This window comes from Aequorivita aurantiaca (genome assembly GCF_030410135.1).
Taxonomy (GTDB): domain Bacteria; phylum Bacteroidota; class Bacteroidia; order Flavobacteriales; family Flavobacteriaceae; genus Aequorivita; species Aequorivita aurantiaca.
This window is the reverse complement of sequence record NZ_JAUGQQ010000002.1, coordinates 173,015-288,357: the sequence shown is the minus strand read 5'-3', so window position 1 is coordinate 288,357 and position 115,343 is coordinate 173,015. Positions and strand designations below refer to the sequence as shown.

Here is a 115,343-nt window from a genome sequence, read left to right as displayed (position 1 = left end):
GAAGAAAAAAACGAAGCTGAAAATTTTTGTTAAAGTTGTTTAAGTAGCACTTCTCTTTATTGAGTTTTTTTTATCTTTATATCACTATCATATCGGGGTGCTTAAGTTTAAACAGCTGAGAATATACCCGCAAAACTTCGAAACGGATAATGCCAGCAGAAGGAATATGATTTGCAAAGGGAACTAAGATTTTTTCAAATCTTGTTCCCTTTGTTTTTTTATTCATATTACCGCTTTACAGCTCGTTCTTTTTTTCTTTCTGCCCAGTCATCATCAAATAAGCTTTTAAGAAGCCATCAATTTCACCGTCCAGCATAGCATCAGTGTTTCCTGTTTCGTGACCGGTGCGTACGTCTTTAACCAATTTATACGGGTGCAGAACATAGTTGCGAATTTGCGAACCCCATTCAATGGCAAGTTTACTATCCTCAATTTCTGCCCGTTGTGCCAATTGCTTTCGCAATTCAATTTCATAAAGCTGTGATTTCAACATCTGCATCGCCTTCTCACGGTTGTCCAGTTGGCTTCGTGTTTCACTGTTGTGTATCACGATACCGGTAGGGTGGTGGGTAAGGATGGCCTTGGTTTCAACTTTGTTTACGTTTTGGCCGCCAGCACCGCTACTTCTTGCGAAATCCCAGGAAATATCAGCAGGGTTTATTTCAATTTCAATGGTATCATCCACTAACGGATAAACATACACACTGGCAAAGCTGGTGTGGCGTTTTGCGTTGCTATCAAATGGAGAAATACGTACCAATCGGTGCACGCCATTTTCACTTTTTAGCCATCCAAAGGCAAATTCACCTTCAATTTCAAGGGTTACCGTTTTCACGCCAGCCACATCGCCGGCTTGAAAGTTTAGTTCCTTTACTTTATAATCATTTTTTTGTGCCCACATTAAATACATCCGCATCAACATTTGCGCCCAATCACAGCTTTCAGTGCCTCCGGCGCCAGCTGTTATTTGCAGTACGGCACTCATATCATCGCCTTCTTCGCCCAACATATTTCGGAATTCAAGAGCTTCAATAGCGTTTGTTGCTTTCTTAAATTCGGCGTCTACATTTTCTGCTGTGCCTTCGCCTTCTTTATAAAATTCAAGTAGGATTTCAACTTCCTCCGTAAGATTTTTAGCAGTTTCAAAATCTGATACCCATTTCTTTTTGGTTCGAAGTTCCTTCATAAAAGCTTCTGCCTCACGCGGATTGTTCCAAAAATTGGGATCGAATGTTTTTTCTTCGTCGTTTGTGATTTCTATATTTTTGCCGGCAATGTCAAAGATAGCGCCTCAAGGCATCTAGCCGCACCTTAAGGTCTTTGATTTGGTCTGTTGTGGTCATAACTGGGTAAGAATTTGCGCAAAAATACTATTAACTTCGTGAGACGGAATAAATTTTCGGCTAATTTTATGCTTTTTTAAGAATTGGTCCATAAAAAGAATTGGCCGCAAAACCTTTATATGAAAAAATATATCCTTGTATCCTTCATTTTTATTTCCTTCATGGGATTCGCCCAAAATGATGAAACTTTTGTTGATGCACTGGTGAACCAAAAATTGGCGGAACTAGAAATGCAGCAACATCCAGAATATTTTCTAAGAAAAAATTATTGCGAAGGAAACGTTCAAATGTTTGTAATGCCTAACGGAAAACACTGTGCTTCAAAAGGCACCTATTATTCGGTATTTGTTTTTTGGAAGGAAGGGGAAGATGTTATGAAAGTACAGAAATTTGACAATTGTGGAAAATTCGCTCCAATTCCAATTGCGATGGGCAAGAACATAAAAAAAATTCTAAAGGATAAGGAAACCTTAAAAACAGAAGAAGTAAAGCCATTCAAAAGTGAAAAAGTTGATGAAAATGCCTTTGATAATATGTCCGTTACTTCTTGCCATACAGCGTATAAATTTGTCTTGGCGCAGGAGGTGATCGAAAAGTGGTTTTCGGAATTTGACCTCACCAACAGCTCTAAAAACAAAAACGTAAATGCGGACCACAACAAATCCTTGTTGATAATAAAACTTGACAAAGATCTTTCCGAAATGATAAAGCATTTTGAAGAAACCGGCACCTTTGTGCGCCAAAATTAAGTATATGATTATAGATTTAAGAAGTGATACCGTAACCCGTCCAACTCCGGGAATGATGGAGGCAATAATGCAGGCAAAGGTTGGCGATGATGTTTACAAAGAAGACCCAACTGCCAACGAACTTGAACATAAATTGGCGCAAATGTTCGGAATGGAAGAGGCACTTTTCTTCCCAACCGGAAGTATGGCAAATCAGGCAGCCATAAAAATGCATACCCAACCCGGCGAGCAGTTGATTGCGGACAAATGGGCCCACGTGTTTAATTACGAAGGTGGTGGCGTTTCCTTTAATAGTGGGGTTTCCTGCAAATTGGTTAACGGGCATCGAGGTATGATAACCGCTACCCAAGTTGAAGAGCATATCAACCCGCCGGATTTTTACCACAGTCCACTAACCAGTCTGGTATGCTTGGAGAACACTACCAATAAAGGAGGTGGCGCCTGTTATGATTTTTCTGAAATTGAAAAAATCCGTGCTGTGTGTAATAAACATGCGCTCGGATTACATCTGGATGGAGCAAGAATTTGGAATGCACTTGTGGCAAAAAATCAGGATCCAAAGCAATACGGAGAAGTTTTTGATACTATTTCCGTTTGTCTAAGCAAGGGTTTGGGAACTCCTTTGGGCAGTGTGTTGATAGGAAAAGCGCAAATAATGAAAAAAGCCATGCGCGTTCGTAAAGTGTTGGGGGGCGGTATGCGACAGATTGGTTTTATGGCTGCTGCGGGAATTTACGCTTTGGAAAATCATTTGGACCGCTTGGCCGTAGACCATAAAAAGGCATTGGAGATTGCGGCAGACCTACAAAAACTCGAATACATAAAAAGCGTCGAGCCCACAGAAACCAACATTGTTATTTTCTATTTATCCGACGATATTTCAGAGGAAAAATTTGTGAATGCCTTATCTCAGAAAAATATTAAAATTAGCACCATGGGTCAAGGCAAAATGCGAATTGTAACGCATTTGGATTATACGGATATTATGCACGAGAATTTTCTCGAAACTTTAAATGCTTTTTCCATTTCCGATTTTTGACGTTGTTTTTCGAAATTGGATTGTTTAATTTTAAAGTTTATAGTTTAAAAAATTCAAAATTATGTCTAGTCCTGTTCAATTAATTCCGAATAATTCGCTTATAACCAATTCCCCGGAAGAAGGTCGGCAACTTGCCGTAAAAATGGCGCGTTTAATAATTAAAGCTACACAACCCGATGCATCGGTCAGGGAAAAGCTCCGTACCATTTATGCCGAAGATGCGGCAATGCTTATTGCCATAGGGCAAGTAGTTGCAACTGAATTTGCAACAATTGCTGCCGCCAATAATTATTGGAAATAGAATGAGAAAATTTTATTTACGAAATTTTCGGAACTTTTCAATACCATCTTCTCGTAAAAAGGCCCAAAAGCGTTTTGGGGCTTAAGGTAACGATAAACCGTACTTTCTCGTCATAATGCGGCAAATTGGGCTCGAAGCCTAAACTGGAATAAATAGGAAAATAGAGCTCAAAATAATCGGCTACCAGACTTAGCCGTATGCCACTATCAAAAACTGCATTGGTGCCGCGACCTTTATTGTGGACCAAACCTACATCGCCATAGGCATAGATCCATTTCCAAATATTCGTACTGGCATTTACAGTGGCTATCCAACTATTGGCATAGGCTGGTTCCAATTGCGATTTGAACCCTCCTTCGGCTATAATCAATTGTTGGCTAAAAAGACCAGAATCCTCGCTCCGACCGTAATAATTATAGTCAAAAAGATAATCATTTGGCCTATCCAGTGCAAAACTGAAAAAATCCTCATCTTCACGGGTATCATTAAAAAGAAAAGTACCGGCAAAAAAACGGAGATTCAATTGTCTGTTGCTCAAAAACAATTTGCGATACTCAAGATTAACGGAAAGCTTACTGAATTTTGAGGATATTTCATAATCCACCACTCCCTTAAAATAGTTTATAAGATTTGGATTGGAATAAACATACTGCAAATTAAAGACACTGTAGTTCGGTTCCTGCTCAGGGTTGTTCGGGTCTTCATCCTGATACACGTTCACATTTCTAATGTTTATGAATTGCTTTTCATTGTTTCGCAAATCGTCATTTCTGAAGGCAAAAGTAATGTATGGCGTATAGCGTTTGTAAAAAAGTCCACGATCATACGAATAATAATTTCCTGAAAATCCATAACGCATAGAATATAATTTTCCTTCTTCAATACTTTGGGTGTAGCTTATAGAGGCGCGGCCCACAAGGGTTTCTGATCTAAATCCAAATTGTGGTTCCAAGCTATAATGTACAGCCTTTGGCAACACTGTTTTATTGTATAGTCGAATACCTGCAGATATGCCATCATATAGATTATATTCAAAAATCGGCATAAAGAAAAATTGGGTATAATTTGGATCCTCCACATCCTGGAAAAGTCTGAATTGTATTGGTTTATTTAAAAGGCCATGAATGGACTTAAAGTTATTTCTGCGGTTGTATTCAGGGATTTCGCCCTCATAATTCAACGCCAATTTCCGAATGTTTTCTGAAGGAATGGTGATAGAGGATACGCTATCAATGGGCGCTGTCCAGGTTTTATACACAATGCCGTTTTTATCAAGGCCATATAAAGAAATAGGGAGCTGCGTATTCCTATTATTTTTAATGAATACCTCCAAAGAATCACCTTTTTGTTCCACCTTTTTTATTTTGAAATCAATGGTCTCGCGAGTGTCAATAAAATCTTCGAAAAACCAATTGATGGGACGGGTGGTCCTTGTCTCTAAAAATTCCTGAAAATCTGAGGAATTTATAGGTTTCAATCTATTTTCAGCGTAAAATTCCTTAATGCTGGTGTCCATCACATCGCCCCCTAAAAAATCATCCAAGTATTTTAAACCGCTCGCCCCGTAATATCCAGTGGCAATATTCATGTTGAATTTCAATAAGCTATCCTTTGGAGTGGTAAGGGATTGATGAATGTTCGCCCGCGCCATATTCATATAAAGCATTGGATATTGATCATTAAATTCAAGGTCGGCCAAATGAGCCCATCTAATGATCCACCAATTGCTCAAATTACCAATCATCTTCATTTTTGGGTAATAGGTATCCACGTAATCCATCATTAAATAAATCTGCAGCGCATCCTGCAGCCAAAAATCATTTCTGGAATTGAGAATTAGGGTGTTGTCTATATAATGCCGGGCAATGGTTTTTAGCTGTTCCATGTCATATTCAAAACCATCGGGAAAAGGACTGATAAAACTTGGCAATTGGTTAAGTCCGTACACGGGATTGGTTTTGTAATCCGTTTCGCTAATAACCATTTTTTGGAACGGATAAGGCCCAAGCTTCGAATCCAGAAACCGGACCACCCGATCTACCATCAATGCCTGTACTGGCGGATTTACCTTACTGTTTTCGAGATTGGTCACTACGGTCAGTTTGTCGGTTTCAATGTTTTCGAAGGACGGATTTTGTTCAATATATAAAACTGCCCTTGTTCGCTCCATTCCTTCAAGAAGAATATCTTTCGTCTTCTCTGAAATATTTTCGGAAACCACATCAAAATCTGAAGTAACAGAATATTCCCTGGGCACATGCAACGAAATGAAAAACGATGAGGGTGCCATATATAAATCATCGAGGTTCTTGTTGCTATAAACTTGCCATTCGCCATTAAACACAGCGGGTGCCATATACCAATAGCGCAATTTATAGTCACTGAGGTTGTTCACGCCGAAACGCGTAAAACGGTCATTCGGCACCTTGATTATATATTCTAAATTAAAGGTATAACTTTCACCCGGATTCAAGGGAATTTCCGGAATAATGCGAAGTATATCCACCGCGTTGCCCCGTTGCCATTGCAAAGGAACAATGGCAGTGTCATAAATTTTTACGATGGTTGTTCCGCCGCGATCTTCATCTTTTTCAAAATGGAAGGAGCTATCGTAATTTTCAGAAAATCGCTTAGCCAGCGGCGTTGTTTTGGATGAAAAACTGTTTGCCCAATCAAAAAGGAAAATTTCATTAAGCGTTTCCTCAGAGGTATTTTTATAGGTAATCTGCTGTTTTATCGCAATAGTTTTTTCCGATGGATTCAACGTAGCATCTATTTTTAAGATATGCTGCGCCATTGCATGATGCGACAAACAAAGGAAAATGCTATATAAAATAATTCGGGCTATCAAAAAGTTTTAAGAAATTTAAAAGTCTGTGAAGCTGGAAGGTTTGTCTTCAAATAATAAATACCATTTGAAAGTTGGCTGACATTGATGGATTTAAATTCAGAAATGTCTAAAGTGGATTCCAAAAGTTTTTGTCCGAGAACATTGTAAATTTCAAACGAAACTTTCCCCGAAAAATTTGAATTGGTACGAAAATTCAGTTTGTCCGTGACTACGGTATTTTCAAGTTCAATGGGTAAAGTTGCAATAAAATCATCAATATTTAAAACAATTTGTTTGTTGGTTTGAAGGTTCATTACAATAGGAAGATGGTCACTCATATTGTAAAGATTGTTGCGCAGGGTTTGCCCGAAATCTCCAAAACAGTCCGGGCTATTTATGCTATTGTCATAACAATTGCCGTTGTTGCCGAAGGATTTGTAACTATCTGCGATGTAGTTTAATTTCGGGTCATTCTGCATATTTTCGGAAATTACAATGAAATCAAAACGATCATCCAGTCCGCCACCGGCTCCCGCTCCAAAGGGACCGGAGCTAATCCGCGTACTTTGGGTATGGATATCCTGAAAATTTATGTTGTTGTTCCAAGAGCCCGGACTATTGATAGGATCCACCATTACAATTGCATTTGTAGGGTCCAAAAGCTCTATATATGCAGGTTCGCTTGCTGTGTATAAATTAAAATCACCAGCGAATATTACGAATGCATTGGGATCCAAGCTTTCTAATCTATTGGTGAACTCTTGCACCATTTCAAGCCGCAACTGTTTGTTAGCGGTTCCTGTACTGGATTTTAAATGGGTAACAAAAATCTCAAAAAGAACTGGATCTGCCTGTTGATCTGCAGTACTCAGTTTCAGCGTATAATGGTTAATATCGCGGACCGGAGTGGGCAAAACTTCGGTGGCTGCCAAAGAAAACATTCCTTTTCTATAGAAAATAAGTTGTTGGTGGTCGGGATCTCCGGACTGACTTGGTTCAAAGGGTGCCATAACATAATTGTTTCCCTCATCATTCAAGGCGGTATTCAGAATAAGATTTGCACCAGCTTCGGTTTCCAATTCACAAATCATAAAAATATCGGGCTCGTATTCATCAAGTATGTCCTTAAGAATTTCTGCACGGTTTGGTGGAAATGCCGATGGAAATTCCAACAAATTATATACCATTGTTTTTATGGTTTCCTGCGCGCTTAGCGATAAGGAAATAAAAACTATAGCAAGGGTTAGTATTTTTTTAAACATTCTTTAAATATAAATATTAGAAGTTTGGGCTTAGGTTGTATTCGTTATAGAAATCATTTAAAATTTGAAGTACTTCATCTGCCGAGTCCACTAGATGGACTAATTCCAAGTCTTCTGCGCTCACGTTATTGTTGGCTTCCAAAAGAGTGGTTTTTATCCACTCAAAAAGACCTCCCCAAAATTCGCTGCCAACAAGTATTAATGGGAATTTATCAATTTTGTGTGTTTGTATTAGCGTCAAGGCTTCGAAAAATTCGTCGAGGGTTCCAAACCCGCCGGGCATAACCACGAACCCCTGCGAATATTTTACGAACATTACCTTGCGCACAAAAAAGTAATCAAAATCAATGCTCTTATCACTGTCTATATACGGATTGTCGTGCTGTTCAAAAGGAAGCGTAATGTTTAAACCCACGGAAGTTCCCCCTGCTAAATGGGCTCCCTTATTGCCCGCCTCCATTATTCCGGGGCCGCCACCGGTAATCACACCATAACCATTTTCAGTAATTTTTTTGGCAATGTTTTCGGCCAACTTATAATATTTGTGATCCGGTTTTGTGCGCGCGGACCCAAAAATGGAAACACACGGGCCAATTCGGCTCATTTTTTCATATCCTCCCACAAATTCGCCCATTATTTTGAAAATGGCCCACGAGTCGTTGGTTTTAACTTGGTTCCAGTTTTTTGGTGATTGTTCGTCTCTCATTTAATTTTTTTGTTCAATAAATATTTTCTCGGTATTCGAATGCTTTTAAGGCGGGAGGATTCCACAATTTTTTCAAATAATTTCGTTTTCCCTCGGGCCTAATGTAATTCTTTTTTAAGGAACCGCGCGGTATAGCTCTTTTTGTTGTCTGCAACTTCCTCCGGTGTTCCCAAAGCCAAAACTTTTCCACCTTGCTTTCCCCCTTCAGGGCCAATGTCTATAACATAATCCACGGTTTTAATCACGTCCAGATTATGTTCAATAATAAGAACTGTATTTCCCTTTTCAACCAATTTGTTCAACACTATCATCAGCACGCGAATATCTTCAAAATGGAGGCCGGTGGTGGGTTCATCCAAAATGTAGAATGTATTTCCGGTATCGCGTTTGGAAAGTTCGGTTGCTAGTTTTATTCGTTGGGCTTCCCCGCCCGAAAGAGTTGTGGATTGTTGGCCCAAGGTGATGTAGCCCAGTCCCACATCTTTTATGGTTTTTACTTTTCTGTAAATTTTCGGTATATTTTCAAAGAAATTTGAAGCCTCATTGATAGTCATTTCCAAAACGTCGTAAATGGATTTTCCCTTGTAGCGTATTTCCAAAGTTTCCCTATTAAAACGTTTGCCTTGGCAGGTTTCGCATTCCACGTAAACGTCTGGCAGAAAATTCATTTCAATAACTCTTAAACCAGCTCCCTTACAGGTTTCACAGCGTCCACCGGCAACATTGAAGCTGAAACGGCCCGGCTTGTAGCCGCGAATCATGGCTTCCGGAGTTTTGGCGAAAAGATTTCGAATTTCAGAAAAAACGCCGGTGTAAGTTGCGGGGTTGCTCCGCGGGGTTCTTCCTATTGGGGACTGGTTTATATCAATAACCTTATCAATATTTTCGAGGCCATCAATTTTTTTATAGGGCATCGGTTTTTTAACGCCATTGAAAAAATGCGCATTTAAAATAGGATAAAGGGTTTCGTTGATAAGTGTACTTTTTCCGCTGCCAGAAACGCCCGTAACCCCAATCATTTTTCCCAAAGGAAATGAAACTGTAACGTTTTTGAGATTGTTTCCCGTGGCGCCTTTTAAGGTGAGTGTTTTGCCATTTCCGGGACGACGTTTTTTTGGTATTTCAATTTCTTTTTTTCCGTTTAAGTATTCCGCCGTCAGTGTATCGTGTGTTTTTATTTCCTGTGGCGTTCCTTGAGAAACAATCTCGCCGCCGTGCCTTCCCGCGGCGGGCCCGATGTCTATAACATGGTCTGCGCTTTCAATCATATCTTTATCATGCTCTACGACAATTACGGAATTCCCGATTTCCTTTAGTTGTTTCAAGGAATAAATTAGTCGTTCGTTGTCGCGCTGATGCAGCCCAATGCTCGGCTCATCCAATATATAGAGCACTCCCACGAGTTGCGAACCTATTTGCGTTGCTAGCCGGATCCGCTGCGCCTCGCCGCCGGAAAGGGATTTAGAACTTCGGTCCAATGCTAAATAGGTTAGGCCAACGTCCACCAAAAACTGCAACCGCGAACGGACCTCCTTTATTATTTCGGAGGCAATTTTCAATTGCGTATCGGAAAGATTGTTCTCTAGTTCTTTAAACCATTCCGATAGTTCAACAACATCCATATTGGACAGTTCAGCAATGTTTTTACCATTTACCTTAAAATAAAGTGATTCTTGCCGAAGCCTTGTGCCGTTGCAGTCCGGACAGGGAATTTTGTCCATATACTCTTTGGCCCAGCGTTTTAGGGATGTCGACTCATTGGCCTCAAAAGTGTTTTGAATGAACGTGGCAACACCTTCAAAATCTATTTTGTAGCTCCTGGTAATGCCCAAGCTTTTTGATTCAATATCAAACTTTTCATTTCCCCCGTAGAAGATAACTTCCTTTGCTTGCTGCGGAATACTTTCAAACGGATCGGTCATTTTAAAATTGAAGCGTTCCGCAATTAGTTCCAATTGTTTAAAAACCCAATTGCTTTTTTGCGTTCCGTGCGGCACCAACGCACCTTGTTTTATGGAAAGTTTCGGGTTGGGAACGAGTTTGTTCAAATTAACTTCATACAGTTTGCCGAGCCCTTTGCAGTTGGGGCACATCCCTTTTGGGGAATTAAAGGAAAAATTGTTCGGCTCTGGGTTGGGATAGGAAATGCCCGAAGATGGACACATCAATAACCGGCTAAAATACCGTGCCGTATCGGTGTCGTTATCCAGCACCATAAGCACATCATCCCCATGGTACATAGCGGTATTTATAGTTTCCGATAGTCGCTTGTTGCTTTCATTTTCTTCGGAAACTTTCAATCTGTCTATTACAATTTCTATGTCGTGTGTTTTATAGCGGTCTACTTTCATTCCCTTCACAATGTCCCGCACTTCGCCATCCACGCGAACTTTCAAAAACCCTTGTTTGGCAATTTGTTCGAACAGTTCACGGTAATGGCCTTTTCGGGAGCGAACAATAGGGGCGAGGATGCTAACTTTTTTATCGGGAAAATCTTCTATAATTAGCTGCCTAATTTGCTCGTCGCTGTAACTAACCATTTTTTCGCCAGTGTTGAAGCTATACGCATCACTTGCGCGGGCATAAAAAAGGCGCAAAAAATCATATATTTCCGTAATGGTGCCTACAGTAGATCTCGGACTTTTGCTTGTAGTTTTCTGCTCAATAGCAATAACGGGTGAAAGGCCTTCAATCTTGTCAACATCGGGCCGTTCCAGACTTCCCAAAAATTGGCGGGCATAGGCTGAAAATGTTTCAATGTAGCGGCGCTGTCCCTCGGCATAAATGGTATCAAACGCCAAAGAGGATTTTCCGCTGCCCGAAAGCCCTGTTATTACAACCAATTTTTCCCTAGGGATACGAACGTCAATGTTCTTTAAATTGTGGACGCGCGCGCCCAAAACTTCAATAAAATCCTCATTTTTTGACATAGCTCGCAAAGGTACTCAATAGAAAGGAAAATAAAGAATGCATGGCTTCCCGTTGATGTTAATTTTTGATTGAAAATTAGCTTCGGCTATTATCGGTTTACTTCCTTGGAAAGAAAAATATGAAAGGTAACCGCCACGTAGAAAATTGTACTTATGACGATGGAATAACTAATTATTACCGCGAAAATTGAGAAACCGAGCATCAAATAGGTGAGGGGGACCAAAACACCAAAAACCATCAAAAGCAAAAAAACGATGTAGAGATAGTAAATCAATCGCGGGGTTTTCCGGTCAATATGGCTTTGGAACTGTGAGAGTTTTGGAATTACGTCTTTGGTCAGGTATTCCCATAGCCGTGAAAAAAAAATGTCATTGAAGGAGGAGCTGTCGAAAACTTCATTGTCAATGGTGTTTGCGAGGGTTAAAATCTTTTCGCGGTGACGCTCAAAAACGGCCTCAAAATTCAATGAATCCTTATAATGGCCAAATTTATATCCGAAAACATACCACAAACCGGACCCGCTTTTGTGCTCCACCCATTTGGCTATGATGTCGCTATCATAAAAAATGGGATAGTCTATGGTTTCGGGAATTTGTTTTTCATTGGGATCTGTCATCAATAATGATTTCAATTCCAGATATAGGTTTTCGGTTTCGCCAAAATGATGGGTTTCCTGCAGAAATTCAATTGCCAATTTTGACTTGCCTTTGTAGAATTCCTTAACATCAAAATAGCTGAGACTGCCGTATTCCTTTTCCATATATTCCCGGAGCCCTGGTAGCCAAATATCTGATTTAAACAATAGCTCCGCAATGGTTCGGAAATTGTGCATTTTCTGGGTTGTCTTGCTTATTTTGTGAATAATCTTCGCCTTATATGTTTTTTGGTTCATTGCCGAAGCAGCCAAGAATACCATCAAAATTGCAGACAAAAAACCACTGATGCCTATATAGATTGAGGTAAGTTTTTTTAAGTTTTCCTCAAATCCCAATGTGTTTAAATATTTATTATAAAGAAGAAACACAAGTCCTGCACACAATGCCCCGCTTACCACTAATGTGATAAGAGCGTAAACATCCCGGTACAACGGTTTATTCTTCATAAACTCAAAAGCTCATGCGGTGCATGGAAATAATAGTGAGATTCTTTGAAAATAGATTTTGGGTTACAGTTAGTGGAAGAAACTAATTGCTGCAATTTGAGAGAAGAAAAGCTTATATGTTTTTCTGCAAAAGAAGAAATAAATAGTGTTTTCAAAAGGTCTCGAATCCAAATTTTCTAAAAATCCTTAGTTAATTTGCTCAAATCTAACCTTTTTAATTTCCCGAATTTTCACGTTTCGATATAATGCAAAACATTTCGATTAAACGTGTCCGTGGGATTTAATTTAATAGCCAATTGCGGTGTCATCGCCACGGCTATCGGCACCGCCTTCAAGCTTTCCGTTGGGAAGCAAAAGGATTGCGTCAACCTTTCCGATGATGGGATCGGTTTCAGTGTTTTCGGGATATCCCTTTTGTTTTAGGTTTTCAATCAAATCCGAGGGAAATCGGCCAAATTCATATCGAACTGCATCCGGCAGCCATTGATGGTGAAAGCGAGGCGCATCCACAGCTTGTTGCATATCCATTTTAAATTCGTAAACGTTCAAAATTGTTTGCGCAACCGAGGTGATAATTGTCGAACCGCCGGGAGTTCCCACCACCATCCACAGTTTTCCGTCCTTTTCCACAATGGTTGGCGTCATGGAACTCAACATTCTTTTGTGGGGAGCAATAGCGTTTGCTTGGCCGCCTACCAATCCATATACGTTGGGAGCGCCAGGTTTGGAACTGAAATCGTCCATTTCATTGTTTAAAAAGAAGCCCAATTCATCCACAAACAATAAAGAGCCGAACGATGAATTTAAGGTAGTGGTTACCGACACCGCATTTCCAAATGCATCAACGATGGAAAAATGGGTTGTTTCGGGACTTTCATATCCCGTTACCACTCCCGGTTTAATTTGAATAGATGGCGTTGCGGTCTCAAATGAAAAATTTTTCATTCTTTGTGAAAGGTAGGGTTGAGAGAGTAATGAATCTACCGGAATCTCAATAAAGTCAGGGTCGCCCAAGAAATAACTGCGGTCTGCGTAGGAACGGCGCGATGCCTCTGCAAGTAATTGAATGTATTTTTCGCCGTTATGTGTATATTCTGAAATGGGAAAGGGTTCGACCATTTTTAAAATTTGTGCCAGGCAAATTCCACCGCTGGATGGTGGCCCCATTGAAATTATTCTTAAATTCTTATAATTGAAAACAATCGGTTCGCGCCACTGTGCGTCGTAGGCTTCCAAATCCTGCAAGGTAATAATGCCTCCCCTTTCTTTTAAAAATGATATAAGTTTTTGGCCAGTTTCACCACTATAAAATTCGGCTCTTCCGTTTTTGGAAATACGTTCCAAGGTTTTGGCTAAGGCCAGATTGATTAAAGTATCCCGCATATTAAGCGATTTGGAATATAAAATTTCCCCATCGTTTACCTCATCAAAATAGGGTTTGTATATCAGCAATTGTTCTGCCTCTTTCTCTGTTATGCTGTAGCCTTTTGTGGCCAGCTCAATTACTGGCCTTAATAATACTTCCATCGGCAAACTACCGAACTTTTCATGGATCGCGAACATTCCTGCCACGGTTCCCGGCACGCCCACAGACATTGCGCCGATAGCACTTTTATTGGGAATAATGTTTCCTGTCTCATCCAAATACATATTTTTGGTGGCCGCCATTGGGGCTTTTTCGCGATAGTCCAAAGTGCCAATTTCCCCGTGCTGGGTTCTATAAACCATAAAACCACCACCTGCCAAGTTGCCCGCATTTGGATACGTAACTGCAAGGGCCATATTGGTGGCAATGAGCGCATCAAAGGCATTACCGCCCATTTTGAGAATTTGCACACCTATTTTTGATGCCTCAGCCCGGGCGGAAACCACCATGGCACTGTCAGCCATTACCGCCTTTTTCGCCTCAATATTTGGACTTTCAGTTAATGACTGTGCTTTTGGATTTTCTTTGCAGGAAAAAAGTACAAACACAATAAGAAATAGGGACGAAATTTTCATAGTTCAATTAGTTTTTGTTTGGAAAAGACAATCAATTCGTTGAAAAAGGATTTGAACTCTGCTTCAAAATCGTCGTAATAAATTTCGAGTTCCGCAACGGCTAAATCCATTCTGGAAATTCCTTTTGTTCTTACGTTCATCTGTGCCAAAATTTTACCTATTCCTTCAACAGATTCATAACTCAGCAACCAGTTGTCGGCAATCATATAGGGCATCATTTTTTGAATTCGCGCGGGAAGAATGGTGAAATTTTTCCGAAGCAATGCATAAAAATCCTGTACAAATTCATCCAAAGGCTGGTCAGAATAATTGCGCCAGTTTTTTGCCAAAAAGTGATCGTATAAAATATCCACGATCACTCCGCTGTAATGGCTATAATTTTTGTGAAGCCTCGCCGTACTTTGCTGCACTATGGGATGGGCATCCGTAAAACTGTCTATTCTGCGGTGCAGCAATATTCCCTTTGCAATTGCCGGCGGAAATTTTTCATAGCGTTTTCCCTTAATTCCATCGGCAATAAAATTACCTATGATAATGCCTTCTTCGTTTCCGGAAAGATAAATATGGGCCAAAAAATTCATTCAATAAATATATGTATTTTTGGCCTGTAAAAACTGAAATTTGAACAGGTTACCAAATTTGGACCCACTGCGGTTTTTTCTTGCTTCCCTCGTGTTGCTTTTTCACTTGCCACAACTTTCGCGCAATCAGGGTTTACCATATTTTGATGGCTTTCCCTTATACCATCGCGGTTTAGAGGCAGTATATATGTTTTTTGTGTTGAGTGGTTTTTTGATAATACGCATTATTTACCGAGCAAAACTTCGCGATGCATTTTCAATAAAGGATTTTTACGTGCGGAGGGTGCTTCGGATTTTCCCGCTTTACTATTTAGTTTTGGGCTTCGGACTATTGTTTTACAACGTAATATTACCTTCTCTGAATATTCCATTTGAAATAAATTATACTTGGAAAGAAGCGTTTTTTTACAACGTTTTTTTTCTTCCAAATGTTTTCGCAAAGCAATTCGAGCCCGGCGGTATTCTTGAAATTCTTTGGTCCATTGGCATTGAGGAACAATTTTATCTTATAATCGCACCCATGTTGTTTTTTATAAAAGTGAAATGGGTACTAAGAGCTTTGGGCATTCTATTCCTTTTGTATTTTTTCATTTTTTGGAGCGACGTTTTTGAGGTGCTGCGAAAATATTCTTTCGTGTTTTTCTATTTATTTTCTGGAGGAATTATAGCTATTTTGGAAGAAAGGAAAAATCTTGATTTCTTAAAACGTTGGGCAATTGTACCGGCCTTAATTTGTATTGCAACCATTCTTTATTTCACAACGGATTTCTTTTTGATGGAACCTTTGTGGCTTCGGTCACTGATCACTTGTTTATTGTTTTCGTTGTTTATCCACACCATAGCCTTTAACAATCGGGGGTTGGAATTGAATAACAAACTTTTGAACCATTTCGGAAGTATATCATACGGAATTTATATGTATCACGCCATTGTTTTAAATGCAGTTGTATTTTTGTTTCTGAAAATGGAAATGCTACAGAATATTAATAAAATCTTGGCCATAGTATTATTGCATCTGCTCACCTTCGCTGGAACGCTTTTGGTGGCGCATTTTTCCTATGTTTATTTTGAGCTATATTTTTTAAAATTGAAGAATAAGTTCAGGAGTTAATATTTTCATTGAAATAATCAAAATTCTAATCCTTAAAAACATTAAAAAATGACCCTTATAAAATCAATTTCTGGAATTCGAGGAACCATTGGCGGAAGCCAAGGCAATAACTTAACACCTATTGACGCGGTAAAATATGCAGCGGCCTATGGAAGTTGGATAAAGAAGCAACGAAATAAGGAAAATTATAAAGTGATTGTGGGCCGCGATGCACGTATTTCTGGTGAAATGATGCAACAATTAGTAATGAACACCCTAGTTGGCATGGGCATCACGGTCATTGACCTAAACCTGTCAACCACCCCCACGGTTGAAATGGCAGTAGCCATGGAACATGCGGATGGGGGCATCATTTTAACGGCGAGTCATAACCCAAAACAGTGGAATGCCTTGAAACTGCTGAACAATAAAGGGGAATTTTTAAATGCGGAAGCCGGACAGCAAATATTGGATATTGCCGAAAATGGAACTATTGAATTTGCTGAAGTGGACAATTTGGGTGAAATCCATAAAAATGATGCTTACATTGACTTGCATATTGATGAAATTTTAAACTTGCCATTAGTAAAGGCAGATGCTATTAAGGATGCCAATTTTAAGGTAGTGGTTGATGCTGTAAATTCCACCGGAGGTATTGCCGTACCGATGCTTCTGGAAGCACTGGGTGTCCAACCTATAAAGCTGCATTGCACTCCAAATGGAGAATTTCCGCACAATCCGGAACCATTAAAGGAACATTTGGGTGATTTGATGAAAAGTGTCGTAGAAAATAATGCCGATTTCGGAATTGTGGTAGATCCCGATGTTGACCGACTTGCCTTTGTTGACGAAAAAGGAGAAATGTTTGGTGAGGAATATACCTTAGTTGCCGTTGCCGATTATGTTTTGCAAAACACTCCCGGAAACACAGTTTCAAATATGTCATCTTCCCGTGCCTTGCGCGATGTTACCGAAAAACACGGCGCAATTTATACCGCAAGCGCCGTTGGCGAAGTGAATGTTGTTGAAATAATGAAAGAAACCAATGCCGTGATAGGAGGTGAGGGGAATGGAGGAATTATTTATCCAGAACTGCATTACGGTCGCGATAGTTTAGTTGGGATTGCTTTGTTTTTAACCTTTTTGGCCGAAGAAAAAATTGCCGTGAGTGAACTTCGGAAAAAATACACCGCTTATTTTATGAGCAAAAAGAAGATTGAATTAACGCCACAATTGGACGTTGATGCAATTTTAAAAGCGATGGAAGCAAAATATGGATCGGAAGAAATAAATACGATTGACGGTGTAAAAATTGACTTTGCTGAAAATTGGGTTCACCTTAGAAAGTCAAACACAGAACCAATCATCAGAATTTATACCGAGGCCAAAAGCCAAGAGGAAGCAGATAGTTTAGCCGATAAAATAATTTTGGAAATAAAAGCAGTTGCGGGCCAATAATCAATTCCTTTTGCGAAGCTTCCACCGTTTGTGGGACCATAAATAATATTCTGGCTTCTCCCGGATTTGGATTTCCAAAGCATCAAAAAACATTCGTGTGATTTGAAAGTCATCATATTCCTTGGGGTTATCCGCCAAAGGAACGAAGGTAGCGGTGTAATATCCTCGTTTTTCCTTTTCAACTTTTAGATAGAGCACTGAAAAATCTAACTTTTTGGCCAATTCCTCAGTACCGGTAAATACTGGAACATCTATTCCCATAAAAGTATCACGATGTTTATATGCACCTGCTTTTGGGGTTTGGTCTGATAGAATATAGGTTAGGGTCTTAACTCCCTTTTTCCATTTTCGGAAAAGCACGCCAACAATTTTTTTGTTGCTTACAATTATACCGCCAAAATGCTCCCGTGTTTTTTTTACCAACGCATCAAATTGCTGGCTGTCTAAGGGTTTATAAACAGCGTGTGCCTGATGTTGCATCAATTTATTCAGAATCCCGCTCCATTCCCAGTTGCCGTAATGGCCGGCCATAAGCAAAATGCTTCGGTCATTTTCATAATAATTGTCGAGTATTTCGGCATTGGTAACCACAAATCGTTTGCGGATTTCCTTTTCGGAAATAGTAAAGGCTTTTATGGTTTCAAAAATTATATCGCACAAGTGTTTGTAGAATTTTTGAGCGATTTGGTTTCTTTCACGCTGTGTTTTTTGCGGAAAAACAAGCGCCAGGTTTTCCATTACTACTTTTTTACGGTAGCCGACAACGTAGTAAACAAGAATATAGAGCGCGCTGGATTTAAAGTATAAAATGCCCATAGGCATTTTTGAAAGTAGCCAAAGAATTGGATAAACCAGGATATAAAGCAATCTTTGCATAAAAATTATTCCGCAAAACTAATTAATTTTATCGCAAGAAACATATGGAAACCATAAGGTTTAAAATTTCAAGGTTTGCGCCAAACATTTAAAAATACCTTATCAATTCAATAATCACTTAAACAAATGCAAAACTTAGATATAGCAACCATCATAATTATTGCCGCCAACGTTATTATTTCAATGAAGGGTTTCAATGATTTTTCATTTTTTGAAAAATATAAATTCAACATTGCGGGAATTCGCCGTGGGGAACAGATCCGTATGTTCAGTTCAGCATTTCTACATGCAGATTTTTCACATCTTTTGTTCAATATGCTAACGCTTTATTTTTTCGCTCCAGTGGTAATTATGAGCGTTGGTGTTACATATTTTGTCATCATTTACGTTGCGAGTTTACTTATTGGAAATCTGCTTTCTTTCTATTTCCATAAAGATGAATATCATTACAGCGCTATTGGGGCTAGTGGAGCGGTCATGGGCATATTGTATTCCGCAATATTATTTTTTCCGGATATGGGGCTTTATCTTTTCTTTATTCCAATACCCATTCCTGCGTGGCTTTTTGGAATGGCATATTTGTTGTATTCCATCTACGGAATGAAAAAAAGATTAGGAAATATTGGTCACGATGCCCACATTGGTGGGGCAATTGGCGGTTATGTGCTAACGTTGATTTTCGCACCATATTTATTCCAAACCAGCCTTTGGATTGTCGTGCTTTTGGCTGTGCCGCTTATACTTTTGTTCGTGCTGCATAAATTGGGAAAATTATAATTTATAAAAAGAGAAAAAACATACAATAACAAATAGAAGAAAAAATATGAAAACTTTACAAACACTTTTAATTTTAGCAATAACTACAACCGCTATGATGGCACAGAATACATTACCACCAAATACAATAGACGTTGCCGGGGAAGGCATTGTTCGCGTTGTGCCCGATGAGGTAACAATTAACATCCGTGTAGAGAATACCGGCGAGAACACAAAAACGTTGAAAGAGCAGAACGATGCGACAATTAATGAGGTAATAAAATTTCTAAAGAAAATGAATATTGCCGATAAAGACGTAAAAACCGAATATATGAACCTTAGCAAAAATTATGATTACAACAGTAAAACCTACACTTTTGCAGCAAATCAGGCGCTTTCGGTGAAACTTCGCGATCTTTCCCAATATGAAACTGTAATGAAGGGTTTAATGGATACCGGAATTAACCGCATTGATGGCGTTAACTTTTCTTCTTCAAAAGAGGAGTCTTTGAAAAGTGAAGCCCGTAAAAAAGCTGTTCAGAATGCACAAATGAAAGCCAAGGAATATGCAACTGCTTTGAACCAAACTATTGGAAAAGCCGTATCGGTAAGCGAATTTGACAATACATCCCAACCAAGACCTATGTATAAAATGGCGATGATGGATTCCGCAGCGGGAGGTGGTGAGCAGACCATAGCTCTTGGGGAAATGGAAATAAAATTAACCGTTAACGTTAGTTTTCTTTTAAATTAAATTCCTGTTAGTAAAATGAAAAAGCCTCGGTTCCAATAGGGTGCCGAGGCTTTTTGTATTTGATTTTATTTTTATCCTAAAAACGGATATCTATAATCCGTAGGCGATACGAAGGTTTCCTTTACCATCCTTGGGGAAATCCATCGATAGAGATTCTGCTTACTTCCAGCTTTATCGTTGGTTCCGCTGGCGCGCGCACCTCCAAAAGGTTGTTGGCCAACAACGGCACCCGTAGGTTTATCATTGATGTAGAAATTACCCGCAGCGTTCTCAAGAATTTTAACAGCAACTTCCAAAGCATATCTGTCTTCGCTGAAAACTGCGCCTGTTAAGGCATACTCACTGGTTTCGTCAACCAAATGCAGAGTTTCTTCCCATTTATTGTCATCGTAAACATATACGGTAAGTACAGGTCCAAAAAGTTCGGTACACATAGTGGTGTATTTTGGATCTTTAACCACAATTACGGTTGGCTCAATAAAGTAACCCTTGCTCTTATCATAATTTCCGCCAGCAATAATTTCCACATTTTTGTCATTTTTCGCAGAGTCAATATAACTGGCCAGTTTGTCAAAGGAACTTTCACTTATTACGGCATTTATAAAATTGCCCATATCCTCAGGCGTCCCCATTTTAAAGGATCGCAGGTCATCCAGTAAATAATTTTTTACATCATCCCAAATATTTTTTGAAATATAGCATCGGCTTGCGGCACTACATTTTTGGCCTTGATATTCAAAGGCACCTCGAGCCATCGCGGTGGCAACTTGCTTTGGGTTTGAACTTTGGTGAGCCACGATAAAATCTTTCCCGCCGGTTTCTCCAACTATTCGTGGATAGGTTTTGTAAGTTTTAATGTTATCGCCAATTTTTTTCCAAATGCCTTGAAAAACATTTGTGGATCCCGTAAAATGGACTCCACTGAAATCTGGGCTTGCCATTAAAGTATCTGAAATCATTGCAGCATCGCCCATCACCATGTTTATTACACCTGCGGGAACGCCAGCCTCGCGGAAAACGTCCATAATAATTTTGGCGGAATAAACTTGTGAGTTACTAGGTTTCCACACCACAACGTTGCCCATCAATGCAGCACTTGCCGGAAGATTACCAGCTATAGCCGTAAAGTTAAAAGGAGTAATTGCATAAATAAATCCTTCCAAAGGTCTATATTCTATGCGGTTCCAAGCTGCCGAAGTAGACTCGGGCTGCTCGGCATAAATTTCAGTCATATACTGCACATTGAACCTCAAAAAATCAATAAGTTCGCAGGCAGAGTCAATTTCGGCTTGGTAAATATTTTTTGATTGGGCCAGCATAGTGGCAGCGTTAATTTTTGCACGGTACGGCCCGGCAATCAATTCTGCGGCGCGAAGGAAGATTCCAGCGCGTTGTTCCCAAGGCATTACTGCCCATTTTTTTCTAGCTTCCAATGCGGTTTCAATGGCCTCTTCTACATTTCTTTTGGTTGCTTTATAATAGATGCCCAATGCATGTTTATGATCATGCGGGGGCGACATTGTTGCGGTTTCTTTAGTTTTAACCTCTTTTCCATTAATATATAAAGGCACTTCAATGTTGGCTTTATACATTTTTCTATAAGTTTCAAGCACTTCCTCGCGTTCCGGTGAACCTGGAGCATAGCTCTTAACGGGTTCGTTTATTGCAATCGGTACTTCAAAAAATCCATTTCCCATAACTTTTTTATTTTAATATTTATGAAGATGGCAAAGGTACAATTTTTTTAATGTTCAGAGGGCAGTCGCAAGTCGCAGTTTTGGGATATTAGGCGTAAAAATGTTTACTTTATTTCCACCTAAAATGACGCTATTCATTAGTTTTACGAATGGAAAATTAAAATGAATTATAATAATTACTTAAGAACTTACTGAACCTTGAACATCCCATTTTAAATGTGCACAATAACCTTCGTTCCAAAATCCAAAAACAATTTTATTTTGACATCCAACCGTGATGAAGCACCCGGACGTGAAACGATTCCACCTAAAATTTATGAAGAGGAAGGAGTACGTTTATTATATCCGAAAGATGTGGTTGCAGGTGGAACCTGGATTGGCCTTAGCGAAAGAAACCGAGTGGTGTGTTTAATGAACGGGGCATTTGTGGCTCACGAGCGCAGGCCATATTACGGAAAGAGTAGGGGGCTGGTGGTGAAGGATCTTTTGAAAACGAATAATGTATATTTACAAATAGAAGATTATGATTTCGATGACATTGAGCCATTCACAGCAATAATTGTGGATTGGAATAGTATAATTCAATTATTAAAATTGGTTTGGGATGGCCAAAAATATCATTTTTCCAAAGAACGTATGGAACCTCAAATATGGTCATCCTCTCCCTTATATCCCGAAATGCTTAAAAAGAAACGCGAGCAGTGGTTTTCTTCCTTTTTATTTGATAAAGTAGATGCTTCTAAGGAAGAAATGCTGCATTTTCATAAAAATGCCGGCGATGGGGACGTTAGCAGTAATCTAATTATGGATAGAGGTTTCATAAAAACCAAAAGCATTACCCAGATTGTCAAAAAAGAAAGAAATCTTGAAATGCGATATGAAGATCTTCAGACGCAGAAAATTGAAACTTCTTCTTTCGTAATGACATAACAACTATTATTGAATAATTATGGAAATTGCAGATGCTCTATGGATGAAGTTGGTCAATTCGTTGAGAATGGAGCGCTTAAATTAAAAAGCGGAATGGAAACTCTAAAGTCGCTAGTAGTAGTAAAATTAACCATATTGAAATAACCTTTCATCGCTCCAAATGGGGAGAAAAGCAAAGCGCTGCTGGTATAGGCATATTTTTTACCTGGTGCTAGAACTGGTTTTTGCCCTATGACACCTTCGCCCTCTATACTTTCTATACCATTGAGGGAGTCCTTAATTATCCAACTCCGGGAAGTTAATTGCACGGTGTCCTTACTTTGATTTTCAATTGTTACCATGTAACTAAACGCATACAACATAACACGATCTTTGTAGTACGTGCCGTCAAATTTAGTTTTAACCGAAATCTTAATACCTTGAGTTACTTGTTGTACCATTTCAATAGATTGCTGCACTTGCGGCTATAAAAATTGTAGCGGCAAAAGTTAATCCTATAATGAACACTGTGTTTAAAAATACAAATTTTATTAAAGTTACCATTCTTCCTTGGCCATAAAAATTTCGCAATGCCTTATAAAAGTAAATTGGACCAATGACAAGAAAGAGGACAGTGAGGAGAATTTCCGTGCCAAAAAGCATATCGGGCAATTTAAAGAGCAGCATGGCCAAAAATATGAAACTGAAAATGTGAAATATAAAAATCATATGTTCCATATAAGTGTATTTCCGCTTTGAATAAATTAGCCAGAAAAATAAGGCAAAGAATGGCGTGAAAAAAAAGAGAAAAAAAGGAACTTTGGATATAATGAAATTGAAAAATGCCGATGGGTTAGCCCTAATTTTTTCAACAGTTGTATTTTTTGAATACATCCACCTATTAAAAGAAGTATTTGGGTGATGCAAACTATCTAAGGCCACAGTTGCATTTTTGATTTTGTATTTTGTGTAGAAATCACTGTAAAGTGTAAACCTTTCTTTGTAACCCTTCGCGAAAGACATAGCTTCTAATTCATCATCTGAAATATATTGGATTTCTTTCTGCGAATTTAGTTTCTTTATTGAATCTGCAAAAGTAATGGCCCCAGAGGTAGTGGTCGCTATATTCCGGCCCAACGAATCCAAGAACGAACTCCGGGCTAAAGTTGTATTGGAATTTAAATTTACTTCGTTATCTTATCCTTTACTTTCACCTTGGTTGTTACGGTTTCCGTTTTTTCGCTTTTATTATCTTGTGCAAAAGAAGTTGTAAAAGCTGCTAATGCAAAAATCATCAATACTTTTTTCATAATGGTTGTTTTTAATTATTTGTTCAATTCCAAAACTAATGAATGACTGTGTTAAAAAAATCCAAAGTGCTGATAATCATTTCCTAAACTTTATATGTTTTCAACTTCTTTTGTTAAATCGAATTTTACCAGATTCTCTTTGTCTTTAATATGAAGTTCATTTATTCTCAAAAAAAATATCCATCGAAGTTATTTCCGACGGATATTTTTTTATACATAATAAAACCGACTATTCCGTTTTTAATTTCGCCATTCCCTTTGGTCTTTTTTCCAAAGCAGCCTTTCTTTCTTCTAACTCTTTCTGCATCTGCGCTTGTTTTGCTTCATATTCCATTTTTTTCTGTGCGGCCAATTCGGCTTGTTTCTTCTTTGAGGCATCAAGTTCCGCTTGCTGAGCCAATCTTCTTTTTTCAATCAATGTCTCATTTTCTGCATCCTTAAATTCATCATTGACAATAATTTTTTGATCAGTATCCTGCCGGGTTACTTCACTAAAATTCCTATCAATTTTATTATTGTTTTCTATGATAAGCCCTCCGGATTCTGTTTCCGTTTTCTTTGTTTCGGTAATTTTGATATCACTGCCTTCCTTAATTACCACGCGTTGGGTTGTGGATTCTTCCTTCACTGATTTGTTTACCTGGGCTTCCATGGTAAAATAACTAAAGCCTATTAATACGAGGCTCATCAATAACTTTCTCATAAGTTGTATATTTAGTATTATGGGTAAACTTAAGGCTATTATCGTTAAACTCTTGTGAATTCATTCCAAAATGTAACCCAATCTTTTTCCCAAAAGCAATTTGAAAGGATATATGAAAATTCTACTTCGAAGATGTATATTTGCACCTTCTTAAACCGAAGCCTACACAGGCGAATGGTTGCTCTTAAAAAATGTAATTAAATGAAAGCAGGAATCGTAGGATTACCAAACGTGGGAAAATCCACTCTTTTTAATTGTTTGTCGAACGCCAAGGCCCAAAGCGCCAATTTTCCATTTTGTACCATCGAACCCAATGTGGGGGTTGTGAATGTTCCCGACAAACGCTTGTTGAAACTGGAAGAATTGGTAAATCCGGAAAGAGTGCTTCCCGCAACTGTTGAAATTGTTGATATCGCAGGTTTAGTGAAAGGTGCCAGCAAAGGCGAAGGATTAGGCAATCAGTTTTTGAGCAACATCCGTGAAACCGACGCCATACTCCACGTTCTTCGATGTTTTGATAATGATAATATTGTTCATGTGGATGGAAGCGTAAATCCAATTCGGGATAAGGAAACTATAGATATTGAGCTTCAATTGAAGGATTTGGAAACGGTGGATAAAAAGCTTGAAAAGGTGAAGCGCGCTGCAAGAACCGGAAATAAAGATGCTCAAAAGGAAGAAGCTGCATTATTAAAAGTGAAATCTGGTCTTGAGGCAGGAATTTCTGTTCGTGCCATTGATTTAACCGATAGTGAGCGTGAAGATTTTATAGTAAACGCCCAATTCATAACCGATAAGCCTGTAATGTACATCTGCAATGTCGATGAGGAATCTGCAGCAACCGGCAACGAGTATGTTGAAAAAGTAAAGGCAGCGGTAGCAAATGAAAACGCGGAGGTATTGGTACTAGCAGTGGGTACAGAAGCTGATATAACCGAACTTGAAACCTATGAAGAGCGCCAAATGTTTTTGGAGGATTTAGGGCTAGATGAGGCGGGGTCGGCAAAATTGATCCGTAGTGCTTATAAATTATTGAATCTTCAAACCTATTTTACGGCAGGGGTAAAGGAAGTTCGTGCTTGGACAATTCCCGTTGGCGCCACTGCACCACAAGCTGCAGGGGTAATCCATACAGATTTTGAAAAAGGCTTTATACGTGCGGAGGTAATAAAATATGAAGATTATGTTACGTACGGCAGTGAAGCGAAAGTAAAGGAAGCTGGTAAAATGGGCGTGGAGGGAAAGGAATATATTGTAAAGGATGGCGATGTGATGCACTTCCGTTTTAATGTTTAAACACTACTTCATACAACCCGAATGGGATTTTCACTTAAATAAAAAAAGCTCCTTTCGGAGTTTTTTTAATTAAGATTCTGCCTTAATGATGTTTGGGGCTTATTCGTATAAACGCAATTTCTTCTGAAGGAGAGTCAGTTCGTTTTCTAGTTTCTGCATGCGCTTCAACATTTGTTTTATGGCATCAAGCCCTTCAAAATTAATTCCCAAATCATGGTGAAGCCGAAACAATCTTTCAATTTCCGAAATATCTTTCTCGTCAATAAAAATATTATTTTGCTTTTCTTCAAAACTAATTAGTCCATATTCCTGAAGTTGCATAATAAAAGTATCTTCAATATGCGAATTTTGGCAATAGTGATTAACCAATATATATTTTTCTCGTGCCATCATTGAAGTTTTGAGAGTTCATTAAATAGTTGTTTCTCCTTTTCCGAAAGGTTTGTGGGTAAACTAATTTTATAGGTAATATACAAATCGCCGTACTGCCCATCCTTTTTATACTTCGGAAGTCCTTTTCCTTTCAATTTTACTTTGGTGTCATTTTGGGTTTCAGCTTTTACGTTCAGTTTTACTTTTCCCGTTAAGGTTTCAACGGTTAATTCACCACCCAAAAGTGCTGTATAAAGTGAAATTTCCTCGGTGGAATAAAGATCGCTTTCCAGTCTCTTAAAACGTGTATTATTGAAAATTTCAAACGTAATTAGTAAATCTCCCTTTGGCCCACCATTCATCCCATCCGCGCCGTAACCTTTTATTTTTATTGTTTGGCCATCCTCAACTCCCGCAGGTATTGTTAGCCTAATTTTCTTTTCGCCAAGGCTAATTGTTTGTTTTTGACTCTCCAACACATCAGTCAAATTCAACCGAAGGGTGGCATTTAAATCTTGCCCTTTAAACTGCGATGTTTGTCGTCCACCACCACCGCGACTGAAACCGCCACCGCCGAACATACTTTCAAAAAAATCTGAAAACTGGCTGTCATCAAAACCCTGTCCGCCGCCGGAATAAGTGCGCTGCCCCCCAAAACCACTATTAAAACCTTGCGAGCCTTGGTTTCGTTTTGCTTCTTCAAAGGCATCTGCGTGTTGCCAATCCTTTCCGTATTGGTCGTATTTTTTGCGCTTTTCTGGGTCGCTTAAAACTTCATTCGCTTCATTGAGTTGCTGAAATTTCTTTTGCGCTTCCTTGTCATTCGGATTTAAATCGGGGTGAAGTTTTCGTGCAAGTTTGCGATATGCCTTTTTAATATCGGCCGCGGTGGCACTTTTTTCCAAACCTAATACTTTGTAGTAATCTATAAAATCCATGAGTCGATCTATTCCTGCTATGAAATTATAAAAAGTATTTTAAACCTTTTTTCATATTAATAATTCTTCACAAAACTTTAGCAGCCTTATAAATTAGGGAGTAAAGATTTCTTTTGCCAGTGCATCATAGTTAGGAGTTTACTCGAGAGGTGAAATGCCTCGTGCGGGAGATGAAATGCCTCGTGCGGGAGTTGCAATGCCCCGTGCGGGAAGTGAAATGCTTCGTGCTGGAAATGAAATGCTTCGTTCGCGAAGTGAAATGCTTCGTGCGGGAAGTGAAATGCTTCGTACGGGAAGTGAAATGCTTCGTGCGGGAAGTGAAATGTTTCGTGCGGGAAGTGAAATGCTTCGTGCGGGAAATGAAATGCTTTGTGCGGGAAGTGAAATGCTTCGTGCGGAAGTTGCAATGGGTAATGATGAAATATAAATTTTGACTGATACAGATGATTTTTCGTAAAAAGCTTGCTAAATGTCCTTTGCAATTCATCAATTGAATAATTACTAACAATCCCCATCATTTTATTGTTAATTACTTTCCGAGGCATTGGTTTCACAAGTGCTCGCGTATTTTTATATTAGCAACCCTACACCAAATCTTATGTCCGAAACCCAATATACCGAAGATAACATTCGCTCCCTCGATTGGAAGGAGCATATCCGTATGCGTCCGGGAATGTACATTGGGAAACTTGGCGACGGATCTTCGCCCGATGATGGTATTTACATTCTTTTGAAGGAAGTAATCGACAACTGTATTGATGAATTTGTTATGGGAACCGGCAAAACTATTGAGGTTCGCATAAAAGACAAAGAAGTGAAAGTGCGCGATTACGGCCGCGGAATTCCGTTGGGAAAAGTTATTGATGTGGTTTCCAAAATGAATACCGGCGGAAAGTATGACAGCCGCGCCTTCAAGAAATCGGTTGGTTTGAATGGCGTGGGAACGAAAGCTGTGAATGCACTTTCGTCATTTTTTAAAGTGGAATCGGTTCGCGATAACCAATTAAAAGCTGCGGAATTTTCGCAAGGCGAACTTACGAATGATGTTGCAATTGAAGAGACCACAAAACGAAAGGGAACCAAAGTAATTTTCATTCCGGACGAAGTTATTTTCAAGAATTTCAAATTCAGAAATGAATATGTAGAGAAAATGCTGAAAAACTACGTCTATCTCAATCCGGGACTGACGATAGATTTCAACGGCGAAAAATTCTATTCTGAAAACGGATTGAAAGATCTTTTGATGGAAACAATTTCCGAAGAAGACAGCGCGTACCCGATAATTCACCTAAAAGGCGATGATATTGAGGTGGCAATGACGCATAGCAAAACGCAGTACAGCGAGGAATATCACAGTTTTGTAAATGGGCAAAACACCACGCAGGGTGGAACGCATTTGGCGGCTTTTCGGGAAGCTTTGGTGAAAACTATTCGTGAATTCTACAATAAAAATTACGAAGCCAGCGATGTGCGGAAGTCCATTGTTTCGGCGATCAGCATAAAAGTGATGGAACCGGTTTTTGAAAGCCAGACAAAAACCAAACTCGGTTCAACCGATATGGGTGGCAATTTGCCGACGGTGCGAACGTTTATAAATGATTTCGTAAAAACACAACTCGATAATTATCTTCATAAAAACCCCGAAGCGGCTGACGGAATTCAGCGTAAAATCGTTCAAGCCGAGCGCGAACGAAAAGAACTCAGCGGAATTCGAAAACTCGCAAAGGACCGAGCAAAAAAGGCAAATCTTCACAATAAAAAATTGCGCGATTGCCGTGTGCATTTGCAGGATATTAAAAACGAACGAAACCTAGAATCTACTTTGTTTATTACCGAGGGAGATTCCGCGAGCGGAAGTATTACCAAAAGTCGCGATGTAAATACGCAAGCCGTTTTTTCACTCCGTGGAAAGCCGTTGAATACCTACGGAATGACCAAAAAAATAGTTTACGAAAACGAGGAATTCAATCTGCTGCAAGCTGCGTTGAATATTGAGGATTCGATGGAAGATTTGCGATACAACAATATTGTAATTGCCACGGATGCCGATGTTGACGGAATGCACATTCGGTTATTGCTCATCACTTTTTTCCTTCAGTTTTTTCCTGAATTGATAAAGGAAGGGCATTTGTATATTTTGCAAACACCACTGTTCCGCGTTCGAAATAAAAAGGAAACCATTTATTGCTATTCCGAACAGGAGCGTATTGACGCCATAGAAAAACTAAAACCAAAACCGGAAATCACCCGCTTTAAAGGTTTGGGTGAAATTTCGCCGGATGAGTTTGTGCATTTTATTGGGAACGACATTCGTTTGGATCCCGTGATGCTTGATAAATCTATGAGTATTGAGGAATTGCTTTCGTTTTATATGGGGAAAAACACGCCGGATAGGCAGGAGTTTATTATTGATAATTTGAAGGTGGAATTGGATAGGGTTGAAGAGTAAATTGGTGATAAATGGAATATGGATGATGGAGAATGGACTATTTGAAAATGTGATAAATAAAAAAATTTATGGCACGGCATAATTTTAGAAAACTTTCTATCTGGACTGATGGGGTGGCGTTTTCAACAGATGTTTATAATCTAACTAAAAAGTTTCCGACCGAAGAAAGATTTAATTTAATAAGTCAATTAAATAGAGCCGCAGTTTCTATTCCTTCAAATATTGCTGAAGGATCTGCAAAATCATCGGATAAACACTTTAAGATTTTTTTGGAAAATAGCTTAGGTTCTGCTTACGAGTGCGAAACACAAATTGAAATTGCAAAAAGGATTGCATATTTGTCTAATGAGGACTATGAGCAGTTATTAAATAAAATACAATCGCTTCAAAAAAGAATAGGAAGTTTTATAGATAAACTAAGTTAGTCCATATTCCATTCTATCCATATTCCATATTCTATACTTGAAATTTTAAAATGAGCGAAGAAAAAGAACATAACGAGGAACCTTTTGAAAACCACACAGACCCTGGTGAAACCATTACCAAAGTCACCGGAATGTACCGCGACTGGTTTTTGGATTATGCCAGCTACGTAATCCTGGAACGCGCCGTGCCCGCAATTGAGGACGGTTTTAAGCCTGTGCAGCGCCGCATTATGCAGTCTATGAAAGATTTGGATGATGGGCGTTACAATAAAGTTGCGAATATTGTCGGCCATACAATGCAATACCATCCACACGGCGACGCCAGTATTGGCGATGCAATGGTGCAGATTGGTCAAAAGGATTTATTGATTGACACCCAAGGAAACTGGGGAAATATTTTGACCGGCGACGGCGCCGCAGCTTCGCGATATATTGAGGCGCGGCTTTCAAAATTTGCTTTGGATGTGGTTTATAATCCGAAAATTACCACGTGGCAAGCTTCGTATGACGGACGTAGAAAGGAGCCAATCAATCTTCCGGTAAAATTTCCGTTGCTTTTAAATCAAGGTGGGGAAGGTATTGCGGTTGGGCTTTCCACCAAAATTCTTCCGCATAATTTTATTGAATTGATAGATGCTTCCATCAAGCATTTGCAGGGCAAAAAGTTTCAAATTTATCCCGATTTCCCAACAGGTGGAATAATGGATGTTGCAAATTATAACGACGGTTTGCGGGGTGGGAAAATACGCAGTCGGGCGCGCATCAACCAACTCGATAAAAACACGCTTGTAATTACCGAAATTCCCTTTGGGACCAATACTTCCTCGCTCATTGATACTATTCTGAAAGCGAACGATAAAGGGAAAATCAAGATTAAAAAAATAGAGGACAATACCGCGGCTGAAGTGGAAATACAAATCCATTTGCCAAGCGGAATTTCCCCCGATAAAACCATTGATGCGCTGTATGCATTTACCGCTTGCGAGACTTCAATTTCGCCTTTGGGTTGTGTGATTGAGGATAACAGACCTTTGTTTGTTGGTGTTTCTGAAATGCTTCGCGTAAGTACCGACCGCACAGTTCAATTGCTGAAAAGTGAACTTGAGATCCAATTGGATGAACTGGAAGAGCAGTGGCATTTTGCTTCGTTGGAGCGCATTTTCATTGAAAATAGAATTTATCGCGATATAGAGGAGGAGGAAACCTGGGAAGGTGTAATTACCGCCATCGATAAAGGTTTGCAGCCGCATATCCAGCATTTGAAACGTGCTATAACGATAGAAGATATTGAACGTTTGACAGAAATTCGAATCAAAAGAATTTCAAAATTCGATATTGATAAAGCCCAGCAAAAAATTGAGGCACTGGAAGATAGTATTGCCCAAGTGAAGCATCACTTGGCAAATTTAATTGAATATGCGATAGATCATTTCAAAAGATTAAAGAAAGATTACGGCGCAGGAAAGGAACGTAAAACCGAAATCAGAACCTTTGATGATATTGAAGCGACGAAGGTTGTAATCAGAAACACAAAACTGTATGTAAACCGTGAAGAAGGTTTTGTGGGAACAAGCCTGAAACGCGACGAATACGTTACCGACTGCAGCGATATTGACGACATTATTGTTTTCACGGAAGATGGAACAATGATGGTAACAAAAGTGGACCAAAAGACTTTTGTGGGAAAAGGAATCATCCACGTTGCCGTCTTCAAAAAGAAGGATAAACGCACCATTTATAATATGATATATAAAGATGGTGCGCGCGGCGCAAATTATGTGAAACGCTTTGCCGTTACGGGCACCACGCGCGATAAGGAATACGATATGACCAATGGAACAAAAGGTTCCAAGGTGCTATATTTTACTGCCAATCCGAATGGCGAGGCTGAAGTTGTAACTATTTTTTTACGGCAAACGGGAAGCATCAAAAAGTTGAAATTCGATTTGGATTTCGCCGATCAAATGGTGAAGGGAAGAAATTCAAAAGGAAATATTGTTTCAAAATATCCTATCAAGAAGATTGAATTAAAAGAGAAAGGTCTGTCAACATTGAAGCCTCGTAAAATATGGTTTGACGATTCCGTGCAACGATTGAATGTTGATGAGCGCGGCGAGCTTTTGGGAGAGTTCAGAAAAGAGGATAGATTGCTTATTGTAAAACAGAGCGGTGTTGTAAAAACTGTAATCCCAGATATCCAACTTCGTTTTGATGACGATATGATTATTCTGGAAAAATGGGATCCAAAAAAACCGTTGAGCGCCATTTATTGGGAAGGGGAAAAGGAGCTTTTTTATGTGAAGCGCTTTTTAATTGAACATCCCGAGCGCGAGGAAACGATTATTACTGAACATCCAAATTCGTATTTGGAAAAAATATTTACCGATTATCGTCCAATGGCCGAAGTGGTTTTCGCCAAAAAAAGAGGGCAGGAGCGTGAGGAAAATATGGAGTTGAATTTAGAGGAATTCATTTCTGTAAAAGGAATAAACGCAATGGGTAATCAACTTACCAAGGAAAAGGTGTTGGAAATAAATACGATGGAGCCTTTACTTTATGATCCACCAACACCCATCGAGCCTGAAGAAATGGATGTTGTGGATGAAGAGGATTTAAAGGAGGAAGTTGAAAATTCTGATGATGGAATTGATAATTCCGAAGATAAAAATGAAGAAGGCGATTCCAAGGTTGATGAAGGTGGGCAGGGGCTTCTGTTTTAATTTGATTAATTATCACGATAGTCGTTTAATGATTTTCATTAACAACCTCGATTTGTCGAGATAAAAGCACATCGTTATTTTCATTCCAAACCTTGACTTGAAAATTACCGATTGGAAGTAGCAATGAAAGCTCTTTGACTTCAGATTTAATAATCTTATTTAATATTGGAATGGCTTGTGATTTGTATTTTTCATATTCACTTAAAATGAAAATTGAAGCATACAACTCCTCTTTTTGAATATTTTTTAATTCACTGAGATCAATTTTAAAATTGGACAATTTGCTGTTTTTAAAAACCATATTTAATGAAGGTTTAAGATTATTGATAAGAAAATAATCTACCCCACTATTTATATTTTTATCTTTTGGAACAAGCCCCGAAGGAAAAAAAACGGTCTCGTTTTCTTCACTGCCGCCTAATTCCACTTGGTCTATCGTTAACGGATCAATATCCGTAATCTCCTTAAAATATTGCGCCATCCGTTTGTTAGCGTTATTTTCCAAAATATGATCAATTCCCGCATATACAAAAACTTTGGCCGAGGGGTCGTTTTCTATGATTTTGCTTAGACTTATTGCTTGGGCTTTTTCTCTGTTGTCTGTTTCAAATTCATCGTAGGCCACAATTGTATAACCCATTTCTAAAGCTTTACGGATGAATAGTCCGAAAAAAGGTTCCCTTGCATAATATCCAGTATTTTTAGTAGGGAATTTTCTATTGTTCAAACCTTCTATAAAATCTTTATTTACGGCTTCAACAGCTAAAAAATTATATCCATTCTCTTTTAAAGGTTTCAAAAGCTCTGTTGCCAATATGCGATTTTTTGGAAGCCAATGCATTTCATTTAGCATAACAACTTTTTCCTCCTTAGCGAGGAATTTTATTTTCTGGATTGTCCCTTCCAAGGTTTTTTCAACATCTGGATTTTCTTGAATTATATCTGAAATTATAGGTTTTAGATGTTCTTCTCTATTTTTCTCGAACTTTGTAATAATTTCAGAATATGTAGGATAACTCGTGTCATTAGCTAACAGAGTGGCGAGATATTGAAACTTCATCCATTCGGATTGTTTGGTATTTGGAATGGGAGCGGTGTCAAATTTATCTATGACGTATAAAATGTTACTTACCCCCATATATGAATTAAAAACATCGGAATACGTCAAATCATCTTTTACCGAGATTTCAAACTTCACGTTTTCAATAATTTGTTGAGCATCCTCAATAACGGAACTTTTCGCATTCCGTGGAATTAGATAAATTGAAACCGATTTTCCATTTACTGATTTCCTAAATAATACATTTTGGGTAATGGAATCGTGAAAAATTGGTCCTATTATTTCATCCGAAGTTGAAGAATTTTGCCCAGAGTGAACTTCATCGTAAAAGAACATCAAGTCATAAAACGGCTCTATAAAAGTAGTGGCGGTAAACAATAAATTTCGGTATTTCAGATTTTCAGCTTTTTTGAAACTACGGAAGGTTTTTCTGTCGGGCTGGCCAAATTTCATATCGCCAAAAAGTTTGGCGCTTATATTTAAAGAATCATTGTAGAATTTGCTGCCACTGAAGTAATTATATTTGTAGTAATTGTTTCCCGTGGAGCACGAAAACAAAGCAAGCACAAATAAGAGAAGAAAGATTTTAGAAATAATGATTGTTCTTCGTGGACGAATTTGGCTGTAATATATGTTCTTTATCATTTTCAAATATATCCAATAAAAATTCCTTTTTTAATATTGAAATATAATATGAATTTATTTTGTCATTCTTGAGGTATAAAAAATTGAATTCAAAAATATTTAAGCCACCAAACCTTTTGATTTTCAAAAGAAAAAACCTATTTTTGCGCCCCTCTTAGCGACGAGGCAAGAATAAGAGGAATTGAAAAAAACAAAAACAAACCCTTCTGTGGGATAGTCGCAGTAAAATCTTGTAACAGCGCAGAATACAAAGCATTGATTTTTACATTTCCGCAAAGGCAGAAATCTCAAAAATCAATTTTACACACAAATGGCTGATAAAGCAAACAAAGAAGAAGTGCAGGTAGAAGATACTGCAACTCAAAACGGGGAAGCTACAAAACCCCAAAAGGAAGTTTCCTTAAAGGAAAGCAACCCTGAAAAATTTCTTGCAGATTTTAACTGGCACAACTACGAGGAAGGCATTGACCCAATCGATGATGGCAAGTTGGAAGAGTTTGAAAAATTGGTAAAGGAAAATTTCGTTGACACACTTGATGATGAAGTTGTTGAAGGAAAAGTGGTTCACATTACTGACCGCGACGCAATTATAGACATCAACGCGAAAAGCGAGGGTGTTGTTTCGTTGAACGAATTCCGTTACAATCCAGATTTAAAAGTTGGTGACAAAGTAGAAGTATTGATCGACGTTCGTGAGGACAGCACCGGCCAATTAATTCTTAGCCACCGTAAAGCTAGAACCATTAAGGCTTGGGACCGCGTAAATGCTGCCCACGACGAAGCTACAATCGTAAACGGTTACGTAAAATGCCGCACAAAAGGTGGTATGATCGTGGATGTTTTCGGTATTGAGGCTTTCTTGCCAGGTTCTCAAATTGATGTTAAACCAATCCGTGATTATGACGTTTACGTTGGTAAAACAATGGAGTTCAAAGTGGTTAAAATCAACCACGAATTCAAAAACGTTGTTGTTTCGCACAAAGCGCTTATTGAAGCGGATATTGAAGAGCAGAAAAAAGAAATCATCGGCCAACTTGAAAAAGGACAGGTACTTGAAGGTGTTGTTAAAAATATTACTTCATACGGTGTTTTCGTTGATCTTGGTGGTGTTGATGGACTTGTTCACATTACGGATCTTTCTTGGTCACGTATCAACCACCCGAATGAGATCGTTGAACTTGACCAAAAATTGAATGTTGTAATTCTTGATTTCGATGAAGATAAAACACGTATTCAATTAGGTCTCAAGCAATTAAACCCACACCCATGGGAAGCTCTTGGAGATGAGTTGAAAGTTGGCGATAAAGTGAAAGGTAAAGTAGTTGTTATTGCAGACTACGGCGCGTTTATCGAGGTTGCTGAAGGTGTTGAAGGTCTTATCCACGTTAGCGAAATGTCTTGGAGCACACACTTGCGTAGCGCACAGGATTTCGTAAATGTTGGTGATGAGGTTGAAGCGGTAATCCTTACTATGGATAAGGAAGAGCGCAAAATGAGCCTTGGTATCAAACAAATGACGCCAGATCCATGGACTGATATCACTAAAAAATATCCGGTTGGTTCACGCCACACAGGAATTGTTCGCAACTTCACCAATTTCGGTGTTTTTGTTGAACTTGAAGAAGGTATCGACGGTCTTATCTATATTAGCGACCTTTCTTGGACCAAGAAAATCAAGCATCCAAGCGAGTTTACCAATATTGGTGATAAGCTAGAAGTGGTTGTATTGGAATTGGATGTTGAAGGCCGTAAACTTAGTTTGGGTCACAAACAAACCGAAGAAAATCCTTGGGATAAATACGAAGGCGATTTCGCAGTTGGAACCAAGCACACTGGCTCTATTGATGAGGTAGTGGACAAAGGTGCAACCGTAAAATTCAATGATGATATCGTAGCTTTCGTACCGAGCCGTCACCTTGAAAAGGAAGATGGTTCTATGTTGAAAAAAGGTGATGAGGCAGAATTCCAAATTATTGAGTTCAACAAAGAATTCAAGAAAGTGGTTGCTTCACATATGAGTATTCACAAAGAAGAAGAAGCGAAAATTGTAAAAGCTGCTGCTAAAAAGCAAGCGCAGGATGCAGAAGAAGCAAAACCAACATTAGGTGATGCCAATGCAAAATTGCAAGAGCTTAAAGACAGAATGGACGGTAAAAAATAAGCCGAATTCCCGCGAAAGCAGGATTATCATCCATTAATAATAAAAGAACCTTCCGTTAACGGAAGGTTTTTTTTTGTTTTAAACCTTTCATCCGAAATAAAAAAACTTCAAATTATAGAAAAGTTCTTTCAATGAAATTAAAATTGACTAAATTCAAAATCTTTTTTAAATAGAAATTTATTTATAGATGAAAATAAGAATTCTTGCTCCCGCGCTGCTACTATTGGCAATTTCCTGCGCTACTCCAAAAAAAATATCCAACGGTAAATCTGAAGCTACAGAGAAAGGTTCAGAAAAAGATAAGGATAAGGTGTCCATAAAACCTTACGATAAAGTTATTACCAAAGAAGCCAAGACCGACGATGGTCTTTTTAAAGTACATACCATAAAGGATGATTATTTTTACGAAATACCAGATTCTCTTTTCGGAAGGGAAATGCTTATGGTTACGCGCATCGCAAAAACCGCCACCAATATTGGTTTCGGGGGCGGAAAAACCAATACACAGGTTTTAAGATGGGAAAAAAAGCCAACCAAAGTTTTGCTTCGCGTGGTTTCGCATCAAATTTTTGCGGCAGATTCGCTTCCTATTTATGAAGCGGTCGTAAATTCAAACTTTGAGCCTGTTCTTTTTTCTTTTGATATTCGAGCCTTTGGAAAAGACAGCACATCCACGGTAATTGAAGTAAACAAACTTTTTGATACGGATGTAAAACCGTTGGGACTGCCCAATCATTATCGCGAGGAATACAAAGTAACCGCCTTGGAAAAGGAACGAACGTATATTGAAAGTATAAAATCATACCCTCTAAATATTGAGTCGCGGCATGTTAAAACCTATGCTGCCAAAGAACCGCCCAGTAATTCTGCCTTGGGTTCTATTTCCGTGGAAATGAACAATTCAATGGTTTTGCTTCCAAAAGTTCCCATGAAACGTCGCTATTTTGATGAACGAGTAGGCTGGTTTGCCCGCGGACAAACGGATTACGGTTTAGACAAACAAGAAAGCAAAACCGTGAAATATTTGGATAGATGGCGTTTGGAAGTTCGTGACGAAGATAAAGCCGCGTTTATGAAAGGCGAATTAGTAGTTCCAAAAAAACAGATCGTGTATTACATTGATCGTGCAACGCCGGTGAAATGGAGGAAATACATAAAACAAGGAATCGAGGACTGGCAAGTTGCTTTTGAAGCTGCTGGGTTTAAGGATGCAATTATAGCAAAGGATCCGCCAACTGTTGAGGAGGACCCCGATTGGTCACCTGAGGATGTGCGTTATTCCGTAGTGCGCTATTTGGCATCGCCAATTCCCAATGCAAATGGGCCGCACGTTAGCGATCCGCGAAGTGGGGAGATTTTGGAAAGCGATATCAATTGGTACCACAACGTAATGACCTTATTACGAAACTGGTATTTCGTGCAAACCGCAGCCATAAATCCCGAAGCTAGGGGCGTAGCTTTTAAGGATGAAATTATGGGAAGATTGATTCGGTTCGTTTCCGCGCATGAAGTAGGTCATACACTCGGCCTTCCGCATAATATGGGCAGCAGCGTGGCTTATCCTGTAGATTCTTTGCGCTCTGTAGATTTCACAAAAAAGTACGGAACAGCGCCTTCCATTATGGATTATGCGCGTTTCAATTACATAGCACAGCCCGGCGATGGAGATGTGGCTTTAATGCCGAATATTGGAACTTACGATAAATATGCAATCAATTGGGGCTACAGGCCTTTGCCAAATCTTTCCGCCGAAGAAGAAAAGAAAATTTTGGACTCGTGGATTCTTCAGCACGCCGGCGATCCTTTGTACCGTTTCGGAAGCCAGCAACCCAATAATAGCGTAATCGATCCGAGCAGCCAAACGGAAGATTTGGGTGATGATGCCGTAAAAGCAAGTATGTACGGTATTTCAAATTTGAAACTTGTAATTCCTAATTTAATAGAATACACCCGTGAAGACGGTAAGGATTACGAAGACCTTTCAAAAATGTACGATCAAATTGTTGGCCAATTCAATAGATATATGGGCCACGTTACGGCAAACATTGGTGGCGTGTACCAATATTACAAAACTTATGATCAAGAGGGCGCCGTTTACACTCATGTGCCAAAAGCCAAGCAGGAGGAAAGCATGGCATTTTTACAGGAACAGCTTTTCAATACGCCGCAATGGTTGGTGGATGCGAATATTTTCAACAAAATTCAATTTGATGGGGCCGTTGAAAACATTCGTGCATTGCAGGCTAAAACTCTGAAGAATATTCTCGATTTCGGAAGAATGGCGCGCATTATTGAAAATGAAAGCATCAATGGAAAGGAAAGTTATAGCCTTCTGGAAATGATGGAAGACTTACGAAATGGCATATTTAGCGAACTTAATACCGGAAATGCTATCGATACTTACAGAAGAAACCTTCAACGCGCATATGTGGATAGGCTGCAATATTTGATGACGAAGGAGCAGGAAGGTAAAAATAGAACTAAAGTTGACGTAAACCAAAGTGATATCCGTTCGGTAGCCAGGGCAGAACTTAAAACATTGGACAACGACATTCGTAGTGCATTAAATAAAACAAGCGATAAAATGAGCAAAATCCACCTCATGGATTTACGAGAGCGCATTGATATTATTTTAAATCCGTACGCGAAATAAATTCATATTTTTAGGAAATATCAAGCCTGTCCGCCATAAAATGGACAGGCTTTTATCCTATAAATTTTGAATTACTTATCGTCTTCAAACATTTTATATTAGTAAATAAAAAAGCTTATTTTTGCATACTGTTCCGATACTTGTCGGAAAAAATTCAGAAATTCTATGAGCCAAAAAGTGTTACTGAACGCAACCGAAATAAACATTGCGCTTAACCGTTTGGCTTGCCAATTGATTGAAAAACACGACGATTTTTCCAAAACCGTACTTATCGGAATACAGCCACGGGGCATTTTTTTGGCCGAAAGACTGAAAACCCTGCTTGAGGATGAATATAAAATCAAGAATATCAAGCTTGGGTATTTGGACATTACTTTTTACCGGGACGATTTCCGAAGAGGGGAAAAGCCGTTGGAAGCCAATAAAACCAATATAAATTTTATAGTTGAGGATAAAAACGTGGTTTTTATTGACGATGTGCTGTTCACAGGAAGAAGCATCCGGTCTGCATTGACTGCGGTGCAGTCCTTCGGAAGGCCGTTGGAAATTGAATTGCTAACATTGATAGACCGCCGTTTCAGCCGGCATTTACCAATCCAGCCCGATTATCGCGGAAGACAGGTAGATGCCATAAACGGTGAAAAAGTAAAGGTTTGTTGGAAGGAAAATGATGGCGAAGATGCTGTTTATTTGGTAAAAAGTTAAAAGTAAAAAGCTAAAAGTTCAAAGAAATATAAAATGAGCGAACTAAGTGTAAACCACTTACTGGGAATAAAATACATTACCGAAGCCGATATCAATCTCATCTTCGAAACGGCAGATCATTTTAAGGAAGTTATCAACCGACCCATCAAAAAAGTTCCCTCGCTTCGCGATATTACCATCGCCAATCTTTTCTTTGAAAACAGCACCCGAACCAAACTTTCGTTTGAGCTTGCTGAAAAAAGACTTTCCGCAGATGTTATAAATTTTGCATCCTCCAGTTCTTCGGTAACAAAGGGCGAAACGCTGATTGATACCGTAAATAATATTCTATCGATGAAAGTGGATATGGTGGTAATGCGCCACCCAAATCCGGGTGCAGGCGTATTCCTTTCCAAACACGTAAGCGCTAGTATTATTAATGCCGGTGATGGCGCTCACGAACACCCCACACAAGCATTGCTCGACGCCTATTCCATTCGTGAAAAGTTGGGTGACGTTTCAGGAAAAAAGATTGTAATTGTGGGTGATATTCTTCATTCAAGAGTGGCATTATCAAATATTTTTGCACTTCAAAAACTTGGAGCGTCGGTTAAGGTTTGCGGCCCTAAAACTCTTATTCCTAAATATATAGAAAGTTTGAATGTAGGGGTTGAAACGAACCTTCGAAAAGCGTTGGAATGGTGCGATGTAGCAAATATGCTTCGCGTGCAAAATGAACGGATGGACATCAGTTATTTTCCCACTACTCGAGAATATACCCAACAATTTGGACTGTCCAAACAACTGCTCGATTCATTGAAAAAGGAAATTGTGATTATGCACCCCGGACCCATAAATCGCGGAGTGGAAATAACAAGCGATGTGGCCGATAGCAAACAATCCATTATTTTAGAACAAGTGCAAAACGGAGTAGCCATTCGGATGGCGGTAATATATTTATTGGCTTCAAAAATAAAACATCATGAAGATTAGTAACTACCCAAATTATGTGATCCTCGAGGATGAAAAGAATAACATTATTGATTTTGCATCCTTTATTGAAAACCAAGTGCCTTCAAAATACAAAGATCAAAATGTGGTTTTAAATTTGTTGAAATACGATTCATTGGACCTGCCGCAGTTGTTGTTATTTTTGAAGACTTCAAATGTTCATCGCAAAACGAAACAATCCTTTGTAATTGTTAACGATGCGTTGGAGGTGGACGACATCCCGGTTGAAATGACTGTGGTTCCAACACTTCAGGAAGCCGAGGATATAATTGAAATGGAAGAGATTGAAAGAGATCTGGGGTTTTAGATGTACGACTTTGGATTCTCAATTCCAAATTCCAAATTTCCAATCTTCAATTCTAAATTCGAAATCGTAAAAAGTAAATCGTCTATCGAAAATCGAAAATTATACTCCATAATTCGTAATTCGCCATGAAATTAACTATTCTGGGATGCCATTCCGCCACACCTACCGCCTCAGCCCACCCCACGGCGCAGGTATTGGAAATGAAAGGGCACCTTTTTTTAATTGATTGCGGTGAGGGAACGCAAATGCAATTGCGAAAATGCAGCGTAAAGTTCTCTAGAATTAGGCATATCTTCATTTCACATTTGCACGGCGACCACTTTTACGGTTTGGTGGGGCTTATTTCAACGTTTTTACTTTTGGGGAGGAAGGCCGAACTCCACGTTTACGGGCCCAAAGGAATAAAGGAAGCTATTTTGCTCCTTTTAAAACTGGGAAAAGCCTATACAAATTATCCGCTTTATTTCCATGAATTGGAGGCATCAGTTCCCGAAGTCATTTTTGAGGACGGAAAGGTTTCGGTTGAAACAATCCCCCTTGACCACAGGGTTTACACCAACGGATTTCTCTTTCGGGAGAAGCCTGATGATCGCAAATTAAATGTGGAAACCGCACGATCGCTCGATATCGATTTAAGTTATTACAATAAAATAAAGAAGGGATTTGATGTAGAAAATAGGGCGGGAAAGCTTATTCCCAACCATCTAATTACTTTTGATCCGCCACCCCCAAAATCATATGCATATTGCAGTGATACGGCTTTCCATCCAGAAATGGTTCCGCAAATTGAGAACGTTACGGTGCTATATCACGAAGCTACTTTTTTGGAAGCCCATCAACATCTTTGCGAAAAAACCAAGCACAGCACGGCAAAGGAAGCCGGCACCATCGCAAAAATGGCAAATGTTGACACTTTAATTCTTGGTCACTATTCCGGGCGTTACGGCAATTTGGAACTTTTCAGAAAAGAGGCCAAGGAAGCTTTTGAAAATGTAGAATTGGCGGAGGATGAAAAGCATTTCCATTTCTAAAATTTAATACATTATTAATATCGCCCTATTTCAAAGCTTCCGCAAAACCGTTAACTTGCGAATAAAATACAATTATGGCCGAGGAGCTTCACCATTACCGCAAATCATACGAAAAGCACGAACTTTCCGAAACAACGGTAGATGCAAATCCCATGCAACAATTTCGGAAATGGTTTTTTGAAGTAGTTGAAAACGGCGGGATCGATGAGGTAAATGCAATGACGTTAACAACCATCGGCACGGATGGATTCCCCAAAGGAAGGGTAGTGCTTCTTAAAAAATATGATGAATACGGTTTTTATTTTTACACCAATTATAACAGCGAAAAAGGCAAAGCGATTGCCAAAAATAAAAAAGTCGCGCTTTCCTTTTTTTGGCCGAACATTGAGCGACAAGTGATAATTAAAGGTATTGCCGAAAAAACATCGGAAACAGATTCAACTAATTATTTTCATTCCCGGCCCAAGGGAAGTCAACTGGGAGCTATAGTTTCGCAGCAAAGCTCTATTTTAAGATCGCGCGAAATTTTGGAACAGACCCTTACCGAACTGGAAAAAAAGTATGGCGAACAGGAAATTCCAAAACCGGCGGAATGGGGCGGTTTTTTAATAAAACCTATTTCCATTGAATTTTGGCAGGGTAGGCCAAATAGGTTGCACGACAGAATTCGGTATACTTTGAAGGACAGCGATTGGATTATTGAAAGATTGGCGCCATAATATAAAATTCAAAATAGAAAATGTTCAAATCCAAATATAAAATACCAAATCCCAACATTTTCCCGCTCTGAAAAAATGAAAGCTCAAACCTGAAACTTGATACAATTTTATGAAAACACTTTACTTAGTCCGTCATGCCAAATCTTCGTGGGAAACTAATGTTGATGACCATAAGCGATCCTTAAAGCAACGAGGATTGAATGATGGAATATTGGTTTCAAAAAAGGTTGCGGACGAAATTGAGCCGCCTCAAAAAATAATAAGTAGTGATGCCACTCGGGCATTTTCAACCGCACAATTTTTTAAGGAAGCCTTAAACATACCAGAATCAGACATGGAAACAAATCACGAGTTGTATGATTTTAGTGGGCAAAACGTGATGCGCATCATAAAATCCTTGAGTGATAATTTGAACAGCGTAATGATAGTGGGTCACAACCATGCATTGACCTCCATTGTAAATATGTTGGGAAACCGATTTATTGACAATGTGCCCACATGTGGTTTTGTGATGCTTCAATTCAACGACAAAAAATGGAGCAACATAACCACAGGTGTAACCGTAAAAACAATTTTCCCGCGGGATCTTAAATAATGACTGAAAGAGTTGACACAAATAAAAACGTTCGCAATCTATACAACAATAGGGAGTTAAGCTGGCTTCAGTTTAACGCGAGGGTTTTGCAGGAAGCGAACGATGAAAAAATTCCACTTTTGGAAAGACTCCGTTTTTTAGGAATTTTCTCAAACAATCTCGATGAATTTTTTAAAGTTCGTTATGCAACCATTCGTCGCATTGTCGAGGCCGGGCGAACCGGGCGTAGTTTTTTGGGAGGTATTTCCGCCAAAGATCTTTTAGAGGAAATAACCCATACCGTAATTGATCAACAGGCGCACAGTCTAAAAATATTGAGTAATATTCAAAATGAACTTCAAAAGGAAAATATCTTCATTATAAATGAAACGGAGATCAACCCTGCACAAAGCAAATTTATTTCAGAATATTTTGTAAGGCAGGTAAGCCCAGCCATGATGACCATTATGATTGGAGAATTAGATGAATTTCCGAGTTTACGCGATAGTGCGGCATATTTGGCAGTAACAATGGTGATGAGCAAAGAGGACGATACCTTTGAAGCAAAACATAATTATGCGCTCATTGAAATCCCACGAACCATTAACCGGTTTGTGGTTTTGCCCAAGGAAGGGGAAAAACAATATGTTATCATCTTGGACGATCTGATTCGCCATTGTTTGCACAATATTTTCAGCATTTTTAAGTATGAAACCATTTCGGCCCACATGATTAAAATAACCCGTGATGCCGAGTTGGATATTGATAGTGACCTGAGCAAAAGTTTTATCGATAAAATTTCCAAAAGCGTGAGGGACAGAAGCACGGGCGACCCAGTTCGTTTCGTGTATGACGCGAGTATCGATAAAAGAACACTGCAGTTTTTGTTGGAGAAAATGGGAATAGATAAAACCGACAGTATTATTCCAGGTGGCCGCTACCACAACCGTCGCGATTATATGAACTTTCCGCGTCTCGGAAGGTCAGATCTTCAGTATGAGCCCAAGGAACCGTTGCCAATTCCCGGATTGAGTTTACAGGGAAGTCTTTTCGACAAAATTCTGGAGAAGGATTATCTGCTCCACACGCCCTACCAAACCTTTATGTATGTAGTAAAGTTTTTACGGGAGGCAGCTTTGGACCCAAAGGTAAAATCTATAAAAATTACAATTTATAGGCTCGCCGAAGTTTCTCACATTGCCAGTTCCTTAATAAATGCGAAGAAAAACGGAAAGGATGTAACCGTACAAATTGAACTACAGGCCCGTTTTGATGAAGAAGCAAACATTGAATATGCCGAGTTATTACAAAGTGAGGATATCCGCTTAATTTTTGGCGTGAAGGGATTGAAAGTGCATACTAAGGTTTGCGTTGTTGAAAGGCTCGAAAACCAAAAAATTGTACGCTATGGCATTATAAGCACCGGAAATTTCAATGAGTCAACAGCACGTTTATACACGGATTATACCCTTTTTACGGCAGACCAAAGCATCTGTAAGGAAATAAATAGAATTTTTGAATTTTTTGAAGTGAACTATCGAGTGCGAAAATACAAGCATTTGATCGTATCCCCACATTACACGCGCTCCGCGCTCTGCCATTTGATAGACGTTGAAATCCGAAATAAGAAAGCAGGTCGGCCAAGCGGTATAAAGCTGAAACTCAATAGCCTTTCAGATTATAAAATGATCGATAAACTATATGAGGCAAGCAGGGCAGGGGTGAAAATAAAAATGATTGTGCGCGGAATATGTTGTTTGATTCCCGGCGTAAAGGGAATGAGCGAAAATATTGAAGCCATCAGTATTGTTGGGAAGTTTTTGGAACATCCGCGGCTCTTCATCTTCGAAAATGGAGGCGAGACCAAGGTTTATATTTCCTCCGCCGATTTTATGGGAAGAAACCTCGATAATAGAGTTGAAATTTCCTGTCCCATTTATGACAAAGACATTAAAAAAGAAATTCTCGAAAATTTCGAAATAGGTTGGAGCGATAACGTAAAGGCACGCGTTATAAGCATTAAGAATGATAATGCTTATCTAAAAAACAATAAGCCCCCCATTCGCTCCCAATTTAGAATGTATGATTATTATTTAGAAAAACTTGAAGTTAACTGATTTGTTGAAAATAGAAAAATATGGAGCCGTGGATATTGGCAGTAATGCCATTCGTTTGCTGGTAGTTACGGTTATAGAAGAGCAAGGCAAGGAAACCCTATTCAAAAAAACATCATTGGTTCGTGTTCCCATTAGGTTGGGCGCCGAAGTTTTTCTAGCTGGAAAAATTTCGGACAACAGCGCCAATAGAATGTTGGATGCAATGATGGCTTTTAAACTGTTGATGAAAACCCATAATATTAAACGCTTTCGCGCCTGTGCCACCTCTGCCATCCGGGAAGCCACAAATGGTCGTCAACTTGCAGAAACCGTCCTTGCTAAAACTGGCATCCCTATAAATATTATTGACGGTAATGACGAAGCCGCAATAATTGCCTCAACAGACCTTAAAAACTTGATACAGGATGATAAAGTGTTTTTGTATGTTGATGTTGGCGGCGGTAGCACGGAACTCACCGTTTTTGCCACTGGAAAATATGTTACCTCTAAGAGCTTTAAGGTAGGAACAGTCCGGTTGCTCGAAGGGCTTGTGGATGAAAATATTTGGGAGGCAATGGAAACTTGGATAAAAAATGAAACTAAGGAATTCAAAAAAATATCCATGATTGGCAGTGGTGGAAACATAAACACCATCTTTAAAAAGAGTGGAAAGAAAATAGGCAAGCCTCTCAGCTATTTTTATCTTTCCAATTATTATGAATTGATCCAATCGCTCACTTTTGAACAGCGCATTACTGAATTGGATATGAATCCGGATCGTGCCGATGTTGTGGTTCCGGCTACTCGCATTTATCTTTCTGCCATGAAATGGAGTGGGGCCAAAAATGTTTTTGTTCCGAAAATAGGCCTTAGTGACGGCATTATCCGCAGTCTTTACAATGAAAAAAAGGCCGCGGAAATGGAGGTGAATTCTTAATTTTTAAATGGCTGGAATTCAAAAATTGAAATTTTCATCCAAAGCATCATCGTAAAAACCGATTCGATTTGAAACTTCCTTTTAATGCTGAAATCTTATCAGAATCCAAATAACGCTTAGTTACCTCGGCCCTATTTTTTGCGTGCGTCATAGGGGAGGAACCATAAGTTTCACGTGTTTTTAAGTATTGATCAATTACATTCATTTCCTCAGCATCCCCGCCATTTAGGAGCTGATTGAACGTAAGGCCCGAACTTTTGATAGCGGTAGCCACACACGGCAATAAGTAACCAGGCCGGTTAACGTGGTTATCCAAAAAAAGCGCCGCAGCATATTCAGAAGAAAACAGATCATGCAGTGCATTTCCTTCCAACTTATCCGTTTTGTTGAAATAAAAAAGATTGAATCTATTTATGGCGTGCAAAATTTGGACAGCACATATCCGGGAATCCATCCCCGCGGAAGCAAAACGATATGCGGCCATATTGCTTCGGAAAAATTGTTTGTCTGCGGCAGTTTTCACCTTTTTGGAATTGTGGATCAAATAACCATAGGTGGAAGTAGTATCCTCAGAAACATCCACTCCAAACTTCCCACAGAACTGCTCAAAAGCATCTGGATATTTTTCCTTTACCAATTTTATCAGCGCTGGCAATTCCCCTGGGTCTGAGCCGGCACCCAAAGTCCATTGGAACATTCCAAAACTCATAAAGGAGTTGTCCCAAGTATTCACCGCATCCAAATTTCCCTCATTTTCGGATGTGGCCCATAAGGCATTCAATTCTGATTGACTGATTTTTAAGTCAGTTAATACATTGGGGTTTTGCTGAATATAGTTTTCGGTTATTTGACTGCCCGGCCTAGAAATTCCAAGTTTGAACTTTTTGCCCAAATAGTTTTTTGTTGTATCGCTTTGGTATTGGTAATAAACTCGTGGATCCTCATCAATAATAACAACATCCGCTTTTTCTGTGCTGGCTTCGGGCTTACTTTCTATTGGCAACTGCAATAATTGGCCAACCTTAATATTATTGGGGTTTACAATATCATTTAAAGCGGCAATTTCTCGCCATTTTGCCGTTGAGCCCAATTCCTTAAAGGCAATAGATCCTAAGGAGTCACCACTTTTTATTGTGTATGTTTTCATAATAAATTATAGATATAAATCAAAGACTGAAAAACAATCAATTCGTGTGGGGATTTCTATCAAATATACACAATATCAATAGTTTATGAATACAATACGTGGAATTTTGGAAAGAAGTCTTTATGTTATAAAGAAATGAAACGCTATCGTAAATTATTCAAGTTGATAAAAAGAGCATTATTCCAAGGTAAAATCCATCAGTTTCACATCGCCATAAAACAATTCTCCGGAGGTTTGGTTCTTCGGCATTGCAAAATAAATGTTGAAGGTTTCCGATTTCATTTCCCGCGTATTGAAATAGATGGGTTTTTCGTGGGGCTTCCGCTCTGTACCATAGTTAATACAGGTTTCAATATCTTTATAGCCTTCCATTTGATAATCTTTGAAAGTATCCAGAACTTCAGGGCGGTATTGGTAACCGTAATAGGGTGTTTTTTCGTCCGGTTTCGCATTAACCAATTGGATGAAATCGCCATCAAACGGGCGAAGTCTTACTTTTAAATCCCGCAAAACAACATAAAGATAATTGGGATTAAATGTTTCCTTTTCATTGTTAATTGAAGTTGCCTTCAGCTTAAACTGTATTTTCTTGCTGTCTGCGGGAATTCTGATATAATATCCTTTGAAATGCATTTGAAAAAGCCGGGACCGTTGGTCCACTTTTTTCACTTCAATTTTGAAGGTATCATCAACTTGAGTAGATTGTGAATAGCTGAAAAAAGTAAAGAAAAAAATTATAATGTAAAATATAGTTCTCATACACTTAGCTTTTTTCTACTTGATATATTTATTTTTAATGGCCTTTTTTTCCTTTTCCTCCATCTGTGCTCCTATAAAGGGAATGCGCGGTGCAAGAAAGTAGCCTGTTAAACTGGCAAAAAGAATTGGAATAAAATAGGTGAAACCTGTGAGCGTTGCCAAAAGAATGGTCGTGCTCATTGGGGTGCGCGTAACACAGGCATTGATGGCCGCCATACAACTTACAATGGTTAGCGAAAGACTAATGGCGGGAAAAATAGTATGCAATAATAAACCCAATGCTGTCCCACAGAAAAACAGAGGGATTATAAAGCCTCCGCGCCAGCCAGAGGTTACGGTAATGGCGATGGCGATAATTTTGAAAACAAGCACCGCCAACAAAAATTCCATAGTGAAGTTGTCCGTAAGTAAATGTTCTATTTCGAAATGGCTAAAATATCGTGTGAGTGGAATATAAAAAGCTATTGTGCCGAGCAAAACACCGCCAATCAACGTTTTAATGTATATTGGCGCCTTGAGTTTTCCGAACATTTTTTTGAAAAATTTGGTACAGAAAATAAAGCACCAACCCACAAAAGTTGCAATAATCCCAAACAATACCGCCCATCCAAAATCGAAAACCGTAGCCATTTCATAAGCGGGAAGGTGCCAGGTTGGCCCAAGGCCCAAATGTACAATGATCGCGAATACCACATAACTGAAGCCACTTGCCACTAAAGCGGGTATTATGGCTTGATAATATTCAACAGCGTGTTTATGATGAAGTATTTCCAATGAAAAGAGGCTTCCTCCCAACGGTGCACCAAAAAGAGCCGTAAACCCCGAAGCCATTCCCGCAATACTTAGTGAGCGCAATTCTTCGCCCTTTAAACGAAATATTTTTCCAATCCAACTTCCGGTGGATCCCGTTACTTGAACCAATGGTGCTTCGGGGCCCAAACTTCCGCCGGAAGCTACACAGAGCAATGAGGAAAGTACCATGGAAGGATTATTTTTTGGATCAAGTTTCCCTTTGTTGAAGCGAATGTTGTTTACTATTAACTGCATTTCTCCCGGATCACCAATGAAGAAAATTATTAACCCTGCCAGAAGCCCACAAACAGCCATAACTGGAATAACAAGCCAACCCTGATATACTGCCAAGAAATCCGTAAGAAACATAAGGACTACCCAATAACTCCCAGAAATTACACCCCCAATTAAACCCAGAAGCGCCCAGAGAAAAAACATTCGGCTAAATACAAAAGGGTTGAACCGGATAGGCCGATCTAAAATATCTATATACTTAACTAATTTTCTTCGTCTTTTCAGTTTCATTTGAAAGAACTGTAGTTTTTTTTATCCGTGAATGGAGTGATGTTTTCCCAAATCCTTCATTACTTCGGCTTCAAATATTAATAGATCATTCCACTTTTGGTCCACTTCCTTTCGGTTCCCGTATTGCCGGGCGAAACCTAAAAACATAGTATAATGATTAGCCTCGCTCACCATCAATTTTCGGTAAAATTCTGCCAGCTCTTTATCTTCAAGCTGTTCACTCAAAAGACGGAAACGTTCACAACTTCGGGCTTCAATTAAAGCCGCATAAAGCAATCTGTGTACAAGTTGTGTGGTACGGCTTCCACCTTTTGGAAAAAATTGCACAATTTGCAGCACATATTCATCCTTTCGGTCGCGGCCCAATACCCAGCCATTTTCCAAAATTTTATCGTGCACCATTTTAAAATGGCTGATTTCCTCCTTTACCAGAGCAATCATTTCCTGCACCAATTCAGTATATTCAGGAAAACCAACAATTAGCGACACCGCGGTGGATGCTGCCTTTTGCTCGCACCAAGCATGATCGGTAAGGATGTCCTCAATATTTTTTTCAACTATATTTACCCAGCGTGGGTCTGTGGGAAGTTTTAAACCTAACATTATTAAAATTTACGATTTACGATTGCCAATTGTTGATGATTGATTTTTTTTGGTACTTATGGGAATTTGCCGTTTACAATTTGGAATTTACAGCGACTATATATCCAAATCAAATTCCCTTCGTAATTTTTCTATCAGCGGATTTTTCTCCTTCATTTTTTCGAATTTCTCCCGCGTTGTGTAAGCGTACCGTTTTTCGGAGGTTTCATTTACCGTTATATCCAGGTCAATTTCGTAATTCTGAAGTTTTTCCCGCAGGAAACCGAGCAGTTCAAATTTTGCACGCTCCACTTCCGTTTTTATGGTTTGATTCGGAAATTCCAGATGGATAATTGCGCCCTCTAACTTTGGAATGCCCATCGTTAAGTGCGAAAGAAGGTTGTATTTTCCATCGCTTTCAACGTTTGCGGTATATTCCGTCCATGCGGCCTGCATTTCCTCTTCGGAGAAATCATTCACGGGAAGATTTTCCGCATCGGGTTGGTTGGCGAATAATTCCTGCTTTATCTCCTGTTTTTTTTGAATGCTTTTTAATGAAAGCGCAGAAACTTTTTTAGCATTGCGCTCGGCGAGAATTTGTGGTCGCTCGATTACTTTTTGTGGTTCACCGCTGTCTGGCTTTTCGTAGATTTTTTCTTCGGAAGTGATGTTTTCCGAAGCATAATTTTCATCGGAAACTTTTTCGTGGGAATCAGCGTCCTTTAAATTTTCAACAGCATCATTTGAAACTTCAACCTTTTTATACGCTTTTGGAACAATACTTCCGGCAGAAGTTATTTTATCTGAAGCCAGCTTTTCATTCTTAAAATGGGAGGGAGGTATTACGAAACGCTCGCCGCTAGTGAATTTTTTTTTTTCGCCCTGAAAAGTCAGGGAAGCAAGTTGAAGCAAACAAAGCTCCACCAAAAGCCGTTGGTTTTGACTGTTTTTGTATTTAAGGTCGCAAGTATTTGCAATGTCAATTCCTTCAATCAAAAATTGGGTTGTAGTTTTTTGTGACTGTTCAAAATACATTGTCTTCACCTGTTCGCCAACTTCCAAAAGCGTAATCGTTTCCTGATTTTTGCAAACCAAAAGGTCGCGGAAATGGGAGGCAAGACCCATAATAAAATGATGTCCGTCAAAGCCTTTGGAAAGAATATCGTTATAAGTAATTAAAACCTGCGGAATGTTGTTTTCCAAAAGCAAATCTGTTATCTGAAAATACCAAGTATAATCGAGTACGTTGAGGTTTTCGGTTACGGCATCGCGCGTAAGATTTTTGCCGGCGAAACTAACCACGCGGTCAAAAATAGAAAGTGCATCGCGCAAGGCGCCATCTGCTTTTTGAGCAATAATGTGTAGTGCGTCGTCTTCGGCATCAATGTTTTCAGCCTTTGCAACGTCGGCTAAATGTTCCTTTATATCACGAACGCCTATTCTTCGGAAATCGAAAATCTGGCATCGCGATAGAATGGTTGGGATTATCTTATGTTTTTCAGTGGTAGCTAATATGAAGATTGCGTGCTTCGGGGGTTCTTCCAAAGTTTTCAAAAATGCATTGAAAGCCGAGGCGGAAAGCATATGCACCTCGTCAATAATATAAACCTTATATTTTCCAACCTGCGGCGGAATCCGCACTTGGTCAATCAAATTCCTGATATCGTCCACCGAGTTGTTTGAAGCGGCATCCAATTCAAAAATATTGAACGCGAAATCCTCGCCTTCCTTTTCGGTTCCATCAGAATTTATTTTCTTGGCAAGAATTCTTGCACAGGTGGTTTTCCCAACCCCACGCGGCCCCGTAAAAAGAAGCGCCTGCGCCAAGTGGTTATTTTCTATAGCGTTTTCCAAAGTATTGGTAATGGCCTGCTGCCCAACGACATCTTTAAAAACGGCGGGGCGATACTTGCGGGCTGATACAATGAAGTGTTCCATATTTTTTCAGTAGTCAGTAGTCAGTATTTAGTGGCAATGGGCAGTGAAAATTTAAAAAAAATTGCGACCGATCTTATTTTTGGCTGTCTTATTTTAACACCTCAAAGAGTAATATTGACTTGCTAGCAAATATAAAGATGTGCGGCGGCTTTTAAAAAAATAGCTGTTTGTATTTTACCATATTTATTAACATTAGTATTTTTGCACCGCAGGTCGCCTTATCGCCTCGAGCTTGTTTCGAGGAGGAAAGTCCGGACACCATAGGGAAGCATAGCGGCTAACGGCCGTCGGTCCCGAATTCGTTTCGGGATTAGGACAAGTGCAACAGAAAGGATGTACAGGTAATGCTGTAGTGAAATCATGTAAACTCTATGCGGTGAAATGCCACGTAAACCTGCGCTCGAGGGTTCCCGCCCGAGCAGGAGGGTAGGCAGATGGAGCGTTTCGGCAACGGAACGCCTAGATAAATGATAGGGCCCCGATGTTAAAAATCGGTGGACAGAATCCGGCTTATAGACCTGCTTTTTTTTTATATAAATTCTTCGAGCCAGGCCACTGCGTCATCATATTTTCTGAAAACTGCAAAAGGCTTTTTGTAAAATTCCTTTTCGAATTGCGCATTCCTGTACGAAGCATCAGTATAACAGACCGCTGCAATCGCCACTAAATTTGAATGGACCGATCGGTACAATTTTGGACTGAGTTCTATGGAATAATCATTGATTCTATTTGAAATATAGCCGAAATTTTTATTCGGAAAATGGGTGTCATATAGCTCAAAAAGTTCGGCTAAATCATCTGCCTTGAAGGTTGCGCCTTCATCAACAACTATTGAAATTATATTGTCAAAAACGGTTACGGTACCAAAAGTGGTATCTAATGCCAGACTCTCCATAGCTACTTTTTAATTAAAAAAACTAAAAACATTTCCTCCATATTTTCGGGCCTCGGTGAAATGTTCATTTTTGGAAAGGTCATTCATTTTTGAATGTTCAATTATTAATATTCCATCTTCGCCCAAAAGCTTTTTTTCAAAAATATTTTTTAATATAATTGAAAATTGTGAAATATCAAAATCATAGGGTGGGTCGGCAAAGATCACGTCGAATTTACCGGCTGCTTTTTCGAGATATTTAAAAACATCTGTTTTTATGGTGTGAATTGGAAAGTCGAATTCTTCCGACACCTTATTTATATATTGAATACAGCCAAGGTGGACATCAACCGAGGTGATGTTTGGAACCCCACGCGATGCAAATTCAAAACTGATGTTGCCGGTGCCACTGAAAAGATCCAGCACGGCGATTTCCTCAAATGCATAGCGAACCCTTAAAATGTTGAAAAGAGCTTCCTTTGCGAAATCAGTAGTAGGGCGCACGGGTAGGTTTTTTGGTGCGGTTAATCGTCTTCCTTTGTATGTACCGGAAATTATGCGCATTAAAGTGCGTTTTTTAAAATGAATTGGTTGTGTGGCAGATACTTATCACTGCTCAAATTTATGGATGAATTTATGTTCAAAAATTCCAAATTTCGAATATAGGTATAGGCCAATTTATAATTTGCGTCATCCTTTTCAATTTCCCCACAAAGTATTACAGTGCAGTTGTCGGGATTCAGATTCAATTGCTCCATACAGAAAAGGGTATAATAAATAAAATCTTCGGGTGTTTTGAAGGAATAGCTATTGCACAGTTGCAATTCCCCGTTATTGAGAACTATACAATCAAAATTATTCTTTTGAAAATGAAGGTACATTTTCGGGAGCGAATACTTTTCAATGGCAAATATCGTCTTCAAAAATACAGTGGTTGAATGGAAGTAGTTAAAGGCGCCATATTTCTCAAAGAAGAAATTGTTGATGTTCATAAAAGGAACGTATACTACCACGATTTCTTGGTTTTCCAAAACATCGTTCGCCATATAATCATTGGCGAGTATTTTGGAATTAAATTTTAAATATTCGCTGGCCTTTGTTTCATCGAAAAGAGGGGAGGGCACAAGACTGTAAACTGGCGTGGAATAAATAACGGAAACTTCGGAAAAACTTGAATTTAAAATTTCGTTTTTAAAGATTATTGATTCAATGTCCATCAACAATTCCTCGGGTGTGGTGCTGTGGTCCAGAATTTTATCCACGAATAAAACAGGCGACTTTAGATCGGGGTGTGATACCAAAAAAGAAAGCCCGTTCAAAGAAACTTGAACGGACAGTCTGTTTTTTGAGCTATTTTGTATGTTAGTTTCCTCTTGCTGTGTCATAAATTTTTGGCCAGTTTCCAGAAGTGTTTACTTCTTCCAGTGAGCCCACTTTAATATCAGGACCATTTACCCCATCAACAGACTGCACCTGCATTTCTTGCATTAAAAGATCTTTGTCAAGATCACCCAATACCGTTTTTTTGGAAACTTTTGCTTCAAACACGGAATAGGTGGCGTCATTCTTTACAATTTTTCCAGCTTTTAGGTCAAATTTGGCATTCACGCCTTCCACTGGCACATTCATCATTGTTTTATATCTGCCTGAATTTCCAAAAAGCGAATCTTTTACTGGTGTAAAGCCTAGTGTATCAATTAATGATTCTTCGATAAAGTAACCCTCACTGATTCCGAAAGCCTTATTTTTGGCTACATCGGCAAAACTTGTATCCCTTCTTTGGGTAATTGCGAATTTTGCAGTCTCAATAAAATTAATCAAACTGTCCCAGTCTCCTGTAAAACTTCCTGTTATCTCTTTGTGCGCAAGTTCAGCAGCTTGAATATCCTTTAGATTTTGGATTACTTTAACGTAACGGGCTTCTTTAACTTTATTGAATTCTACGGGCCCCATAATGGAGCTCCATAATTTCCAGCCCAAAAAGATGATGACAATCCAAAGAACAATCTGAATTACTAATTTCATTATTGATTTTTATTTAAGGTGATTTACTAATAGGTCTCTCGCAAATCTACAATTTTTTTTTGTTCGTAAAAGTATATTCCGAAAAAATCATACCTATCTTTAATCCCTCATTGATAGCAGCGAAGGATGAATGAATCAGAATTTTACGGTTTTTTGAAAACCGATTTTCCACATAACACAACCCTAAAACAGGATATTGCACTTCAATTGTTGGCGAAATTTGTGCTGAGCCCAAACAAAAATGAAACTTTTTTGCTGAAAGGATATGCCGGAACCGGAAAGACAACAATCGTAGGGTCTTTAGTAAAAAACCTGGCACGGGCCAAAAAACGCGCCGTTCTTTTGGCGCCAACCGGAAGAGCTGCGAAGGTTATCAGCAATTATTCAAACACACAAGCCTTCACCATTCATAAAAAAATATACTTTCCGAAAGCTGAAAAAGGTTCTGTATCATTTACTCTTCAGGATAATAAACACCGTAACACGCTTTTTATCGTTGATGAAGCCTCGATGATTCCCGATGTTAACACGGAGGCGAAACTCTTCGGAAATGGCTCATTATTGGATGATTTGATGCAATTCGTTTACAGCGGAAATAATTGCAAACTATTGTTGATAGGTGATTCCGCACAATTACCCCCAGTGCATTTGGCCATTAGTCCCGCTTTGGATGCAAAAGTACTGCAGAACCAATATAATAAAGAGGTTATATCGCTTGAATTAAATGAAGTGGTAAGGCAGCAAAAAGATAGCGGCATTTTGGAGAATGCAACCCGAATTCGTGAACGTCTTGACGATGAGCTTTATGAAGCTTTCAAATTCTCCGGAATCCATTTTCCCGATATAATTAGACCCGTGGATGGGCAAGAAATTATGGATGCTATAAATGATAGTTATGCTGCCTTGGGAAATGAAGATACTGTTATAATTGTACGTTCAAACAAACGGGCTAATCTTTACAACCAAAGCATTCGTGAACGGATATTGTTTCAGGAAGCAGAACTTTCCGCCGGCGATTATTTGATGGTTGTAAAAAACAACTATTTCTGGGTAGACAATGCAAGCGAAGCCGGCTTTATAGCCAATGGTGATATTATTGAAGTTTTGGAGATTTTTGCTTTTAAGAATCTCTACGGTTTCCGCTTCGCCGAAGTAAAAATACGAATGGTGGATTACCCAAATATGAAGCCCCTGGAAACGGTTTTGCTTTTAGACACAATAACGTCAGAAAGCCCATCGCTTACATATGATGAAGCCAACAAGCTTTATCAGGAAGTAATGAAGGATTACGCCTCAGAAAAATCGAAATACAAAAAGTTTTTGGCGGTAAAAAACAATAAATTTTTTAACGCATTACAGGTCAAGTTCAGTTATGCAATAACCTGCCATAAAAGCCAAGGTGGACAGTGGAATACCGTATTCGTGGAGCAACCCTATCTTCCCAATGGGATTGATAAAGAATATCTTAGATGGCTTTACACAGCGGTTACACGTGCGCAGAAAAAACTGTACTTAATAGGATTTAAGGACGATTTTTTCGTAGATTAGTTTCTAAAGGCTGATAATTTTATTCTCGGCTACTACTAAATTCTCTTGTATAAATATGGAAATTCTAGAGATAACCACGAGCATTTTTCTGGGTATTGGGCTCGCTGCAGCTGTTGGTTTTCGTGTGTTTCTGCCATTGCTGATTCTAAGTTTGGCAGGTTTTTCGGAAGTTATCCCTCTTAATGAAGATTGGGAATGGATGGGCAGCCTTGCCGCGGTAATCACAATTGGCGTTGCTACTCTAATAGAGTTGTTCGGTTATTATATTCCTTGGGTAGATAATCTGTTGGATGCCATAGCTTTACCCGTTGCAACTTTAGCAGGAACTTTTGTGATGGTGGCAACAATGGCGGATTTAAATCCATTGGTAACGTGGGCCTTGGCCATTATTGCAGGAGGCGGTACTGCGGCCGCAATAAAAGGCACCACGGCCGTCGCGCGGATAACCTCTAGTACAACTACTGGCGGGCTTGCAAATCCGGTTATAGCCACCATTGAAACAGGCACTTCCATCGCCATGGCGGTCGCCTCCATACTGGTTCCTGTTATAGCATTTTTGTTCGTTCCTTTTCTATTCTTCATAATTTTTCGGATTTATAAAAAGCATCGGAAAAAAAGTTCGCCAAGAATTTAATCTTCTTATTTTTGAATTCATTTTTAAAAACTCTGTATTGAAAATAATAGCAATGATTCCCGCGCGTTACGGCGCATCCCGATTTCCAGGAAAATTAATGCAGGATCTAGGCGGGAAGCCAGTGATAGTTAGAACGTATGAAGCTGCCAAGGCCACGAATCTATTCGATGAAGTATATGTGGTGACAGATAGCGAGGTAATTTTTAAAGAAATTGAATTGAGCGGAGGCAAAGCCATTATGAGCCAAACGGAGCACGATTGCGGCAGCGACCGTATTGCAGAGGCAGTTGAAAATATGGACATTGATATTGTGGTGAATGTGCAGGGCGATGAACCTTTCACCAATCGTGAAGGTTTAGAAAAGGTTCTTGCTGTCTTTAAAGAACCCGATGCACATAAAATTGATCTTGCCTCGTTAATGACCGAAATTCACGACTGGAAGGAAATAAGCGATCCCAATTGCGTAAAGGTAATTGTGGATAAAGATAATTTTGCCCTCTACTTTTCCCGTTCACCCATTCCATATCCGCGCGATAAAAATGTGGCAATGCAGTACTATAAGCACAAAGGTATCTATGCCTTCCGGAAGCAGGCCCTTATGGATTTTTATCGTTTGCCAATGCGAACGCTGGAAGCCGTTGAAAAAATAGAATGTATACGCTACTTGGAATATGGAAAAAATATAAAAATGGCAATTTCAAATACCACAGGGGTAGAAATAGATACTCCAGAGGATCTCGAAAAAGCCAATGAACTTCTTCGTGAGTCAAGTGTGCCTACGGTAAACAATAAATTCAGAAACTTTCCCATGGTGCCCAAAGTGGTTTTTGGGGAGGGCTGTTTTGATCAACTTTCAACCATATTATCATCCCAAACCAAAGAAAAAGCTCCGTTTATTTTTTTAGTTGATGATGTTTTTGAAGGCAACATAGCTTTCTTAAATAGAATAAATCTTCGCTTCAATGATAAACTGATATATATTTCTGCCGATGAAGAGCCAAAAACTTCACAAGTTGACACTTTGGTGAAAGACATTAAAACTGAATTTACTAACACACCTTCCGGAATTATCGGTATCGGTGGGGGCAGCGTGATGGATTTGGCAAAGGCAGTATCGATTATGTTGGTCAATCAGGGAAGTGCCGAGCAGTATCAAGGCTGGGACCTTGTTAAAAATAAAGCCGTTTATCACGTAGGTATTCCCACAATTTCCGGAACTGGAGCCGAAGTTTCCCGCACTACAGTTTTAACGGGGCCGGTGCGCAAATTGGGGATCAACAGTGACTTTACTCCATTTGATCAAGTAATCTTAGATCCAGACTTGACAAAAGGTGTTTCAAAAAATCAATGGTTTTTTACCGGGATGGATTGTTTTATCCACTGTGTTGAATCCTTAAATGGAACATTTCTGAATGCATTTAGCCAGAGTTATGGCGAAAAGGCATACGATTTATGTATGGAAATTTTTCTTGGCGACACACTTTCAGATGATGAAATGCGCGCAAAATTAATGATGGCTTCATGGCACGGCGGAATGAGTATTGCCTATTCCCAAGTTGGGGTGGCACATGCCATGAGCTATGGCCTCGGCTACGTTTTAGGAACGAAGCATGGGGTTGGCAATTGTATTGTATTTCAGTTTCTGGAAGAATTCTATAACAAGGATGTAGCACTTTTTAAAAAGATGGTTGCAAAGCACGAAGTGGAAATTCCCCAAGAAGTCTGCAAAAACCTTTCGGAAGAAAAAATGGAAACCATGATTACTGTGGCTCTGGGGATGGTGCCTCTTTGGGAAAATGCTTTAGGAAGCAATTGGAAGGACAGAATTAACCGAGATAAATTAAGAGAACTGTATTCAAAAATGTAGATTCTTAATTTTTTCAATGGGAATTATCAAATTCATATTCTACAATTTGATGGGCTGGAAAATAGAAGGTTCTTTCAATCCAGCTATTAAAAAAGCCGTGGTTATTGTTGTCCCGCACACTAGTTGGCATGATTTCTACATTGGCGCATTCGCCCGAAAAATATTACGGACAGAGATTAATTATATAGCTAAGAAGGAACTGTTCCTATGGCCCTTTGGTTGGTATTTTAAATGGATGGGAGGTGCGCCTTTGGACAGAACTCCAGGGCAAAACAAGGTGGAAGCAATCGCGCAGCTTTTTGATGAAAAGAAGGAATTCCGTTTGGCATTATCTCCTGAAGGAACACGAAAAAAAGTGGAATCCTGGAAAACGGGATATTATTACATTGCGTTATTGGCAAATGTTCCAATCATTTGTGTAGGATTTGATTACGCTACCAAAAAAGTGATTGTAAACAAACCATTCTATCCTTCGGGTGATTATCATAAAGATTCGCTCGTAATACGCTCCTATTACAAAACCATAATTGGCAAAAACAGAAAATTTTCCTAGCCAAAAACGTGTTAATAGAACTACGGGTATTCATTATAATTAACTGATTATCAGTGACTGTTGTTAAATATTAGTTAAGCATTACTTCCTCTTATCTTATTTTTGGTTTGTTATGTTTAAATATGCACTGTAAAAAACAATTAAACACTTAAATGCTATGAAAAATATTAAATATCTATTACCAATTTTTGCATTATCAGTATCCCTGATTTCTTGTGATGCTGATGATGAGGATGGAGCTGGAGATCCGCCACCAAACCCCATCTTGGCCAATGTTTATGCCACAAGCAATACAAATAATGCAGTTGGAGTATTTGATTTTACACCCAACGGGATTGCCTTTCGTTCCTTTGCAACCAGTTCCGATGATAATGAAGGCATTTACTATGACGACGATGCAGATGAACTTATTATAAACTCACGGAGCCAACGATCAATAAACACATATTCAAATGTTGAAAATACCGAAAGTGGAAATCCATTAAATTTTTTGCTTTCAAGTAATCCGGTTTTAGAAAGTCCCCGCGATATTGCAGTAAATAATGATGTTTACGTTGTTGCAGATAATGCAGATACGGATGGAAATCCAAATACTGATGATGGCAGATTGTTTGTATTCACCCGGGATGCGTCCGGATATACACTAAGAAATACCGTGTTTGTGAATTACGCCCTTTGGGGAATCGAGTTTATTGGTAATGATTTATACACAGTGGTTGACAAAACTTCTGATGTTGCAGTATTGAAAAATTTCGTCGCGACCTATACTACCGATATAACCGCCTCGCCCGATAAACAAATTACTATTGAGGGCATAACCCGCACCCACGGTATTGCCGAAGATGGGGGAGTAGTGATCTTGACTGATATTGGCGATGCATCCAATGAAAATGATGGAGCAATTCATTTTATAAGCGGATTTGTATCAAAATTTGAAGCTACGCCCAACGGTGAAACATTGCCGGTAGCCGGAAATCAAGTTAGAGTTTCGGGTAATTTCACGCAACTTGGAAATCCTGTTGCTGTAGATTATGAAAGCATCAGTCAAACCATTTTCGTTGCCGAGCGCGCAAATGAAGGAGGTAAGGTTCTCTTCTTCAGCGAAATTGGTCCCGGTGGAAATTTACAACCCTCATTCTCATTTCCTTTTGCTGGCGCATCGTCCTTAACTTTTGTTGACAGATAAAAGAAATAATTCCATTAAAAAAGCCACCCTATTTTTGGTGGCTTTTTTTATGCTCTAATAAATCTTTTTATGATTCTTCCATCGTGTGGTACACATTTTGCACGTCATCATCCTCCTCAATTTTTTCGAGAAGTTTTTCAACATCTCCCACTTGATCTTCCGATAATTTTTTCGTTACCTGAGGAATACGCTCAAAACCGGAAGATAAAATTTCAATTTTATTTTCTTCCAAATAAGTTTGTATCGCGCCGAAACTTTCAAAAGGAGCGTAGATCATTATACCATCTTCATCCTCAAAAATTTCATCAACGCCGTGATCAATCAGTTCAAGTTCAAGTTCCTCAATATCCAATCCTTCGGGATTTATTCTGAAATTACAAGTGTGGTCAAACATAAATGAAACAGAACCGGAAGTGCCGAGACTGCCATCACATTTGTTGAAATAACTACGAATATTGGCAACGGTCCGAGTGTTATTATCAGTAGCGGTTTCAATCAAAATTGCTATTCCGTGCGGCGCGTAGCCTTCAAAAAGCACTTCCTTAAAATCGCCCAAACTTTTATCACTTGCCCGTTTTATGGCGCGCTCCACATTTTCCTTGGGCATATTCACGGCCTTGGCGTTTTGGATAACCGCCCGCAATCTGGAATTGGCGTCGGGATCCGGACCGCCTTCCTTCACGGCCATTACAATATCTTTCCCGATTCGCGTAAAAGCTTTGGACATTGCGGACCAACGCTTCATTTTTCTTGCTTTTCTGAATTCAAAAGCTCTTCCCATAAATTATTTTCTATTGTTATTTTTTATCGTAAAGAAAGGGCAAATATAAAAAATTCCAAAAACCGAGCACCAAATTTCAAAAAAGTGAATGTTTATAATAGGCTCTTATAATTCGGAAATTTTACCCAATCAATTCATCAATAATTTTCGCCAATTCAAAATCCTTTTCGGTAACACCGTTGGCATCGTGGGTGGAAAGATATATTTCCAATGAATTGTAGACATTACTCCATTCCGGGTGATGTTGCAGTTTTTCGGCTTCAAAAGCTATTCTGGTCATCGCCGAGAACGCCTCTTTAAAATCCTCAAATTCAAAAATGGTGTGCAGAGCGCCATCAACATAATCCCAACCTTCAAATTCTTTTAAGTTGGTAGTAATTTCTTTTTCCGATAAGGCTTTCATATTTTTCTTTTATTTAATTGATATAATTTCTTCGTTTAAACTGCATTCCTCAATTACTTGCTGCACAGTTATTTGGTGCGGATTTGGCAATTTGTTTATTTTTGGAAGAATGGCATTATAACGGTCCTCATTGCTATTGAAGACATTTTTAAAGATAGGCATTTTATCGCCCATTTTTGAGGCTATTTCTTTGAAAAGTTCGTCGTGATGAATCATATCATTGCTGGCCAAATGGAAAATTCCACGCAATGCTTTATTGATAATGTAGTGAACCTGCTGGCAAACTTTATTTATGGTCGTGGCACTTATTACTAAATTGGGGAAAACTTCGAAAGTGGCGTGATGTCTCATGCATTGGCGCAAATGGACAATTTCGGGGGAATTTATTCCCAAAACCAGCGGTAATCTTAAAATCGAGGTTTGCGAAGGAATGTTGCCGAGCAATAAATTTTCAGCGGCAATTTTATATTTTCCCAATTTTGTTTCCGAAACAGGAACGTCATTTTCAAAAGACGGATGCCTATGCTTTGCATCAAAAACCGCTGCCGAAGAAACGTACAATACGGAACATTTTGGATTAATCAATACATAATTCACGAGCTGTTGGTGCGCCTCCAATTGACATTTGAAATCCCCATTAAGTACGGAAATAATAGTTGTTGGCCTTATTTTATTCAACAATAGGAAAAGCGAATCCTCTTCCACGCAATAATTATGAAAAACCTGATTTTCCGAAAAAGCGCCGTGCTGGTGGCAATAGGTTGCCTGAACTTCAAAGTATGAATGAAATTCCCTGTAAAGCGCATTGCCAATAAAACCGCTGCCGCCAAGTATGAGAATGCGGTTGGCCATTAATTTTTATAGAACGGGGTTTTAATGATTGTTGCGCTAACGGGCTTATTTCTTATTTGAACAAAAATTTCCGTTCCGGTGGTACTGTGCTCTACGGAAACATAGCCAAGTCCAATGCCTTTGTTTAACGAGGGGGCCATGGTGCCGCTGGTAACGATTCCAATATTTTTACCATCCTTGTCCACAATTTCATAGTCGTGGCGCGGAATGCCGCGTTCATTCAGTTCGAATCCGATTAATTTTCTTGTAATGCCTTCTTCTTTTTGTTTTTTCAGATTTTCGGAATTGACAAAATCTTTTGTGAATTTCGTAATCCAACCCAACCCAGCTTCCAATGGTGAAGTAGTATCATTTATATCATTTCCGTAAAGGCAGAACCCCATTTCCAGTCGAAGCGTGTCGCGTGCGGCAAGTCCGATTGGTTTTATCCCATATTCCTTTCCGGCTTCCATCACTTTGTTCCAAACCTGTTCCACTTCATTGTTTTTGCAATAGATCTCAAATCCGCCGCTTCCGGTATATCCTGTGGCGCTGATTATTACGTGCTGAATTCCCGCAAAATCAGCAACTTTAAAATGATAGAATTTTATGGCACTTAAATCTTCCGAAGTTAATGATTGCATAGCTTCAATAGCTTTCGGACCTTGTATTGCCAATAGCGAATAATCTTCGGAAAGATTGCGCATGTCCGCGCCGAAAGTGTTGTATTTTGAAATCCAATCCCAGTCTTTATCAATATTTGAAGCGTTCACCACCAACAAATATTTTTCATCTGCAATTTTATAAACGATCAAATCATCAACAATTCCGCCGGTTTCATTCGGCAAACAGTTATACTGCGCTTGTCCGTCCTCAATTTTTGACACATCGTTGCTACATACTTTTTGAATTAAATCCAGCGCATTTGGTCCAGTAATTAAAAACTCGCCCATATGCGAAACGTCAAAAACGCCCACGCCATTACGGACGGTTTCGTGTTCGGCGTTGACGCCCTCGTAGGAAACGGGCATATTGTATCCTGCAAACGGCACCATTTTGGCACCCAATTGTTCGTGAATGTGGGAAAGAGCTGTATTTTTCATCTTAATTTTTGTTCTGATTTTTGGCAAATGTATCACAATACTTATAAAGTTAACGAGGGTTTTTGAGGTTTATTTTCAATCGAAAACTCGTTAAAATCATCATAATCGGTTGTAACCTTCCTTTTGTTTTCAATACTTTTAAAAGAAAAACCATGGCCACTACACTTTCAATCAATCCTTATAACGGAAAGGAATTGAAATCATATAAAAACCACACAAAAAAGGAAGTTTCCGAAATAATCGACAAAGCCGACAAACGATTTTATAGTTGGCGCGAAACTTCTTTTTCGGAAAGAAAAAAATTGATGCTCGCCGCCGCTTCAGAGTTGAAAAAAAACAAAAAGGAATATGCCGAGACCATTGTTTTGGAAATGGGAAAACCCATTTCGCAAGCTATTGCCGAAATTGAAAAATGCGCCTGGGGCTGTGAATATTATGCCGAGAATGCCGAAAAGCATCTTCAAAATGAAGTGATAAAAACCGATGCGGACAAAAGTTACGTGAGTTATGAGCCGTTGGGAGTGGTGTTAGCAATTATGCCGTGGAATTATCCATATTGGCAAGTGTTCCGGTTTGCTGCGCCCGCACTTATGGCAGGAAATGTAGCTATTTTGAAACATGCTTCAAATGTTTTCGGAAGCGCTATGAATATTGAAAAAATATTCAAACGTGCGGGATTTCCGGAAAATTGTTTTACAACATTACTGGTCGGAAGTGATGTTATTGAGGATATAATTGAGAATGAAAAGGTGAAAGCCGTAACGCTAACGGGCAGTGGCCCAGCCGGTTCTTCCGTGGCTTCCATTGCTGGGAAAAATATAAAAAAAACGGTTTTGGAATTGGGCGGAAGCAACGCGCTTGTGGTTTTGAAGGATTGCGATATTGGAAAGACCATTGAAACCTGCGTTATGGCGCGCTTTCAGAATACGGGACAAAGTTGTATTGCCGGAAAGCGATTGATAATTGACGAATCAATTTCGGAAGAATTCGTTGAAAAAATGCTCGTAAAAATCCGCGAACTGAAATGTGGTGACCCCATGGATGAAGAAACTTTTGTGGGAACTTTGGCGCGCGAAGATTTAGCGAAGGATTTGGAAAAACAGGTAAATGCTTCCATTAAAGCTGGTGCAAAATTGGCAATAGGCGGCAAGCGGCAAAATGCATATTTTGAGCCAACGGTGCTAACCAGCGTAACTGAAAAAATGGCTGTTTTCAATGAAGAAACCTTTGGACCAGTACTTTCAGTCACTACTTTTAAAACCATTGAAGAGGCGATTGAACTATCAAACTATTCAAAATTTGGGTTGGGAGCTTCCATTTTCACAAAAAATATTGCCGAAGCCGAAAAGCTCGCATTTCAGTTTGACGAAGGTGCCGTTTTTATAAACGAACTGGTAAAAAGTGACCCACGACTTCCTTTCGGCGGAATAAAGCAAAGTGGCTACGGACGGGAGTTGAGCGAACATGGAATTCGGGAATTCGTAAATCGAAAAACTATTTTTATTAATAAATAATAATAATTCTCATAGTTTTTTTTATCAAAAGGATGTATAAAAGTTATATTGCAGATTAAAATCTGTATATATGAAAAATATTATCTGTATGCTTACCTTATTTTTAACTCTCACTACCTATGCACAAAAGGAGAGGGGCACGATTCTAAAAAATTCGGGTGAATTGATTACTATTTACGACGGTTCAAATTCCGATAAGAAAAAATCCATCGGGGGGATGGCCGCGGGAAGTTATGGTCCAATAGCATTTAATGAGAAATTGTTATATTATTTTGATTTCGATGGAAACATTCAGGATATAAAAAACACCGAATACTCCGAGGCAAAACTTGGAAATGGAGAGGTTGTTTTTATGCCTCTTCCGCACAGCAAAGACGGTAGCGGCCTTCGCGTGCATCGAATTATTGCGAAAAGCGATAAATATATTCTTGGAGATTATATTGGGCAAGGGGTTCATTTCTTCTATATTTTTGACAGTGAAAAAAATCTTGTTGAGCGTAGGATTGCCCATTCCGCAGCTAAAAGCGTTTCAGAAAAAGCCATTAGAAAAGTGAAGGAATATTTCGGGGACTGTGCAGATTTAATAAATGAATTGGAAGTAAATCTAGCAAATCCGAGTAAAAGAGGAATGATGAAAACGTATTCAATCCTATACCATATTGAAGAAGGTGAAATGGTAAATTATATAAATAATGTTGAGTGCAATTAATGAAGAATCGAAAATTTAAAGGTGTTACGGATTGGTAAGGCCCAGAAAATTATGCCAATGCCTGCAAATCCTTGCCCGTGGGAAGTTCAAAAATTTCAAGGTCAAAATAGGGGATGGCCGCCAAAAGATGGTCAAAAATATCAGCCTGAATATGTTCATAATTTACCCACCGTTTGTCTTTGCTGAAACAGAAAATTTCAATTGGAATTCCTTTATCGGTGGGTGCTAAATGGCGGACCATTAAAAACAAATCCTTATTGATGGCAGAATTTTCATTCAGCAGGGCATCAGCATAATATCGAAAAACCCCGAGATTGGTTTGGTTCCGGCCGTTTATCAATAACTCTTTGTCAATTTCATTTTTCTCATTGTATCTGTCAACATCTTTTTGGCGATGTTCCAAATAAGGCTTAATCAGTTGTATTTTCTTCAGTCGTTCCACGTCATCCACAGAAAGAAATCTAATGGAGGATTGTTTTATAAAAATAGACCGTTTTATTCTTCTTCCATCACTTTCCTGCATGCCTCGCCAATTTTGGAAGGAATCGGCAATTAAACTATAGGTAGGTATGGTTGTATAGGTATTGTCCCAGTTTTGAACGCGAACAGTGGCAAGATTGATTTCGGTAACGTATCCATCTGCGCCATATTTACTGAAGGTGATCCAGTCGCCAATCCGAACAATGTCATTAACTGAAACTTGAATGCTTGCAACAAAGCCAAGAATTGTATCCTTAAAAATTAAAAGGATTACCGCAGAAGCCGCACCAAGTGTGGTTAGACTTACAAGCGAAAACCCAGTAAGCAATTGAATAATCCAGAAAATGCCGACCCCCCAGGCAAAAATCATCATTACCTGCACATAACTTTCCATCGGCTTGTCCCGATATCTATCATTTTCAACAAGATAATTTCGGGTAGTGCGCAGAATACTTCTGAAAATATATACACAGAGTATCACCAAATAAACTTGCGCAACAACCATCATCATTCCGGTCATCAAAGGAGATTCAATAAAAATGATTGGAAGGAGATACCAAATTATCCCGAGCAATATGCCGTGCGCAATGTATTTTGGAAAGTTACTTTTAACTAGATAATCATCAAAAGTGGTTTTCGTTTTATTGCTGAATGCCCTAAAAGCTTCAATAATAAATTTTCTAAAAATAACCTCTAGAATAAGTACTCCCGTAAAAACGATAATACAATTTAGAAGTACGTTCAAAAAAATGGCCCAATCTATGGCCATGCCTTCGTTAACGAGGTAATTTTGAAGTATACAACTAAAATCCTGAATCGTTTCCCGGTTCATTTATAAATATTTACGTTCCACATAAAAAGGGCCGAAGGGAATTATAGAACACATGATAATCACAAAAAGATCTGTTATTGACCATTGCATTTTTCGGTACATATACAGCGCCCCCATAACATATAGCACAAATAGAACTCCATGTGCCATTCCTACAATTTGGACCATTTGTGGCATGTGCCAAATATATTTTAATGGCATTGCAATTCCTAAAAGCACCAAAAATGAAATAGCTTCCAAAGTGCTAATTATTCGAAAAGTTTTTACTGAAAATTCCACTGACTTAAATTTTTGGCAAAGATACATGTTGCAGTTCGTTCCGCTATACTTTTAGATTATTTTAAGGGAAGAAATCTTTGTGTAAGAATTATTATCTTTAAAAGAAAAAATTGATGCTCCCACTGTTACAATCGCCCAGCGAAACCATCCAAAATTCCATAGAAAGATATTATAAAGAATTCCTGACCGTGTTGCCGCGCATCGCCTTGGCAATTTTGGTTATAATCTTAGGAGTGCTGCTTGCTCAAATATTGACCAATTTCTACAAGCAAAGGTTTCAGCGAAAATCACAAGATCCGTTAATGGCCAAATTTTTGGCCCAGGCAGTAAAAATTGTTTTAATTATTATAGCTATTATGATCTCCTTGCGGGTTGCCGGATTGGACGGAATTGCAACCGGTCTGCTGACAGCCGTGGGCGGGGGCGCAATTATTTTGGGTTTCGCTTTTCAGGATATTGGTAAAAATTTTCTGGCGGGAGTAATTTTGGCATTCAACCGGCCCTTTAAAATTAACGATACAATTAAGATTGATGATATATTCGGAAGGGTTAAGGCTTTGAGCTTTCGTTATTCCCATATAAAGACATTTGATGGCCGTGATATCTATATTCCGAACAGTGACGTGCTAACAAAACCGGTTGAAAACTATACCGCCGATGGTTTCTATCGGGTGGATTTCACTGTGGGTATTGGTTATGAAGACGATATTCATGCGGCCAAAATGGTAATTCAGGAAATTTTGGATAACAACAAAGAAATTGTGAGGGACGAATTTCACGAAAATTTTGTTATTGAGGATGAACTGGCATCAAGCACGGTGAACCTAAAAGTATTTTTTTGGGTGGACACGGTGGATTATCGAAGGGCATCGCGGGTTTTACGGGGTCTACTAATAAAGGAAGTAAAAGAAGCCTTGGCTGCAAAGGATTTCAACTTACCATCGGATGTAATTGAATTGAAGCTTTACAAGAATACGCCGGAAATTCCCTTTAAAATAACTGATAAGGACAGGCATAACTTTCCGCGAAAGGAGGAATAACATCACTCACAGGGCAATGGGACATTCATCGTTTTATAGCTCCAATTTTTTTTATAGCTGAAATGCCACCACTCCGTGCGAATTGTGTTGAATCCAAATTTCCGCATACCCTCAAAAAGCAGTTTTCGATTGGCGAGAATTTCGTCTGAAAAATTATAGTTATCAATATGCGCTTCTCTGCCAAAATAGTCGTAATCGCTGCCCATTTCCACAAAGCAGCCGTCCAAAGTTTCCAAGGTGATATCCACAGCTGCACCTTTGTTGTGCACTGAACCATTGCCATAGGGATTGCCAACATAGGTTGGCCGCGGCACCTTTGCCCACATTTTTTTCTGTACATCCAATGGCCGGTAGCAGTCATAGATTTTAATTCTATATCCTTTTTCACAGAAATATTGATTGGCCTCTAAAAGCGCCTGAGCTACTTCGGGCCGAAGCAGGCATTCCGCACAATCATATAAAGTTTCGCCAATAAAATTATTGGGCGTGGCGTACCTGATTTCATAAACAAATTCGGTGGAGATATTTCGGAGGTTTACCAATGGCTCCTGGATTTCCTTTTCGGAAGAAAAACTTATAAAAAGTATGGTAAGTGAAAGTATGTATAGCAACTTCATTTTTCAAATTTAAGCAGAAATTAATAACATTCGCATTGGCTATTCGTAACTTTGGAAAAAACGAAAAAATAATGAACAATTTAGCAAACAAAACCGCATTGATAACTGGCGGCACGAAAGGAATAGGTTACGGAATTGCCCAAGCTTTATTGAAGGAAGGAATTCATGTGGCCATTACGGGAAGAAATAAAAAAACTGCGCAAGAGGCCGCAAAAAAATTGAATTCATTGGGAAATGATAGGGCAGAGGCTATGGGTTTAGAAGCCGATGTGCGAAGTTTTGAAAGCCAACAAAAAGCTGTTGAGGAGACTGTTGCACGATTCGGTGGACTTCATATTGTAATTGCAAATGCCGGTCTCGGACATTTCGGCCCTGTTGAAGACATCTCCATTGAACAATGGCAGGAAACGATTGACACGAATTTATCCGGCCCTTTTTATTCTTTGAAATCGAGTGTCGAGCATTTAAAAAAGAACAGTGGATATTTTATAAGCATTTCAAGTTTGGCGGGAACAAATTTTTTTAAAGGAGGCAGCGCATACAATGCCAGTAAATTCGGACTCACAGGATTTACGCAGGCGGCAATGCTTGATTTACGCGACCACGGGGTGAAAGTTAGCACCATAATGCCCGGTTCGGTTTCAACTTATTTCAACGGAAATGAACCTGACGCTGACGACGCATGGAAAATTCAAATTGAGGATATTGGAAAATTGATTGTGGACTTATTAAAAATGAACCCACGCACGTTGCCCAGTAAAATAGAAGTAAGGCCCTCTATGCCTCCCTCCAAATAATTTATTTGAAGAAAAAACCTTCCGCCCAGGCGCGGGCGTTTTCCATATTATCAAAAAATGCAAAACTATAGGGAAACAGCTTTTGCTCAACAATTGCTCTTTCCCTTTCTTCTTCTAATGAAGATACAATGGCCAGTCCTATCTTGTTTTTCATTTTCCCATTTTTATAAATGTCCAGATCTATGGTATGCGGATATCTTCTGTCTGCAATAACCACGAAAGGTTTATTTCCAAAATGTTCTTTATAACTTTCTCTAATCCAATCGTTTTTTTTGAGATCGAGATGTTGGTTTTCAAAAACACGAAGCAGGGAATAGGAATCATATAAGTATAGTTCACAAAAGTCCGATAGTAATTTTTTCTCCATTTTTTATAAAGGGCTATTTTAGTTTTAAAGATAATTTATTTTTTTAAATTTTAACGAAACTTTTTCTTTTCGCCTTTATGGCTTTTACTCAATTTAAGCCCTTTAATATTTTACAAAAAAGAGCGACCTATTTTTATAGGTCGCTCTTTACCATAGTTATTTACCTTCTTTATTAATTGGCAGAAAGCAAGGCCAAAAATTTATCAAGGTTTGGTAATATTACTATACGCGTTCTTCTATTGGTGGCGCGTCCTTCCTTGGTTTCGTTTTCTGTTAGCGGATGATAGCTGCTACGTCCCGCTGCAATCAATTTTTCCGGCGCTACTCCATAGTCATCCTGTAATTTACGGATTACCGCGGTTGACCGTTCAACACTTAGTTCCCAATTATCTTTAACATATGCGCCCGGTTTCACGGTTTGACTGTCAGTATGGCCTTCAACCATAACTTCCAATGCGGGCTCGCTATTAATTACGCTTGCAAGGCGCTCCAAAAGTGGATTTGCTTTGTTGTTCACTCTGGCACTTCCGGAGTTGAACAATAATTTGTCCGAAATGGTAATCATTACCACTGTTTCGTCTATATCAATTTTAATATCGTCTTCTTCGCCTTGACCAACCAAACTGCTGTCAAGATTCTTTTTTAGGTTATAAGACACTATCAGATTCATGGAATCTTTCAGCGTTTTAGCCTGTGCCAATTCTTGGGGATCTACATTGGCAAGGGCTTGTCGCATTTTTTCTTTATCATTTTCCGATACCACAATTCCTTCTATTTGCTGCAAGCGGGAATTGTTGCTATCCGTTAGCGATTGAATTTTGGAATTGTAGCTTGCCACACGCTCCTCAATTTTGGCGTATTTTGCTTCAATTTCTTCTTTTTCGAGTTGGGTCTTAGCCAAGGTAGAGCGGGTATCGTTATATTGGTTTTCCAGTTCTACATACTTCTTTTTTGATACGCAGGAGGTAGCAAAAATGGCTGTCGCCATCATGGTTAGTGCAATAGCTTTTTTCATAATACTTAGTTTTTAAAGGTTTGTTATGCAAATATAACCGCACGCCTCACCAAAAAATTAGTTAACGGATGCTATTGTTTTGTTAATTCAACTAAATCAGAATAGTTCAAAAACATAACCCAACAGCCAATATAATATTATGAAGACCACAATAGTCCCGATGCAGCCACACTTTCCGCCACCAATTTTTTTGGCTCCCCAGCCTGCTAATAAAACTCTAAATAGTTTTTTCATATTTTTTTATTTTTTGAATTAATGATTAGTTATTTTGTTCTGAATCTTCTGAAATGTCTTTATTCGGCGCCACTTGCAACTTGTTTTTGCCAAAATCCAACGTGCGGATTGGAAATGGAATGTTTATGCCGGCCTCATCGAAATTCTTCTTAATAAGTTTTATGGCTTTGTGCGTCGCCTCAAATTTAGGTCGGGGTTGTTGACTTTTTATCCAGAATCGGGTAATAAAGTTAATGGAACTGTCCCCGAATTCTGTGAAATAGAATTCCACGCTTTCGCTTTCAAGCTGCTCAAAATTTTCTGAAATTATTTTAGTGACAAGGGTTTCCACTTTTTGAAGGTCACTTTCGTAACCTACTCCGCAACCTACGGTAATTCTGGCGCGCTCCGTCCATGAATAATTCGTAAAGGGATTGTCCACAAATATTTTATTGGGAATAATAACGTAATCATTATCTGTTTGGCGAATGGAAACAGCCCTTAAATCTATTTCTTCCACATAACCGCTTTTTCCTTGGGCCTCAATAAAATCGCCAATGCGAACTTTTGGCTGAAACGAAAGCATAAAGCCGGAAACTGTGTTGCTCAAGGTTCCTTGCAATGCAAAGCCGATTGCCAAACCCATAACCCCAGCACCTGCCAAAATGGATGTCAAAACCTTGTCTAGCTGTAATACGCCAAGTGCAATAAAAAAACCTACCAGCAAAACCACGGCATATATTAACTTGGAAAGTATCTGCTTTATGGATTCGTCGCCAATTTTTTTAAAAAGAATTTTTCGGGAAAGTCTTTGAATTCCTTTTGCCAAAAAATAAAAAAATACCATCACCAAAATGGCAACTGCAAAATTCGGAAGTTTCAATATAATGGCATCAAACCACCCGTCCAGTTTGTCCCATAAATTTGAAATCGAATTATGTATCGAAAATTTTTCTGACATGAGTGTATTCATTTAAAAAAGTGTGGAAAGCATAAATGTACCTAAAACCCAAAGAATTATGGATAAAATTCCTCCTATTATAAAAAAATGTTTGAATTTATAAATGCCCATTCCATAGATCAATGTATTGGTTTGATAGCCCATTGGGGTGAAAAAACTAAAGTTAGCTCCAAACAAAACGGAAAGCAAAAATGGTTTCATGGAAAGTTCGAGCCCAACGGCCACTGCAATTGCAATGGGAGTCATTATAATGGCAGTTGCATTGTTGCTAACCACACTGCTCATTAACATAGTTATCAAAAATATTAAACCTATCACTACTATATTGGCCTGCCCACTTAAAATGATAAGCAAATGGTCTGAAATCCACGTATCTGCACCCGTATTGTTCATTGCAATTCCCAAAGGAATCATGCCGGCCAATAAAAATATTACTTGCCAATTAATGCGATGGTAAACATCATTTAAATTTAGACACCGGGAGAGCAACAATAAACTTACTCCTGTAATAGCACTGATTAAAATTGATAATATTCCACTGGCTGCCAAGCCTATAACCAATAATAATATTGCGAAGGATAGTGTTCGTTTTTTCACATTTACGGCTGGTTTTGTTTTGTGCTCGCGAAGCACTGCAACATTTTCTATTTCGTAAAGCTGGCTAATTTGATCTTTGGGAATTTCAAACAGCAATCTGTCGCCAGATTTTAAGGTTATTTGTTCAATATTTTTACGGACCAGCCGCTCTTGGGTATTTCTAATATTTTTTCGTTTTTTTATTGCAATGGGCAATGCACTTTGGAAAGTCTGTTTTCGTAATTGTTTCAAAGTTTTGCCAATTAAAATAGATCCGGGTAAAATCAGTAATTCCACATAACCTACATTATCTTGTTTTTTGCCAGAAACTATAGTATCATCATTTTCATCTTGAACCGTTTTTTTGTTTCTGTCCTGGGTTTTGTGTACACTTAAACCTTCGGCCTCGCTAATTTTCGCTAAATTTTCCAAATCGCACATAAGCAGCAATTTGTCTTTAGCTTTTAAGGTAATGTATCTGCCGGGAGCATTAGTTATTTGTTTCCGACGCGTAAGTTTCAATATTGAAATTTCGTTGCTTTTATAAAGAAAAGTATCTTCAATTTTTTTGTCTATTAAGTTGGAATCTTTGTTAATGACAACGGTGGTGACGTAATTTTCGAGATCGTACATTACTTTCAAATTTTCCGTGGAATCTTTTGGAAGCCATCGTGAGGCAATAGTAACCACAATAATTCCGACAATTAGGAAAATTAGGCCAAAACCTGAAAATTCAAAAAAACTAAATCTTTCGGCTCCCAAATCGCGTGCAACGGAGTTCACGATTAAATTGGTTGATGTGCCCATTAGCGTGCAACTACCACCCAAAATACCGGCAAAGGAAATGGGCAGCAATAATTTTGATTGTGAAACCTTGAAACGTTTTGCTAATTCAGAAATGATTTTTATAAATACAATCACAACAGCCGTTGTATTGATAAAAGCTGAAATGCCTCCCGTTATAAACATGAAAATAGGCAGTAACAGAAAGAGGGGCAGTATGTGAAGATTTTTCAAAAAACGCGCCAGTGATGCAATAACCCCATTGTCTTCCAGGGCTAGGGCAATAATCATAAGCGAAAGTACGGTAATGGTGGCGGTGTTTGAAAAACCGGCGATGGCCTGTTCAGGTTCAACCAAACCTGTTAATGCTAGTGATGCAATAACGAACATTGCAATCTTATCAACGGAGAAAACCTCAAAAGCGAAAAGAAGTATGGTACAGAACAGAATAGAAAAAACGAGGATTATTTCTGTTGTCATCGGTTTTGATGGTTGGTTTTATAAAGATAACCGCAGAAATAAAACTCGTTCCTAAGAAATTCATAAAATATTGATGCATCAATATTTTTAACACAGGGATTTATCCCAAATACTTCTTTAAAATATGACTTTTAGAGGTTTGGCGGAGCCTCCGTATTGCCTTCTCTCGAATCTGACGGACGCGTTCCCTGCTCAAATCAAAGGTGTCACCAATTTCCTGAAGAGTCATCGGGGGTTGTCCACAAAGGCCAAAATTTAATTTTACCACGTCTGCCTCGCGCGGTGCCAATGTTTCCAAAGCACGGTTAATTTCTATTCGAAGGGATTCGTGCATAAGATTCTTATCTGGATTGGGGCTTTCGCCTGAGCTCAGAACGTCGTATAGATTATTGTCGTTTTCTCCTTCTTGAAAAGGAGCGTCCATGGACAGACTGCGCGTTGAATTCTTCAGCGAGCTCTTCACTTTTGCTTCGCTAAAATCCAGTTCACTGGCTATTTCGGCTGCCGTCGGGATACGTTGGAACTTTTGTTCCAAGTGGATGGATGCCTTTTTAATTTTATTAATATCGCCAATTTTGTTCAATGGTAAACGTACCACTCTCGATTGCTCTGCAATGGCTTGCAAAATTGCTTGCCGAATCCACCATACCGCATAGGATATAAACTTAAACCCTCGCGTTTCATCAAATCGTTTTGCCGCTTTTACCAAACCTACGTTCCCTTCATTAATAAGATCCGGTAGACTTAATCCTTGGTTTTGGTATTGTTTTGCCACGGAAATCACAAATCTTAAATTTGCCCTGCTCAATTTGTTTAACGCAGCTTGATCTCCTTCACGAATGCGCTGTGCCAACTCTACCTCTTCTTCAGCAGTTATCAAGTCTATTTTACTAACATCCTGTAAATAACTGTTTAAGGATTTCGTTTCTCTGTTGGTTACTTGCTTCGTGATTTTAAGTTGTCTCATATATTCTCCTGTTTTTTATTATAACACGGCATAGTAAGACAATTTGTGGTATTTTCCAAATAGTTAACATATGTTGTTAAAATTTCACGATTCGCTTTTTTTTAGTTATTTTGAAGAAAAATGAAAATGAAAAAGTTTAACAAATTTCTTCTGCCCGTGATGATGCTTCTAATTTCAATTGTTTACGGACAAAAACCAACGGAAGTTCCAAAACCAAGCGATAAGCCTATTGATATCTCCAATCCCGCAGATATTATTATTTATATTATTCTCCCATTGTTCGCAGTGCTGTTATTTTTTGTTTGGAGAGGTAAAAGAAAAAACAAATAGCCTCCCAAGGAAATGATTTTATATTATTTTTGGTGTAATAGTTGTTAGGGAAGTATAAAGTATTAGAATGTTGAAGATATATTTTATAATTATTTTTGTTCTAAGCGCCGGAAATGTTATGGCGCAAATAGACCTTCCCAATAACTCGGTGCGTTTTGATGCTCCCCAATCCGATTTGGATAGCCCCACCGGCTTTGAAATTCCTGCAATAAAGGCCCCCACGCTTTCCAACACCAAAAACCCTAATACTCCAAATAATTCTGATCTTGGAATAGAAAAGGAAAATCAAATAAATATGCAAAATGGAGATGGCTTATTGGAGTATACGGGAACAAATAAAGCTCCAAAATATTTTTCAAAAGATAAAGAAGAAAAACCCGAATTTGGAAAGGATCAATACTTGGGCGACTTTAAAACAACAGCAAAAACCGCCACTTTTATGTACCGTGATCATGAATTTGTGGATGGAGATATGATTCGTGTATATGTAAATGGTGATGTCATTATTCCACATGTCCGATTGGAAGGCAGTTTTCGAGGTTTTGACCTGCCTCTACAATCGGGTTTCAATAAAATAGATTTCGAAGCGCTTAACCAGGGCTCTTCCGGACCAAATACTGCACAGTTAACTATTTATGATGAAATAGGAAATTTATTGGCAACCTATGAATGGAACCTCCTCACGGGTAACAAAGCCACCGCCATTTTAGTGAAACAGTAATTCCAGATGTTCAGTTATTTGGATTCTCAAAAAAATAAAAAGTTTATTAGAATTCTTTTTCTCATCAGTGTGTTTTAACTTTACAGGAAACTGAACTATTATGAAAAAAGTCCTGATTACTCTTGACTATAATCCCAATTCCGAGAAAGTAGTGAAAATGGGTTATGAAATTGCACAACTCATGCAAGCTGAAATATGCCTATTTCATGTGCTTTCCGAAGTGCGATATTATGGGATGCAATATGAACCTTTTATGGGTTATGAAGGATATGCCTTTCCTGTGGACTATAAAATTCAAGAGGAATTCGTGAAAGTTGCACAGGACTATATGGAGCATACAAAAAATCACTTGAAAGGAGATAATATTTCTACCCACTTGGCAGAAGGCGACACGGCCAAGAATATTTTAGAATATTCCAAGGAGTGGAATGCCGATTTAATTGTTATGGGGACCCATAGTCACGGAACGTTGGAGAAACTATTTTTAGGCACCGTGGCATCAAGTGTTTTGGAGCGTACCAATATTCCGGTTTATATGGTTCCCACAGAAAATTAGACTGATACAAATTTTCGTTTATCTCACGGCCTTTTCTAAAAAGTTTATTTTCATCATAAAGCCCGTTTATTTCGGTACAAACCCTTTCCTCAAAATCTACATTTTATATCTATCCTTCAATTGTTGATCATTCTGAAGAATTGTGGCTAGGTGGTGTTTACTGCTTATTTCTCATTTGTTTGAAAGAAATTTTAAAAAGTACAATGGCCATTTCATTTAACTTGACTTGAATAAAATATAACAAGCATTTAAGGTTTAAGGCATAATTTGATACCTTCGTAAAAAAGAAAAAAACATGGCCCTGACAAATAATGATATAATGAAGAAACTTCGCGTTGCCCACAAACTGCGTGATGAGGATATTGTAAAAATTTGTGCGTTGGTGGATTTTGCAGTAACGAAAAGTGAACTTGGGGCAATTTTCAGAAATGAAAACCACGAAAAATATATGGAATGTGGCGACCAGTTTTTGAGAAATTTTCTCAACGGCCTAATAATCCATCTAAGAGGTCCGATGCCCGAGAAAAAACAATCGACAGCAAAGGTAATTCAAAAGTCAGATCAAAAAATGCAATCAAATTTAGGCGCCAAAAAAAAGCTGAATTAAATTTCTTCAATTCAGCTTCAGCAAGTAACGGGATTTCTATATTTTAATACATATTTCTGCATGTTTTTCTGAATGTGGGATCCTCGAACAGATGTTGATTTCCGTGAAGAAAAAACAAAGTATGCTGCTTTTGTGATCCGCATTTAATTCGATTTTGAATGTTTCTTAAAGTTTTCATGATCAATAAATTTGGTTTGGTTAACGACATTTATTTATGGCGTCTTTTTGAATTCCAAGCATAGGCTCTGGAATCTAAGGGTCGGTGAAGGTGCAAGTTGCTGTCTAGTGTTCTCATTGTATTTGATTTTAAGGAATTAATATTTTATTTAAATCTTCTCTTCATATTCCAGGCATATGCTTTGGATGTTTTCATTTTTTCTGTCATTTGATTGCTATTAAATGTTCTCATAATTAAAATGTTTTATGTGGTTTATAATTAAAAGACGCCAGACTGTTACCTTTGTTACAGTACTATGCATTACAAAGTAATGTTTTAACGAAATATTAACTTTCGTGGAAATATAGATAAACGACAAACCACTTTAAAAATTAGACCCTCCAACTCGCTTGAAACATTGTCAATTGGTTGTAGGGTAGGCGCATTCCCTGTATATTTGCATCCTTTAAAATTCATAGGGAAATTATGCATACAGCAAAAAAATCTGAAACAAGTAAATTCAAACGTGCGCATTTATATTATAAATATACCGGGTTCTATTCCTTTGTGGGGCAAAGCTTAAAAAAAGCCATTATTCCAATTCTTTTGGTCATTGTAGGTCTTATAGTTTTGGATCTCTATGTCGTAGATTTCAGCAATCTTTTCACCTATATTACGGAAACCTATGCGCCCTTAAATATTCTGCTTGTTTTTCTTACTTCGGAATCTTTGTTGGGGCTTGTCCCGCCAGAAATTTTTATTGCGTGGAGCGATAAAATGCCACAACCCATACTGTATCTTACGATTTTAGCAGCATTATCCTATCTCGGCGGCATATTCTCATATTTCATTGGTAAATGGATTTTCACGATCCCCCGCGTTTTTGCCTATATGGAAGGAACAATGAAAAAGCATCTAAAACAAATCCGTAAATGGGGCGGATTCTTGATTGTGGTTGGTGCATTGTTGCCAATTCCATACTCCATGACCAGTATGGCTGCGGGAATGATCCATTATAAATTTAGCCATTACTTGCTTTTTGGACTGCTTCGCTTCGTAAGGTTTTATCTTTATGCCATTGCCATATTTAGTTTGGTATAGTACATTTGCTGAATAGTTTTTTCGGAAGAAATAATCCATTTTTTATAAAAGCCAGCTAGTTTCCTATGAGGAAAAATGATCCCTACGCCGCGTTACGATTTCGGGAATTCAATATATTTCTTTTGGTGCGTTTCGCAATGGTTTTTGCGTGGAGCATGCAATTTATTGTGATTGAATGGGAAGTATACAGTATCACTAAAAATCCTCTTTCCTTGGGAATTATTGGTTTAATGGAAGTTATTCCGGCGGTTTCCATGGCGCTTTTTGCTGGACATATTGTAGATCAGCGCGAAAAACGAAGCCTTTTAATTAAATGCATCTTTGGATTTTCCGTGGTAAGTCTCGGATTATTTTTGCTTACTTGGCCTAGAGTGGTCGGCGATCTTTCTTCCAATACCATACTATACTCGGTTTATTTCCTGGTTTTTCTAGGAGGTCTGGTTCGTGCATTTCTTGGTCCCACTATTTTTTCGCTTTTCTCATTGTTGGTGCCCAAAAAAGTATATCCAAATGCCGCAACATGGAGTAGCTCCGTTTGGCAAATGGGCGCAGTATTGGGTCCAGCAGCCGGTGGATTTTTTATTCATTGGATTGGCGTTCACTGGTCTATGTGCTTCGTTTTTGCTTTTTCATTGATGGCTTTGTTGCTCCTGTTACAAATTCCGAAGAAACCGATTTTGAATCCAAATATCGGCGAACCAGTAATGAAAAGCCTACGGGAAGGAATTAAATTCGTAATGAACACAAGGGTAATTCTGGGCGCCTTAACCTTAGATATGTTTGCAGTGCTTTTTGGGGGGGCAGTGGCATTACTTCCCATTTATGCCCAGGATATTTTGAAAGTAGGGCCGGAAGGTTTTGGTATTTTGCGAGCCGCGCCTGCGGTGGGCGCATTGCTAATCATGTTTACTTCTGCGCATTTCCCGCTAAACAAAAATGCGGGAATGAAACTTCTCGCTGCCATTTTTGGTTTTGGTATTTGTATTATCGTTTTTGGAGTTTCCACCTGGTTTTGGGTGTCTGTTATAGCACTTTTCCTCAGTGGCGCTACGGATGGCATTTCAATGGTTATTCGTTCTACAATTCTACAACTTCGAACGCCGGACCACATGCGTGGTCGCGTTGCCTCAGTAAATTCAATGTTCGTAGGATCTTCCAATGAATTGGGCGCTTTTGAAAGCGGATTAACCGCTAAATTGATGGGCACCGTTAACGCGGTAGTCTTTGGCGGAGGAATGACCATAATAACAGTAATTGGTACCGGCGCATTTTTTCCGAAGCTTCGTAAATTAGATTTGAGAAAGGATTTGGAAGAGCACGAACGACTATAAATTTAAAAATCATTCATAGTTTCTCGTGTTGTTTTTAAAACTAATGTATTGATTTTGAAAATCACCCATCAACCTTTCATATCAAAAAACCATTGCTCGGCCTGCACAATTGCTTGATCTATAGCTTTATCTTCGGAAATGCCTCCTCGTTTCATAAGTTGTTGCGCAATCTCCAATGCCTTTTTGCGCACTTCGGGCGTTAAATGCTCCAACTTCGGTTTGAAATTTTTAAACATCCAATCCATATTATTTTTTATAAAATTGAGACTTTCTTTAAGAAGTTATTGTTCGTTAATTAGCGTCACGATTTTTCGTAATTCCGAACATTTTCCGTGTGGGAATCCTCTTTTATCCAATTGTTGATTTCCACACAATCTGGCCAGTCGCCTTTTAAAGGATGTGCATATTCTTGGAATACCTGGGCCGATTCCATTCTGGTTTGTTTGGATTATTGTTCAATGTAGCAATTATCAACCTGAGAGGTATATAAAAATTTGATAAAATTTAATTCTAATTTTTATGCGAAATGACAAAACAACATATGATTAGGAATTGTTTATTTTTATAGAAAATATTCTCAAATGCAAAAAATTCCCATTCATTCTTCGGAAGAAAAAATCCAAAACCACAGTGGTTTTAAAGCATATTTGACTGAAACGGTCGGAATTGCCGAAGCGGATGCCGAATTGCTTACGTCGCAACTTCAGCATAAAAATTTTAAAAAAGGAGATATACTTTTGAGGGAAGGCGATATTTGCAAACATTCATTCTTTGTTCAAAAAGGTTTGTTGCGCTCGTATATGCTGGATGAAGATGGGAAGGAACACGTGATACAGTTTGCACCGGAAAATTGGTTTATTGTTGATAGAAGCAGTGTTTATTTCAATGATCCATCTGAGAGTTATATCGAAGCAATCGAAGATTCCGAAACTGTTTTTATAGCAGAAGATTTTATGTGCCATGCGGCAGCAGTAAGTCCGGTTTTTGGGAAATTTAATGACAAATTGCTGCACAACCACATTCGTCAAATGCAGAAGCGAATTAACTTATTGCTTGGGGCCACCGCCGAAAAGCGCTACTTAAGTTTTATAGAAATGTACCCAGATTTATTGCTTCGCGTACCGCAATGGATGATTGCCTCCTATTTGGGAATTACGCCCGAAAGCTTAAGCCGGGTGCGAAAGGAATTGGCGCAAAAAAATTTTAAAACTAATTAGTTTGGCAGCGGAACAAATTCCGTTTCGCCCGGAACTTTCGGGAAGCGTTGTGCTTTCCAATCTTCGCGAGCCTTTTCAATAGTTTCTTTTTCGGAAGCAACAAAATTCCAATGAATGTGTCGTTCTTCGGGAAAGGGTTCACCTCCAAAAATATAAACGGTGGAATTATCGGCCATTTCAAATTCACAAAGTTTGCTGTCGTTCGCCACAAGAATTTGTTTTGGTTCGTAAACATTTCCCTCGCTTAAAATGTTTCCTTCCAAAATATAAAGTCCGCTTTCTCCAAAAAGGTAATCGCCGAGTTTTACTTTGCGCTTTTTGCCGCTTTTCAATTCTAAAAAATAAAGATTGCTGTGCACGGGAACGGGCGATTTTTGGCCAAAAACTTCCCCGGCAATAACTTTAATGGAAACGCCATCTTTTTCTAAATGTGGAATTTCCTGTTTTTCGGTATGATGAAATGATGGTTCCATATTTTCCAAATGCTTTGGAAGCGCCACCCAAATTTGCAAACCGTGCAAGGTTTTTTGTGCATTGCGCAAACTTTCCGGTGTTCGTTCGGAATGAACCACTCCCTTTCCGGCCGTCATCCAATTTACTGCACCGGGTGTAATTTCGATTTCTGAACCCAAACTGTCGCGGTGCATTATGCTTCCCTCAAAAAGATAGGTGAGCGTGGAAAGCCCAATATGCGGATGCGGCGGCACATCCAAATTTTGGGTTTCGTCCATTTTCACGGGGCCCATATGGTCAATAAATGCGAATGGCCCCACCATTCTCTTTTCGCGAAAAGGTAACAACCGGCCCACCATAAAATTGCCAATATTGGCGGCACGTTCGGGAATTATTGTTTTAAGGTTTGACATAATTTCTAAATTAAAAAAGGATGCAAAATGACGGGTCGAGCGCAGTCGAGACTTTTTTTTGCATCCTCTAAGTTACTTAATTTTATTATTCCAAATACCCGAATTTTCCCATATTGAAATCACTAATGGCTTGCACAAGTTCGCCTTGTGTATTCATTACAAATGGGCCTTGGGCGGCAATGGGTTCATTTATGGGTTCGCCGCTAAGTACCAAAACTACTGACTCGTCCGTAGCTTCGATCGTGAATTCTTCACCCTCATTCGCAAACAAGGCCAAACTATCAGTTTTGACTTCTTCGGAATCGTTCACTTTAATGTTGCCTTCAACCACCAAAATTACAGTGTTGTAGTTTTCGGGAAAACTGAAGGTGGCTTTTCCATCTTTATTCAATTTTGCATTCAGCATATGCACGGGCGTAAAGGTGGCTGCGGGTCCTTTTTCTCCGTTGTATTCACCGGCAATTACTTCTACGACGCCTGCATTGTCGGGCAATTCTACCTTTTTCATTTCGGCATTTGTAATTCCCTGATATTTTGGAGGGCTCATTTTGTCCTTCGCCGGAAGATTTACCCACAATTGCACCATTTGAAAATAACCGCCCGCCTTGCTGAAATTTTCCTCGTGGTATTCCTTATGAAGAATCCCCGAAGCGGCCGTCATCCATTGCACATCGCCTTCTCCAATTATGCCGCTATTGCCAGCGCTGTCGTGATGGGCAACGCTACCTTTATAAGCAATAGTCACCGTTTCAAAACCACGGTGCGGATGCACGCCCACGCCGCGCGGCTGCGTAGTGGGAGGGAAGTAAAATTTACTGTTATAGTCCATCATTATAAAAGGATCCATCCGCTCAAAACCTTCATTAATTCCCGAAGGAATATATTGATGCACCCGAAAACCATCGCCGACCATATGAGGCCTTGGGGGGGTTAATATGCGTTCAATTTTTTTTGTTTTCATTTTATCGAATATTTAAAATTAGTCTGTCTTGTCGAGCGCAGTCGAGACTTTCTGCTTAAAATGGAAGTTCTGTACTGCGCTTGATCGGACAGTGAAAAATTATTGTTTTATAAATTGAAGGGACGCAATCAATTTCACTTTATCGCTCACTACCACACTTCCGGCTTCGGTAACTGCGTTCCAAGTTAGACCAAAATCTTTTCGGTTTATCTGCCCTTCAAATTCAAAACCTGCTTTAGTTTGCCCGTAAGGGTCCACGGCAGTGCCGTTAAATTCTGCATCCAAGGTTACCTCTTTAGTGACGCCTTTTATACTTAAATCTCCCGTAACGCTATTGCCGTCAAAAGATTTCGATTTAAAAGTAAGTTCCGGAAATTTTTCGCTTCCAAAGAAATCATCACTCTTTAAATGATTGTCGCGGTCTTTGTTATTGGTGTTTATGGAATCAATCTTAGCCGAAAAAGTAAAATCTGCGTTTTTAAAGTTTTCATTTTCGGTTTCGGCTTTTCCGTCAAAATTTTCAAAACTTCCAGAAACGGTAGAAATCATCATATGTTTCACCTTAAAATTTATTTCTGAATGCGATGTGTCAATTTTCCAAATTGTTTTTGCTGAATTTTCCATATTTTATATTTTTTAAATTAATACTTATTTACAAGGCAAAACTATGGCTTAAACAAAGCGTGTGCATTGATGTATGGTAAGAAAGGGAAGTATTTGAACTTTTAACAGAAATTTGGCGCAAATTGCAGACTTCAAAACTACGTTAGTTATAGTATTGATGCTGAATTTTCATACTTTTGAAATCTACCAAAATTGCTTTGGAAAAGAAAAAGAAAAAAAATAAAAAGCCCAGAAAATACAGATTTTTAAGAATCATTGCGCGCATTTTCGCGGTTCTTATAATCCTGTTCATTTTGCTAGTCCTCTTTATTCGCAGTCCTTGGGGACAGGGAGTAATCGTGGATTACGCCACCAATTACGTTTCCGAAAAAACGAATACTAAAGTAGAAATAAAAAAACTCTTTATCACTTTTGGCGGAAATATTATGTTGAAAGGGCTTTATTTGGAAGACAAAAAAGGTGATACGCTCGTTTATTCCGAATCGTTGGAAGCTGATGTTCCGCTGCTGCCCATCATTCGCGGCAACGGTATTGGCGTAGAATATTTGGATTGGGAAGGATTGCGCGCGAATATTATTCGGAAGGATTCCGTGAGTGGTTACAATTTCCAATTTTTAATTGATGCCTTCGCTTCCGCGGATACCACCGAGGTTGCGGCAGATACTACTGCGGCGCCGATGAAAATTATTTTGGGCGAAATCAATTTTTCAGATTTCAACATTGTTTTTGACGATGCGGTTTTGGGCATTGACAGTCATTTCAAAATTGGAAAACTGAATCTCCAAATGAAAAAAACTGATTTGGAAAACATGGATTTCCGCGCTTCCGAAGCTTCTATTTCCAACTCCAGAATTAAATACATTCAATCCCCAGTGCCGCCCACACCGCAAGAAGATTCACCTTTGCCTTTTTTGGAATTGGAAGAATTAAGCTTGAAAAATGTATTTGTGGACTACCAATCTTACGGGGATAGAATTGCCGCAAACTTAGAAGTTTCCGAATTATATCTCGAATTGCCGAAAGCCGATTTGGCTAAAAATGATATTGAAATCGGCGATTTTCAATTGAGTAATTCCATTATTAAATTGAATACACAAACGGAAACCAACGTAATTACGGAACAAGCGGAAGAAGTGGCCGAAGAAATTGTGGAAGACATTCAAAAATTTGAATGGCCGGATTTCAAAATAGCCATTGCCGATATTAATTTGGAAAGAAATAACATCAGCTATTTTGTGGGGAAAGGGGAAGTGAAAAAGGATGTTTTCAATCCAAATGCAATCGCCCTTCAAAATTTTACGCTTAAAGCAAACAATGTTTTTCTGAAAGATAAAAAGGCAGGGCTTCAACTTGAGTCATTGACTTTTGAGGAGGGTTCAGGTTTAGACCTAAAGGAAATGGCGCTAAATATGGAAGCGACCGATAATTTCCTCGAAGTAAATGATTTGAAATTTGTGCTGAACAATAATAAGCTCAATGGAGAAATTCGTTTGGAATATCCGGCATTATCTGCTTTAATCGAGGCGCCGGACCAATCAAAAATTGCAGTAGATTTTCCCACGTTTCAAGTGGATTTAAAGGAAGTCTTTAAATTTCAGCCGGAACTTAAAAAGAATGAATATCTGCGTACGCTGAGCAAAAAAAATGTAACTGGAAATGTGGATGCATCGGGCTATCTATCGGCAATTCAAATTCCAAATATGAACGTTCGCTGGGGAAACACCACACGAATTTCGGCCAACGGCTTTATCCAAAATGCTACCAAACCCGATAATCTAAAATTTAATATTCCTCGGTTTTCGGCACAAACCAGACGCAGTGATTTGACACAATTTGTAAGCGAAAAAGATTTAGGCGTAAATCTGCCCGAAAATGTTATGTTAAAAGGAAGCGCAAAAGGCGATATAAAAGATATTTATACCAACACCACTTTAACTACCTCGCAAGGTATCGCCACAATTGACGGCCATTTCAAGAATGATACGCAAATTGCCTTCGATGCGGAAATCGAAATAAAGGAATATCAATTGAATGAATTGCTGCAAAATGAGCAATTGGGAGCGCTCAGTCTTACCTTAAAAACAAACGGTTCCGGCAGCACCATCAATACACTTGACGCAACTTTGGATGCGAATATTTCTAGTTTTCAATTTAATAATTATGCCATAAAAGATTTGGCAATCACGGGAAAAATCAAAAATGGCGAAGGTGATGTGGTTTCAAAATATAAAGATGAAAATTTGAATTTAGATTTGACCGCCGAAGTAGTTTTGGATTCCGTCTCGCCCACGGCCAGCGCGCATTTAAATCTAATTGGCGCAAACCTTCAATCCTTGGGGCTGATTTCCCGCGATGTTCGTACCGCCTTTAAATTGGATGCGGATTTTGAGGGAAACAAAGATGGATACGATGTAATTTCAACCATCGGTGAAGGGGTAGTGGTGTATGACGACAAAACCTATTTACTGGGCGATGTGCTTGCAACGGCGCACGTTCGTAGCGATACAACATCCATTTGGCTTGACAATAAAATTGTGCAGCTAAGTTTGGAAAGCAATACTGACCCCGGCACATTCAGCACTGCGGTTCAAAAACATATTTCAAGTTATTTTTCCAAAACAACGGCGTTGTCCGATACCATCCAAAATCCGGTAAAGCTTGATGTGAAGGGCCAAATTGTGGAGTCTGCTGTGTTAAATGAAGTATTTTTGGTTAACGTGCAAAAACTCGATACGGTAAAAATTGATGTTAATTTTGACCAAGCTGCACGAAAGTTAAGTGCAGATATCACAGCTCCAGAAATTGTGTACGCCGGAAATGAATTGGATAGCCTCGCATTTACTATGGACACCGATAGGGAAAAATTTATATTCGATTTAGGGTTTAATAGCCTAAAAGCTGGGCCTTTGGAAATTCCGAAAACGAAAATTACGGGTAATCAACAAAATGAACGGTTGGCGCTTAATTTTAACGCCACGCATAAAGATAGCACGCTCATAAATATTCAATCCGAAATTACGGGTTCGCGAGAGCGACTTCGATTTCACGTATTTCCCGAGGATTTAATTTTTAATAGAAATCCGTGGGAAACTCCTTCGGAAAATGAAATTATTATTACCGACGCAAAACTAAAATTCAATAATTTCCGCTTTACGCGGAACAATCAATCCGTGGAATTTACCGATAAACTCGAATCGGTTGCAAAAGATCACGTTGCCATCGACTTTAAAAATTTCGATTTAAGCGAAATTCTAAATTATTTAAATCCCGAAGAGGAATTGGCCCAAGGCAACTTAAATGGAAATCTTGTGGTGGTGGAGCCATTGGGCAATTCCGGTCTCGTTGCAGATCTTTCGGTGGAAAATTTGAATCTTTTGGATGTGGATTTGGGAATTCTCACAGTTGATGCCGAATCGCTCGGTGGCAATAGTTATGATTTCAATTTGGCCTTGAAGGAAGGGGAGGTGGATATGGATTTAACCGGCGATTATGTGGCCACCCCAACCGAAGCAAAATTAAATTTGGATTTGAACATAAATGAGTTCAAAATGCGCGCCCTCGAAGGTTTTTCATTAGGGGAAGTAAAAAATGGCAATGGCAGTTTTTCGGGAAAGTTTACGGTTTCCGGCAGTACGACCCAACCCAAATACGAAGGCAATCTGCGATTTAACAATGCATCTTTCACTGTAACAAAATTGAATGCCCCATTCACGCTGGCCAGTGAAAATTTACGAATTGATAACCAAGGTTTGTATATGGATAACTTCACTGTTCGTGACGAAAACCGAAATGAATTGGTAATAAGCGGAAAAGTGGGCACCGAGAGTTTTATAAACCCAACCTTCGATCTTAGGCTTTATGCAGAGAATTTCCAAGTGCTAAACGCAACTGAGGAAGACAATGAATTTTTATATGGAACGGCTTCTTTTGATGCAAACGCGACCCTGACCGGCGATTTGCAAATTCCGAAACTGGATGCAAGCATAACCGTAAATGACGGGACGGATGTAACTTATGTGCTACCATCTTCCACAGTTGCCATAGAAGAACGGGATGGAGTGGTAATTTTCGTAAACCGGGAAAACCCTGATGCTATTTTAACCCGCACCAAACAAGAAACTACGAGGCTTAGTGGATTCGATATTGGTGCCCTCTTAAAAATTGGCAATGAAGCAAAGGTTACTATAATAATAGATCAGGAAACGGGAGATAATTTTGAAGTTTACGGTGATGGCGATTTTGATTTTTCCATGAATCCAAACGGAAGCATGGCCTTGAGCGGTGTATATGAAATTGCAGGGGGCCATTTTGAAATGAACTTATATAATCTCGTAAATCGTAGGTTTGAATTGGCGAATGGAAGCCGTGTAAGTTGGTCCGGGGATCCCTTCGACGCAAAGCTCGACGTGAAGGCTATTTACGAAGTGGAAGCATCAGCTTCGCCTTTAATGGCACCGGTTATTTCCGGTTCGGATCCTGCGGTCAAAAATAAATATCGGCAGGTTCTGCCATTCTTTGTGTATTTAAATGTGGATGGCGAATTAACAAAACCTATAATTTCCTTTGATCTTGATATGCCCGAGGAAGAACAGGGCGCAATAGGCGGCCAGGTTTATGGAAGATTGCAACAGGTAACAAAACAGGAAGGGGAATTGAACCGACAGGTTTTTTCACTTTTGGTTCTGAACAGATTTTATCCTGAACCGGGAAGCGACGGTAGCCGCGGAGGTTTTGCAACGGTGGCACGTGATAACTTGAACGACGCACTTTCAGACCAATTAAACACTTTTTCCAACAAACTTTTGGGCGACACGGGCGTGGAGCTAGATTTCGGTTTGGATAGTTATACCGATTATCAAGGCGAAACACCTCATGAGCGCACCCAATTGGACATTGCCGCACAGAAAAAACTTTTTGATGATCGCGTAATAGTCCGCGTGGGCAGTGAAGTAGATTTACAGGGAAGCAGCTCTACCAACGAACCGGTTCCTATAATTGGCAATGTAAGTCTCGAATATTTGCTTACGGAGAACGGTCGGTACAGAATTGTTGGCTTCAGAAGAAATGAGTTCGAATCTGTAATTGACGGACAGACCATTGTAAGCGGTATTGCACTAATTTTTACACAAGAATTCAACAAATTCGATGAGCTTTGGCAGGCCATTCTTCGCGGTGAAACGGAAAAGGAAAAGGCTGATCGCAAGGCCGCAAGGGAAAAAAAGAAAGCGAAGGAAGAAGAGGACAAACGTGAAAAGGAAGCCGATAAAATGAAGGAGCTACAACCTGAAAAACAGAAAATTTCTGAGTGATTACGGTAAAAAATAGTAAAGATTGATGAAAGGAAATTTTAATATAATGGTTATTTCCGCAGTTTTGCTAACACTGCAGGCCTGCTCGGTGAAAAAGTTCATTCCTGAAGGAGAACGGCTTTACACAGGAGCCGAAGTTGAAATAAAAGCTGATTCGGTAATCAAAAATGAGGCGCAGCTAAAATCCGTATTGGAGGAGGCGTTACGGCCAGAGCCTAATTCAAAATTTCTGGGAATGCGCCCCGGCCTTTATTATTATTACAAAATGCAACAGGAGAAACCGGGATTCATTAACCGTTTTTTATATAAAAGAATAGGGGAGGAACCGGTTTATCAAAGTGATGTTAAACCGTATGAAGTGGAAGAAATTTTAGTAAATCGTATGGAAAACCGCGGATTTTTCTATAGCGAGGCCACTTCGGAATTTGAGGAGAAGGAACAGGAAGCCTCTGTAAAATACTCCGTTACCGCGCCCTCCCCGTATACCATTGCCAGTTATCAGGTGGACACGCTTCAGGAGCCAATTTTCACAGCAATCCAACAAAGTGTTGCCAACACAAAACTGACTAAAGGAATGCGCTTTGACCTTTCAAACATGAAATTGGAGCGCGAACGCATTGATAACGATTTAAAGAAAATAGGTTATTATAATTTCAATTCCGGATTTTTACTTTTTGAGGCAGATACCAATCAATATGATAAAAGAAGGTTTGATTTATTTCTGCGCCTTAAGAATGAAACTCCCGCGAAATCCAAGGTTCCCTATCAAATAAAAAAAATAAATGTGTACGCCAAATATGACGCCCAGGATTCAACAATTACAGATGTGGTTCGCTTCAATGAAAAAAATTTCGTGAACAGTGACCATTTTTTTAAACCGAAATATCTTGATCCTTATATCACTTTGGAAGAAGACCAATATTACAATCCTGAAACCTCCAGGAATACGGCCCGGCGCCTTTCATCCATTGGTGCTTATAAATTTGTAAATATTCAATATTCGGAAATAGATTCCTTGCGCAATGACACCCTGGGTATTTTGGAAGCAAACATTTTTCTTTCTCCTTTAAATAAACGCGCTATTAGAGCAGAGTTGCAGGCGGTTTCAAAATCCAACAATTTTGCCGGTCCCGGTTTGGCCCTTACCTATAGCAATAGAAATTTATTTCTGGGCGGCGAAACATTGAATATTTCAGCTAATGTTGGTTACGAAGTGCAGGCTGGCGGCAGTACCGAAAGCAATAGCGGCAAAACAAGTCTGGATTTGGGCTTTAAAACTGAGCTGATTTTTCCGCGTGTACTGTTTCCCATAAAAATCAATACCGATTTTTTTGAGTATGACATTCCAAAAACGAAAACAAGTCTGGGTATTGATTATTTAAGCCGTACTAAGCTTTATGCGTTGCTTTCCGCCACGGCGCAGTTTGGCTATATATGGCAGGCCAATCGATATGTTACGCACGAAATTATTCCTATTTCCATCAACTATACAAATCTTTCAAACACCACACCCGAATTTGAGGAAATACTGGAGGAGAATCCATTTCTGAAAAGAAGTTTCGAACAACAATTTATTTCCGGCCTCAATTATTCATTCACTTATAATGGGATGATTGATACTGCCAAAAAGAACCAGTTTTTTGTGAACGCCACATTGGACGTAGCCGGAAATAGTATCAGTCTGTTTGGGAAAGAGAATGAGATGGGCTCAAAATCTTTCTTGAAATTGGAATATGCACAATATGCCAAAGCAGATGCGGATTTGAGGTATCATTTTAATTTTGGGAAAGAGCAGGTAATAGCCATGCGATTATTCGGCGGTTATGGCCTTCCGTACGGAAATTCCGATGTAATGCCGTATGTAAAACAGTACTATTCCGGTGGGCCGTATAGCGTACGTGCTTTCCGAATTCGTTCCTTGGGGCCGGGCACTTATAATGATGAGGACAATCCGCAGAACAATTTTTATGACCAAACAGGAAATATTCGTTTGGAGGCAAACATTGAGTACCGATTTCCCATAATTTCATTCCTAAAGGGTGCGGTCTTTGCTGATGCCGGAAATATCTGGAATTCAAAAGCAAATCCGGAATATGATAGCCAGGACAAGTTTACCTCCAATTTTATTAATGAATTGGGAATGGGTGCAGGTGTGGGCCTACGGGTTGATGTGCAGGGATTTGTGCTTCGGTTTGATTTTGCGGCGCCATTTCACGATCCCGCAGAACCAAAAAGTTATAATTTCAACGTAAAGGAAACAGTGTTCAATTTTGGAATTGGCTATCCATTCTAAAATTTAAACTTACTATTTGTTCAGCTCCGCCAACAATTGATCATAGTCCTCAATTTTAACGTGCAGTACACCCCCTAAACTTACAATAGGCGAAGTGATTGAATCAATCTTCACCGTGGCATTGGAAAAGGCGGGGGCCAATTGTGATTTCAGTTCTGGCTTCTCCGCAAAACTATAGGTAGTGTATAGATAATGACTGTTGTTTAAACTGTTCACAATACTGTCACAACTTTTGCACTGTTCCGGCATATAAATAACAATTTTTTTTCGCGGTTCAATTTTAATTGGTTCGAAATCCTTCCGCAAAGCTCGGGGGGAAAGGCTATCGCTAACATTTAGCTTATATGTATACTGCGCCTTTTTGTCCCTTTCCACAATTAAATTTGCCACCATAACTTTTGAGGCTGCAGGAACTCTCACAGCCCTCGGCACACTTTTGCTTTGCCTAAAATTTTTACCTTCAATGGTTATGGAAACATCCAAATCGCGTTCATTTTTGTTTAACGCATATAAAAATAGCCTGTTGGCTTTAGTTTCTTCAATTATTTCAATGGGTCTTTCTTGGGAAAATAGAGCAGAATAAGAAAAGAGAATGGTAAAAAGAAGAAATAGTCTTGTAAACATATGGTTAGCATTAAGATTTGCCGAAGATATAAATTTCATTAATATTCCAAAAAAAATAAAGCACTCCCGAAAAATTTTAGGTTTAACATTAATTTGAATCGCGTCGAAAATACAGTAAGTATCTTTGATAGCAAAAATTTCAAAAACATGGAAAGTAAAGAATACGAAAAAATGACTGTTGGAGGTGGCTGTTTTTGGTGCACCGAAGCAATTTTTAATGAGATTAATGGCGTTAAAAAAGTAGTTTCCGGCTATTCCGGAGGCACCGTTCCGGGAACACCCTCATATCGTGAAGTTTGTTCAGGCCTCACGGGCCATGCTGAAGTGGTGCAAATTACATTTGATCCTTCAATAATTTCTTTCGATGATCTTTTGATTGTTTTTATGACCACGCACGATCCCACCACGTTGAACAAACAAGGTGCGGATATTGGCACTCAATATCGCTCGGTAATATTTTTTCACGATAAAAATCAGAAACAAACTGCCGAAACCGTATTTGCCGATATGGCGCCGTATTATGAGAACCCTATAGTTACTGAAATAAGTCCATTACAAAACTTTCATGCTGCAGAAGATAATCATCAAAATTATTATGCAAATAATCAAAACCAAGGTTATTGTAGCGCCGTTATTTCACCCAAATTGGCGCGATTGCGGAAAATGCATTCGGATAAATTAAAATCTTTGTAATGGAAAATTTTAAATTTGATATTTTCGAAATACAATTAAACTTCTCAACCTAAACTGCCATTAATTGACACTTCGCTTAAAACTTAGAATAATACTTTCATCTTTTAGTTTTTTAAAGTCTTAATTTACTGTATCTTTGTACTCTTCCAGTGGTAATTAACAAAAAAACCAGTAGATAAACCGATAAAAAAGCATAACGCATAGAACTAAGTTAAGGTCATCTGCTTTTTGGAGATGACTTTTTTATTTTACAAAATTATTTATGGCAAAATCCCAGCAAACATATAACAAGAAAGAAAAGGAAAAAGCAAAGCAAAAAAAACGCGAGGAGAAGCAAAAGAAAAAAGAGGCCCGAAAAGCAGATAAAACGCAGGGCAGCGATTTTGTTTATGTGGACTTTGACGGAAACTTGGTGGATACGCCGCCAGATCCATCAATGAAAGTTGAAATTGATGCGGAAGATATTGTCTTGGGAATCCCCCCGAAGGATGAAAGCGATCGCGAAGCCTTCAATCCCGTTAGAAAGGGAACTGTCTCATTTTACGATTCTTCTAAAGGATTTGGATTTATTATTGATAATGAAAACAACGAAAAATATTTCACCCACGTTAGCGGTATTATTGATGAAATCTCTGAAAATGACGCAGTTTCCTTTGAACTCGAAAAAGGCCAACGTGGCATGAACGCCGTAAAGGTTACGAAGGTTTAACTATAAACCACAAAAAAATCCCGCCAATGGCGGGATTTTCCTTTTTAAATAACCAAATATTTATGGGGTAATGTCATTAGCTTCTCTCTTCGAGGCATTCTTAAGTTGGTCATATTTTTCTGAAAGGGTGTCCTGAACTTCACCTGCCTTCTCCTTAATTCTATTGCCCGTTTCGGTTGCTTTAGCCTTAAGATTTTGTTTTTCCTGTGGCGTCATGTTTTTATATTTCCAAAACGCAAATGCACCGGCAGCTACTCCCAGCAATGCCAATAATCCTTTTCCTTTATTGTTCATGTTGTTTTTTTTAAAATTTATTTAAAGATAGTGCTTTGCATCACCACGCGCGTGGTTTTCAAACACTTTAGTATTTATTTAATACTAAAACTTTAAATTATATAAAGGATTCATAAAATCCTTTTAGATAATACCACGAATCGTTGTCAATTTTACTTACATTATCTTAAATGAAGAATATATTTACAGAATTAGATTTCCTATCTTTAAGAATCAAATCTTATATAACCTTATGATTCACAGTTAACCGCAAGTCCAAACTGCACAATAAATGTTTGGCGCATTGCATCTGAAAATACTAAACAAAAAATCCTGACAGATGAAAATATATGACGACAAACACATCAAAAACGTAGTTTTTGTTGGTGCCCACAATAGTGGCAAAACCACACTTGCGGAAACAATGCTCTTTGAGGCCGGCCTAATAAATCGCCGTGGTAGCGTTGAAAATAAAAATACTGTTTCTGATCATCACGAAGTGGAACACGAAAGGGGAAATTCAATTTTCGCAACCCCACTTCACACAGAATGGCGTAATTATAAAATAAATATTATTGATACGCCCGGCCTTGATGATTTTATTGGGGAAATAATTTCCTCAATTCGCGTTTCTGATACAATCCTAACTGTTCTAAACGCGCAGCATGGTGTGGAGGTTGGAACCGAAATAATTTGGAATTATATCGATAAATATCACAAGCCAACCATATTTGTGATCAATCAAATTGACCACCTCAATGCCAAATTTGACGAAAGTTTTCAAAGCATAAAAAGTTTGGTGGGTAACAACGCCATTAAAATTCAGTATCCATTAACTCTAGAGGGAGCGCAGTGCATTATAGATGTGCTTAAAATGAAAATGTACAGATTTTCACCAGAAGGAGGAAAACCCGAAAAACTTGAAATCCCGGATGAACAAAAGGAATTGGCCAACCGGCTTCACAACGAATTAATAGAAAAGGCTGCAGAAAATGATGAAACATTGATGGAGCTTTTTTTTGATAAGGGTACGTTGAACGAAGATGAAATGCGCCAAGGCATTAAGGCTGGAATGCTGAATCACGAGCTGTTTCCTATTTTTTGCGTTTCTGCCCTAAAGGATATGGGAACGGGAAGATTGATGGGTTTTATAGACAATGTTGCTCCCGCCGCTGCAGATATGAAGCCCGAGCAAAGTGTGGAGGGAAAAGAAATCAACGCCCACAAGGAAGGACCCACTATTCTTTTCATTTTTAAGACAGTATATCAACCCAACTTAGGTCAAATTACTTTTTTTAAGGTTATGAGTGGTGAAGTGCGATTAAACGATAAACTAACCAATTTCAGAAATGACGAAACCGAAACCATAAACCAGTTGTTTATTATGGATGGGAAGGAACGACACCCCGTAACTAAGCTAACTGTGGGCGACATTGGTGCAACCTTAAAATTAAAATTCACTGAGACCAATGATACCTTGGCGGCACCAAATCATTCAATTCAAATGAAGTCCATTAAGTTTCCGCATCCAAGGGTAAGAAAGGCGATTTTTGCAGTAAATACTAAAGATGAAGAAAAGCTTAGCGAATCCTTGAAAAAAATTCACAGTCAGGACCCTACTGTTGCAATATCCTTTTCAAAAGAAGGAAAACAACTAGTTCTGTCCTGCCAAGGCGATCTTCATTTAGCTACCATTGAATGGGCATTAAAACACATTTATGGCGTGGAAGCAAGATTTGAAAAACCGAAAATTGCTTTCCGCGAAACAATCCAGCGGTCTTCTACATCTAATTATCGCCATAAAAAGCAGTCGGGTGGTTCGGGACAGTTCGCAGAAGTTCACTTAAAAATAGAACCCTGGACCCAAAATATGGAAGAACCACAAGGTTTCAACATTCGCGGAAAAGAGGAAATTGATCTATCCTGGGGCGGAAAACTTTTATTCTATAATTGCATAGTGGGCGGAGTGATAGATCAGCGCTATTTACCCTCAATAATGAAAGGCATTTTGGAGGTAATGGAAAACGGCCCTTTGGTAAATTCATATATTCGTGATGTGCGCGTGATGGTTTACGATGGAAAAATGCATTCCGTAGATTCAAATGACATCTCATTTAAAATAGCGGGGGCACATGCCTTTAAGGATGCATTTCTAAATGCAAATCCGAAGCTTTTGGAACCTGTTTTGGAATTGACCGTAAAAGTTCCCGAGGAAATGGTTGGAAATGTTATGACAGATCTGCAAGCTAGACGCTCCATGATACAGGGAATAGAAAGCAACAATAGTTATCAGGTGTTAAAATGCCTAACTCCCGAAGCGGAATTATATGGTTTCTCCACGGATTTACGGTCCTTAACCCAAGGAAGGGCAACCTTCAAATCCTCCTTTTCATCCTACCAACCCGTACCCACCAACGTTCAGAAGGAGTTAGTAGGCCATTAAGGCTTTATAAAATTTTAATTGTGCACATTCAAACTGTGACTATATTTGCCGAAAATTTAATATGGCACACCCGGTTTCTGATATGGAAGTTTGCGAAAATGAAAATTTTAAGAATAGTGATAGAAATACTTCCAACGGAGAAATCAGCGCCGAAGAAATTGCAAGATGCATCTCCATTCTTGAGCATCTAAATAAAAATACCGATCAAATATTCGAAATTTCCAAAGATCAACGTACGGCATTAATAAAGGCTTCGGGGCAACTTTCCCGTCCCGATCGCGATGAATTTTCCCGAAGAAAAAAGGACGCCAAAAAAGCCGAAAAACGAAAACAAGCCAATAAAGATAGAACCGCGCGTAAAGAAACGGGAATACGAAGCGCTCGTGAAAACGTAATTTTTGTGGCTCCAAAATTATTACAAACCTCGGAGCTATCTTCCAAAAAGCAACTGGAACTGAAAACCCCGCGAAACTGCTACGTATGTAAAACGCTTTATACAAAGCTGCATCACTTTTACGATACCATGTGTACCGATTGTGGAGATTTCAATTATGCCAAGCGGTTTCAAACTGCAGATTTAACCGGACAACTAGCCATAATTACCGGCTCCCGATTAAAAATAGGATATCATATCACGTTAATGCTCTTGCGCGCCGGTGCTACAGTGGTGGCAACTACTAGATTTCCGGCGGATTCGGCCTACCGTTTTGCGCAGGAGGACGATTTCCATCAATGGGCAGATAGATTGAAGATCCATGGACTGGATTTGCGACATATTCCGAGTGTGGAAATTTTCTGCAATTACATTGAGCAGAAACATGAAAACCTAGATATTCTAATAAATAATGCTGCCCAAACGGTGCGACGGCCAGCCGGATTTTATCAACATTTGATGGCTAAGGAAGAAATGCCTTTTGATGAACACCCTCAATTTGTGAAGCACCTGCTGCAAGACCATATGAATTGCCTTCAGGAGTTGAAAACCCTAACCGCAGATATAGGCACAAATTCAAATAAAAACATTCCGGTAACTTGGCACGGCGCGGAGCCAGGAATAGGAATTCGTGCTTCCGCAAAACTTTCACAAATTCCCTATAGCTTTGACAATTCTTTAAGTTCAAAAGAAGTTTTTCCTGAAGGCAAATTGGATGCTGATTTGCAACAAGTGGATCTTCGAAAAACAAATAGTTGGCGTTTAAGGCTTGGTGAAATTGAAACCACAGAAATGATTGAGGTTCAATTGGTAAACTCAATTGCACCTTTCGTACTGTGCAATCGTTTGGGAGAAATAATGAAAAAGAAAAATACAGGGAAAAAACATATAATCAACGTTTCAGCCATGGAAGGAAAATTCCATCGGTTTTTTAAGGAAGATCGTCATCCACATACCAATATGGCAAAAGCGGCGCTGAATATGTTAACGCATACTGCGGCAGGAGGTTTTGCCAAAGAAGGAATCTATATCAATGCAGTGGATACGGGCTGGGTAACCGATGAGGATCCCGTGGAACTTGCACAACGAAAAATGGAACTTCACGATTTTCAACCCCCGCTGGATATTGTTGACGGTGCTGCCCGTGTAATGGATCCACTATTTGACGGGATAAACACTGGCAAACACTGGAGCGGTAAATTTTTAAAGGATTATAGGCCCATAGATTGGTAATTTCTACATAAAACGGATTATGAATGAAAATGGATAAGGAACAGCCCAATAACCCACTGCACGGAATTAAACTCGTGGAAATGCTTGAGTTTCTTGTCAATTATTATGGATGGGATATTCTGGGTGAGAAAATAAGGATCAATTCATTCAACAGTAACCCTTCTATAAAATCCAGTTTAACTTTTCTTCGGAAAACACCTTGGGCCCGAGAAAAAGTGGAACAGCTTTATTTAAAAACGAAGCAGAAATAGCAATTGCTAAAATTCATTTGGGAATTATTCCTTTATTTCTTCGTCCAAAACCTTTAAAAGGACGTATTTTTGCAATCCAAAAAAAACTGGCCATTTATGATCGAGGCGAAGGAAGCAATCCAAGAAAAGAAAACAGACAAGGAGTTATACAGCTATCAAAAAGGAGCAATAGATAAAATTTTTGATAAGTTCGAAACGGCGCCGGACGACTACCATTTACTTTATCAATTACCGACTGGCGGCGGAAAGACGGTGATTTTTTCTGAAATTGTCCGTCAATATCTAAAAAACCACAACAAAAAAGTGCTTGTAATGACCCATCGTTTGGAGCTCTGTAAGCAGACTTCTGAAATGTTAACCAGTTTCGGCGTGGTGAACAAGGTCGTAAATAGTACCGCCAACCTGGACGACCAAGAAAAATACAGTTGTTTTGTGGCAATGGTCGAAACTTTGAATAACCGTTTGACCGATAACAAACTTGATATTTCAGACATTGGACTGGTTATAATTGATGAGGCGCACTATAATTCCTTTACCAAACTTTTCAAATTTTTTGAAAAATCCTTTATTCTCGGGGTCACCGCAACGCCGTTAAGTTCGAACAGAAATTTGCCTATGAAGGATAATTATCAGGAACTGATTGTGGGTGAAAGTATTCAATCGTTAATAGAAAATGAATTTTTGGCCGAGGTGGAGGTTTTCCAATATAATATGGGTTTAACTTCGCTTGAGATTGGCTCCAATGGCGATTACACCGTGAAGTCCTCGGATGATCTTTATTCTGCAGTGGGAATGTTGGACCAATTGTACCAGGCTTATCTAAACCATTCCAAGGGCAAAAAAACTTTGATTTTTAATAATGGGATAAATACTTCCGTTCAAGTATATTATCATTTGAAGGCTGAAGGGTTGCCCATTATGCATTTGGATAATACAGCCACAAAAAAACAGCGGAAACAAATTTTGAACTGGTTCCGGGAAACCCCGGATGCCATTTTAACTTCCGTGAGTATTTTGACCACTGGTTTTGATGAGCCCACCATAGACACAATTATTCTTAATCGTGCGACCCGTTCCTTAACGCTCTATTTTCAAATGATTGGTCGCGGCTCGCGAATTCTGAACAATAAGTCAAAATTCTCTGTTATTGATTTAGGTAACAACTATCAACGTTTTGGACCCTGGGAAGCGCCGCTGGACTGGCATGCAATCTTTCGGTCGCCGGATTATTATATGGATCGGCTTTTGAGTGACGATGAGTTGGAAAGCCATTTCAGATATGAAATGCCTGACAAGCTTAGAGCAGAATTCAGTAAGAGCAAAGAGGTTTATTTCGATATAAAAGCAACGTACCAAGAGGCTACATTTAAAGGTGAATCCTCCAAAGTGGTTTTAGAACGCTCCATTGAGCAGCATGCGCACATTTGCATTGAAAACAGTGAAGATGTTTATGATGCACTTGGTCTTGCCAAAATGTTGGGGGATGATATTGATCATCGTATCGAAAAATATTCGCAATGCATCAGCAAGAGTACACATAATTTTATTACTTGGCTAAAGGAAGATTATCGGCTAAAATTGCGAAGTTATCTTCGCGATAATTTTGATGCTGTTTTCGAAGAAATCCATGGCTATCCGCCCCAAGATTAAATTATTATTTTATTCTATCCAATTTTAAAGATAGTGCGATTTTCTCGCGCTAATTTCATACATTTAAAAGTGAAAATTGAAATGCTAACCAGATGATTTACAATTAGTAATATCATTTAGGTTTAAATGTAATTTAATTTTCAAAACAAGTCACTCCTCAGCATTTTTATAATTGAGATTACACCAACAATCGCGAAGCTATAATGGGTTTTGCGGTGCTTATATCCTAATTAAAATTGAATGTTATGGGAACACTATTTCTTGGCAGCTGTGATTTGGGCAAAACCCCAATAGATCGTAAAAAATATCTTGCGCCCTACCATAAAGATGGGCTAACAACGTCAGCCGTTTCCTTTCGGGATGATGATCGTACCAGTTGGCGCTCCTTTCGCCAAGAAAATGGTAATGATGTTTTCCAACTGCAACAATTTCTATATAAAGCAGGCTTCATGCCTCGGGGAGTTGTGGATGGTGTTTTTGATTATGTTACGCAATCTGCCGCACGGCTATTTCAAGAATATATTCGAACCATCGATCCAGAAGGTGACCCACAGATGGTGCCCGATGGCATAGTGGGAAATGGAACTATGAAGCACATACAGCGTTGGAAAAACAATGGAATAACAGCAGAGTGGGGCAGTGTGTCTTCGGAGAAACCATCCAAGGAATTCAGTGATTGGATAAAATTGTTGAATACTTCGAAAGAACATTATCAGAGAAATTCCGGACCAATTATGAAAGCGGTGAACGAGCTATCTAAAACATATTCAACCCTAAAAGTGAAGGATTGGAACTTTTCCCCCGATGAAATCCATTTAATTGGAATACGGCGAAATCAAGAAAAAGCTGAAGCAGTTAAACGGGCAAATGACGATCTTTTTGTATTGCTCGTTAACGGTATGGTTTTCAAATTCTGGGGTTCCACGGATCCGAGTAAAGGTATGGTTTCGAAAAATATTCCGCCTTCACTCGTTGAAGGACAGCATAAATATAGGTTTGGATGGCATAAAATTTCCGAGGAACAAAAAATCTATCGCGCACTAAAGCCTTATGACCCGGCGGGAGTTATAATTCTTCGCGACCTTGATAGAAATAATGCGCTTACACCTCAGGATCTTGCATTAAAAGGAAGTAACAGTCTGGAGGTGAACAACAGCATCAATATTCACTGGTCGGGAATTGGATCTTCCAATTGGTCCGCAGGATGCCAAGTTATCGCTGGGAAAAATTACATCAATAACCAAAACAAATTGGTGGACTGTTCGGCCTTTGCATCTGCGGCTTATGGTGATTTGAATGCAACTTCCAAAAAAACAAAAGGCGCATACAATGTTTTGGCAGATTTGATTGTTTGCTATTCCAAACCGGGCGTTGATTATGTTTTGTACTCTTTGGGACGCGCAGAATCATTGAATTTGAATGCTAACTTCGGCGCAGATTATGCAACCAACGCTCTAAAAAAGATGAACCCAAATGCCGATTAACGATTAATCTTATAAATCAATAAATTTATTTATATTTTAAAATAGAGGTCATTAAATTCAAAAATGGTCAAAATTCGTGCGTGAAACGCTATTTTTGCAGGAAATAAACAAGAATGGAAACATTTACTGATTTCAACATTTCCAACCAGCTGCAATATGCCATGTCCGATTTGGGTTTTGAAAAACCCACGCCCATTCAAGCACAATCATTTTCGGTAATTATGTCTGGGACTGATATGGTTGGGATAGCGCAAACGGGAACCGGAAAAACACTTGCATATATGCTTCCAATTTTGCAGGACCTAAAATTTTCGAAAGAGATAAATCCAAGAGTGTTAGTTCTCGTGCCCACGCGAGAATTAGTTATCCAGGTGGTGGAGGAAATTGAAAAATTCGGAAAATATGCTTCAATAAGAGTTAAAGGCGTATTTGGAGGCACCAACATTAACCGACAAAAGGAAGATGTTGCCCAAGGTTCCGATATTATAGTGGCCACTCCCGGAAGATTATATGATTTGGTTGTAAGTCGGGCACTGCAACTGAAGGCTATTAAAAAAGTGGTGATAGATGAAGTAGACGTAATGCTGGATCTCGGATTCCGATTTCAGCTTACCAATATTTTGGAACTGCTCCCGAACAAACGTCAAAACATCATGTTTTCCGCTACCATGACAGACGATGTGAATGTTTTTATACACGATTTTTTTATTGCCCCAACAACCGTCTCGGTGGCGGTTAGCGGAACCCCCTTGGAAACCATTAAACAATTTGCCTACTCGGTTCCCAATTTTTACACAAAAGCGAACCTGCTAAAATATCTGCTTCAAAATGAAAGCGATTTTAAAAAAGTGCTCGTTTTCGTTCCCAATAAAAAAAGCGCCGATCTTCTTTTTGATATTTTGGATGAATTCTTTGGGAGTGAGGTGGCCGTAATCCATTCCAATAAAACCCAGAATTACAGAATAAGATCCATTGAAAATTTTAATGCAGAAAAGACGCGTATTTTGGTAACAACTGATGTTATGTCCCGCGGGCTGGATTTGGAACGAATTAGCCACGTAATAAATTTCGACGTTCCCTATTTTCCTGAAAACTATATGCACCGCATTGGAAGAACGGGGCGGGCAGAGCAGGAAGGAACATCAATATTATTGTACACCCCCAACGAGGAAAACGCTAAACAGGCCATTGAGGATTTAATGGGAATAAAAATTACGGAAATGCAACTCCCCGGGGAAGTTGAAGTATCAACTCAGCTTACTTTCGAGGAACAGCCGCAGATTATTGAAATTAACAATCCTCAAAATTTAGAAGAAGCTGGACCGGCTTTCCACGAAAAGAAAGAAAAAAACAAAAAGGAAAACCTGGGAGGTTCTTACAACCGTACTATAAAGCAGAAATATAAAAAGCCCAAAACGCGCGGCGACAAAAATTTTCGGAAAAATAAGAGAGGCAAATAGGGATCAGGGCTCATAAAGTATCTCCACAAAAACAGCGTTTGCCTGTAAATTCACACTCTTTATTAGGTAAATATCTCCTATTCTAATACTGTTTCCAGATTTGTTGTTCACATTAATATCCTTGTATATATAGCGGTTTTCGTTCGCTTTTACTATATCATTTGGCTGCGGAATATCGTTACTATTGAAAGCGCTATCCTTTCTGTAAATTATTTTAAATATGGAATTTGGAATTTTATTGGCCGAAGATCTTCCACTGTACAGAAAGCCATTTTTTCCAATTTCCTGAATTTTTTTATAAGCATCGTCATCGTGGGTCCCTAAAATGGAATCATTTTTAATATATCTTAAATAGGAAGCCAGACTGTTTTTTTCTTGGGCCGTATTCCAAGCGGTTTCATCTAGATTGGAATTGGCCATCCTATCCTTTAGCGATTCAATTCTCTCCAGCGCCACCAAGGTATCCTTTGCGAATTTTGAATATCCCAAGATATTGTTGAGCGAATCTTTCTCGGTGGCAGCAACGTTCAGATATTTTTGGTATGCCTTTACAGTGTTTTCTTTTGAAGCTAATTGCCAAGCCTGTTGTAGCATTGTGGAATCAAGGAAGTTTTGGGCTATTTCGGCATATTCTCCTTTTGGATGTGCTTCCAAATAAGTAGAATAGGCTTCTTCATTATTTTCGGAAACTGCCGTTCTCCAATCCAATTGTTCCATGCTTGGCTGAAAGATAAAATAGGTGAACAGCCCAATAAAAGCTAGGGAAACTATGGTATATCTGCTTATTTTTTTTACCCGACGCAATCTTCTCGCGTTTCGTTTTTTCGCGTTATGGATTTTTGCACTGTCAGCGAGATATTTCGTGGCTTCAGGAAAATGCTCATTGTATCGGGCGGCCCAAATTTTATTGGGCCTGAACTTTTCAAACCACTCTTGCGTAATTTCAAATTCCCTTCCCGATAATAGATCCTTCCGGTCTTCCCTGTGGGCATTATAAGCATCGCATAAATGCTTATAGTGTATTGCCGCCTCGCTTTCCTCATCAACCCAATTGTTTAGATTTTTCCAATGCCGAATGAGGCTCTCGTGGGAAATATCAATAAGTTTATCCGTTGAATCGCCAATGTTGGTAAGAACGAGAAAAGACCGATTATTTCTAATGAAGTTGTTTATTATTTTCAAAAGTTTTTCTTCACTGGCACCGGTAAGCTCCCTTAAATCGCTGAGTTTTGCAGGTCGCCGTATTTTTCGGCCATTTTCGTCTATGGTTGTCAATGCTTGGAAAAGTACTTTGGCCAGGGCTTGCTCATCCGGTGACAATTCATTTAAAGCCTCATTGGCGTGTACAGACAAGGCATTTTCAATTCCGCCAATATCATTATAGTCTTGAAGGTCTAATTCACCGTGGGCACTGGCAGGATATTTATGTGTCCACATTCTCATTAATGCGTGTTGCACCAATGGTAGTTCATCTTTCACTTCGCCTAAATCATTAATAAGTTGTGAGGTAAGGGCGGCATTGAATTTTCCTCCATACAATTTGGCTGGGCCCTCAATTACTTTTTTAAGTTCAAAGCGGTTGAGCCGAGGCACAAGGTATTGACTTTTGTTCAAGGCTTCAGGTAGACCGAAAAATTCGGCGCAATCGCCAATAAAGTCTGAACGCATGGTCAACACCACATAAAACGGAATTTGTTTTTGTTCGGATAGTTTTAAGATGAGATTTACAAAATCGATTGCCTCGGTTTTGAAGGCTGCATCTTTTTGTTTTAGCGAAAACCGAAAAAGCTCCTCAAACTGATCCACCAATAGAAAAAAGTTAGAATTTTTATTTTCGCGAAGTGGCTCAATAACATCCAAAATAGCTGAAGCTCCTTCTTTTTTAATTCGTATTACGAATGCCTGAATTTGCGCAGTGGTGATGTTTGGATCGATTTGATTTAATATTGTTGCTGCCAGGTTATACACCGGATTCTGTCCGGGTTTCATAATGGCAATTAACCATTGACTACTATTTTCTACGAGAAATCCCCCTTTTAGTGCAGGGATTAATCCGGCCCGAATTAAGGAGGATTTTCCGCTTCCTGAACTACCAACAACAGCCACGAAACGGTTTGCGTGCAGTCGTTGTAAAAGTTCCAAGGTTTGTTCGTCGCGGCCAAAGAACAGAAGGTTTTCCTCTTCCTGAAATGGTCGAAGGCCTACATACGGATTAAAGAAGGAGTCACTCATTGATTTTCAGATTTTAGATCATTGAGAAAGGCCTCTAAGGATGCACCATCCAAATGACTGCTATGGCTTTGGTCCACCAATTTTACCATTGGGTTCTGGGCTACCTTTATAGCATCGGTCGATTTCTCTGGGGGGGTTACATATATAAATATGTCTTGGCCATAACGGTCATAGTCCATTAACTTTTTGAGTGTGTTTTTAACTCGAATATCTACCCAATCCTTATGGGTTTCATTGCCGTACAGGAAAATAAATTTTTTGGCCTCGCTGATGTTGGAGTATAGGGATTTAATATTCTCCTGTGGGTCGCCGTCCTCGGGATTAAAAATTAAATCGACATTATATTCATTGAGAATTTTTTTAAGATTGAAGGCTTGCTTAAAATCATCCGTATGGGTATCCAACAATACTTTTATGGCGGTACCATTTGTAGCTTTGTTTTCTTCCATTTTTTGTGACAATCTTTCCTGCAATTGTTTGGCGTATTCATCAATTAACATCGCCAATTCGCCTTCGTTGCCCCGAACGAATTCGTATTTTTTAGTTGAAAGTGTGCCATCCTTCAGGCCTTTCAAAAATTCCCGATGCTGTTCATTTTCTAAATTATTGAAATCAATATCTCTGGAAACCCAAATCAATTGTGGGGTTTTCAATTTTAAGCCTATTTCGGCTTGACTCTGAATAAAACGCGCAACGCTTTCGCCCGGAATTTTTCGACCTGGAAAATCGCCTAAAATATGTACCGCTAACTGTGAGTTTTCAATAGCGTGGGTTGTTGCTTTTTCGTGGGTTTCAACATCAGTAAAGGATGTGTCGGCTACGGTAATATTATATCCTTTTCCTTTTAAATCTGCTATAATTCCCTCTCTTCTATCAAACATGGAATCATTGACCTCGGATAAGTATATCGTAAATCCTTTGTCTTTTTCTTGTGTAATGGGTATGGGTTTTTTGACTTGGGTTATTTCCTTTGGAAAATCCTCAAAAATTTTCACTAACGCATTACGAAGTTGAATCATTTGTGCACTAAATTCCGGACTGGTATTCTTAAGCGGATCACCGTAGTCATTATTATCATGAAATGGAAATCCGCTGGTACCGGAAAGTTTATCCAGCCAATTGGAATGTGGAATATTAGACATAAATACCGGAATAATTCGTGAACGGTTACCTACGATTAAACCTACTTCTTCCTTGTTCGCCTTTGTATAGAAATGGTCCAATTCTTTTAAGCAGTAATCAGATTGTGGGTATAATCTAGAATACAGACAAATCATTATGGCAGATTTATCTATTGCCTCGGCTATGGAATTGTCAAACACCTCACTGCGATCCAGGTTTTTGCTGTCCCACCAAATTTTAATGTCTTTGGAATGTTTGTTCAGTTTGGTGTCCAAATATTTATAAAACTGATCAATCCATCCATCCTCGCCAAAAGTTTCAGACTCATTATCAGCGTGGACATAACTTATAAAAATGTCGTATTCATATCCAGGAATTAAGGCCATAGAGTAGGATTTTAAATAATATGTAGCTAAAAAAAATGTGTGGGGAAGAATACTAAGGTACTAATTTACAAATAGTAAAGTATATATCATTCTAATTTTCAGTAAAATATAGAAACGTTTTTTTAAATAAAAGAAATTTTTTTTTCCTGCTTGAGAATTTTCATGAAAATCCGTAGCCTTTAAAATGCCACCCAAAATCCTTAATAAAGCATTCATCAATTACCTATCTTCGTAACCCCAAAAAAAAACATCACTATTCCGAATGTCATTATCCAAAAAAACTCTGATTATCATCCTTGCTTTTTTCTCCATTTACGTTATTTGGGGCTCAACATATATGTTGAACAAAGTTGCCGTAGCGCAATTGGAACCTTTCTTTTTGGCTTCAATTAGGTATACCGCTGCCGGTCTGCTTATTTTTATTATTTCCTTGGTTTTGGGTAAGAGCCTTGCAATATCGCGAAAGCAGTTCATAAACGCATATATTGTAGGGGTGCTATTTCTCTCTTTCGGAAACGGGGTTATCGTTTGGGCGCTGAAGTATGTTGATAGTGGTTTTGCTGCCTTGGAAATTTCTGCCCAACCTTTGGTTGTTTTGTTGCTGATGCGAATCTTGCAGGGAAAACGAATAAAACCTATGTCGTTCGTTGGAGTGGGATTGGGAATAATTGGCATTTTTCTACTTGTTGGGCAAAAACAAATAATAACTAGTCAGGATACTATAAAGGGAATGTTGATGATTTTTGGGTGCATGCTTAGCTGGGCCTACGGCAGCCTGTTTGTTGGAAAGGCGGATCTTCCCAAAAACTTTTTTGTAAATACCGGTTACCAAATGTTTACCGCCGGCCTTACGCTCGCAATTGCAAGTATAGCTTTCGGAGAAACGTGGATTGCGCCTACTAATTGGAACCAACCTGTGCAAATAAGCATGGTACTTTTGATTGTTTTTGGAAGCATTGTAGCCTTCACTTCCTTCAACTATTTGTTGAAAACCGTTTCACCCGACAAGGTGGCCACATCAACCTTAGTTAACCCAATTATCGCATTAATTCTTGGGTGGTATATTTTGGAGGAACAAATAACCACTCAATCCATTATTGCCGCCGCAGTATTATTAACTGGTGTCTATTTCATTAATACCTCCAAAACTTCCCTAACTATTCCAAGATTTTCGGGAAGATTGAAAAAACAAGGAAAGGACTAAATCTTAAATTCGATTTCTTCCATTCCATCAAAAATATCCAATGCGAAATTGGAAATGCAGCTATTTCGTTTCCCATGAAAAATCCATGAAATTCTATAAAATAAAAAAGACTTTCAAAGCCGTAGCCGTGAAAGTCTTTGTAATTGGGTATTGAAATTTTTAAGGTCTTCTTCCGGTAAGTAATTTGTAAACAATCATAATTACCGCAATCACCAGCAATATATGGATGATACCACCTATTGCCGGAAAAAGGAAAAATCCGAATAGCCAACCCAATACGAGAAGGACTACAATAATCCATAAAATGTCTGCCATTGTTTTTTGTTTTAAATTGTTAGTTGGGTGAATATAATTATTAAATCTATAATATTTTAACGGGAAACATTTTAAAATTAACCCAAAAGTACATTGAGCTTTATCTTATTGAAATAATGTCTCGCGTATTAATTCTTTGAAATGAATAAATATCACTCAAGTCCTTTTACATTTAAATTATCGTCTTTAGAAACAATTATTTTAATATCTAGAGTTTTAAGTAACTTGTGGGCTATGTTAAAAACAACACTATGTGTTACGATATAAAAGCAAGTCTCGAAGCCCAACTAAGCAGGGCAAGGCGCAAAAACGATGAGCATGCAGTTGAAGAAATTTTAGAAAAACTGTTGCCTTTTACAGATCTTCCGCTTTTCCATAGTTCCGGCTTTAACCATCCAGACCTTTTGATTTATACAGACCGTTCCCCAAACTTCCCTGAAGTAGCCACATGGGGCCTAGTCCCGCATTGGGTAAAGAATGAAGCTGCAATGAAAAAGCAATGGAACAATACCTTGAACGCAAGAGGAGAAACAATCTTTGAAAAATCGTCCTTTCGCGATGCGGCAAAAAACCATCGTTGCATTTTATACGTCGATGGTTTTTTTGAACACCATCACTGCAACAAAAGTGTCTATCCCTTTTACATATACCGAAAAGACCAACAGCCCCTCGCGTTGGCGGCACTTTATAGTGAATGGACAAACCCTGAAACGGGTGGAATTTTAAATACTTTTTCCATCGTTTCGACTCAAGGAAATTCCTTCATGGCAAAAATTCATAATAATCCAAAATTGGAAGGGCCACGAATGCCCGTTATCCTGCCCACTGAATTGGAGGAGAAGTGGCTAAACCCCATAAATGATGCGCTCGATATTAAAGCAATAAAGGAATTAATAAGGGAATACCCGGACAATGAATTGCAAGCACACCCCGTTGCGAAATTACGCGGAAAGCAGTATGCAGGGAACGTTGAAACTATTACTGATGAAGTGGACTATCCAATTCCAAAAATCACGGGATAATTAAGATTTTATATTTTTTTTATCAAATAATTTTAAAGGTCTTTCACCCACACATTAGTCTTCATCAATAGGTAGAGAAACATCGGAAGGGTCTGTATACTTTTTCTTACTATCATTAATAATTCGAAGTCTCAGAATGAAATCGCTGGATTTTTGGTTGGTCTCAGTTATGTTTTTAGTTCTATTGAAGATTAGGTATAATTCAAATTTCCAATTATTATTTGTTCGGTAACCCATCCCGGGAGAAATGCGCAATAAATCATTGTATCTGTCAGATTTTTTTAGGTTTACGAAAACTTCACCGCTAATAGGAAAATAAAATCCGTGAGTGAATTTAAAGAGATTTCCCCACGCCAATTCCGTAGAAAGCCTATATCGAAGCCGCATTCCTGGGGTCCAACCTGATCCGTTCAAATTATTTTGAAAACGTTCTTCCAGCCGCACATAATTATGAAATGTAAGTGCTTTAATTGTGGGAATATGAAATTTTAGACCCTGCATCAACCGCAACTCAAAGTTGTCATCGGCATTATAATTTTGTGTATATATCGCGCCCGCGCCCAAATGATAGGTATCAATGAATGGTTTTTTTAAACCTAGGAATTTCGGTGATTTTTGGTTTTTGAAATATAAAGAGGAATGAATTAAATATTTATTATAAACTTCAGGTTCTATCTTTCGAAACCCGACTTGCGTATTCAATCCCTTTATTTCATTTAAAGGCGAATGAAAATTATAATCAATCCAAAATTGTTGGTTCACTTTTACCTCCTTGTCTACGATAGAATCTTGCGCCAGCAGGGAGGACAATGAAAAGAACACGACGAAATTGGCCAACAAGATTCTCATGCTAATCTTCTTTAGCTAAAGGCGTATGCCATTGATCTTGCGGAACAACTTTCGGCAATTCCGGATCCGCTTCGTAGGACGGAGTCATTATCTGTACATTGTTTTCATTGAATACATCTAAAATATTTTGATTCAATTCAGAATAAATAGAATTTATATTTAAAATATCCTTGCAGTAAGCATTGATTTCATAATTGACGGCAAAGTCTGCCAATGCTTTTTTCAATACGAAGGGTGGGGGAGTATCCAAAAGGCCTTCTGTACGTTTTGCCGCAAGTTTCAGCATTGCATCTACTTGTCTCCAAGGCGTTTCATAGCCTATGCCTATCATTACATGAATTACCACGCCTGCATCTGTAGAGCGGCTGGAGTAATTGATTATTTTGCTGTTTAGCAATACCGAATTAGGAAGTACGATTTCCTCATTTTTATGCGAGCGAAGGCGTGTAACCAATAATTTTTGTTCTTCCACGTACCCAATTTGGCCGTCTACTTCAATCCGGTCACCCACTTTGAAGGCTCCCCGATAAATCATGGAATACCCAGCTATTAAGTTGCCGATAAATGAAGAAGACCCTAACGAAAAAATGATACCTATAAAAACTGAAACTCCTTTAAAAGCAACAGAGTCTGATCCCGGGATATATGGATAGGCAATAACCAACGCAAGTGCAAGAACCAAAATTCGAACAATTTTATAAGTAGAACTGGCCCATTCAGGTTTAAAATCTTTAATAAATATAGCACCCTGCTGAATCCCTGAAAAAAATAACTTGATAAGTTGAAGTAGATATTTGGTGATAAAATAAATTACAATCAGAAAAATTAGTTTAGGAATATAATTTAAGAACGCCAAGCCCAATTTCTTAACTGGATCAAAAATCAGGTTCAGGATATATTTTGATAGCGCGTTGGTCCATGGAAAAAGACTAAGAACATAGTCAATAAAAACCACGCTGAGATAAACCAAAAGAATAGCACGGAAGGTATTCAGCAATACATGAAACGCTCTCCAAAGATGGTTCGATTTAATAAGATTGAAGGAGATGCTTTCTACTGAAGCTATCCTTTTTTCAATGCGTCTTTGAATATTCCTTCTAATTACCCTAAACAACCAAAGTGTTAAAAGTAAAACGATTATAAAAACAACAATCGCTATGGCCGAATATAACAAACCTCTTAAAATTACAGATTGACTTCTAGCATATCTGTATTTTACAATGCTGTTTGCGATGTTTTCGCGTAGGATTTCCGCTAGTACATTTCTGGATATACCTTCTAGTTTTGCATCAGCCTCAAAAATTCTGATTATTGCCAAATCCCCCGCCCTTATTATACTATATTCCAAATTATGGTCAACCGTAATATTTTCAGGATTGAAAGCATCATTACTCGCCGCGTCTTTGATGCGCTGGCTAACTAGAATCGCTCGTTCCGTTGCAGGAAAAGAGCTAACACCCCGCACTTTGAACAGTTCATTACCATCCAACTTTACAGAAGCTACTTCAAAAACCTCTTCATTTTTGGGTGTTTCGGTTGAAATTTCTTGAGCCTTAATTTGGATAAAAGAGCTACCGACCAATAAAGCGCTGAAAAGAAGGAAGCGGAAAGAAATCCTTGGCTTAAATCCGGATGTACGAGTGGCGGTTCGCATATTAGTAGTTTTGGTGTGCGCTAGTTAGATTTTTATTTTTCCCGTTTTTGATTAATTACCGGGAATTATTCTTTCCTAATTCTGGCGATATTCCCAGAATAAGAAACATCACTTCTATGTGTGCTGGAAATGGTCAACAATGCATTTCCATCCAGACCAACCGAAAGAGAAAGGCTATAACTATCATTATCTGTTTTTATGTCCATTTCAATATCATATGTTTTCTTTCGGTTTTTTATTTTGTAATTCGTTGGTGCACCGGAAAAAGCCATTCCTTGGTCATGGCTAAGGTCTGCACCACTATATGCCACTCCGAAAAAGGGGAGGTTGCTTGTAACCATTTCTGGGCCGAAAATGACATCGGCGGAACCTGGATTTAAATTTATGGGCGGCAGACTAAGCGGTAACACGGTGTTGGCAACAAAGGCGTATTCCCGTGAATCTATAAGCTGTGCAATTTCCTTGTTCAATTCTGCTTTCCGCTCTGCCTTTTGTTGCTTTTTTGTTTCTTCTTGTGCGAAGCCGAGATTGCCGATGGACAAACACAGCCACAATAGTATAAAAACTGGATTTTTCATAATTATTAAAATTTAATGGTTAAACTTTTGAGCGATTTATCAATTCGATTCTGAAGCAATGGATTAAGAAATTAACTATTTCCACTGAGAATAAAAACTAGCAGAAATTGAATTAGATTTATGACTATCGATGTGAATCAGTCTCACTTCAAAACAATCCGCAAGTCTGATTGTAAAATTTTTTAAGGAATTCCAGATTATTATTAAATAAAAATAGACTAAAATTTCCATTTTTCTCTCTTCAGAGAGCGTCTATCTCAAGTCGTGATTTTTATAATTTTCTCTTCCACAATTTAAGTATTCCGACCACAATCCAAACGCCAACGGATCTATTAAAATGCTTCCGCAAAGCTTATATAAGTACCATGGATGCCATCTCTCCCAAACCCGAAATCCAACCGTAGATTCACTTTGTTTTTACTGTCAACTTGAATGCGCAAACCACCTCCGTACGACGGCCAAAAATCCTCAAAAGATAATTTTTTATAGGCAGGTGCAACCCGGCCAGTACCTACCCAGCCCACGACCCCAAAAATATTCCATACGGGCATACGATACTCTAGTTGTGTATCAACCAATATTTTATCCCGAAGGGCGCCTTCGTAATATCCTCTCATTTTATTGGCTCCGCCAAGCAGTGCCAAATTATAGAAAGGTGCATCGCCACCCAGGGCTGTTGTTGTGGCCTGCACCGCTATTACGTGTTCCAGCCACGGATTAAAATATTTGCGCAAATCCAATTCAAACCGGGAGTATTGGTATGCACTGCCCAATGCCTTTTCATTAAATATTAATTGGGCTGACGCAAATGCGCCATTGGACGGGTTGTATCGGTTTTCTCGGCTATCAAAATCCAGTGAAAGGCCCAATCCGAAGTTGGTGCCGCCATTAAGTCCCGTGACTTGATTTTCAACCAAAAAACTAGTGGAATCGGTTTCAACCTTAATATAATCTGCAATATCAACTATGCCGCCCAAATAAAGATTTTCATATATCCGTACCATTGGGTTGGTTTTGAAACGAATTTGTTGGGTTGAAATTTCTTCCACATCATCAATGGAAACATCATTGCCAATGCCAAAAATATATTCGGGAACTTCCTTATAATTAAAAAAACTAATCAGTATATACTTGTTTTCCTTTAATATTAAATCGTTGGCAACTACCACATTTATCCTCCCTTTTGATGAAAAAGTAACCAACTCTGAAATCTTCGATGGTTTGCTTAGGGTGTCGTTTTTAACAGGATGAAATGCATTGAATTTTGCGAGTCCAAAAATATTACCCGCCTCACTGGAATAGCTTACGATGGGTACGGGAATAATTTTGAAAAGCGCCTCGGCTTTTTTATTAAAACGGTCAAATTTTGATAGACTATCCGTTGGCTTTTCCGTTTGGTCATTTTGGGCTATAATTCCGTGGGAAGAAAAAAGCAATAAAGAATAAATAACCAAAGCTTTTTTCAGTATCATAAAGTGAATCTGTATGTTAGATAATTCGAGCAGTTCAAAAATAAAGATAAAATTGATAAATGGTACACCTTGAATATGGGAGCCCGTTTTCCCACATCCATTTTGGTGAGCCCAAAATGGTTTTATGAAGAGTATAAAATTTCCTTCTGCCTTTGAATATCTTTCGTTAGATTTTCATTTTCGGATGATCGAATTCGAAATAAAGAATAGCTTCTTAGGCCTGTATTTATAAGCACTTAATAAAAATTTTATTCCAACGTAAAATCCTTTTTGGAAATACTTACGTGTGGCGAATCTTATTTTCAATAACCCGAAAAACGATTATTTTACGATTGAAAAAATGAAATTGAAGAGCAACTTTTTAACCGTTAAGTAACGGTATTACACTTATATAGTGTTTATGAAACATATAATTTTGGTTATATCTATTTCACAATTTTATATAAAATCCGATGAACTCAAAAATCTCATTCACAACTATTATTGCTGGAGCCTTACTCTTTATATGGCCCCATATTACGATGGGGCAGGACGTGCTGCCATTTCCGCCAACTCCTTCGGCGAGTCAAGCTGGGCTTACTATGAAGACATCTACTTATAAAAAACGAGTAGATCCGCAACGACTTTCTAAAGATGCGCCCAACATTCTCATAATCCTTATTGACGATGCCGGACCAGGTACACCGTCAACTTATGGTGGTGAAATAAATACCCCCAATTTAAGTAGGATTGCAAACCAAGGGATTTCTTATAACAGATTTCACTCCACGGCAATGTGTTCACCTACACGTGCATCCATTCTTACCGGTAGAAACCATACCGCAGTGGGTAACGGACAAATAGCTGAAATAGCGAATGACTGGGACGGATTCAGCGGTACCATTCCTAAAACTGCTGCAACCGCGGCAGAAGTTTTAAAGGCTTATGGCTACAATACCAGTGCTTTTGGAAAATGGCACAATACCCCAGCAGAGCTAACTACCTCAAAAGGTCCGTTTGACTACTGGCCCACGGGGTATGGATTTGAATATTTTTATGGTTTCTTGGCTGGCGAAGCATCACAGTATGAACCTCACATGGTTCGCAATACCACAGTAGTGGAGCATCCTGAGACTACTCAAGGCCATGATTATTACCATCTAACGGAAGATATTACCGAAGATGCCATAAAGTGGTTAAGGGAGCAACAGGCTTTTGCTCCCGATAAACCGTTTTTTATGTATTGGGCACCCGGTGCCGTACACGGGCCGCATCACGTAGCCAAGGAATGGGCAGATAAATACAAAGGTAAATTTGATGATGGATGGGATGAGTATCGCAAGAGAGCATTTAAGAAACAAAAGGAATTGGGTTGGATTCCTCAAGATGCACAGTTAACCGAGCGGAATCCAACTATGAAGGGATGGAGTGATATTCCAGAATCTGAAAGAGCTTTTCAAAGTAGGCTTATGGAGGTTTTTGCAGGATTTGCGGAACACACAGACTACAACGCAGGATTACTTATTGATGAGATTGAGAAACAAGGCAAG

104 protein-coding genes, 1 other RNA gene and 1 pseudogene (2 of these 106 running past the window's edge) are annotated in these 115,343 nt (G+C 38.9%); 54 read left to right on the top strand and 52 right to left on the bottom strand.

Annotated elements, in window-relative coordinates; translation table 11 throughout:
- Positions 1-20 carry the 3' end of a DUF1328 family protein gene (locus QRD02_RS04670; RefSeq protein WP_290253752.1) on the top strand. Its footprint begins 154 nt before the window's first position, so only the last 20 of its 174 coding nucleotides appear in the window; its start codon lies beyond the left edge, outside the window; it ends in the stop codon at positions 18-20.
- 215 nt (positions 21-235) lie between these two features.
- Here QRD02_RS04670 and prfB read toward each other — a convergent pair.
- Positions 236-1,343 (bottom strand): peptide chain release factor 2 gene (prfB, locus tag QRD02_RS04665; RefSeq protein WP_290253751.1). Its coding sequence is split into 2 segments (ribosomal slippage): positions 236-1,279 and positions 1,281-1,343, totalling 1,107 coding nucleotides; the frame shifts between segments, so codons are not numbered across the junction.
- Between the two features lie 119 nt (positions 1,344-1,462).
- Here prfB and QRD02_RS04660 point away from each other — a divergent pair.
- From QRD02_RS04660 to QRD02_RS04650, 3 genes are all read left to right on the top strand, one after another.
- The gene (locus QRD02_RS04660; protein WP_290253750.1) at positions 1,463-2,092 is read left to right on the top strand and encodes a hypothetical protein; all 630 of its coding nucleotides are present in this window, start codon (positions 1,463-1,465) and stop codon (positions 2,090-2,092) included.
- 4 nt (positions 2,093-2,096) lie between these two features.
- The gene (locus QRD02_RS04655; protein ID WP_290253749.1) at positions 2,097-3,131 is read left to right on the top strand and encodes a threonine aldolase family protein; all 1,035 of its coding nucleotides are present in this window, start codon (positions 2,097-2,099) and stop codon (positions 3,129-3,131) included.
- A 61-nt stretch (positions 3,132-3,192) separates the two neighbouring features.
- Complete coding sequence (locus tag QRD02_RS04650) at positions 3,193-3,432, top strand: hexameric tyrosine-coordinated heme protein (protein ID WP_290253748.1); 240 nt, start codon at positions 3,193-3,195, stop codon at positions 3,430-3,432.
- 37 nt (positions 3,433-3,469) lie between these two features.
- On the opposite strand, the gene QRD02_RS04645 is transcribed toward QRD02_RS04650, so the two are convergent.
- The 7 genes from QRD02_RS04645 to QRD02_RS04615 all read right to left on the bottom strand — a co-directional run bounded on the left by QRD02_RS04645 (position 3,470) and on the right by QRD02_RS04615 (position 14,845).
- Complete coding sequence (locus QRD02_RS04645) at positions 3,470-6,244, bottom strand: gluzincin family metallopeptidase (RefSeq protein ID WP_290253747.1); 2,775 nt, start codon at positions 6,242-6,244, stop codon at positions 3,470-3,472.
- A gap of 35 nt (positions 6,245-6,279) precedes the next feature.
- Positions 6,280-7,524 carry a T9SS type A sorting domain-containing protein gene (locus QRD02_RS04640; protein WP_290253746.1) on the bottom strand — a complete coding sequence of 415 codons (1,245 nt, stop codon included), beginning with the start codon at positions 7,522-7,524 and terminating at the stop codon, positions 6,280-6,282.
- A 16-nt stretch (positions 7,525-7,540) separates the two neighbouring features.
- Positions 7,541-8,230: an LOG family protein gene (locus QRD02_RS04635; protein WP_290253745.1), complete on the bottom strand. Its 690-nt coding sequence runs from the start codon at positions 8,228-8,230 to the stop codon at positions 7,541-7,543.
- Positions 8,231-8,328: 98 nt separating this feature from the next.
- On the bottom strand, positions 8,329-11,160 hold the full coding sequence (gene uvrA, locus QRD02_RS04630; protein ID WP_290253744.1) for an excinuclease ABC subunit UvrA: 2,832 nt from the start codon (positions 11,158-11,160) through the stop codon (positions 8,329-8,331).
- An 89-nt stretch (positions 11,161-11,249) separates the two neighbouring features.
- On the bottom strand, positions 11,250-12,263 hold the full coding sequence (locus QRD02_RS04625; RefSeq protein WP_290253743.1) for a hypothetical protein: 1,014 nt from the start codon (positions 12,261-12,263) through the stop codon (positions 11,250-11,252).
- Between the two features lie 285 nt (positions 12,264-12,548).
- On the bottom strand, positions 12,549-14,264 hold the full coding sequence (gene ggt, locus QRD02_RS04620) for a gamma-glutamyltransferase (protein ID WP_290253742.1): 1,716 nt from the start codon (positions 14,262-14,264) through the stop codon (positions 12,549-12,551).
- Positions 14,261-14,845 carry an acyl carrier protein phosphodiesterase gene (locus tag QRD02_RS04615; RefSeq protein WP_290253741.1) on the bottom strand — a complete coding sequence of 195 codons (585 nt, stop codon included), beginning with the start codon at positions 14,843-14,845 and terminating at the stop codon, positions 14,261-14,263. Before QRD02_RS04615 ends, ggt begins: the two co-directional genes overlap by 4 nt.
- 40 nt (positions 14,846-14,885) lie before the next feature.
- Here QRD02_RS04615 and QRD02_RS04610 point away from each other — a divergent pair, with 40 nt between their 5' ends.
- Together QRD02_RS04610 and glmM are read left to right on the top strand one after the other, a co-directional pair.
- Positions 14,886-15,956, top strand: a complete 1,071-nt coding sequence (locus QRD02_RS04610) for an acyltransferase family protein (protein ID WP_290253740.1) — start codon at positions 14,886-14,888, stop codon at positions 15,954-15,956.
- Positions 15,957-16,004: 48 nt separating this feature from the next.
- On the top strand, positions 16,005-17,393 hold the full coding sequence (gene glmM, locus QRD02_RS04605) for a phosphoglucosamine mutase (RefSeq protein WP_290253739.1): 1,389 nt from the start codon (positions 16,005-16,007) through the stop codon (positions 17,391-17,393).
- On the opposite strand, the gene QRD02_RS04600 is transcribed toward glmM, so the two are convergent.
- A complete protein-coding gene (locus QRD02_RS04600; RefSeq protein WP_290253738.1) occupies positions 17,394-18,209 on the bottom strand; it encodes a lysophospholipid acyltransferase family protein in 816 nt (271 codons plus the stop codon). It lies immediately after the preceding gene.
- Positions 18,210-18,395: 186 nt separating this feature from the next.
- On the opposite strand from QRD02_RS04600, the gene QRD02_RS04595 reads away from it, so the two are divergent.
- A complete protein-coding gene (locus QRD02_RS04595) occupies positions 18,396-19,046 on the top strand; it encodes a rhomboid family intramembrane serine protease (RefSeq protein ID WP_290253737.1) in 651 nt (216 codons plus the stop codon).
- Between the two features lie 46 nt (positions 19,047-19,092).
- Positions 19,093-19,779, top strand: a complete 687-nt coding sequence (locus QRD02_RS04590) for an SIMPL domain-containing protein (RefSeq protein ID WP_290253736.1) — start codon at positions 19,093-19,095, stop codon at positions 19,777-19,779.
- 71 nt (positions 19,780-19,850) lie between these two features.
- Here the strand turns inward: QRD02_RS04590 and pruA are convergent, their stop codons facing one another.
- Entirely contained in the window at positions 19,851-21,476 is a 1,626-nt protein-coding gene (gene pruA / locus QRD02_RS04585) for an L-glutamate gamma-semialdehyde dehydrogenase (protein ID WP_290253735.1), read from the bottom strand.
- A gap of 216 nt (positions 21,477-21,692) precedes the next feature.
- On the opposite strand from pruA, the gene QRD02_RS04580 reads away from it, so the two are divergent.
- Positions 21,693-22,406, top strand: coding sequence for an NRDE family protein (locus tag QRD02_RS04580; RefSeq protein ID WP_290253734.1), 714 nt, complete (start codon positions 21,693-21,695; stop codon positions 22,404-22,406).
- A gap of 53 nt (positions 22,407-22,459) precedes the next feature.
- Here QRD02_RS04580 and apaG read toward each other — a convergent pair whose 3' ends face one another.
- From apaG to QRD02_RS04560, 4 genes are all read right to left on the bottom strand, one after another.
- A complete protein-coding gene (gene apaG, locus QRD02_RS04575) occupies positions 22,460-22,846 on the bottom strand; it encodes a Co2+/Mg2+ efflux facilitator ApaG/CorD (protein WP_290253733.1) in 387 nt (128 codons plus the stop codon).
- 1 nt (position 22,847) lies between these two features.
- A complete protein-coding gene (locus QRD02_RS04570; protein ID WP_290253732.1) occupies positions 22,848-23,123 on the bottom strand; it encodes a hypothetical protein in 276 nt (91 codons plus the stop codon).
- A 446-nt stretch (positions 23,124-23,569) separates the two neighbouring features.
- The gene (locus QRD02_RS04565; protein WP_290253731.1) at positions 23,570-23,695 is read right to left on the bottom strand and encodes a hypothetical protein; all 126 of its coding nucleotides are present in this window, start codon (positions 23,693-23,695) and stop codon (positions 23,570-23,572) included.
- A gap of 229 nt (positions 23,696-23,924) precedes the next feature.
- Positions 23,925-24,398 (bottom strand): hypothetical protein, encoded by a 474-nt coding sequence (locus QRD02_RS04560; protein ID WP_290253730.1) that lies wholly within the window; start codon positions 24,396-24,398, stop codon positions 23,925-23,927.
- A gap of 201 nt (positions 24,399-24,599) precedes the next feature.
- On the opposite strand from QRD02_RS04560, the gene ychF reads away from it, so the two are divergent.
- Positions 24,600-25,694 (top strand): redox-regulated ATPase YchF, encoded by a 1,095-nt coding sequence (gene ychF, locus QRD02_RS04555; protein WP_290253729.1) that lies wholly within the window; start codon positions 24,600-24,602, stop codon positions 25,692-25,694.
- 99 nt (positions 25,695-25,793) lie between these two features.
- Here the strand turns inward: ychF and QRD02_RS04550 are convergent, their stop codons facing one another.
- Positions 25,794-26,087, bottom strand: a complete 294-nt coding sequence (locus QRD02_RS04550) for a chaperone modulator CbpM (protein WP_290253728.1) — start codon at positions 26,085-26,087, stop codon at positions 25,794-25,796.
- Positions 26,084-27,004, bottom strand: coding sequence for a DnaJ C-terminal domain-containing protein (locus QRD02_RS04545; RefSeq protein ID WP_290253727.1), 921 nt, complete (start codon positions 27,002-27,004; stop codon positions 26,084-26,086). The genes QRD02_RS04550 and QRD02_RS04545 overlap by 4 nt, the downstream gene beginning before the upstream one ends.
- Positions 27,005-27,158: 154 nt before the next feature.
- Here QRD02_RS04545 and QRD02_RS04540 point away from each other — a divergent pair, with 154 nt between their 5' ends.
- The 4 genes from QRD02_RS04540 (at position 27,159) to QRD02_RS04525 (ending at position 32,598) form a co-directional block, all read left to right on the top strand.
- The gene (locus QRD02_RS04540) at positions 27,159-27,431 is read left to right on the top strand and encodes a hypothetical protein (protein ID WP_290253726.1); all 273 of its coding nucleotides are present in this window, start codon (positions 27,159-27,161) and stop codon (positions 27,429-27,431) included.
- A 171-nt stretch (positions 27,432-27,602) separates the two neighbouring features.
- Positions 27,603-29,453 carry a DNA topoisomerase IV subunit B gene (locus QRD02_RS04535; RefSeq protein ID WP_290253725.1) on the top strand — a complete coding sequence of 617 codons (1,851 nt, stop codon included), beginning with the start codon at positions 27,603-27,605 and terminating at the stop codon, positions 29,451-29,453.
- Between the two features lie 68 nt (positions 29,454-29,521).
- Positions 29,522-29,878 (top strand): four helix bundle protein, encoded by a 357-nt coding sequence (locus QRD02_RS04530; RefSeq protein WP_290253724.1) that lies wholly within the window; start codon positions 29,522-29,524, stop codon positions 29,876-29,878.
- Positions 29,879-29,928: 50 nt separating this feature from the next.
- Complete coding sequence (locus tag QRD02_RS04525; RefSeq protein WP_290253723.1) at positions 29,929-32,598, top strand: DNA gyrase/topoisomerase IV subunit A; 2,670 nt, start codon at positions 29,929-29,931, stop codon at positions 32,596-32,598.
- A 25-nt stretch (positions 32,599-32,623) separates the two neighbouring features.
- Here QRD02_RS04525 and QRD02_RS04520 read toward each other — a convergent pair whose 3' ends face one another.
- Positions 32,624-34,303: a hypothetical protein gene (locus QRD02_RS04520; RefSeq protein WP_290253722.1), complete on the bottom strand. Its 1,680-nt coding sequence runs from the start codon at positions 34,301-34,303 to the stop codon at positions 32,624-32,626.
- Positions 34,304-34,613: 310 nt separating this feature from the next.
- On the opposite strand from QRD02_RS04520, the gene rpsA reads away from it, so the two are divergent.
- The 10 genes from rpsA (at position 34,614) to QRD02_RS04470 (ending at position 46,476) form a co-directional block, all read left to right on the top strand.
- Positions 34,614-36,464, top strand: a complete 1,851-nt coding sequence (gene rpsA, locus QRD02_RS04515; protein WP_290253721.1) for a 30S ribosomal protein S1 — start codon at positions 34,614-34,616, stop codon at positions 36,462-36,464.
- Between the two features lie 187 nt (positions 36,465-36,651).
- A complete protein-coding gene (locus QRD02_RS04510) occupies positions 36,652-39,117 on the top strand; it encodes a zinc-dependent metalloprotease (RefSeq protein ID WP_290253720.1) in 2,466 nt (821 codons plus the stop codon).
- A 165-nt stretch (positions 39,118-39,282) separates the two neighbouring features.
- Positions 39,283-39,822, top strand: a complete 540-nt coding sequence (pyrR, locus tag QRD02_RS04505) for a bifunctional pyr operon transcriptional regulator/uracil phosphoribosyltransferase PyrR (protein ID WP_290253719.1) — start codon at positions 39,283-39,285, stop codon at positions 39,820-39,822.
- A 33-nt stretch (positions 39,823-39,855) separates the two neighbouring features.
- Complete coding sequence (locus tag QRD02_RS04500) at positions 39,856-40,794, top strand: aspartate carbamoyltransferase catalytic subunit (RefSeq protein WP_290253718.1); 939 nt, start codon at positions 39,856-39,858, stop codon at positions 40,792-40,794.
- Positions 40,784-41,119 carry a ribonuclease Z gene (locus tag QRD02_RS04495; RefSeq protein WP_290253717.1) on the top strand — a complete coding sequence of 112 codons (336 nt, stop codon included), beginning with the start codon at positions 40,784-40,786 and terminating at the stop codon, positions 41,117-41,119. The genes QRD02_RS04500 and QRD02_RS04495 overlap by 11 nt, the downstream gene beginning before the upstream one ends.
- A 125-nt stretch (positions 41,120-41,244) precedes the next feature.
- A complete protein-coding gene (locus tag QRD02_RS04490) occupies positions 41,245-42,150 on the top strand; it encodes a ribonuclease Z (RefSeq protein ID WP_290253716.1) in 906 nt (301 codons plus the stop codon).
- A 74-nt stretch (positions 42,151-42,224) separates the two neighbouring features.
- Positions 42,225-42,869 carry a pyridoxamine 5'-phosphate oxidase gene (gene pdxH / locus QRD02_RS04485; RefSeq protein ID WP_290253715.1) on the top strand — a complete coding sequence of 215 codons (645 nt, stop codon included), beginning with the start codon at positions 42,225-42,227 and terminating at the stop codon, positions 42,867-42,869.
- A gap of 109 nt (positions 42,870-42,978) precedes the next feature.
- Complete coding sequence (locus QRD02_RS04480) at positions 42,979-43,464, top strand: SixA phosphatase family protein (protein ID WP_290253714.1); 486 nt, start codon at positions 42,979-42,981, stop codon at positions 43,462-43,464.
- A complete protein-coding gene (gene ppk1, locus QRD02_RS04475) occupies positions 43,464-45,560 on the top strand; it encodes a polyphosphate kinase 1 (protein ID WP_290253713.1) in 2,097 nt (698 codons plus the stop codon). The genes QRD02_RS04480 and ppk1 overlap by 1 nt, the downstream gene beginning before the upstream one ends.
- Before the next feature lies 1 nt (position 45,561).
- A complete protein-coding gene (locus QRD02_RS04470; RefSeq protein WP_290253974.1) occupies positions 45,562-46,476 on the top strand; it encodes a Ppx/GppA phosphatase family protein in 915 nt (304 codons plus the stop codon).
- A 46-nt stretch (positions 46,477-46,522) separates the two neighbouring features.
- On the opposite strand, the gene QRD02_RS04465 is transcribed toward QRD02_RS04470, so the two are convergent.
- From QRD02_RS04465 to QRD02_RS04445, 5 genes are all read right to left on the bottom strand, one after another.
- Positions 46,523-47,623 carry a LysM peptidoglycan-binding domain-containing protein gene (locus QRD02_RS04465; RefSeq protein WP_290253712.1) on the bottom strand — a complete coding sequence of 367 codons (1,101 nt, stop codon included), beginning with the start codon at positions 47,621-47,623 and terminating at the stop codon, positions 46,523-46,525.
- A gap of 177 nt (positions 47,624-47,800) precedes the next feature.
- Entirely contained in the window at positions 47,801-48,382 is a 582-nt protein-coding gene (locus tag QRD02_RS04460; protein WP_290253711.1) for a hypothetical protein, read from the bottom strand.
- 15 nt (positions 48,383-48,397) lie between these two features.
- A complete protein-coding gene (locus tag QRD02_RS04455) occupies positions 48,398-49,699 on the bottom strand; it encodes a chloride channel protein (protein WP_290253710.1) in 1,302 nt (433 codons plus the stop codon).
- Positions 49,700-49,720: 21 nt separating this feature from the next.
- Positions 49,721-50,302: a MiaE family protein gene (locus tag QRD02_RS04450; protein ID WP_290253709.1), complete on the bottom strand. Its 582-nt coding sequence runs from the start codon at positions 50,300-50,302 to the stop codon at positions 49,721-49,723.
- Between the two features lie 96 nt (positions 50,303-50,398).
- Positions 50,399-52,219, bottom strand: a complete 1,821-nt coding sequence (locus QRD02_RS04445; RefSeq protein ID WP_290253708.1) for a DNA polymerase III subunit gamma/tau — start codon at positions 52,217-52,219, stop codon at positions 50,399-50,401.
- Between the two features lie 205 nt (positions 52,220-52,424).
- Between QRD02_RS04445 and rnpB the strand changes: the two genes are divergently transcribed.
- An RNA gene (rnpB, locus tag QRD02_RS04440) (RNase P RNA component class A) lies at positions 52,425-52,748 on the top strand.
- Here the strand turns inward: rnpB and QRD02_RS04435 are convergent.
- From QRD02_RS04435 to QRD02_RS04420, 4 genes are read right to left on the bottom strand one after another with little or no spacing between them, the layout of a single operon-like run.
- The gene (locus tag QRD02_RS04435; RefSeq protein WP_290253707.1) at positions 52,749-53,114 is read right to left on the bottom strand and encodes a hypothetical protein; all 366 of its coding nucleotides are present in this window, start codon (positions 53,112-53,114) and stop codon (positions 52,749-52,751) included.
- A gap of 9 nt (positions 53,115-53,123) precedes the next feature.
- Complete coding sequence (locus QRD02_RS04430) at positions 53,124-53,657, bottom strand: RsmD family RNA methyltransferase (RefSeq protein WP_290253706.1); 534 nt, start codon at positions 53,655-53,657, stop codon at positions 53,124-53,126.
- Positions 53,657-54,478, bottom strand: coding sequence for a DUF3822 family protein (locus QRD02_RS04425; protein ID WP_290253705.1), 822 nt, complete (start codon positions 54,476-54,478; stop codon positions 53,657-53,659). Before QRD02_RS04425 ends, QRD02_RS04430 begins: the two co-directional genes overlap by 1 nt.
- A complete protein-coding gene (locus QRD02_RS04420; RefSeq protein ID WP_290253704.1) occupies positions 54,456-55,118 on the bottom strand; it encodes a hypothetical protein in 663 nt (220 codons plus the stop codon). The genes QRD02_RS04425 and QRD02_RS04420 overlap by 23 nt, the downstream gene beginning before the upstream one ends.
- A 126-nt stretch (positions 55,119-55,244) precedes the next feature.
- Here QRD02_RS04420 and QRD02_RS04415 point away from each other — a divergent pair, with 126 nt between their 5' ends.
- The 5 genes from QRD02_RS04415 (at position 55,245) to QRD02_RS04390 (ending at position 60,906) form a co-directional block, all read left to right on the top strand.
- Positions 55,245-56,666, top strand: coding sequence for an ATP-dependent DNA helicase (locus tag QRD02_RS04415; protein ID WP_290253703.1), 1,422 nt, complete (start codon positions 55,245-55,247; stop codon positions 56,664-56,666).
- Between the two features lie 55 nt (positions 56,667-56,721).
- The gene (locus tag QRD02_RS04410) at positions 56,722-57,300 is read left to right on the top strand and encodes a DUF4126 domain-containing protein (RefSeq protein WP_290253702.1); all 579 of its coding nucleotides are present in this window, start codon (positions 56,722-56,724) and stop codon (positions 57,298-57,300) included.
- Between the two features lie 52 nt (positions 57,301-57,352).
- Entirely contained in the window at positions 57,353-59,167 is a 1,815-nt protein-coding gene (gene kdsB / locus QRD02_RS14480; RefSeq protein WP_435373021.1) for a 3-deoxy-manno-octulosonate cytidylyltransferase, read from the top strand.
- Positions 59,168-59,183: 16 nt separating this feature from the next.
- Positions 59,184-59,720, top strand: coding sequence for a 1-acyl-sn-glycerol-3-phosphate acyltransferase (locus tag QRD02_RS04395; RefSeq protein ID WP_290253701.1), 537 nt, complete (start codon positions 59,184-59,186; stop codon positions 59,718-59,720).
- Positions 59,721-59,877: 157 nt separating this feature from the next.
- Positions 59,878-60,906, top strand: coding sequence for a hypothetical protein (locus tag QRD02_RS04390; RefSeq protein ID WP_290253700.1), 1,029 nt, complete (start codon positions 59,878-59,880; stop codon positions 60,904-60,906).
- A 67-nt stretch (positions 60,907-60,973) separates the two neighbouring features.
- On the opposite strand, the gene QRD02_RS04385 is transcribed toward QRD02_RS04390, so the two are convergent.
- From QRD02_RS04385 to gcvT, 4 genes are all read right to left on the bottom strand, one after another.
- Positions 60,974-61,687 (bottom strand): YebC/PmpR family DNA-binding transcriptional regulator, encoded by a 714-nt coding sequence (locus tag QRD02_RS04385; protein ID WP_290253699.1) that lies wholly within the window; start codon positions 61,685-61,687, stop codon positions 60,974-60,976.
- 121 nt (positions 61,688-61,808) lie between these two features.
- The gene (locus tag QRD02_RS04380) at positions 61,809-62,090 is read right to left on the bottom strand and encodes a 4a-hydroxytetrahydrobiopterin dehydratase (RefSeq protein WP_290253698.1); all 282 of its coding nucleotides are present in this window, start codon (positions 62,088-62,090) and stop codon (positions 61,809-61,811) included.
- Positions 62,091-62,099: 9 nt separating this feature from the next.
- Positions 62,100-62,942, bottom strand: coding sequence for a sugar nucleotide-binding protein (locus QRD02_RS04375; protein ID WP_290253697.1), 843 nt, complete (start codon positions 62,940-62,942; stop codon positions 62,100-62,102).
- Complete coding sequence (gene gcvT / locus QRD02_RS04370) at positions 62,942-64,024, bottom strand: glycine cleavage system aminomethyltransferase GcvT (RefSeq protein WP_290253696.1); 1,083 nt, start codon at positions 64,022-64,024, stop codon at positions 62,942-62,944. The genes QRD02_RS04375 and gcvT overlap by 1 nt, the downstream gene beginning before the upstream one ends.
- Positions 64,025-64,176: 152 nt before the next feature.
- Here gcvT and QRD02_RS04365 point away from each other — a divergent pair, with 152 nt between their 5' ends.
- Both QRD02_RS04365 and QRD02_RS04360 read left to right on the top strand, forming a co-directional pair.
- Entirely contained in the window at positions 64,177-65,538 is a 1,362-nt protein-coding gene (locus QRD02_RS04365) for an NAD-dependent succinate-semialdehyde dehydrogenase (RefSeq protein WP_290253695.1), read from the top strand.
- A gap of 70 nt (positions 65,539-65,608) precedes the next feature.
- Entirely contained in the window at positions 65,609-66,247 is a 639-nt protein-coding gene (locus tag QRD02_RS04360; RefSeq protein ID WP_290253694.1) for a hypothetical protein, read from the top strand.
- A 49-nt stretch (positions 66,248-66,296) separates the two neighbouring features.
- On the opposite strand, the gene QRD02_RS04355 is transcribed toward QRD02_RS04360, so the two are convergent.
- Together QRD02_RS04355 and QRD02_RS04350 are read right to left on the bottom strand one after the other, a co-directional pair.
- Positions 66,297-67,559, bottom strand: a complete 1,263-nt coding sequence (locus tag QRD02_RS04355) for a mechanosensitive ion channel family protein (RefSeq protein WP_290253693.1) — start codon at positions 67,557-67,559, stop codon at positions 66,297-66,299.
- A complete protein-coding gene (locus QRD02_RS04350) occupies positions 67,560-67,838 on the bottom strand; it encodes a DUF3817 domain-containing protein (RefSeq protein WP_290253692.1) in 279 nt (92 codons plus the stop codon). It lies immediately after the preceding gene.
- Positions 67,839-67,951: 113 nt separating this feature from the next.
- Here QRD02_RS04350 and QRD02_RS04345 point away from each other — a divergent pair, with 113 nt between their 5' ends.
- Positions 67,952-68,878 (top strand): mechanosensitive ion channel family protein, encoded by a 927-nt coding sequence (locus tag QRD02_RS04345; RefSeq protein ID WP_290253691.1) that lies wholly within the window; start codon positions 67,952-67,954, stop codon positions 68,876-68,878.
- Between the two features lie 2 nt (positions 68,879-68,880).
- On the opposite strand, the gene QRD02_RS04340 is transcribed toward QRD02_RS04345, so the two are convergent.
- On the bottom strand, positions 68,881-69,495 hold the full coding sequence (locus QRD02_RS04340; protein ID WP_290253690.1) for a M15 family metallopeptidase: 615 nt from the start codon (positions 69,493-69,495) through the stop codon (positions 68,881-68,883).
- 71 nt (positions 69,496-69,566) lie between these two features.
- Here QRD02_RS04340 and QRD02_RS04335 point away from each other — a divergent pair, with 71 nt between their 5' ends.
- Positions 69,567-70,292 (top strand): SDR family oxidoreductase, encoded by a 726-nt coding sequence (locus tag QRD02_RS04335; RefSeq protein ID WP_290253689.1) that lies wholly within the window; start codon positions 69,567-69,569, stop codon positions 70,290-70,292.
- Between the two features lies 1 nt (position 70,293).
- Here the strand turns inward: QRD02_RS04335 and QRD02_RS04330 are convergent, their stop codons facing one another.
- The 5 genes from QRD02_RS04330 to QRD02_RS04310 form a co-directional block, all read right to left on the bottom strand.
- Complete coding sequence (locus tag QRD02_RS04330; RefSeq protein WP_290253688.1) at positions 70,294-70,659, bottom strand: hypothetical protein; 366 nt, start codon at positions 70,657-70,659, stop codon at positions 70,294-70,296.
- Positions 70,660-70,831: 172 nt separating this feature from the next.
- On the bottom strand, positions 70,832-71,674 hold the full coding sequence (locus QRD02_RS04325) for an OmpA/MotB family protein (RefSeq protein ID WP_290253687.1): 843 nt from the start codon (positions 71,672-71,674) through the stop codon (positions 70,832-70,834).
- 259 nt (positions 71,675-71,933) lie between these two features.
- Positions 71,934-72,848, bottom strand: coding sequence for a mechanosensitive ion channel family protein (locus QRD02_RS04320; RefSeq protein WP_290253686.1), 915 nt, complete (start codon positions 72,846-72,848; stop codon positions 71,934-71,936).
- A 12-nt stretch (positions 72,849-72,860) separates the two neighbouring features.
- The gene (locus tag QRD02_RS04315; RefSeq protein ID WP_290253685.1) at positions 72,861-74,687 is read right to left on the bottom strand and encodes an SLC13 family permease; all 1,827 of its coding nucleotides are present in this window, start codon (positions 74,685-74,687) and stop codon (positions 72,861-72,863) included.
- A gap of 100 nt (positions 74,688-74,787) precedes the next feature.
- The gene (locus tag QRD02_RS04310; protein ID WP_290253684.1) at positions 74,788-75,654 is read right to left on the bottom strand and encodes a sigma-70 family RNA polymerase sigma factor; all 867 of its coding nucleotides are present in this window, start codon (positions 75,652-75,654) and stop codon (positions 74,788-74,790) included.
- Positions 75,655-75,780: 126 nt separating this feature from the next.
- On the opposite strand from QRD02_RS04310, the gene QRD02_RS04305 reads away from it, so the two are divergent.
- The 6 genes and pseudogenes from QRD02_RS04305 to QRD02_RS04280 all read left to right on the top strand — a co-directional run bounded on the left by QRD02_RS04305 (position 75,781) and on the right by QRD02_RS04280 (position 80,457).
- Positions 75,781-75,984, top strand: coding sequence for an adenylosuccinate synthetase (locus tag QRD02_RS04305; protein WP_290253683.1), 204 nt, complete (start codon positions 75,781-75,783; stop codon positions 75,982-75,984).
- Positions 75,985-76,051: 67 nt separating this feature from the next.
- Positions 76,052-76,705 carry a hypothetical protein gene (locus tag QRD02_RS04300; protein WP_290253682.1) on the top strand — a complete coding sequence of 218 codons (654 nt, stop codon included), beginning with the start codon at positions 76,052-76,054 and terminating at the stop codon, positions 76,703-76,705.
- Positions 76,706-76,805: 100 nt separating this feature from the next.
- Positions 76,806-77,261 (top strand): universal stress protein, encoded by a 456-nt coding sequence (locus QRD02_RS04295; RefSeq protein WP_290253681.1) that lies wholly within the window; start codon positions 76,806-76,808, stop codon positions 77,259-77,261.
- Between the two features lie 295 nt (positions 77,262-77,556).
- A pseudogene (locus QRD02_RS04290) lies at positions 77,557-77,793 on the top strand (DUF1456 family protein); the annotation flags it as partial.
- 718 nt (positions 77,794-78,511) lie between these two features.
- Positions 78,512-79,126: a YqaA family protein gene (locus QRD02_RS04285; protein WP_290253679.1), complete on the top strand. Its 615-nt coding sequence runs from the start codon at positions 78,512-78,514 to the stop codon at positions 79,124-79,126.
- 65 nt (positions 79,127-79,191) lie between these two features.
- A complete protein-coding gene (locus tag QRD02_RS04280; RefSeq protein ID WP_290253678.1) occupies positions 79,192-80,457 on the top strand; it encodes an MFS transporter in 1,266 nt (421 codons plus the stop codon).
- A 68-nt stretch (positions 80,458-80,525) separates the two neighbouring features.
- Here the strand turns inward: QRD02_RS04280 and QRD02_RS04275 are convergent, their stop codons facing one another.
- Together QRD02_RS04275 and QRD02_RS04270 are read right to left on the bottom strand one after the other, a co-directional pair.
- Positions 80,526-80,693 carry a hypothetical protein gene (locus QRD02_RS04275; RefSeq protein ID WP_290253676.1) on the bottom strand — a complete coding sequence of 56 codons (168 nt, stop codon included), beginning with the start codon at positions 80,691-80,693 and terminating at the stop codon, positions 80,526-80,528.
- A gap of 65 nt (positions 80,694-80,758) precedes the next feature.
- Positions 80,759-80,890 carry a hypothetical protein gene (locus QRD02_RS04270; protein ID WP_290253675.1) on the bottom strand — a complete coding sequence of 44 codons (132 nt, stop codon included), beginning with the start codon at positions 80,888-80,890 and terminating at the stop codon, positions 80,759-80,761.
- A gap of 148 nt (positions 80,891-81,038) precedes the next feature.
- Between QRD02_RS04270 and QRD02_RS04265 the strand changes: the two genes are divergently transcribed.
- On the top strand, positions 81,039-81,674 hold the full coding sequence (locus QRD02_RS04265; RefSeq protein ID WP_290253674.1) for a Crp/Fnr family transcriptional regulator: 636 nt from the start codon (positions 81,039-81,041) through the stop codon (positions 81,672-81,674).
- On the opposite strand, the gene QRD02_RS04260 is transcribed toward QRD02_RS04265, so the two are convergent.
- The 3 genes from QRD02_RS04260 to QRD02_RS04250 all read right to left on the bottom strand — a co-directional run bounded on the left by QRD02_RS04260 (position 81,671) and on the right by QRD02_RS04250 (position 84,125).
- On the bottom strand, positions 81,671-82,540 hold the full coding sequence (locus tag QRD02_RS04260; protein WP_290253673.1) for a pirin family protein: 870 nt from the start codon (positions 82,538-82,540) through the stop codon (positions 81,671-81,673). The genes QRD02_RS04265 and QRD02_RS04260 overlap by 4 nt on opposite strands.
- An 85-nt stretch (positions 82,541-82,625) precedes the next feature.
- Positions 82,626-83,501: a pirin family protein gene (locus QRD02_RS04255; RefSeq protein WP_290253672.1), complete on the bottom strand. Its 876-nt coding sequence runs from the start codon at positions 83,499-83,501 to the stop codon at positions 82,626-82,628.
- A 99-nt stretch (positions 83,502-83,600) separates the two neighbouring features.
- Positions 83,601-84,125 carry a YceI family protein gene (locus QRD02_RS04250; protein WP_290253671.1) on the bottom strand — a complete coding sequence of 175 codons (525 nt, stop codon included), beginning with the start codon at positions 84,123-84,125 and terminating at the stop codon, positions 83,601-83,603.
- A gap of 197 nt (positions 84,126-84,322) precedes the next feature.
- Between QRD02_RS04250 and QRD02_RS04245 the strand changes: the two genes are divergently transcribed.
- Positions 84,323-89,434, top strand: a complete 5,112-nt coding sequence (locus QRD02_RS04245; protein ID WP_435373020.1) for a translocation/assembly module TamB domain-containing protein — start codon at positions 84,323-84,325, stop codon at positions 89,432-89,434.
- 25 nt (positions 89,435-89,459) lie between these two features.
- Positions 89,460-91,727, top strand: coding sequence for a translocation and assembly module lipoprotein TamL (gene tamL / locus QRD02_RS04240; RefSeq protein ID WP_290253670.1), 2,268 nt, complete (start codon positions 89,460-89,462; stop codon positions 91,725-91,727).
- A 12-nt stretch (positions 91,728-91,739) separates the two neighbouring features.
- Here tamL and QRD02_RS04235 read toward each other — a convergent pair whose 3' ends face one another.
- A complete protein-coding gene (locus tag QRD02_RS04235) occupies positions 91,740-92,390 on the bottom strand; it encodes a hypothetical protein (RefSeq protein WP_290253669.1) in 651 nt (216 codons plus the stop codon).
- 108 nt (positions 92,391-92,498) lie between these two features.
- On the opposite strand from QRD02_RS04235, the gene msrA reads away from it, so the two are divergent.
- Together msrA and QRD02_RS04225 are read left to right on the top strand one after the other, a co-directional pair.
- Positions 92,499-93,044 carry a peptide-methionine (S)-S-oxide reductase MsrA gene (msrA, locus tag QRD02_RS04230; RefSeq protein ID WP_290253668.1) on the top strand — a complete coding sequence of 182 codons (546 nt, stop codon included), beginning with the start codon at positions 92,499-92,501 and terminating at the stop codon, positions 93,042-93,044.
- A gap of 262 nt (positions 93,045-93,306) precedes the next feature.
- A complete protein-coding gene (locus QRD02_RS04225; RefSeq protein ID WP_290253667.1) occupies positions 93,307-93,753 on the top strand; it encodes a cold-shock protein in 447 nt (148 codons plus the stop codon).
- A gap of 60 nt (positions 93,754-93,813) precedes the next feature.
- Here the strand turns inward: QRD02_RS04225 and QRD02_RS04220 are convergent, their stop codons facing one another.
- On the bottom strand, positions 93,814-94,047 hold the full coding sequence (locus tag QRD02_RS04220) for a YtxH domain-containing protein (RefSeq protein WP_290253666.1): 234 nt from the start codon (positions 94,045-94,047) through the stop codon (positions 93,814-93,816).
- 319 nt (positions 94,048-94,366) lie between these two features.
- Between QRD02_RS04220 and QRD02_RS04215 the strand changes: the two genes are divergently transcribed.
- The 6 genes from QRD02_RS04215 to QRD02_RS04190 all read left to right on the top strand — a co-directional run bounded on the left by QRD02_RS04215 (position 94,367) and on the right by QRD02_RS04190 (position 102,980).
- Complete coding sequence (locus QRD02_RS04215) at positions 94,367-96,469, top strand: elongation factor G (RefSeq protein ID WP_290253665.1); 2,103 nt, start codon at positions 94,367-94,369, stop codon at positions 96,467-96,469.
- Between the two features lie 82 nt (positions 96,470-96,551).
- Complete coding sequence (locus tag QRD02_RS04210; protein WP_290253971.1) at positions 96,552-98,135, top strand: SDR family NAD(P)-dependent oxidoreductase; 1,584 nt, start codon at positions 96,552-96,554, stop codon at positions 98,133-98,135.
- A gap of 29 nt (positions 98,136-98,164) precedes the next feature.
- Positions 98,165-98,386, top strand: coding sequence for a VF530 family protein (locus tag QRD02_RS04205; protein WP_290253970.1), 222 nt, complete (start codon positions 98,165-98,167; stop codon positions 98,384-98,386).
- A 96-nt stretch (positions 98,387-98,482) separates the two neighbouring features.
- The gene (locus tag QRD02_RS04200) at positions 98,483-100,036 is read left to right on the top strand and encodes a DEAD/DEAH box helicase (RefSeq protein WP_290253969.1); all 1,554 of its coding nucleotides are present in this window, start codon (positions 98,483-98,485) and stop codon (positions 100,034-100,036) included.
- Between the two features lie 245 nt (positions 100,037-100,281).
- On the top strand, positions 100,282-101,520 hold the full coding sequence (locus QRD02_RS04195) for a peptidoglycan-binding domain-containing protein (RefSeq protein WP_290253664.1): 1,239 nt from the start codon (positions 100,282-100,284) through the stop codon (positions 101,518-101,520).
- 113 nt (positions 101,521-101,633) lie between these two features.
- Positions 101,634-102,980 (top strand): DEAD/DEAH box helicase, encoded by a 1,347-nt coding sequence (locus tag QRD02_RS04190; protein WP_290253663.1) that lies wholly within the window; start codon positions 101,634-101,636, stop codon positions 102,978-102,980.
- Between the two features lie 3 nt (positions 102,981-102,983).
- Here QRD02_RS04190 and QRD02_RS04185 read toward each other — a convergent pair whose 3' ends face one another.
- Positions 102,984-105,212 carry an nSTAND1 domain-containing NTPase gene (locus QRD02_RS04185; protein ID WP_290253662.1) on the bottom strand — a complete coding sequence of 743 codons (2,229 nt, stop codon included), beginning with the start codon at positions 105,210-105,212 and terminating at the stop codon, positions 102,984-102,986.
- A complete protein-coding gene (locus QRD02_RS04180; RefSeq protein ID WP_290253661.1) occupies positions 105,209-106,720 on the bottom strand; it encodes a toll/interleukin-1 receptor domain-containing protein in 1,512 nt (503 codons plus the stop codon). Before QRD02_RS04180 ends, QRD02_RS04185 begins: the two co-directional genes overlap by 4 nt.
- A gap of 262 nt (positions 106,721-106,982) precedes the next feature.
- Here QRD02_RS04180 and QRD02_RS04175 point away from each other — a divergent pair, with 262 nt between their 5' ends.
- Positions 106,983-107,924, top strand: a complete 942-nt coding sequence (locus QRD02_RS04175; RefSeq protein ID WP_290253660.1) for an EamA family transporter — start codon at positions 106,983-106,985, stop codon at positions 107,922-107,924.
- A 159-nt stretch (positions 107,925-108,083) separates the two neighbouring features.
- On the opposite strand, the gene QRD02_RS04170 is transcribed toward QRD02_RS04175, so the two are convergent.
- Positions 108,084-108,239 carry a lmo0937 family membrane protein gene (locus tag QRD02_RS04170; protein WP_290253659.1) on the bottom strand — a complete coding sequence of 52 codons (156 nt, stop codon included), beginning with the start codon at positions 108,237-108,239 and terminating at the stop codon, positions 108,084-108,086.
- 251 nt (positions 108,240-108,490) lie between these two features.
- On the opposite strand from QRD02_RS04170, the gene QRD02_RS04165 reads away from it, so the two are divergent.
- The gene (locus QRD02_RS04165) at positions 108,491-109,261 is read left to right on the top strand and encodes an SOS response-associated peptidase (RefSeq protein ID WP_290253658.1); all 771 of its coding nucleotides are present in this window, start codon (positions 108,491-108,493) and stop codon (positions 109,259-109,261) included.
- Positions 109,262-109,315: 54 nt separating this feature from the next.
- On the opposite strand, the gene QRD02_RS04160 is transcribed toward QRD02_RS04165, so the two are convergent.
- From QRD02_RS04160 to QRD02_RS04145, 4 genes are all read right to left on the bottom strand, one after another.
- Complete coding sequence (locus QRD02_RS04160) at positions 109,316-110,110, bottom strand: DUF2490 domain-containing protein (protein ID WP_290253657.1); 795 nt, start codon at positions 110,108-110,110, stop codon at positions 109,316-109,318.
- A 1-nt stretch (position 110,111) separates the two neighbouring features.
- Positions 110,112-111,764 carry a mechanosensitive ion channel family protein gene (locus tag QRD02_RS04155; protein ID WP_290253656.1) on the bottom strand — a complete coding sequence of 551 codons (1,653 nt, stop codon included), beginning with the start codon at positions 111,762-111,764 and terminating at the stop codon, positions 110,112-110,114.
- Positions 111,765-111,829: 65 nt separating this feature from the next.
- Complete coding sequence (locus QRD02_RS04150) at positions 111,830-112,342, bottom strand: DUF4251 domain-containing protein (protein ID WP_290253655.1); 513 nt, start codon at positions 112,340-112,342, stop codon at positions 111,830-111,832.
- 332 nt (positions 112,343-112,674) lie between these two features.
- Positions 112,675-113,814 (bottom strand): BamA/TamA family outer membrane protein, encoded by a 1,140-nt coding sequence (locus QRD02_RS04145; RefSeq protein WP_290253654.1) that lies wholly within the window; start codon positions 113,812-113,814, stop codon positions 112,675-112,677.
- A gap of 452 nt (positions 113,815-114,266) precedes the next feature.
- Between QRD02_RS04145 and QRD02_RS04140 the strand changes: the two genes are divergently transcribed.
- Positions 114,267-115,343, top strand: partial view of an arylsulfatase gene (locus QRD02_RS04140; protein ID WP_290253653.1) — the 5' end (the start) only. The gene runs 1,302 nt beyond the window's last position; only the first 1,077 of its 2,379 coding nucleotides appear in the window; the start codon lies at positions 114,267-114,269; its stop codon lies off the right edge, out of view.

Excerpts from the sequence above, each read along its gene's own strand:
- QRD02_RS04660 (WP_290253750.1), top strand. The coding sequence starts at position 1,463 with ATGAAAAAATATATCCTTGTATCCTTCATTTTTATTTCCTTCATGGGA.
- QRD02_RS04655 (WP_290253749.1), top strand. The coding sequence starts at position 2,097 with ATGATTATAGATTTAAGAAGTGATACCGTAACCCGTCCAACTCCGGGA.
- QRD02_RS04650 (WP_290253748.1), top strand. The coding sequence starts at position 3,193 with ATGTCTAGTCCTGTTCAATTAATTCCGAATAATTCGCTTATAACCAAT.
- QRD02_RS04640 (WP_290253746.1), bottom strand. The coding sequence starts at position 7,524 with ATGTTTAAAAAAATACTAACCCTTGCTATAGTTTTTATTTCCTTATCG.
- QRD02_RS04635 (WP_290253745.1), bottom strand. The coding sequence starts at position 8,230 with ATGAGAGACGAACAATCACCAAAAAACTGGAACCAAGTTAAAACCAAC.
- uvrA (WP_290253744.1), bottom strand. The coding sequence starts at position 11,160 with ATGTCAAAAAATGAGGATTTTATTGAAGTTTTGGGCGCGCGCGTCCAC.
- QRD02_RS04625 (WP_290253743.1), bottom strand. The coding sequence starts at position 12,263 with ATGAAGAATAAACCGTTGTACCGGGATGTTTACGCTCTTATCACATTA.
- ggt (WP_290253742.1), bottom strand. The coding sequence starts at position 14,264 with ATGAAAATTTCGTCCCTATTTCTTATTGTGTTTGTACTTTTTTCCTGC.
- QRD02_RS04615 (WP_290253741.1), bottom strand. The coding sequence starts at position 14,845 with ATGAATTTTTTGGCCCATATTTATCTTTCCGGAAACGAAGAAGGCATT.
- glmM (WP_290253739.1), top strand. The coding sequence starts at position 16,005 with ATGACCCTTATAAAATCAATTTCTGGAATTCGAGGAACCATTGGCGGA.
- QRD02_RS04600 (WP_290253738.1), bottom strand. The coding sequence starts at position 18,209 with ATGGGCATTTTATACTTTAAATCCAGCGCGCTCTATATTCTTGTTTAC.
- QRD02_RS04595 (WP_290253737.1), top strand. The coding sequence starts at position 18,396 with ATGCAAAACTTAGATATAGCAACCATCATAATTATTGCCGCCAACGTT.
- QRD02_RS04590 (WP_290253736.1), top strand. The coding sequence starts at position 19,093 with ATGAAAACTTTACAAACACTTTTAATTTTAGCAATAACTACAACCGCT.
- pruA (WP_290253735.1), bottom strand. The coding sequence starts at position 21,476 with ATGGGAAATGGATTTTTTGAAGTACCGATTGCAATAAACGAACCCGTT.
- QRD02_RS04580 (WP_290253734.1), top strand. The coding sequence starts at position 21,693 with ATGTGCACAATAACCTTCGTTCCAAAATCCAAAAACAATTTTATTTTG.
- apaG (WP_290253733.1), bottom strand. The coding sequence starts at position 22,846 with ATGGTACAACAAGTAACTCAAGGTATTAAGATTTCGGTTAAAACTAAA.
- QRD02_RS04570 (WP_290253732.1), bottom strand. The coding sequence starts at position 23,123 with ATGGAACATATGATTTTTATATTTCACATTTTCAGTTTCATATTTTTG.
- QRD02_RS04565 (WP_290253731.1), bottom strand. The coding sequence starts at position 23,695 with ATGAAAAAAGTATTGATGATTTTTGCATTAGCAGCTTTTACAACTTCT.
- QRD02_RS04560 (WP_290253730.1), bottom strand. The coding sequence starts at position 24,398 with ATGAGAAAGTTATTGATGAGCCTCGTATTAATAGGCTTTAGTTATTTT.
- ychF (WP_290253729.1), top strand. The coding sequence starts at position 24,600 with ATGAAAGCAGGAATCGTAGGATTACCAAACGTGGGAAAATCCACTCTT.
- QRD02_RS04550 (WP_290253728.1), bottom strand. The coding sequence starts at position 26,087 with ATGATGGCACGAGAAAAATATATATTGGTTAATCACTATTGCCAAAAT.
- QRD02_RS04545 (WP_290253727.1), bottom strand. The coding sequence starts at position 27,004 with ATGGATTTTATAGATTACTACAAAGTATTAGGTTTGGAAAAAAGTGCC.
- QRD02_RS04540 (WP_290253726.1), top strand. The coding sequence starts at position 27,159 with ATGCCTCGTGCGGGAGATGAAATGCCTCGTGCGGGAGTTGCAATGCCC.
- QRD02_RS04535 (WP_290253725.1), top strand. The coding sequence starts at position 27,603 with ATGTCCGAAACCCAATATACCGAAGATAACATTCGCTCCCTCGATTGG.
- QRD02_RS04530 (WP_290253724.1), top strand. The coding sequence starts at position 29,522 with ATGGCACGGCATAATTTTAGAAAACTTTCTATCTGGACTGATGGGGTG.
- QRD02_RS04525 (WP_290253723.1), top strand. The coding sequence starts at position 29,929 with ATGAGCGAAGAAAAAGAACATAACGAGGAACCTTTTGAAAACCACACA.
- QRD02_RS04520 (WP_290253722.1), bottom strand. The coding sequence starts at position 34,303 with ATGATAAAGAACATATATTACAGCCAAATTCGTCCACGAAGAACAATC.
- rpsA (WP_290253721.1), top strand. The coding sequence starts at position 34,614 with ATGGCTGATAAAGCAAACAAAGAAGAAGTGCAGGTAGAAGATACTGCA.
- QRD02_RS04510 (WP_290253720.1), top strand. The coding sequence starts at position 36,652 with ATGAAAATAAGAATTCTTGCTCCCGCGCTGCTACTATTGGCAATTTCC.
- pyrR (WP_290253719.1), top strand. The coding sequence starts at position 39,283 with ATGAGCCAAAAAGTGTTACTGAACGCAACCGAAATAAACATTGCGCTT.
- QRD02_RS04500 (WP_290253718.1), top strand. The coding sequence starts at position 39,856 with ATGAGCGAACTAAGTGTAAACCACTTACTGGGAATAAAATACATTACC.
- QRD02_RS04495 (WP_290253717.1), top strand. The coding sequence starts at position 40,784 with ATGAAGATTAGTAACTACCCAAATTATGTGATCCTCGAGGATGAAAAG.
- QRD02_RS04490 (WP_290253716.1), top strand. The coding sequence starts at position 41,245 with ATGAAATTAACTATTCTGGGATGCCATTCCGCCACACCTACCGCCTCA.
- pdxH (WP_290253715.1), top strand. The coding sequence starts at position 42,225 with ATGGCCGAGGAGCTTCACCATTACCGCAAATCATACGAAAAGCACGAA.
- QRD02_RS04480 (WP_290253714.1), top strand. The coding sequence starts at position 42,979 with ATGAAAACACTTTACTTAGTCCGTCATGCCAAATCTTCGTGGGAAACT.
- ppk1 (WP_290253713.1), top strand. The coding sequence starts at position 43,464 with ATGACTGAAAGAGTTGACACAAATAAAAACGTTCGCAATCTATACAAC.
- QRD02_RS04465 (WP_290253712.1), bottom strand. The coding sequence starts at position 47,623 with ATGAAAACATACACAATAAAAAGTGGTGACTCCTTAGGATCTATTGCC.
- QRD02_RS04460 (WP_290253711.1), bottom strand. The coding sequence starts at position 48,382 with ATGAGAACTATATTTTACATTATAATTTTTTTCTTTACTTTTTTCAGC.
- QRD02_RS04455 (WP_290253710.1), bottom strand. The coding sequence starts at position 49,699 with ATGAAACTGAAAAGACGAAGAAAATTAGTTAAGTATATAGATATTTTA.
- QRD02_RS04450 (WP_290253709.1), bottom strand. The coding sequence starts at position 50,302 with ATGTTAGGTTTAAAACTTCCCACAGACCCACGCTGGGTAAATATAGTT.
- QRD02_RS04445 (WP_290253708.1), bottom strand. The coding sequence starts at position 52,219 with ATGGAACACTTCATTGTATCAGCCCGCAAGTATCGCCCCGCCGTTTTT.
- QRD02_RS04435 (WP_290253707.1), bottom strand. The coding sequence starts at position 53,114 with ATGGAGAGTCTGGCATTAGATACCACTTTTGGTACCGTAACCGTTTTT.
- QRD02_RS04430 (WP_290253706.1), bottom strand. The coding sequence starts at position 53,657 with ATGCGCATAATTTCCGGTACATACAAAGGAAGACGATTAACCGCACCA.
- QRD02_RS04425 (WP_290253705.1), bottom strand. The coding sequence starts at position 54,478 with ATGACACAGCAAGAGGAAACTAACATACAAAATAGCTCAAAAAACAGA.
- QRD02_RS04420 (WP_290253704.1), bottom strand. The coding sequence starts at position 55,118 with ATGAAATTAGTAATTCAGATTGTTCTTTGGATTGTCATCATCTTTTTG.
- QRD02_RS04415 (WP_290253703.1), top strand. The coding sequence starts at position 55,245 with ATGAATGAATCAGAATTTTACGGTTTTTTGAAAACCGATTTTCCACAT.
- QRD02_RS04410 (WP_290253702.1), top strand. The coding sequence starts at position 56,722 with ATGGAAATTCTAGAGATAACCACGAGCATTTTTCTGGGTATTGGGCTC.
- kdsB (WP_435373021.1), top strand. The coding sequence starts at position 57,353 with ATGATTCCCGCGCGTTACGGCGCATCCCGATTTCCAGGAAAATTAATG.
- QRD02_RS04395 (WP_290253701.1), top strand. The coding sequence starts at position 59,184 with ATGGGAATTATCAAATTCATATTCTACAATTTGATGGGCTGGAAAATA.
- QRD02_RS04390 (WP_290253700.1), top strand. The coding sequence starts at position 59,878 with ATGAAAAATATTAAATATCTATTACCAATTTTTGCATTATCAGTATCC.
- QRD02_RS04385 (WP_290253699.1), bottom strand. The coding sequence starts at position 61,687 with ATGGGAAGAGCTTTTGAATTCAGAAAAGCAAGAAAAATGAAGCGTTGG.
- QRD02_RS04380 (WP_290253698.1), bottom strand. The coding sequence starts at position 62,090 with ATGAAAGCCTTATCGGAAAAAGAAATTACTACCAACTTAAAAGAATTT.
- QRD02_RS04375 (WP_290253697.1), bottom strand. The coding sequence starts at position 62,942 with ATGGCCAACCGCATTCTCATACTTGGCGGCAGCGGTTTTATTGGCAAT.
- gcvT (WP_290253696.1), bottom strand. The coding sequence starts at position 64,024 with ATGAAAAATACAGCTCTTTCCCACATTCACGAACAATTGGGTGCCAAA.
- QRD02_RS04365 (WP_290253695.1), top strand. The coding sequence starts at position 64,177 with ATGGCCACTACACTTTCAATCAATCCTTATAACGGAAAGGAATTGAAA.
- QRD02_RS04360 (WP_290253694.1), top strand. The coding sequence starts at position 65,609 with ATGAAAAATATTATCTGTATGCTTACCTTATTTTTAACTCTCACTACC.
- QRD02_RS04355 (WP_290253693.1), bottom strand. The coding sequence starts at position 67,559 with ATGAACCGGGAAACGATTCAGGATTTTAGTTGTATACTTCAAAATTAC.
- QRD02_RS04345 (WP_290253691.1), top strand. The coding sequence starts at position 67,952 with ATGCTCCCACTGTTACAATCGCCCAGCGAAACCATCCAAAATTCCATA.
- QRD02_RS04340 (WP_290253690.1), bottom strand. The coding sequence starts at position 69,495 with ATGAAGTTGCTATACATACTTTCACTTACCATACTTTTTATAAGTTTT.
- QRD02_RS04335 (WP_290253689.1), top strand. The coding sequence starts at position 69,567 with ATGAACAATTTAGCAAACAAAACCGCATTGATAACTGGCGGCACGAAA.
- QRD02_RS04330 (WP_290253688.1), bottom strand. The coding sequence starts at position 70,659 with ATGGAGAAAAAATTACTATCGGACTTTTGTGAACTATACTTATATGAT.
- QRD02_RS04325 (WP_290253687.1), bottom strand. The coding sequence starts at position 71,674 with ATGAAAAAAGCTATTGCACTAACCATGATGGCGACAGCCATTTTTGCT.
- QRD02_RS04320 (WP_290253686.1), bottom strand. The coding sequence starts at position 72,848 with ATGTCAGAAAAATTTTCGATACATAATTCGATTTCAAATTTATGGGAC.
- QRD02_RS04315 (WP_290253685.1), bottom strand. The coding sequence starts at position 74,687 with ATGACAACAGAAATAATCCTCGTTTTTTCTATTCTGTTCTGTACCATA.
- QRD02_RS04310 (WP_290253684.1), bottom strand. The coding sequence starts at position 75,654 with ATGAGACAACTTAAAATCACGAAGCAAGTAACCAACAGAGAAACGAAA.
- QRD02_RS04305 (WP_290253683.1), top strand. The coding sequence starts at position 75,781 with ATGAAAAAGTTTAACAAATTTCTTCTGCCCGTGATGATGCTTCTAATT.
- QRD02_RS04300 (WP_290253682.1), top strand. The coding sequence starts at position 76,052 with ATGTTGAAGATATATTTTATAATTATTTTTGTTCTAAGCGCCGGAAAT.
- QRD02_RS04295 (WP_290253681.1), top strand. The coding sequence starts at position 76,806 with ATGAAAAAAGTCCTGATTACTCTTGACTATAATCCCAATTCCGAGAAA.
- QRD02_RS04285 (WP_290253679.1), top strand. The coding sequence starts at position 78,512 with ATGCATACAGCAAAAAAATCTGAAACAAGTAAATTCAAACGTGCGCAT.
- QRD02_RS04280 (WP_290253678.1), top strand. The coding sequence starts at position 79,192 with ATGAGGAAAAATGATCCCTACGCCGCGTTACGATTTCGGGAATTCAAT.
- QRD02_RS04275 (WP_290253676.1), bottom strand. The coding sequence starts at position 80,693 with ATGTTTAAAAATTTCAAACCGAAGTTGGAGCATTTAACGCCCGAAGTG.
- QRD02_RS04270 (WP_290253675.1), bottom strand. The coding sequence starts at position 80,890 with ATGGAATCGGCCCAGGTATTCCAAGAATATGCACATCCTTTAAAAGGC.
- QRD02_RS04265 (WP_290253674.1), top strand. The coding sequence starts at position 81,039 with ATGCAAAAAATTCCCATTCATTCTTCGGAAGAAAAAATCCAAAACCAC.
- QRD02_RS04260 (WP_290253673.1), bottom strand. The coding sequence starts at position 82,540 with ATGTCAAACCTTAAAACAATAATTCCCGAACGTGCCGCCAATATTGGC.
- QRD02_RS04255 (WP_290253672.1), bottom strand. The coding sequence starts at position 83,501 with ATGAAAACAAAAAAAATTGAACGCATATTAACCCCCCCAAGGCCTCAT.
- QRD02_RS04250 (WP_290253671.1), bottom strand. The coding sequence starts at position 84,125 with ATGGAAAATTCAGCAAAAACAATTTGGAAAATTGACACATCGCATTCA.
- tamL (WP_290253670.1), top strand. The coding sequence starts at position 89,460 with ATGAAAGGAAATTTTAATATAATGGTTATTTCCGCAGTTTTGCTAACA.
- QRD02_RS04235 (WP_290253669.1), bottom strand. The coding sequence starts at position 92,390 with ATGAAATTTATATCTTCGGCAAATCTTAATGCTAACCATATGTTTACA.
- msrA (WP_290253668.1), top strand. The coding sequence starts at position 92,499 with ATGGAAAGTAAAGAATACGAAAAAATGACTGTTGGAGGTGGCTGTTTT.
- QRD02_RS04225 (WP_290253667.1), top strand. The coding sequence starts at position 93,307 with ATGGCAAAATCCCAGCAAACATATAACAAGAAAGAAAAGGAAAAAGCA.
- QRD02_RS04220 (WP_290253666.1), bottom strand. The coding sequence starts at position 94,047 with ATGAACAATAAAGGAAAAGGATTATTGGCATTGCTGGGAGTAGCTGCC.
- QRD02_RS04215 (WP_290253665.1), top strand. The coding sequence starts at position 94,367 with ATGAAAATATATGACGACAAACACATCAAAAACGTAGTTTTTGTTGGT.
- QRD02_RS04210 (WP_290253971.1), top strand. The coding sequence starts at position 96,552 with ATGGAAGTTTGCGAAAATGAAAATTTTAAGAATAGTGATAGAAATACT.
- QRD02_RS04205 (WP_290253970.1), top strand. The coding sequence starts at position 98,165 with ATGGATAAGGAACAGCCCAATAACCCACTGCACGGAATTAAACTCGTG.
- QRD02_RS04200 (WP_290253969.1), top strand. The coding sequence starts at position 98,483 with ATGATCGAGGCGAAGGAAGCAATCCAAGAAAAGAAAACAGACAAGGAG.
- QRD02_RS04195 (WP_290253664.1), top strand. The coding sequence starts at position 100,282 with ATGGGAACACTATTTCTTGGCAGCTGTGATTTGGGCAAAACCCCAATA.
- QRD02_RS04190 (WP_290253663.1), top strand. The coding sequence starts at position 101,634 with ATGGAAACATTTACTGATTTCAACATTTCCAACCAGCTGCAATATGCC.
- QRD02_RS04185 (WP_290253662.1), bottom strand. The coding sequence starts at position 105,212 with ATGAGTGACTCCTTCTTTAATCCGTATGTAGGCCTTCGACCATTTCAG.
- QRD02_RS04180 (WP_290253661.1), bottom strand. The coding sequence starts at position 106,720 with ATGGCCTTAATTCCTGGATATGAATACGACATTTTTATAAGTTATGTC.
- QRD02_RS04175 (WP_290253660.1), top strand. The coding sequence starts at position 106,983 with ATGTCATTATCCAAAAAAACTCTGATTATCATCCTTGCTTTTTTCTCC.
- QRD02_RS04170 (WP_290253659.1), bottom strand. The coding sequence starts at position 108,239 with ATGGCAGACATTTTATGGATTATTGTAGTCCTTCTCGTATTGGGTTGG.
- QRD02_RS04165 (WP_290253658.1), top strand. The coding sequence starts at position 108,491 with ATGTGTTACGATATAAAAGCAAGTCTCGAAGCCCAACTAAGCAGGGCA.
- QRD02_RS04160 (WP_290253657.1), bottom strand. The coding sequence starts at position 110,110 with ATGAGAATCTTGTTGGCCAATTTCGTCGTGTTCTTTTCATTGTCCTCC.
- QRD02_RS04155 (WP_290253656.1), bottom strand. The coding sequence starts at position 111,764 with ATGCGAACCGCCACTCGTACATCCGGATTTAAGCCAAGGATTTCTTTC.
- QRD02_RS04150 (WP_290253655.1), bottom strand. The coding sequence starts at position 112,342 with ATGAAAAATCCAGTTTTTATACTATTGTGGCTGTGTTTGTCCATCGGC.
- QRD02_RS04145 (WP_290253654.1), bottom strand. The coding sequence starts at position 113,814 with ATGATACTGAAAAAAGCTTTGGTTATTTATTCTTTATTGCTTTTTTCT.